This is a genomic window from Arthrobacter sp. B2060 (genome assembly GCF_059090445.1).
Genome location: NZ_JBNHFR010000006.1, coordinates 1 through 115,343, shown reverse-complemented (window position 1 = coordinate 115,343; position 115,343 = coordinate 1). Strand labels below are relative to the sequence as shown.

97 protein-coding genes, 7 tRNA genes, 1 pseudogene and 1 riboswitch (1 of these 106 running past the window's edge) are annotated in these 115,343 nt (G+C 64.2%); of the genes and pseudogenes, 72 read left to right on the top strand and 33 right to left on the bottom strand.

The genetic code is table 11. The features are described 5' to 3' along the window. Positions 1-236, bottom strand: partial view of a potassium channel family protein gene (locus tag AC5RUM_RS12605; protein ID WP_400579557.1) — the 5' portion only. The gene continues 514 nt to the left of window position 1, outside the view; the window shows 236 of its 750 coding nt (coding positions 1-236); its start codon is at positions 234-236; its stop codon lies beyond the left edge, outside the window. Next, complete coding sequence (locus AC5RUM_RS12600) at positions 237-908, bottom strand: potassium channel family protein (protein ID WP_494035233.1); 672 nt, start codon at positions 906-908, stop codon at positions 237-239. It abuts the gene before it with no gap. A 92-nt stretch (positions 909-1,000) separates the two neighbouring features. Between AC5RUM_RS12600 and AC5RUM_RS12595 the strand changes: the two genes are divergently transcribed. The 10 genes from AC5RUM_RS12595 (at position 1,001) to AC5RUM_RS12550 (ending at position 15,610) form a co-directional block, all read left to right on the top strand. Further along, positions 1,001-2,977: an APC family permease gene (locus AC5RUM_RS12595; protein ID WP_494035344.1), complete on the top strand. Its 1,977-nt coding sequence runs from the start codon at positions 1,001-1,003 to the stop codon at positions 2,975-2,977. Further along, complete coding sequence (locus tag AC5RUM_RS12590) at positions 2,974-4,356, top strand: class I SAM-dependent RNA methyltransferase (RefSeq protein ID WP_494035232.1); 1,383 nt, start codon at positions 2,974-2,976, stop codon at positions 4,354-4,356. Before AC5RUM_RS12595 ends, AC5RUM_RS12590 begins: the two co-directional genes overlap by 4 nt. A 155-nt stretch (positions 4,357-4,511) precedes the next feature. Beyond that, entirely contained in the window at positions 4,512-7,322 is a 2,811-nt protein-coding gene (gene acnA, locus AC5RUM_RS12585) for an aconitate hydratase AcnA (RefSeq protein ID WP_494035231.1), read from the top strand. Positions 7,323-7,509: 187 nt separating this feature from the next. Then, positions 7,510-9,483 carry a 1-deoxy-D-xylulose-5-phosphate synthase gene (gene dxs / locus AC5RUM_RS12580; protein WP_494035230.1) on the top strand — a complete coding sequence of 658 codons (1,974 nt, stop codon included), beginning with the start codon at positions 7,510-7,512 and terminating at the stop codon, positions 9,481-9,483. A 103-nt stretch (positions 9,484-9,586) separates the two neighbouring features. Beyond that, on the top strand, positions 9,587-10,147 hold the full coding sequence (locus AC5RUM_RS12575; protein WP_400579551.1) for a hypothetical protein: 561 nt from the start codon (positions 9,587-9,589) through the stop codon (positions 10,145-10,147). 21 nt (positions 10,148-10,168) lie between these two features. Further along, positions 10,169-11,146 carry an aldo/keto reductase gene (locus AC5RUM_RS12570; RefSeq protein ID WP_494035229.1) on the top strand — a complete coding sequence of 326 codons (978 nt, stop codon included), beginning with the start codon at positions 10,169-10,171 and terminating at the stop codon, positions 11,144-11,146. A 44-nt stretch (positions 11,147-11,190) separates the two neighbouring features. Further along, a complete protein-coding gene (locus AC5RUM_RS12565) occupies positions 11,191-12,219 on the top strand; it encodes a nucleoside hydrolase (RefSeq protein WP_494035343.1) in 1,029 nt (342 codons plus the stop codon). A gap of 152 nt (positions 12,220-12,371) precedes the next feature. Next, positions 12,372-13,193, top strand: coding sequence for an ECF transporter S component (locus AC5RUM_RS12560; RefSeq protein ID WP_494035228.1), 822 nt, complete (start codon positions 12,372-12,374; stop codon positions 13,191-13,193). 3 nt (positions 13,194-13,196) lie between these two features. Beyond that, positions 13,197-13,973 carry an energy-coupling factor transporter transmembrane component T gene (locus AC5RUM_RS12555; protein ID WP_494035227.1) on the top strand — a complete coding sequence of 259 codons (777 nt, stop codon included), beginning with the start codon at positions 13,197-13,199 and terminating at the stop codon, positions 13,971-13,973. Next, positions 13,970-15,610, top strand: a complete 1,641-nt coding sequence (locus AC5RUM_RS12550) for an ABC transporter ATP-binding protein (RefSeq protein WP_494035226.1) — start codon at positions 13,970-13,972, stop codon at positions 15,608-15,610. Before AC5RUM_RS12555 ends, AC5RUM_RS12550 begins: the two co-directional genes overlap by 4 nt. On the opposite strand, the gene AC5RUM_RS12545 is transcribed toward AC5RUM_RS12550, so the two are convergent. Then, positions 15,607-16,602, bottom strand: coding sequence for a LacI family DNA-binding transcriptional regulator (locus tag AC5RUM_RS12545; RefSeq protein ID WP_494035225.1), 996 nt, complete (start codon positions 16,600-16,602; stop codon positions 15,607-15,609). The genes AC5RUM_RS12550 and AC5RUM_RS12545 overlap by 4 nt on opposite strands. Positions 16,603-16,728: 126 nt before the next feature. Between AC5RUM_RS12545 and AC5RUM_RS12540 the strand changes: the two genes are divergently transcribed. Both AC5RUM_RS12540 and AC5RUM_RS12535 read left to right on the top strand, forming a co-directional pair. Beyond that, the gene (locus AC5RUM_RS12540) at positions 16,729-17,850 is read left to right on the top strand and encodes a Gfo/Idh/MocA family oxidoreductase (RefSeq protein ID WP_494035224.1); all 1,122 of its coding nucleotides are present in this window, start codon (positions 16,729-16,731) and stop codon (positions 17,848-17,850) included. Beyond that, positions 17,847-18,638, top strand: coding sequence for a TIM barrel protein (locus AC5RUM_RS12535; RefSeq protein ID WP_494035223.1), 792 nt, complete (start codon positions 17,847-17,849; stop codon positions 18,636-18,638). Before AC5RUM_RS12540 ends, AC5RUM_RS12535 begins: the two co-directional genes overlap by 4 nt. A 102-nt stretch (positions 18,639-18,740) precedes the next feature. Here AC5RUM_RS12535 and AC5RUM_RS12530 read toward each other — a convergent pair whose 3' ends face one another. The 9 genes from AC5RUM_RS12530 to AC5RUM_RS12490 form a co-directional block, all read right to left on the bottom strand. Further along, the gene (locus tag AC5RUM_RS12530; protein WP_494035222.1) at positions 18,741-20,897 is read right to left on the bottom strand and encodes a 3-hydroxyacyl-CoA dehydrogenase NAD-binding domain-containing protein; all 2,157 of its coding nucleotides are present in this window, start codon (positions 20,895-20,897) and stop codon (positions 18,741-18,743) included. Continuing rightward, on the bottom strand, positions 20,894-22,153 hold the full coding sequence (locus AC5RUM_RS12525; protein WP_494035221.1) for a thiolase family protein: 1,260 nt from the start codon (positions 22,151-22,153) through the stop codon (positions 20,894-20,896). The genes AC5RUM_RS12530 and AC5RUM_RS12525 overlap by 4 nt, the downstream gene beginning before the upstream one ends. Positions 22,154-22,267: 114 nt before the next feature. Beyond that, positions 22,268-23,590: an HRDC domain-containing protein gene (locus tag AC5RUM_RS12520; RefSeq protein WP_494035220.1), complete on the bottom strand. Its 1,323-nt coding sequence runs from the start codon at positions 23,588-23,590 to the stop codon at positions 22,268-22,270. Between the two features lie 59 nt (positions 23,591-23,649). Continuing rightward, complete coding sequence (locus tag AC5RUM_RS12515) at positions 23,650-24,306, bottom strand: DUF3000 domain-containing protein (protein WP_494035342.1); 657 nt, start codon at positions 24,304-24,306, stop codon at positions 23,650-23,652. Positions 24,307-24,401: 95 nt separating this feature from the next. Beyond that, the gene (locus tag AC5RUM_RS12510) at positions 24,402-25,538 is read right to left on the bottom strand and encodes a threonine aldolase family protein (RefSeq protein ID WP_494035341.1); all 1,137 of its coding nucleotides are present in this window, start codon (positions 25,536-25,538) and stop codon (positions 24,402-24,404) included. 51 nt (positions 25,539-25,589) lie between these two features. Beyond that, positions 25,590-26,381 carry an SDR family oxidoreductase gene (locus AC5RUM_RS12505; protein ID WP_494035219.1) on the bottom strand — a complete coding sequence of 264 codons (792 nt, stop codon included), beginning with the start codon at positions 26,379-26,381 and terminating at the stop codon, positions 25,590-25,592. Next, complete coding sequence (locus AC5RUM_RS12500) at positions 26,381-27,784, bottom strand: DUF6421 family protein (RefSeq protein WP_494035218.1); 1,404 nt, start codon at positions 27,782-27,784, stop codon at positions 26,381-26,383. The genes AC5RUM_RS12505 and AC5RUM_RS12500 overlap by 1 nt, the downstream gene beginning before the upstream one ends. Before the next feature lie 145 nt (positions 27,785-27,929). Then, on the bottom strand, positions 27,930-28,391 hold the full coding sequence (gene msrB / locus AC5RUM_RS12495) for a peptide-methionine (R)-S-oxide reductase MsrB (RefSeq protein WP_494035217.1): 462 nt from the start codon (positions 28,389-28,391) through the stop codon (positions 27,930-27,932). 14 nt (positions 28,392-28,405) lie between these two features. Beyond that, positions 28,406-28,897, bottom strand: a complete 492-nt coding sequence (locus AC5RUM_RS12490; RefSeq protein ID WP_494035216.1) for a hypothetical protein — start codon at positions 28,895-28,897, stop codon at positions 28,406-28,408. A gap of 269 nt (positions 28,898-29,166) precedes the next feature. Here AC5RUM_RS12490 and AC5RUM_RS12485 point away from each other — a divergent pair, with 269 nt between their 5' ends. Beyond that, on the top strand, positions 29,167-30,429 hold the full coding sequence (locus AC5RUM_RS12485; RefSeq protein WP_494035340.1) for an alpha/beta hydrolase family protein: 1,263 nt from the start codon (positions 29,167-29,169) through the stop codon (positions 30,427-30,429). On the opposite strand, the gene ybaK is transcribed toward AC5RUM_RS12485, so the two are convergent. From ybaK to AC5RUM_RS12470, 3 genes are read right to left on the bottom strand one after another with little or no spacing between them, the layout of a single operon-like run. Further along, positions 30,426-30,944, bottom strand: coding sequence for a Cys-tRNA(Pro) deacylase (gene ybaK, locus AC5RUM_RS12480; protein ID WP_494035215.1), 519 nt, complete (start codon positions 30,942-30,944; stop codon positions 30,426-30,428). The genes AC5RUM_RS12485 and ybaK overlap by 4 nt on opposite strands. A 35-nt stretch (positions 30,945-30,979) precedes the next feature. After that, complete coding sequence (locus AC5RUM_RS12475; RefSeq protein ID WP_400579535.1) at positions 30,980-31,438, bottom strand: SufE family protein; 459 nt, start codon at positions 31,436-31,438, stop codon at positions 30,980-30,982. A gap of 41 nt (positions 31,439-31,479) precedes the next feature. Then, entirely contained in the window at positions 31,480-32,409 is a 930-nt protein-coding gene (locus AC5RUM_RS12470; RefSeq protein WP_494035214.1) for a sulfurtransferase, read from the bottom strand. Between the two features lie 221 nt (positions 32,410-32,630). Between AC5RUM_RS12470 and zapE the strand changes: the two genes are divergently transcribed. Beyond that, positions 32,631-33,671, top strand: a complete 1,041-nt coding sequence (zapE, locus tag AC5RUM_RS12465; RefSeq protein ID WP_400579533.1) for a cell division protein ZapE — start codon at positions 32,631-32,633, stop codon at positions 33,669-33,671. 107 nt (positions 33,672-33,778) lie between these two features. On the opposite strand, the gene AC5RUM_RS12460 is transcribed toward zapE, so the two are convergent. From AC5RUM_RS12460 to AC5RUM_RS12435, 6 genes are all read right to left on the bottom strand, one after another. Further along, positions 33,779-34,018, bottom strand: a complete 240-nt coding sequence (locus AC5RUM_RS12460) for an antitoxin (protein ID WP_494035213.1) — start codon at positions 34,016-34,018, stop codon at positions 33,779-33,781. A 145-nt stretch (positions 34,019-34,163) separates the two neighbouring features. After that, a tRNA-Val gene (locus AC5RUM_RS12455) sits at positions 34,164-34,238 on the bottom strand. A 51-nt stretch (positions 34,239-34,289) separates the two neighbouring features. Then, positions 34,290-34,362, bottom strand: a tRNA-Gly gene (locus AC5RUM_RS12450). A gap of 57 nt (positions 34,363-34,419) precedes the next feature. Further along, a tRNA-Val gene (locus AC5RUM_RS12445) sits at positions 34,420-34,494 on the bottom strand. Positions 34,495-34,532: 38 nt separating this feature from the next. After that, positions 34,533-34,603 (bottom strand) — tRNA-Cys (locus tag AC5RUM_RS12440). A 46-nt stretch (positions 34,604-34,649) separates the two neighbouring features. Then, positions 34,650-34,722 (bottom strand) — tRNA-Gly (locus tag AC5RUM_RS12435). A gap of 319 nt (positions 34,723-35,041) precedes the next feature. Here AC5RUM_RS12435 and AC5RUM_RS12430 point away from each other — a divergent pair. The 14 genes from AC5RUM_RS12430 to hisF all read left to right on the top strand — a co-directional run bounded on the left by AC5RUM_RS12430 (position 35,042) and on the right by hisF (position 46,296). Then, positions 35,042-35,113, top strand: a tRNA-Val gene (locus AC5RUM_RS12430). A 96-nt stretch (positions 35,114-35,209) separates the two neighbouring features. After that, the gene (locus AC5RUM_RS12425; protein WP_400579531.1) at positions 35,210-36,055 is read left to right on the top strand and encodes an aldehyde dehydrogenase family protein; all 846 of its coding nucleotides are present in this window, start codon (positions 35,210-35,212) and stop codon (positions 36,053-36,055) included. A gap of 110 nt (positions 36,056-36,165) precedes the next feature. Next, entirely contained in the window at positions 36,166-36,768 is a 603-nt protein-coding gene (gene def, locus AC5RUM_RS12420) for a peptide deformylase (protein ID WP_494035212.1), read from the top strand. Further along, positions 36,765-37,685 carry a methionyl-tRNA formyltransferase gene (fmt, locus tag AC5RUM_RS12415; RefSeq protein WP_494035211.1) on the top strand — a complete coding sequence of 307 codons (921 nt, stop codon included), beginning with the start codon at positions 36,765-36,767 and terminating at the stop codon, positions 37,683-37,685. Before def ends, fmt begins: the two co-directional genes overlap by 4 nt. Further along, positions 37,682-39,268 (top strand): RsmB/NOP family class I SAM-dependent RNA methyltransferase, encoded by a 1,587-nt coding sequence (locus AC5RUM_RS12410; protein ID WP_494035210.1) that lies wholly within the window; start codon positions 37,682-37,684, stop codon positions 39,266-39,268. Before fmt ends, AC5RUM_RS12410 begins: the two co-directional genes overlap by 4 nt. Positions 39,269-39,343: 75 nt before the next feature. After that, a complete protein-coding gene (rpe, locus tag AC5RUM_RS12405; RefSeq protein WP_494035209.1) occupies positions 39,344-40,000 on the top strand; it encodes a ribulose-phosphate 3-epimerase in 657 nt (218 codons plus the stop codon). Positions 40,001-40,090: 90 nt separating this feature from the next. After that, positions 40,091-40,238, top strand: a riboswitch (FMN riboswitch). A gap of 184 nt (positions 40,239-40,422) precedes the next feature. Further along, positions 40,423-41,541: a bifunctional diaminohydroxyphosphoribosylaminopyrimidine deaminase/5-amino-6-(5-phosphoribosylamino)uracil reductase RibD gene (gene ribD, locus AC5RUM_RS12400; RefSeq protein WP_494035339.1), complete on the top strand. Its 1,119-nt coding sequence runs from the start codon at positions 40,423-40,425 to the stop codon at positions 41,539-41,541. After that, on the top strand, positions 41,541-42,215 hold the full coding sequence (locus tag AC5RUM_RS12395) for a riboflavin synthase (protein ID WP_494035208.1): 675 nt from the start codon (positions 41,541-41,543) through the stop codon (positions 42,213-42,215). The genes ribD and AC5RUM_RS12395 overlap by 1 nt, the downstream gene beginning before the upstream one ends. Then, complete coding sequence (ribB, locus tag AC5RUM_RS12390) at positions 42,212-42,919, top strand: 3,4-dihydroxy-2-butanone-4-phosphate synthase (RefSeq protein WP_494035207.1); 708 nt, start codon at positions 42,212-42,214, stop codon at positions 42,917-42,919. The genes AC5RUM_RS12395 and ribB overlap by 4 nt, the downstream gene beginning before the upstream one ends. Before the next feature lie 2 nt (positions 42,920-42,921). Continuing rightward, complete coding sequence (ribA, locus tag AC5RUM_RS12385) at positions 42,922-43,623, top strand: GTP cyclohydrolase II (RefSeq protein WP_494035206.1); 702 nt, start codon at positions 42,922-42,924, stop codon at positions 43,621-43,623. A gap of 19 nt (positions 43,624-43,642) precedes the next feature. Further along, the gene (gene ribH, locus AC5RUM_RS12380; protein WP_494035205.1) at positions 43,643-44,125 is read left to right on the top strand and encodes a 6,7-dimethyl-8-ribityllumazine synthase; all 483 of its coding nucleotides are present in this window, start codon (positions 43,643-43,645) and stop codon (positions 44,123-44,125) included. Between the two features lie 132 nt (positions 44,126-44,257). Continuing rightward, entirely contained in the window at positions 44,258-44,521 is a 264-nt protein-coding gene (locus tag AC5RUM_RS12375) for a phosphoribosyl-ATP diphosphatase (protein ID WP_003801526.1), read from the top strand. 61 nt (positions 44,522-44,582) lie between these two features. Next, positions 44,583-45,443, top strand: coding sequence for an ATP phosphoribosyltransferase (gene hisG / locus AC5RUM_RS12370; RefSeq protein ID WP_494035204.1), 861 nt, complete (start codon positions 44,583-44,585; stop codon positions 45,441-45,443). A gap of 76 nt (positions 45,444-45,519) precedes the next feature. Beyond that, on the top strand, positions 45,520-46,296 hold the full coding sequence (gene hisF, locus AC5RUM_RS12365) for an imidazole glycerol phosphate synthase subunit HisF (RefSeq protein WP_494035203.1): 777 nt from the start codon (positions 45,520-45,522) through the stop codon (positions 46,294-46,296). A 34-nt stretch (positions 46,297-46,330) separates the two neighbouring features. Here the strand turns inward: hisF and AC5RUM_RS12360 are convergent, their stop codons facing one another. Continuing rightward, on the bottom strand, positions 46,331-46,975 hold the full coding sequence (locus AC5RUM_RS12360) for a TIGR03085 family metal-binding protein (protein WP_494035202.1): 645 nt from the start codon (positions 46,973-46,975) through the stop codon (positions 46,331-46,333). A gap of 112 nt (positions 46,976-47,087) precedes the next feature. On the opposite strand from AC5RUM_RS12360, the gene hisI reads away from it, so the two are divergent. From hisI to pyk, 11 genes are all read left to right on the top strand, one after another. After that, a complete protein-coding gene (hisI, locus tag AC5RUM_RS12355; RefSeq protein ID WP_494035201.1) occupies positions 47,088-47,531 on the top strand; it encodes a phosphoribosyl-AMP cyclohydrolase in 444 nt (147 codons plus the stop codon). Between the two features lie 66 nt (positions 47,532-47,597). Continuing rightward, on the top strand, positions 47,598-49,229 hold the full coding sequence (locus AC5RUM_RS12350) for an anthranilate synthase component I (protein ID WP_494035200.1): 1,632 nt from the start codon (positions 47,598-47,600) through the stop codon (positions 49,227-49,229). After that, on the top strand, positions 49,229-49,864 hold the full coding sequence (locus AC5RUM_RS12345) for a Trp biosynthesis-associated membrane protein (protein ID WP_494035199.1): 636 nt from the start codon (positions 49,229-49,231) through the stop codon (positions 49,862-49,864). Before AC5RUM_RS12350 ends, AC5RUM_RS12345 begins: the two co-directional genes overlap by 1 nt. Before the next feature lie 97 nt (positions 49,865-49,961). Beyond that, the gene (locus AC5RUM_RS12340) at positions 49,962-50,255 is read left to right on the top strand and encodes an HGxxPAAW family protein (RefSeq protein WP_494035198.1); all 294 of its coding nucleotides are present in this window, start codon (positions 49,962-49,964) and stop codon (positions 50,253-50,255) included. Positions 50,256-50,257: 2 nt separating this feature from the next. Further along, positions 50,258-51,076 (top strand): indole-3-glycerol phosphate synthase TrpC, encoded by an 819-nt coding sequence (trpC, locus tag AC5RUM_RS12335; protein WP_494035197.1) that lies wholly within the window; start codon positions 50,258-50,260, stop codon positions 51,074-51,076. Between the two features lie 104 nt (positions 51,077-51,180). Then, on the top strand, positions 51,181-52,506 hold the full coding sequence (gene trpB, locus AC5RUM_RS12330; protein WP_494035338.1) for a tryptophan synthase subunit beta: 1,326 nt from the start codon (positions 51,181-51,183) through the stop codon (positions 52,504-52,506). Between the two features lie 11 nt (positions 52,507-52,517). Then, the gene (trpA, locus tag AC5RUM_RS12325; RefSeq protein ID WP_494035337.1) at positions 52,518-53,306 is read left to right on the top strand and encodes a tryptophan synthase subunit alpha; all 789 of its coding nucleotides are present in this window, start codon (positions 52,518-52,520) and stop codon (positions 53,304-53,306) included. 9 nt (positions 53,307-53,315) lie between these two features. Then, positions 53,316-54,587, top strand: coding sequence for a prolipoprotein diacylglyceryl transferase (gene lgt, locus AC5RUM_RS12320; RefSeq protein ID WP_494035196.1), 1,272 nt, complete (start codon positions 53,316-53,318; stop codon positions 54,585-54,587). A 265-nt stretch (positions 54,588-54,852) separates the two neighbouring features. Continuing rightward, the gene (gene gltB, locus AC5RUM_RS12315) at positions 54,853-59,469 is read left to right on the top strand and encodes a glutamate synthase large subunit (protein WP_494035195.1); all 4,617 of its coding nucleotides are present in this window, start codon (positions 54,853-54,855) and stop codon (positions 59,467-59,469) included. Further along, a complete protein-coding gene (locus AC5RUM_RS12310) occupies positions 59,462-60,919 on the top strand; it encodes a glutamate synthase subunit beta (RefSeq protein WP_494035194.1) in 1,458 nt (485 codons plus the stop codon). The genes gltB and AC5RUM_RS12310 overlap by 8 nt, the downstream gene beginning before the upstream one ends. 70 nt (positions 60,920-60,989) lie before the next feature. Further along, positions 60,990-62,474, top strand: a complete 1,485-nt coding sequence (gene pyk / locus AC5RUM_RS12305) for a pyruvate kinase (RefSeq protein WP_494035193.1) — start codon at positions 60,990-60,992, stop codon at positions 62,472-62,474. Positions 62,475-62,631: 157 nt separating this feature from the next. On the opposite strand, the gene AC5RUM_RS12300 is transcribed toward pyk, so the two are convergent. Further along, positions 62,632-63,237 (bottom strand): ANTAR domain-containing response regulator, encoded by a 606-nt coding sequence (locus tag AC5RUM_RS12300; RefSeq protein WP_400579511.1) that lies wholly within the window; start codon positions 63,235-63,237, stop codon positions 62,632-62,634. A 207-nt stretch (positions 63,238-63,444) separates the two neighbouring features. Between AC5RUM_RS12300 and AC5RUM_RS12295 the strand changes: the two genes are divergently transcribed. Continuing rightward, positions 63,445-63,526, top strand: a tRNA-Leu gene (locus AC5RUM_RS12295). A 533-nt stretch (positions 63,527-64,059) separates the two neighbouring features. Here AC5RUM_RS12295 and AC5RUM_RS12290 read toward each other — a convergent pair. Together AC5RUM_RS12290 and AC5RUM_RS12285 are read right to left on the bottom strand one after the other, a co-directional pair. Continuing rightward, a pseudogene (locus AC5RUM_RS12290) lies at positions 64,060-65,019 on the bottom strand (IS481 family transposase). Between the two features lie 83 nt (positions 65,020-65,102). Continuing rightward, complete coding sequence (locus AC5RUM_RS12285) at positions 65,103-65,600, bottom strand: hypothetical protein (protein ID WP_494035192.1); 498 nt, start codon at positions 65,598-65,600, stop codon at positions 65,103-65,105. 851 nt (positions 65,601-66,451) lie between these two features. Between AC5RUM_RS12285 and AC5RUM_RS12280 the strand changes: the two genes are divergently transcribed. Beyond that, positions 66,452-66,667 carry a hypothetical protein gene (locus tag AC5RUM_RS12280; RefSeq protein WP_494035191.1) on the top strand — a complete coding sequence of 72 codons (216 nt, stop codon included), beginning with the start codon at positions 66,452-66,454 and terminating at the stop codon, positions 66,665-66,667. 54 nt (positions 66,668-66,721) lie between these two features. On the opposite strand, the gene AC5RUM_RS12275 is transcribed toward AC5RUM_RS12280, so the two are convergent. Continuing rightward, entirely contained in the window at positions 66,722-67,375 is a 654-nt protein-coding gene (locus tag AC5RUM_RS12275; RefSeq protein WP_494035190.1) for a TetR/AcrR family transcriptional regulator, read from the bottom strand. Between the two features lie 142 nt (positions 67,376-67,517). On the opposite strand from AC5RUM_RS12275, the gene AC5RUM_RS12270 reads away from it, so the two are divergent. The 11 genes from AC5RUM_RS12270 to trpB (AC5RUM_RS12220) all read left to right on the top strand — a co-directional run bounded on the left by AC5RUM_RS12270 (position 67,518) and on the right by trpB (AC5RUM_RS12220) (position 83,195). Continuing rightward, positions 67,518-67,742 carry a hypothetical protein gene (locus tag AC5RUM_RS12270; protein ID WP_494035189.1) on the top strand — a complete coding sequence of 75 codons (225 nt, stop codon included), beginning with the start codon at positions 67,518-67,520 and terminating at the stop codon, positions 67,740-67,742. 31 nt (positions 67,743-67,773) lie between these two features. Next, positions 67,774-69,570, top strand: coding sequence for a sigma-54-dependent Fis family transcriptional regulator (locus AC5RUM_RS12265; protein ID WP_494035188.1), 1,797 nt, complete (start codon positions 67,774-67,776; stop codon positions 69,568-69,570). 234 nt (positions 69,571-69,804) lie between these two features. Further along, positions 69,805-70,752: a C-terminal binding protein gene (locus tag AC5RUM_RS12260; RefSeq protein ID WP_494035187.1), complete on the top strand. Its 948-nt coding sequence runs from the start codon at positions 69,805-69,807 to the stop codon at positions 70,750-70,752. A gap of 20 nt (positions 70,753-70,772) precedes the next feature. Beyond that, on the top strand, positions 70,773-72,068 hold the full coding sequence (locus AC5RUM_RS12255; protein ID WP_494035186.1) for an aspartate aminotransferase family protein: 1,296 nt from the start codon (positions 70,773-70,775) through the stop codon (positions 72,066-72,068). A gap of 2 nt (positions 72,069-72,070) precedes the next feature. Further along, complete coding sequence (locus tag AC5RUM_RS12250; RefSeq protein WP_494035185.1) at positions 72,071-72,970, top strand: fumarylacetoacetate hydrolase family protein; 900 nt, start codon at positions 72,071-72,073, stop codon at positions 72,968-72,970. 32 nt (positions 72,971-73,002) lie between these two features. Then, complete coding sequence (locus AC5RUM_RS12245; protein WP_494035184.1) at positions 73,003-75,093, top strand: hydantoinase/oxoprolinase family protein; 2,091 nt, start codon at positions 73,003-73,005, stop codon at positions 75,091-75,093. Between the two features lie 2 nt (positions 75,094-75,095). After that, a complete protein-coding gene (locus AC5RUM_RS12240; protein ID WP_494035183.1) occupies positions 75,096-76,856 on the top strand; it encodes a hydantoinase B/oxoprolinase family protein in 1,761 nt (586 codons plus the stop codon). Positions 76,857-76,940: 84 nt separating this feature from the next. Further along, positions 76,941-78,074, top strand: a complete 1,134-nt coding sequence (locus AC5RUM_RS12235; protein ID WP_494035182.1) for a Gfo/Idh/MocA family protein — start codon at positions 76,941-76,943, stop codon at positions 78,072-78,074. A 194-nt stretch (positions 78,075-78,268) separates the two neighbouring features. Further along, positions 78,269-80,218: a 3D-(3,5/4)-trihydroxycyclohexane-1,2-dione acylhydrolase (decyclizing) gene (gene iolD, locus AC5RUM_RS12230; RefSeq protein ID WP_494035181.1), complete on the top strand. Its 1,950-nt coding sequence runs from the start codon at positions 78,269-78,271 to the stop codon at positions 80,216-80,218. Between the two features lie 98 nt (positions 80,219-80,316). Beyond that, positions 80,317-81,672, top strand: coding sequence for an aldehyde dehydrogenase family protein (locus AC5RUM_RS12225; RefSeq protein WP_494035180.1), 1,356 nt, complete (start codon positions 80,317-80,319; stop codon positions 81,670-81,672). 107 nt (positions 81,673-81,779) lie between these two features. Then, on the top strand, positions 81,780-83,195 hold the full coding sequence (gene trpB / locus AC5RUM_RS12220) for a tryptophan synthase subunit beta (protein WP_494035179.1): 1,416 nt from the start codon (positions 81,780-81,782) through the stop codon (positions 83,193-83,195). Here trpB (AC5RUM_RS12220) and AC5RUM_RS12215 read toward each other — a convergent pair. Then, positions 83,183-84,367 (bottom strand): Gfo/Idh/MocA family protein, encoded by a 1,185-nt coding sequence (locus AC5RUM_RS12215; RefSeq protein ID WP_494035178.1) that lies wholly within the window; start codon positions 84,365-84,367, stop codon positions 83,183-83,185. The two genes, trpB (AC5RUM_RS12220) and AC5RUM_RS12215, sit on opposite strands and share 13 nt — an antisense overlap. Positions 84,368-84,545: 178 nt before the next feature. On the opposite strand from AC5RUM_RS12215, the gene AC5RUM_RS12210 reads away from it, so the two are divergent. The 15 genes from AC5RUM_RS12210 (at position 84,546) to AC5RUM_RS12140 (ending at position 100,930) form a co-directional block, all read left to right on the top strand. Next, positions 84,546-85,313, top strand: coding sequence for an SDR family NAD(P)-dependent oxidoreductase (locus AC5RUM_RS12210; RefSeq protein WP_494035177.1), 768 nt, complete (start codon positions 84,546-84,548; stop codon positions 85,311-85,313). 53 nt (positions 85,314-85,366) lie between these two features. After that, positions 85,367-87,127 carry an IlvD/Edd family dehydratase gene (locus AC5RUM_RS12205; protein WP_494035176.1) on the top strand — a complete coding sequence of 587 codons (1,761 nt, stop codon included), beginning with the start codon at positions 85,367-85,369 and terminating at the stop codon, positions 87,125-87,127. 65 nt (positions 87,128-87,192) lie between these two features. After that, positions 87,193-88,206: a D-2-hydroxyacid dehydrogenase gene (locus tag AC5RUM_RS12200; RefSeq protein ID WP_494035175.1), complete on the top strand. Its 1,014-nt coding sequence runs from the start codon at positions 87,193-87,195 to the stop codon at positions 88,204-88,206. A gap of 32 nt (positions 88,207-88,238) precedes the next feature. Then, positions 88,239-89,696 carry an APC family permease gene (locus tag AC5RUM_RS12195; RefSeq protein WP_494035174.1) on the top strand — a complete coding sequence of 486 codons (1,458 nt, stop codon included), beginning with the start codon at positions 88,239-88,241 and terminating at the stop codon, positions 89,694-89,696. 32 nt (positions 89,697-89,728) lie between these two features. Further along, complete coding sequence (locus AC5RUM_RS12190) at positions 89,729-90,736, top strand: Gfo/Idh/MocA family oxidoreductase (RefSeq protein ID WP_494035173.1); 1,008 nt, start codon at positions 89,729-89,731, stop codon at positions 90,734-90,736. Between the two features lie 310 nt (positions 90,737-91,046). Further along, positions 91,047-91,934, top strand: a complete 888-nt coding sequence (locus tag AC5RUM_RS12185) for an ATP-binding cassette domain-containing protein (RefSeq protein WP_494035172.1) — start codon at positions 91,047-91,049, stop codon at positions 91,932-91,934. Continuing rightward, positions 91,931-92,929, top strand: coding sequence for an ABC transporter permease (locus AC5RUM_RS12180; RefSeq protein WP_494035171.1), 999 nt, complete (start codon positions 91,931-91,933; stop codon positions 92,927-92,929). Before AC5RUM_RS12185 ends, AC5RUM_RS12180 begins: the two co-directional genes overlap by 4 nt. 91 nt (positions 92,930-93,020) lie before the next feature. Beyond that, a complete protein-coding gene (locus AC5RUM_RS12175) occupies positions 93,021-93,989 on the top strand; it encodes a sugar ABC transporter substrate-binding protein (RefSeq protein WP_494035170.1) in 969 nt (322 codons plus the stop codon). Between the two features lie 124 nt (positions 93,990-94,113). Next, on the top strand, positions 94,114-97,050 hold the full coding sequence (locus tag AC5RUM_RS12170; protein ID WP_494035336.1) for an FAD-binding and (Fe-S)-binding domain-containing protein: 2,937 nt from the start codon (positions 94,114-94,116) through the stop codon (positions 97,048-97,050). Then, a complete protein-coding gene (locus AC5RUM_RS12165) occupies positions 97,051-97,248 on the top strand; it encodes a hypothetical protein (protein ID WP_494035169.1) in 198 nt (65 codons plus the stop codon). Between the two features lie 81 nt (positions 97,249-97,329). After that, positions 97,330-98,010: an SDR family NAD(P)-dependent oxidoreductase gene (locus AC5RUM_RS12160; protein WP_494035168.1), complete on the top strand. Its 681-nt coding sequence runs from the start codon at positions 97,330-97,332 to the stop codon at positions 98,008-98,010. Positions 98,011-98,303: 293 nt separating this feature from the next. Beyond that, positions 98,304-99,092, top strand: coding sequence for an SDR family NAD(P)-dependent oxidoreductase (locus AC5RUM_RS12155; RefSeq protein ID WP_494035167.1), 789 nt, complete (start codon positions 98,304-98,306; stop codon positions 99,090-99,092). A 12-nt stretch (positions 99,093-99,104) separates the two neighbouring features. Further along, entirely contained in the window at positions 99,105-99,965 is an 861-nt protein-coding gene (locus tag AC5RUM_RS12150; RefSeq protein WP_494035166.1) for a fumarylacetoacetate hydrolase family protein, read from the top strand. 39 nt (positions 99,966-100,004) lie between these two features. Continuing rightward, positions 100,005-100,445, top strand: coding sequence for a cupin domain-containing protein (locus tag AC5RUM_RS12145; protein ID WP_494035165.1), 441 nt, complete (start codon positions 100,005-100,007; stop codon positions 100,443-100,445). A 182-nt stretch (positions 100,446-100,627) separates the two neighbouring features. Next, the gene (locus AC5RUM_RS12140) at positions 100,628-100,930 is read left to right on the top strand and encodes a Dabb family protein (protein WP_494035164.1); all 303 of its coding nucleotides are present in this window, start codon (positions 100,628-100,630) and stop codon (positions 100,928-100,930) included. A gap of 891 nt (positions 100,931-101,821) precedes the next feature. Here AC5RUM_RS12140 and AC5RUM_RS12135 read toward each other — a convergent pair. The 4 genes from AC5RUM_RS12135 to AC5RUM_RS12120 all read right to left on the bottom strand — a co-directional run bounded on the left by AC5RUM_RS12135 (position 101,822) and on the right by AC5RUM_RS12120 (position 106,111). Further along, positions 101,822-102,490 (bottom strand): TetR/AcrR family transcriptional regulator, encoded by a 669-nt coding sequence (locus AC5RUM_RS12135; RefSeq protein WP_494035163.1) that lies wholly within the window; start codon positions 102,488-102,490, stop codon positions 101,822-101,824. A 180-nt stretch (positions 102,491-102,670) separates the two neighbouring features. Continuing rightward, positions 102,671-104,149, bottom strand: a complete 1,479-nt coding sequence (locus tag AC5RUM_RS12130) for an APC family permease (RefSeq protein ID WP_494035162.1) — start codon at positions 104,147-104,149, stop codon at positions 102,671-102,673. 136 nt (positions 104,150-104,285) lie between these two features. Beyond that, the gene (locus AC5RUM_RS12125; protein WP_487444144.1) at positions 104,286-104,717 is read right to left on the bottom strand and encodes a Rid family hydrolase; all 432 of its coding nucleotides are present in this window, start codon (positions 104,715-104,717) and stop codon (positions 104,286-104,288) included. Beyond that, positions 104,717-106,111, bottom strand: coding sequence for a flavin monoamine oxidase family protein (locus tag AC5RUM_RS12120; protein WP_494035161.1), 1,395 nt, complete (start codon positions 106,109-106,111; stop codon positions 104,717-104,719). Before AC5RUM_RS12120 ends, AC5RUM_RS12125 begins: the two co-directional genes overlap by 1 nt. 1,363 nt (positions 106,112-107,474) lie before the next feature. Here AC5RUM_RS12120 and AC5RUM_RS12115 point away from each other — a divergent pair. From AC5RUM_RS12115 to AC5RUM_RS12095, 5 genes are all read left to right on the top strand, one after another. Then, positions 107,475-108,134: a TetR/AcrR family transcriptional regulator gene (locus AC5RUM_RS12115; protein WP_494035160.1), complete on the top strand. Its 660-nt coding sequence runs from the start codon at positions 107,475-107,477 to the stop codon at positions 108,132-108,134. A 187-nt stretch (positions 108,135-108,321) separates the two neighbouring features. After that, positions 108,322-109,806, top strand: coding sequence for an APC family permease (locus tag AC5RUM_RS12110; protein WP_494035159.1), 1,485 nt, complete (start codon positions 108,322-108,324; stop codon positions 109,804-109,806). Positions 109,807-109,853: 47 nt separating this feature from the next. Further along, positions 109,854-110,600, top strand: coding sequence for a glucose 1-dehydrogenase (locus tag AC5RUM_RS12105; RefSeq protein ID WP_494035158.1), 747 nt, complete (start codon positions 109,854-109,856; stop codon positions 110,598-110,600). Between the two features lie 28 nt (positions 110,601-110,628). After that, on the top strand, positions 110,629-111,372 hold the full coding sequence (locus AC5RUM_RS12100) for an SDR family NAD(P)-dependent oxidoreductase (RefSeq protein WP_487444149.1): 744 nt from the start codon (positions 110,629-110,631) through the stop codon (positions 111,370-111,372). A 238-nt stretch (positions 111,373-111,610) separates the two neighbouring features. Beyond that, a complete protein-coding gene (locus tag AC5RUM_RS12095; RefSeq protein ID WP_494035157.1) occupies positions 111,611-113,761 on the top strand; it encodes an amylo-alpha-1,6-glucosidase in 2,151 nt (716 codons plus the stop codon). A 108-nt stretch (positions 113,762-113,869) separates the two neighbouring features. Here the strand turns inward: AC5RUM_RS12095 and tpiA are convergent, their stop codons facing one another. Together tpiA and AC5RUM_RS12085 are read right to left on the bottom strand one after the other, a co-directional pair. Beyond that, entirely contained in the window at positions 113,870-114,682 is an 813-nt protein-coding gene (gene tpiA / locus AC5RUM_RS12090) for a triose-phosphate isomerase (protein ID WP_494035156.1), read from the bottom strand. 365 nt (positions 114,683-115,047) lie between these two features. Further along, positions 115,048-115,343 (bottom strand): transaldolase family protein (locus AC5RUM_RS12085; RefSeq protein WP_494035155.1); only part of this gene is annotated, 296 nt, incomplete at its 5' end.

Here is a 115,343-nt window from a genome sequence, read left to right as displayed (position 1 = left end):
AGGTTCACTTTGTCATCACCCGTGGCAGAGACCACCACGTCGGCGTCTTCGAGCTTTGCGTCCTGCAGAGTGCTCAGTTCGCAGGCATCGCCAACCAGCCAGTGCGCCCCCCGCAGCCCGCTGCGGCCGATGACCTCGGGCTTGAGATCGATGAGCAGGATCTCATGCTTATGGGCCAGCAGCTCACGGGCGATCGAGGAACCGACGCTTCCGGCTCCGACGATGACGACTTTCACTTAGAACTCCTTGGCGGGTGCTTTGGCGAGAATGTGGGCCACTTCTGCGCTGCGGTCCAGGCGCATCATGGCGTGGACGGTGTCGCCGTCCTGGTAGGACGTGGCGGCGGTGGGCAGCATCCCTTCCCCGAACCGGGTCAGGTACGCGACGCGCACATCGGCCGCCTTTTCGATCGAGGACACGGAGTGGCCGATCCACGCGGGGTCGATGTCGAGTTCGCCGAGGACAAGCCGGCCGGACGGTTCCCGGAAATCACCGGCCAGATGCTGTTCGGGGAGGATGCGGCGCAGGACCTGGTCGGCGCTCCACCGCACGGCGGCCACGGTGGGGATGCCGAGCCGCTGATAGATCTCGGCGCGGCCGGGATCGTAGATCCTTGCGACGACGTGCTGCACATGGAAGGTTTCGCGGGCAACACGCGTGGCCAGAATGTTGGAGTTGTCGCCGCTGGAAACAGCGGCGAACGCATATGCCTCGGCGACCCCGGCCTGCTTCAGAGTGTCCCGGTCGAAGCCCACGCCGGTGACTTTGCGGCCGCTGAAGCCGGAACGGAGCCGGCGGAAGGCGCGGTCGTCCTGGTCGATGATGGCCACCGAATGGCCTGCGTCCTCGAGCGTGTGGGCCAGGGTTGCCCCGACGCGTCCACAGCCCATGATCACGAAGTGCGCCACCCGTGTCTCCTCCAGTTGTCCTGCTGCTCCGTAAGACTCTACCGCCGGATTCCCGCCATGACATCGCGCGTGAATCAGACTAACTTTGTGTGGTGCTGACAATTCTGAATGCAGTGAAGCGGGTGCTGGTGGGGAGGCCCTTCCGGACTGACCGGATGCCCCATACTCTCCTGCCGAAGCGGATCGCGCTTCCCGTCTTCGCTTCGGATGCGCTCTCGTCCGTTGCGTACGCGCCCGACGAGATTCTTCTCACACTGGCTCTGGCGGGCGTGAGCGCAGTGGCATTCTCTCCTCTGGTGGGACTCGCAGTCATGGTGGTGCTGCTGACGGTGGTTGCCTCCTACCGGCAGAACGTCCATGCCTACCCGTCAGGCGGCGGCGATTACGAAATCGCCAATGTGAATTTGGGCAAGCACGCGGGGCTGACCGTGGCATCTGCCCTGCTCGTTGACTACGTGCTGACAGTCGCCGTTTCCATGTCGTCGGCAGCGACCTACCTGACCACTGCGGTACCGTCCCTCCACGGCCAGCAGGCCGCGTTCGCCTCCATAGGCGTCGTGATTCTGGCGTTGGTGAACCTGCGCGGCATCAAGGAAGCGGGAAGCGTCTTTGCCGTGCCCACGTACATCTTCATGGCGGCGATCCTGGGCATGACCGCCGTCGGGATTTTCCAGGCCCTGACGGGGCAGCTGGGGCAGGCACCGTCGGCAGCGTTTACGATCGTCCCGGCCCCGGGTTTCGATGAGGGCCTCGTTGGCCTCGCCGGCGCCTTCCTGCTGCTGCGCGCGTTCTCCTCCGGCGCCGCCGCTCTGACCGGTGTGGAGGCCATCAGCAACGGCGTGCCCAATTTCCGGAAGCCGAAGAGCAAGAACGCCGCCACCACGCTGCTGCTCCTGGGCATCATTGCCTCAGCGATGCTGGCCGGGATCATCTACCTGGCCAACGCCACCAAAGTGCACATTGTGCTGGATCCGGCAACGGAGTTCCTCCTGAACGGAAGTCCGCTTCCTGAGGGCTACATCCAGAGCCCGGCCATCAGCCAGATCGCCCAGACCGTCTTCGGGCCGGGATCCATCCTCTTCTATATCGTGGTTGCGGCCACCGGCGTGATTCTGGTCTTCGCCTCCAACACTGCCTTTAACGGGTTCCCCGTGCTGGGTTCCATCCTTGCCCAGGACGGTTACCTGCCCCGCCAGCTCCGCACGCGCGGCGACCGTCTGGCCTTCAGCAACGGCGTGCTCGCGTTGGCCGCCGGGGCGCTCGTGCTGATCATTGCCTTCAACGCCGATGTCACCAAGCTCATCCAGCTGTACATCGTGGGGGTGTTCATCTCCTTCACCGCCAGCCAGCTGGGCATGATCCGCCACTGGGGCCGGGAGCTGAAGCTGGCCCGGGACAAGGCCGTGCGCCTGCGGATGTTCAAGTCCCGGACCATCAACATGATCGGCTTCGGAATGACGGCGCTGGTGCTGGTGATCGTGCTCATCACCAAGTTCGAGCAGGGCGCCTGGATCGCACTCCTGGCGATGTTTGTCCTGTACCTCATCATGTGGAGCATCCGGGCACACTACGACAACGTGGCAAGGGAACTCGCCGTGGACGAGGACTCCTCGCCGCGGGCCCTGCCCACCCGGGTCCACGCCGTGCTGCTCGTATCGCACGTCCGCAAGCCGGTCCTGCGTGCCCTCGCGTACGCGCGGGCCTCCCGGCCGTCCCGGCTGGACGCGATCACCGTGGACATCAACGAGGAAGAGACGGCGCATACGCTGGCGGACTGGGAAAAGCTGGACATCCCCGTGCCGCTGACTGTCCTTGCCAGCCCCTACCGCGAGACCGTCACTCCCATCATGGAGTACATCAAGAACATGCGCCGGGACTCTCCCCGCGACCTGATCGTGGTCTACATACCGGAGTATGTGGTCGGCAAATGGTGGGAGCAGCTGGTGCACAACCAGACAGCGCTGCGCATCAAAACCCGGCTCCACTTCGAACCCGGCGTCATGGTGGCCAGTGTTCCGTGGCAGCTCAAATCATCCGAAGAAGCAAAGAAACTGCAGGACATCCAATGAACCCCGATACTCAGGCCACCTCAACCGGAGTTGAACTCGTGCTGGACATCGGCCCCGTGGCCCACGGCGGCCACTGCGTGGCGCGGCACGAGGGCCGGGTGGTATTCGTCCGCCACGGCATCCCCGGGGAGAAGGCCCGGATCCGCCTGACGGATGCGGGGGAGTCCGCCAAATTCTGGCGCGGCGACGTCGTAGAGGTGCTGGACCCGTCGCCGGACCGTGTCCCGCACTTCTGGCGTGTAGCTGATTCGCCCGCTTCCTGGGCGCACGGGAGGCCGCCGGTCGGCGGCGCCGAACTGGGGCACATCTCCCTGTCCCGGCAACGGCGCCTCAAGTCCGAGGTGCTGGCCGAACAGCTCAGGAGGCTGGCCGGCGTCGAGCTTTCACCTGAGGTGGAAGCGGTGGGCGCAGCCACCGCCAAGGACGGCGAAACGCAGAGCGGCGAAACGCACGACGGCCGGGCCGGTCTCGCGTGGCGGACCCGGGCCGGTTTTGCGGTCACCCCGGGCGGCAAGCTCGGCATGCACGCTCACCGTTCGGACCAGGTCATTCCTGTCCGGGAAATGCCGCTCGCGGTCGCGGCCATCAACGATCTTCGGCTCTGGGACGCGGACCTGCAGGGCATCGACAGGGTGGAGGTTGCTGCCCCTGCGAACGGTTCCCGACCCCTCGTCCTCCTGGCCCCTGCGCCCGGCACCCGCGCCAAACGTCTCAGCTCCATCCTGGCCCAGCTCCCCGCGGACATTTCGGTGGCCAGTTACGATCCGCTCAAGGAGGAGACGCTGCAGCTGCGCGGCCGGACCTGGGTGCAGGAGTCCGCTGCGGGCCATGATTACCGGGTTACCGGTGCCGGATTCTGGCAAATCCACCGCGACGCCCCGGAAACATTGGTCACTGCCGTCACCGGTTTCCTGCACGACGGCGGGTTCCTGAAGCCGGGCGCGTCAGTGGCCGATCTCTATGCCGGTGCCGGACTGTTCACCGCTCCGCTCGCCGATGCCGTTGGCGAAACGGGCTCAGTGCTGTCGGTGGAAGGCGCTCCCGGAACAAGCAGGGACGCCCGGAAGAACCTCCACGGAGCGCCTCAGGTGGAAATCGTGCAGGGCCGCGTGGAGCGTGTGCTGCGCCAGCGGCCCCGGAACTTTGATGCGCTGGTGCTGGACCCGCCGCGCGCCGGCGCCGGCAAGGCCGTGGTGAACCAGCTCATCGCCGCCGGCCCGCGGGCCATTGCGTACGTTTCGTGTGACCCCGCATCCTTTGCGCGCGACATCGGGTACTTCCAGCAGGGCGGCTGGTCCCTGGCGCAGCTTCGGGCATTTGACCTGTACCCGCACACACATCACCTCGAGACGGTGGCACTGCTGACTCCCCGCGGCTGATGCCACTAGGATGGGCGGAGTAGTCCCACGTCGCGCACCGTATATCACGGCTGGCCCCATGCTCTTTTGTAGGACCATCTACTAATTAGGCTGACCTAACTAGCAAGCGGTCTACCGCGCGACAAAGATGAAACTGTTGCGAGAGGAGTCCTGCGATGAGCACTGTGGACAGCTTCGGTTCAAAAGGCAAACTTAATGTAGCCGGAACCGAATACGAAATTTTCCGGTTGAACTCCGTTGAAGGTTCAGAAAACCTTCCGTTCAGCCTCAAGGTATTGCTTGAAAACCTGTTGAGGACCGAGGACGGCGCGAACATCACTGCCGATCACGTTCGCGCCCTCGCTGGGTGGGATCCGAATGCCCAGCCCGACACTGAAATCCAGTTCACGCCTGCACGCGTCATCATGCAGGATTTCACCGGCGTTCCCTGCGTGGTGGACCTTGCCACCATGCGCGAGGCGGTGAAGGAGCTTGGCGGCGACCCGAAGAGGGTGAACCCGCTGGCACCCGCGGAAATGGTCATCGATCACTCCGTCCAGATCGATGCTTTCGGTAACTCCGGTGCGCTGGAGCGCAATATGGAGATCGAATACCAGCGCAATGGTGAGCGCTACCAGTTCCTGCGCTGGGGACAGACGGCTTTCGACGACTTCAAGGTCGTCCCGCCGGGAACCGGCATCGTGCACCAGGTCAACATCGAATACCTGGCCCGCACCGTCATGACACGCGAAGTTGACGGCGCTCTCCGTGCCTACCCAGACACCTGCGTCGGCACCGACTCGCACACCACCATGGTCAACGGCCTGGGCGTGCTCGGCTGGGGCGTTGGCGGCATCGAAGCCGAAGCGGCCATGCTGGGCCAGCCGGTATCCATGCTGATCCCGCGCGTCGTCGGCTTCAAGCTGACCGGTTCCATCCCCGCCGGCGCCACCGCCACGGACGTGGTCCTGACCATCACCGAACAGCTGCGCAAGCACGGTGTGGTGGGCAAGTTCGTCGAGTTCTACGGCGAAGGCGTGGCCGAAGTTCCGCTCGCCAACCGCGCGACCATCGGCAACATGAGCCCGGAGTTTGGCTCCACGGCCGCAATGTTCCCGATCGACGACGTCACAATCGAGTACCTGCGCCTCACCGGCCGCTCGGAGGAGAACGTGGCCCTCGTCGAGGCCTACGCCAAGGAACAGGGCCTCTGGCACGACCCGTCGAAGGAGATCAAGTTCTCCGAGTACCTCGAGCTGGACCTGTCCACCGTGGTTCCGTCCATTTCCGGCCCGAAGCGTCCCCAGGACCGCATCGAGCTCACGGACGCCAAGGAGCAGTTCCGCAAGGACATCCACAACTACGTCTCGCTCGAAGACGGCAGCGTGGACGAGTCCCTCGACGAGTCCTTCCCCGCATCGGACTCGCCGTCGTTCACGCACGCCGACTCGCACACGACTGACTCGGCACGCGTTGTTTCCGCGGCCAACGGCGCCGAAGGCCGCCCGTCCAGCCCTGTGCACATTGAGATGGAGGACGGCCGCGAGTTCGAGCTGGACCACGGTGCGGTGTCCATCGCGTCGATCACGTCCTGCACCAACACGTCCAACCCGTCGGTGATGCTGGCTGCCGCCCTGCTGGCGCGCAACGCCGTCAACAAGGGTCTGGCCGCCAAGCCGTGGGTCAAGACGTCCGTCGCACCGGGGTCCAAGGTAGTCACCGACTACTACGAGAAGTCCGGGCTGACCCCGTACCTGGAGAAGCTTGGCTTCTACATCGTGGGCTACGGCTGCGCAACCTGCATCGGCAACTCCGGCCCGCTGGACGCTGAGATCTCCGAGGCCATCCAGGCCAACGACCTTTCCGTCACCGCTGTCCTGTCGGGTAACCGCAACTTCGAAGGCCGCATCAACCCGGACGTGAAGATGAACTACCTGGCGTCGCCGCCGCTGGTCATCGCCTACGCCCTCGCCGGAACCATGGACTTCGACTTCGACACCGATGCCCTGGGCAAGGATGAAGCCGGCAACGACGTCTTTTTGAAGGACATCTGGCCGAACCCGGTCGAGGTCCAGCAGGTCATCGATTCCTCCATCGACAAGGAAATGTTCGCCCGCGGCTACGAGGGCGTCTTCGAAGGCGACGACCGCTGGAAGGCCCTCGACACCCCCGCAGGCGACACGTTCGCATGGGATGAGAAGTCAACCTACGTCCGGAAGCCCCCGTACTTCGAGGGCATGAAGGCACAGCCGGAACCCGTCCAGGACATCACTGGCGCGCGGGTCCTGCTGAAGCTGGGCGACTCGGTCACCACCGACCACATCTCCCCGGCCGGCTCCTTCAAGTCGGACACCCCGGCTGGCCAGTACCTGCTGGCCAACGGCGTGGAGCGCAAGGATTTCAACTCCTACGGCTCGCGCCGCGGTAACCACGAAGTGATGATCCGCGGCACCTTCGCCAACATCCGCATCAAGAACCAGCTGCTGGACGGCGTGGAGGGCGGCTTCACCCGCGACTTCACCCAGGCCGACGGCCCGCAGGCCTATGTCTACGACGCCGCCCAGAACTACCAGGCCGCCGGCACCCCGCTGGTTGTCCTGGCAGGCAAGGAGTACGGCTCCGGTTCATCGCGCGACTGGGCAGCCAAGGGCACCGCACTGCTGGGTGTCAAGGCCGTCATCGCCGAGAGCTACGAGCGCATCCACCGCTCCAACCTGATCGGAATGGGCGTCCTTCCGCTGCAGTTCCCGGCCGGCGAATCCGCTGCCACCCTGGGGCTGACCGGTACGGAATCCTTCGCTGTTGAGGGTGTCACTGCGCTCAACGAAGGCACCACTCCGAAGACCCTCAAGGTCACGGCGACCGCCGAAGACGGCACCGCCAAGTCGTTCGATGCGGTCCTCCGCATCGATACGCCGGGCGAAGCGGACTACTACCGCAACGGCGGTATCCTGCAGTACGTGCTTCGCCAGATTTCCGCCAACTAAGCGGAAGCTGCCTTAGGGCAAATCAGGCGTGAAGGCCCCGGCCGGTCACTGACCGGCTGGGGCCTTTCGCATTTCTCCTCACGAGGCATGCTGCCCCTGCCGGCTGGTACGGAGTCCTGCCCGGCGCCGGTGTCCGTCCGGAGGCGTTAGAGTTAAAAGGCATGTCTACCACCCGAAGGAGGGGCCGTTGGGACTCTTGGAGACCATCCGGAATCCGCAGGACCTGAGCAAGTTGTCTGCGGCGCAGCTGGATCAGCTGGCCGCCGAGGTCAGGGAATTCCTGATCGGCAACGTCTCCCAGACGGGCGGACACCTTGGTCCCAACCTCGGCGTTGTCGAGCTGACTATGGCGGTGCACCGGATCTTCGATTCGCCCCGCGACAGCATCGTCTTTGACACGGGCCACCAGTCGTACGTGCATAAACTCCTTACCGGACGCCAGGATTTCAGCACGCTTCGCCAGCAGGACGGGCTGTCCGGATATCCTGACCGGGCTGAATCCGAGCACGATATCGTCGAAAGCTCACACGCCTCGTCCTCGCTGTCCTGGGCTGACGGGATATCCCGTGCCCGTCAGCTGACCGGCGACGGCGACCGTTACGTTATCGCCGTCGTCGGGGACGGTGCCCTTACGGGCGGCATGGCATGGGAGGCCATCAACAACATCGCCGCCGACAAGAGGCGCCGCGTCGTCATCGTCGTCAATGACAACGGCCGGTCCTATGCCCCCACCGTTGGCGGATTTGCCGACTATCTTGCGTCCCTTCGCCCCACCATCGACTCGCTGAGGGCCGCACCGGCCTACGAAGTCGCCCTCGACTGGTGGAAAAAGAAGCTTCAGAGCGGCGGGCCGCTTGGCCAGTTCACCTACAAGAGCCTCCATGCGATGAAAAAGGGCATCAAGGACTGGTGGGCTCCCCAGGGCATGTTCGAAGACCTTGGCATGAAGTACATCGGCCCGGTGGACGGCCACAACCTCCAGGCCTTGGAGCATGCCCTCTCCACCGCCAAGAACTATGCCGGCCCGGTGATTGTGCACGCCATGACCGAGAAGGGCCACGGCTACGCGCCGGCACGCGCGCACGAAGCCGACCAGTTCCACGCAGTGGGGATCATCGACCCCGAAACCGGCGAGCCCGCAGATGCCGGGGGTGCGAAGTCCTGGACCTCCGTCTTTGCGGATGAAATTGCCGACATCGCCGACGAGCGCAAGGACATCGTGGGGATCACCGGCGCGATGCTCATCCCCGTGGGCCTGCACAAGTTTGCCGCCCGTCACCCGGAGCGGGTGTTCGACGTCGGCATCGCCGAACAGCACGCCCTCACCTCCGCCGCCGGCATGGCCTACGGCGGACTGCACCCCGTCGTCGCCGTATATGCCACCTTCCTCAACCGCGCCTTCGACCAGCTGCTCATGGACGTTGCCCTGCACAAGGCGGGCGTCACCATTGTGCTGGACCGCGCCGGTGTCACGGGTCCCGACGGTGCGAGCCATCACGGCATGTGGGACATGGCGATGGTCCAGATCGTGCCCGGACTGCACTTGGCGGCGCCGCGCGATGCCACAAGGCTCCGTGAAGAACTGCGCGAGGCCGTGGCCATCAAGGATGCCCCCACAGTGGTCCGCTACTCCAAGGGCACAGTCGGGGCAGAGATCGAAGCCATCGAGCGGCTGAGTGACGGCGTGGACGTGCTTGCCCGGCGTCCCTCCGGTTCCACCGAAAACGACGTCCTCATCGTCAGCGTGGGCGCCATGTCCGAACTCGCCCTCAACGTCTCAAACCGGCTTGGTGCGCAGGGCATCAGCTCCACCGTGGTCGATCCGCGGTGGGTGCTTCCGGTCCGGAAATCGATCATCGCCCTGGCCGCCCGGCACCGCCTGGTGATCTGCATCGAGGACGGGGTCCGTGCCGGAGGCGTGGGCTCCAGGATCCGCCAGGAGATGCGCGCGGCCGGTGTGGACACGGCGCTGAATGAAGTGGGCCTGCCGGTGGAGTTTCTGGATCACGGCTCCCGCAGCCAGGTTCTGGAACGGGTCGGCCTCACCGCGCAGCAGATCACCCACGACGTTGTCGCTCAGGTTCTGGGCACCAAGGTGCCCTTCGCCCGGCCCCTGCCGGGGCAGCAGCACCCCACCACGGGAAGCCTGCCCAAGCTGTAGGAAGGGTTCAGCGCCAGCCGGCGTCCCATAAGAATTACCAGGCCGTAGAGGCACAACTCCCACCGTTCGGCGGCACAGGCCGCGGGCGATCCAAAGGACGGGCATGAGCGGAATCATCCGGGTTTACAAGCGTGACGAAGAAGGGGTCCTCCAGTTCAGGGAGGCCTGGTTCGACGAGGACTACAGCCAGTTCGTGACGAACCACGGGACTGTAGGGCACCAGAGCAAGACCGACGAAACGGACGTCGCTGACAGCGAGGCGGCCGAGCGGCTGATGGATGCCTTCGCCGCGCAGTGCGCCGAGGACGGCTATGCCGAGATTCCCGACGAAGAGCAGTACTGGGTTGTGGCGCAGTACGCCCTGAAGACCCGGGAAGGTACCAGCCGCGACCGGTATCTTGAGGAGAAAGCCAAGGATGCCCTGACCAGCCACCTTGCATGGCGGGGGCTGGGCACGGTTGAGCGCTCGGAGTTCAGCGACTCCAAGCTCAACATTTTCTGTCTGTGTCCGGATGTGAACAAGGCCGTGAACGCCATTAAGGTCTGCATCCGCGGCGAGGACCTGGACTTCACCAAGCTCAGCATCGGTGCCGCCCCGTTTAGTGACCCAACTGCCTTGAAACTCAAGCACTCACCGAAGCAGGCCGCCGGGTTCGCGTTGTAGCGGCCGTTATAGGGTGTTTTCATGACTGAATATCGCCGCCTGGGAAAATCCGAACTGACTGTTTCTGTGGTGGGACTCGGCTGCAATAACCTGGGCCGGGCCAATACGGTGACGGAGTCACAGGAGGGGACTGACGCCGTCGTCCATGCCGCCCTTGATGCCGGCGTAACGCTGTTCGACGTCGCGGATTCCTACGGCCGGGAACCCGGCCTGAGTGAAACCATGCTCGGCAAGGCGCTTGGCCGCAGGCGCGACGAAGCTGTGGTGGCGACCAAATTCGGCCTGGATATGCGCGGGACCAACGGCAAGGATTACGGTGCCCGCGGTTCGCGGAGCTACATCATCCGCGCCGCCGAGGCTTCCCTCCGGCGGCTGGGCACGGACTGGATCGATCTGTACCAGTTCCACACCCCGGATCCGCTGACGCCAATCGAAGAGACGCTGGATGCCCTGAACGAGCTGGTGGCCAGCGGCAAGGTCCGTTACATCGGCCATTCCAACCGGGCAGGCTGGCAAATCGCCGAGGCCGAATTCGTGGCCCGGGCCCGGGGCGATGCCCGCTTCATTTCGGCGCAGAACCACTACAACCTGCTGGACCGCCGCGCCGAGCTGGAGGTCATTCCGGCCGCTGAGGCCTATGGCATCGGTGTGCTGCCCTACTTCCCGCTGGCAAACGGACTGCTGACAGGAAAATACGCACCGCACCAGGCGCCTGAAGGCTCGCGCCTCAGCCACACGAGGACGCACCTGGTGGACGAAGCCGACTGGCAGCAGTTGAAACAGTTCAGCGCCTTTGCCGCGGACCGCGGCCTCACCGAAGTGCAGGTGGCGTTCTCCTGGCTGGCGGCGCAGCCCGCCGTCAGCAGCGTCATCGCCGGAGCCACGCGGCCCGAGCAGGTCCGGCAGAACGCGGAAGCGGTGGCCTGGGTCCCGGACAAGGCGGAGCTGGAAGAGCTGGACGCCATTTTCCCGCGGACCCCCAAGGTGGCCCTGTTCTGATGGACCCTGTTCAACTGGACGCTGCCCCGATGGACGCTGACGTGATGCACTCCGTCCTGATGGACGTCGATACCGGGATCGACGACGCCCTGGCGCTGGTTTACCTGCTGTCCCGCCCGGAGGCCCGGATCGAGGCCATCACCTGCACGGCGGGCAACGTGGGCGCCCGGCAGGTGGCGCTGAACAATCTGGCACTGCTGCAGCTTTGCGGCCGATCCGGCGTGGAAGTGGCCATTGGCGCTGAGGTACCGCTTGAGATTCCGCTGGTCACCACCGAGGAAACCCACGGCCCGCAGGGCATCGGCTATGCGGAGCTGCCGTTTCCTGCGCAGCAGATTTCACCGCGGCATGCGGTGGACGTATGGGTGGACACTGTCCGGGCGAATCCGGGGGAGATAACGGGCCTCATCACCGGACCGCTGACCAACTTCGCACTGGCCCTGCGCCGCGAACCTGCTCTGCCTAAGCTGCTGAAGGGCCTCGTGATCATGGGTGGATGCTTCAACTACCAGGGGAACACCACGCCCACGGCGGAGTGGAACGTCTCCGTTGATCCCCACGCCGCGCAGGAGGTCTTCGCTGCCTACAGCGGCCTTCCCGCGGACAGCCTGCCCGTGGTGTGCGCGCTCGAAACCACCGAACGGATAGAGCTGCGGCCCGAGCACCTGCAAAGACTGGGGGAGGCCTCCGGCGCGCAGGAACCGGAGCTCGTGCTTCCGGAACAGCCGGAAGGCCAGCGCAGCGCCTCGGACAATCCTCTCGTAGCTTGCATCTCTGACGCCGTCCGCTTTTACCTGGAATTCCACCGGCTGTACGGCCAAGGCTATGTCGCCCACATGCACGACGCCTTCGCGGCCGCAGCCGCCATCGGCCGCACGCCCATTCAGACGCGCCCGGCCACCGTGCATGTGGAAACCGAGTCGCCCCGGCTTATTGGCACCACGGTGGCTGACTTCCGCGGCATCTGGAACGAACCGCCCAACGCCCGCATCGTGACGACGAACGACCCCCGGCAGTGCTTCGACGAGCTCATTTCCTCGGTGGCGGCACTGGCCCGCACCCTGCGGCCATAATCGCAGAGTGGCCCCCAGTGAATCCGTAGCACCGCGCCACCACGGATCTGTAGGATGGTAGCCGCGTCGAGGTGACATAGGCGCCACATTTCGCGTACGCGGAGGATCACGCCACGGGGCGGGGCCTGCCGTCATCAGCCTAAGGATCCACAATGTCACAGACTTCCCTCACCCTCCCCAGCCCCGGACAGCAGGAGGGACGAAACCGCCGGCTGCTCGAACTGCTCGGCGCCGCCGCGATCGCGGGCACCTTCATCTACCTCGTCCTCACTCAGCCTGCCGATATCGCCAACGGACTTGGAAGCGTCTCCGCGCTGGTTGCCTTGGGCGGGTTCCTGCTCGGTGCGGCTCTGCTGATCGTGGGCGTGCTGCCCACGCTTCCCACCTCGACGGTAGTTCTCATCCCCGTGGCGCTGGTCCTGAACATCGTTCTCGGCCAGCTCATGGGGACCAGCGGACTGCCCTTCTACTTCGACGCCATCGGCACCGTGCTGATCGCCGTCCTAGCAGGCCCCGCCGCCGGCGCCGCGACCGGCGCCCTGAGCAGCATCGTCTGGTCCTTCATCAACCCCACTGTCCTCCCCTTCGCCGCCGGCGCCGCGCTCATCGGGTTCCTCGCAGGCACTGCTGCACGCTACGGGCTCTTCCGCCGCTTTTACCTCGCCCCGGTGGCCGGCTTCCTCACCGGAATCCTGGCCGGTGTGGTGTCGGCCCCCGTTGCTGCCTTTGTTTTCGGTGGAACCTCCGGGGCCGGAACCGGCGCGATTGTCAGCGCCTTCCGCGCCATGGGCGACACCCTGCTTGCCGCCATCACCAAGCAGGCGCTGATCTCGGACCCCATGGACAAGGCTATCGTGTTCGCCATTGCGGCCATGCTCGTGTACGCCCTTCCCCGCCGAACCACCTTCCAGTTGCCGTTCGTGCGCCGCTTCAATGTCCTGGCAGGCAAGGAACCGGTCCAGAAGGACGCCTGAACGGTGGACGGCCCCATCCGGCGGGCGCCGCGGCTCAACCCCCTGACCCTGCTGGCCGCGGCCGCAGCAGTACTGGTGATCACGACGGCGGCCGCCAACTGGGCGGCGTCCCTCACCGTTGCCGCCGGTGCCGTGGCGCTGGCGGCGGCCTTCGGCCGCGCCCGCCGCGTCCTGTTCGCCGGCGGCGCCATCCTGGCGCCGTTCTGGCTCTCCTTGCTGGTGATGCATGGCCTTTTCTACCCCGAGGGCCGCACAGTGCTGGCGGGATGGGGGCCGGCCAGAGTCACGGCCGAGGGCCTCGGCTTTGCCGTTGACATGGGGCTGCGCACCTCAACCTTCGTCCTCGTACTGATGCTGTTCTCCTTCAGTGTCAGGGTGCCGGACCTGGTCGCGTCGCTGGGCGCCCTCCGCCTGCCGCCGCAGTTCGGCTACGTCCTGGCCTCGACTCTGATGCTGGCTCCCATCATCTCCGCCCGCCTCCAGAAGGTGCGCCAGGCCCAGGAGTCTCGCGGACTTGTGGTGGAGCAGGGGCTCGTGAGCCGCATGAAGGCAGTCCGCCTGCAGATGGTGCCGCTGGTGCTGGGCCTGGTCCACGACGCCGGAATCCGCGCCCAGGCGCTTGACGCCAGAGGCTTCCGGCGGGCTGGCCCGAGGACCAGTTACCGGGAGGTTCACGATTCAACAGCCCAGCGCGTTTTCCGGCTGGCTGTCCTCCTGCTCGCCGGGGCTGCGGTGGCCCTGCGGATCGTGGCTTCCACCTCTGGCGGAGGCGCTGCATGAGCGGGCGGGACGTTAGCGGGCGGGGCACCGGTCGGGAGCCCGCCGGTGGGGAGGCCGCCGGGCGGCGGTACACAGCCCCGACGACGCTGTGTGCGGCCATCGAGGCGTTCACTTTCCATGGCGATACCGGGCCCGCGCTGCGGGCGCTTGAGGTCGAGGCTGCTCCGGGATCGCTGACGGCAGTGCTTGGGGGTTCCGGGAGCGGTAAGTCCACCCTGGGACGGCTGCTCGCCGCCTGGCTGGCGGGAGGACGCGATGGCGTACTCAGGGGGTCGCTGCAGGTGGTGGCCGGAGGTGGCCAGGAGGGCGGGCGCCGCCTGGTGTTTTCCGGGTCGGATGATGACCCGCGGATCGACTCCGCAGCCTGGGCTGACCATGTGGGCTACGTGCCGCAAGATGCTGCCGCCATGCTTTCAGGCGTGCGCGGCACTGTGGAGGAGGAGCTGGCCTTCGGGCTCGAGAACCGCGGGACGGCGCGGTCCGAGATGACCGCGAGCGTGGCTGAAACCGCCCGGCTCACTGGCCTCACGGCGCTCCTGGGACGTGACCCCGCAACCCTTTCCGGGGGAGAGCTGCGGCGCCTTGCCATCGGGTGCGCCATCATCGGCGATCCGGGCATCCTGATTCTCGATGAACCACTGTCATCCCTCGATTCCGCCGGAGAGCTGACCGTGATGGCGCTCGTCAAGGACCTGAGGGCCCGCGGAGTAGCAGTGGTGGTCCTCAGCCAGCACGCCGACGCGCTGACGCGGCAGGCCGTGCACTGGCTGGTCCTGGGAGACGGAGCAGCAAAGGCGGCCGGGCCCCCGGACCGGTTGCTGGCCGGCGCCTTACTGGCCAATTCCGGTGTTGTTGTCAGCGAGCCCAGGGCGGTTCCCACGATCCAGGACAGGCCCAGGCGAACCCCCGGGCCGGTGCCCGCTGCTGCGTACACGCCAGTAGCTGCCATGGAGTTGCCGCCTGCCCTGGACGTGGCACCTTCGCTGGAACTGGAAGGCGTGTCCTTCCGGTTCGGTGCCAAGGACTCCAGCCCCCCGCTCCTGCTGGAGAACATCAACCTGGACGTGCGGCCCGGGGAGGTAGTGGCGGTGACCGGTACGAACGGCGCCGGCAAATCGACACTGCTGCGGCTGTTCAACGGGCTGCTGCGGCCGCTGAGTGGCGACATCCGCGTCGCCGGCAAGGCGATCGCGGGTGTTCCCACGGGCATCGTCGCCGACCGGCTCGGCCTGCTGTTCCAGCATCCCCACGACCAGTTGTTCGAACGGACTGCAGAGCGTGAGGTGCTGTTCGGACTGGAGCGGCTCTTCGGGCAGCAGGCACCGGCGAAGGCCGCTGCAGCGCTGGAGGCCGTGGGTCTCGGCGGGTCAGGCGCAGTCCATCCGCACGAACTTTCCGGCTCGGCTCAACGCCTGCTGGCGCTGGCGACGGTGCTGGCCCGGGAGCCGGCGGTACTGGCACTGGATGAACCTACGGTCGCCCTTGATGCCCATGGCTTGGAGCGGCTGACCGCGGCCATCACAGCGGCAGCCAGCCGTGGCGCCGCCGTCGTGATGGTCACGCATGACTTGCCATTTGCGCGTGCGCATGCCCACAGGACGCTGGCACTTCAGGGCGGAGCCCTGGTGGGCCGCTAGGAAATCCTGGGAGGAGCCGTAGTTTTGCGCACTACCAAATGCGGCGTCCTCACCACGTGGGCGGGTTTCTGTGACCGTTCGATCCGGTCCACAGCCTGCTTGACAGCTGTTGCTGCGAGTAGCGGCGCGTCCTGGCTGACCGAGGACAGCTGCATGTAGCTGAGCCGGGCAAAGTGGCTATCGTCGTATCCGAGCACGGAGACATCGTCAGGCACTTTCAGCCCGTCGGCACGCAAGCCTTCGATCAGGCCGAGGGCAGTCCTGTCGTTGAAGGCGACGACGCCTGACGGGAGATCCGCCCGCAGGGACCGGAAGGCCGTCAGGCCGTCTTCTTCGGTAGGCCCGCCGGGGATTATCCTCGCCTCCAGGCCGTGCCGCTCCATTTGAGTTCGGAAGGCCACCCGGCGCTGGTCGGCAGAAACGGCTGTGCCGCCGTCGACATGCACGATGTTGCGGTGACCGAGGCCGGCGAGGTGCTCAACGGCCATGCGGATGCCGGCCTGGTCGTCGCTGCTCACCGCGTCCACCAGGCCGCCCACGTCGTCCCGGAGGAGGCTGACGACGGGCACCTGGCCGGCAAACCGCTCCAGCTCCTGACTCCCCAGTGTCGGAGAGATCATGATGAGTGCCTCGGAACCGACATCGAGCAGGGATTCGATGGCCCGGGTCTCGGGGCGGCCATAGGCAACCGCGCTCAACGCGATTTCGTAGCCATGCGCCGCCGCCTCTGCATAGGCGGCATCCACTATTTCCGCGTGAAAGGGCTGGGCGCTGAAGAAACTCAGGCCCAGGAGCCTGGTGCGGCTGCTGCGCAGCAGGCGGGCCCGGCTGTCGGGCCGGTAGCCGAGTTTCCGTGCTGCCTCAAGCACCGTTTGCCGGGTCGACTCCGCCGCTCCGGGCGCCCCGCGCATGACGATGGAAACCAGCGCCCGCGAGACGCCGGCCGCGGCGGCCACGTCCATCAGCGTTGGGCGGCGCTGCTGTTCCGTCATTTTCCTCCTCTGTCTGGATCATTCTATAGAACGATCTAGACAGGATGGGTACAGGATGCCATATTGGGTTACTAGAACGATCTATATGCAGCATTCCACTATCGACTAGAAATCCCGGGAGTATCCATGGCTTATCTTCAGCATCCGGTCAGCGCGGACCGGCCTGCCCGCATCGCCCTAATCGGTGCCGGCTGGATTGGAAGTTTCCACGCTGAATCTGTTGCCCGCCGCATCTCCGGCGCCCGACTCGAAGCCATCGCGGATCCGTCGCTGCCCGCTGTGGAAGCCCTTGCCGGGAGGTTGGGAGTTGCCAAAATCAGCGCTGATCCTGCCGATGTGTTCAATGATCCGGACGTGGATGCCGTGCTGATTGCGGCTCCGGCCCGGTTCCACTCGACTCTGATCGCGGCGGCAGCCCGTGCCGGGAAGGACGTGTTCTGCGAAAAGCCCGGCGGGCGCACGGTCGAGGAACTGGACAGTGCGATGGCGGCAGCGGACGCCGCTGGAATCATGGTCCAGTTCGGCTTCAACCGGCGCTACGCAACGGATTTTGCCGCGGCACGAAAGCTCATTGACGACGGCGCAGTGGGAACCCCCCAGCTCCTCCGGTCGCTGACGCGCGATCCGGGTACAGAAGCCGGCATCGCCAACCCGGAGCGCATCCCGCCAGGAACGATCTTCCTGGAGACCCTGATCCATGACTTCGACACGCTGAACTGGCTGAACCCTGGCGCCGTTCCCGTCCGTGTGCACGCTGTGGCGGACGCCCTGGTTGCTCCCGAGGCCAAAGACGGAGGGCTGCTGGACACAGCGGTAGTGACAGTGACCTACAGCAACGGGGCAATAGCGGTGGCGGAAGCGAACTTCAACGCGCTGTACGGCTATGACGTGCGGGGCGAGGTGTTCGGCTCGGCCGGCATGGTGACTGCGGGCGGACCGCAAGCCTCCAGTGCTACGAGCTATACGGCGGCCGGCATCGGCTCTGCGACGGTTCGTCTGAACGTGGACCTCTTCCATGATGCTTACACGTTGGAAGTGGCGGACTTCGCGGAAGCGGTGAAAGCCCGCCGCGACGGCGTCCAGGCCTCAGCGAAACCAGGCCCGGGCTGGGCAGACGCCCGTAACGCCCTCGCGGTGGCGCTGGCGGCGTCACGGTCGGCCGACACCGGACTGCCCGTCGAGGTCTCGTCGGTTGCAGAGCTGCGGGCAGCCGAGCAGCAACTGCACACGGTGGGGGACGCCGTATGAGCTTCCGGCTGGCCGTCTGCGCTGAGATGCTCTACGGCGGACTTCCCCTGGCCGATCGGGTTCAGCGGATCCATGGGCAGGGCTTTGAGGTGGAGCTCTGGGATACCCGCGCCCGGGATATCGCCTCACTCGCCGCGACTGGTGCCCGCTTCTCCTCGATGAGCGGCTACTTCGGAGGCAGCCTCATCGATCCCGACAGCGCCCATGAGGTGCTGGCCTCCGCCGAGAAGCTCATTCCGACTGCCTTGGAACTCGGCGTCGAGCGGATGGTGGTTCACCCGGCTGAACTCGGCGAGGGTGGCCACGCGGTCAGGCCAGCCCACCGCGCAACGGGCCAGATGTGGCTCACCGGACTGCGTACTCTGGAACGCCTGGGCAACTTGGGCGAGAAGCACGGCGTGACGTTTGCGCTGGAGAACCTGAACACCATCGTGGACCATCCGGGCATCCCGCTGGCGCGCGCGAAGGACACCCTGGCCCTCGTCTCGGCGGCTCACCACCCCAACGTGAAGATGATGCTGGACCTTTACCACGCCCAGATCGGAGAGGGGAACCTGATTGAACTGGTGCGGGAAGCCCTGCCCTGGATAGGAGAGATCCAGGTCGCTGACGTACCTGGCCGCTTCGAACCCGGTACAGGCGAGATTAACTACCGTGCCGTCGCCTCGGCGCTGGCGGATGCCGGGTACTCCGGCGTCGTTGGACTGGAGGCCGGTGCCTCCGGCGGCCAAGGCGTGGAAGCGGGGGACATCGCCCTCGCTGCGTTCAGGGCGGCTTTCGACGTCTGAGCCCCCTGCGTCGGGTGCCAGGTCGAGGAGTCGCAGCTGCGGTAGATTCCCGGAACCCCCCCGTGACCCTCCGCCGGGGGTCCGGGGGCGGCTCCTCTGGACTTATGGCCGGGAGGCAATGCCTACGGGAAGGAACCGCTTGCCATTTACGCGCTCCGATGCGCCCACCCGGTCCAGGTAGGGGGTGATGCCGCCCAGGAACATGGGCCAGCCGGCGCCGAGGATCAAGCAGAGGTCGATGTCCTCCGGGCCAGCCACCACGCCTTCGTCGAGCATCAGCCCGATTTCCTCTGCCAGGGCATCCTGCGTCCGGCGCAGGACTTCCTCTCCGGTTGAGGGGGCCGTGCCGAACGACAGCAGTGCCATGGTGCTCTGCGGTATCTCCTGGCCACCATCGGCCGCCGGAGCCCAGAGCGATTTCACCCCGTTGTCGATCAGCTTCTGGAGGTTCTGGGATACCTTGAAGCGGTCTCCAAATGCGGCGTGGAGTGACTCCTGGACGTGCTGTGCCACGGGAAGCCCCACCATCGCGCCCAGCGTGAACGGCGTCATGGGCAGGCCCATCGGGCGCAGGGCGTTGTCCGCGACGTCCGCCGGGGTGCCTTCATCGAAGGCGGCCGTGACTTCGCCCATAAGCCGCAGCAGGATGCGGTTGACCACGAAGGCCGGGGCGTCTTTGACCAGGACGGCGGTTTTCTTCAGTCCTTTGGCCAGTTCAAAAGCGGTGGCCAGCACGGCGTCGTCGGTCTTGGGGGCCCGGACGACTTCCAGCAGCGGCATGACGGCCACCGGGTTGAAGAAGTGGAATCCCACCAGCCGCTCAGGGTTCTTCAGATCCGCGGACATGGCTGTCACGGACAACGAGGATGTGTTGGTGGCGAGGATGCAGTCGGGAGAGACCACGGCCTCCAGCTCCGCGAACACCTGCTTCTTGACGTTCAGTTCCTCGAACACGGCCTCGATGACAAAGTCGGCATCCGCAAACAGCTCCTTGGAGACGGACCCGGTGACAAGCGCCTTGATCCGGTTCGCCGCGTCCTGGCTGATCCGTTTCTTGCCGAGCAGTTTGTCGGCCTCGGCGTGGACGTAGCCCACTCCCTTGTCCACGCGGGCCTGGTCGATGTCGGTCATGACGACAGGAACCTTGAGCTGGCGCGCGAACAGGAGGGCAAGCTGGCTGGCCATCAGTCCCGCGCCGACGACGCCGACCTTTGTCACGGGGCGGGCGAGGCTCCGGTCGGGTGCGCCGGCAGGCCGCTTGGAGCGTTTCTGCACGAGGTCCAGGAAAGCATAGACCGTTGAGCGGAACTCGTCGGTCTGCATGAGCCCCGCCAGGGTTTCACACTCCATGGCCGCCGATTCCGCCTGTGACATGGTCCGGTTGGCTTCGATGATGTCCAGAACCTTGGCCGGCGCCGGCGAGGCGTTCGACGTCTTGCTCTCCACGAAGGCGCGTCCGGCCGCCACGGCACCCGCCCAGCGGGCGGCCACCCCGGGGTCGGAGGGGTCGACGGCGTTCGGCCGTTCCGGGGCGACCTCGCCCGAGATGACTTTCGCGGCCCATGCGAGGGACTGTTCCACGAAGTCGGCAGGTTCGAACAGGGCATCGGCGATGCCCAGCTTGAAAGCCTCGGGCCCGGACAGCGTGCGGTTGTTGCTGATCGGGTTCTCGATCATGACCTTGACAGCGTTTTCAGGGCCGATCAGCCGCGGCAGCAGGTAGACCCCGCCCCAGCCGGGGACGAGTCCGATGAAAGCCTCGGGAAGGGCCAGTGCGCCGGCACCGGATGACACTGTGCGGTAGGTGGACTGCAGGGCGATTTCCAGCCCGCCGCCGAGGGCCACGCCGTTGATGAAGGCGAAGCTGGGGACGCCGAGGTTTGCGAGCGTGGCGTAGACCTCGTGCCCCAGCTGGGCCATCCACAGGCCGTGCTCGCGGCTGTTGAGTGACTTCACGGCAGACAGATCAGCGCCGGCCACGAGGAAGTGGGGCTTGCCCGTCACCCCAACGCCTACGATCTCCCCTCTTGCTGCGCGGTCCCGAAGTCCTTCAAGCACAGTACCGAGCTCAACGAGCGTGTTGGGGCCCAGTGTGGTCGGCTTGGTATGGTCCAGGCCGTTGTCCAGCGTGATGAGCGCGAACGTGCCCCCGCCGGATCCGCCAGGCGCGGCAGGCAATTCGATGTCCTGGACGTAGGAGTGCGTAACGGTCTCGTCGGGGAAGAGGTCGGCAAGCTTGCTGAATTCTGCGGCGCTCATGCTGTGGCTCCTGCTGTTTCGATGTCGGTACCGCTGTAATCGGCGTGGTGAGGGTTTTCCCAGATGACGGTGGCACCCATGCCGAGGCCGATGCACATGGCCGTGACTCCGTAGCGGACGGAGGGATCTTCCTCGAACTGCCGGGCCAGCTGGTTCATGAGCCGGATGCCCGAGGATGCGAGGGGATGGCCCACCGCAATGGCGCCGCCGTAGCGGTTGACACGGGGGTCGTCGTCGGCGATCCCAAAGTGGTCGAGGAAGCTCAGGACCTGGACAGCAAAAGCTTCGTTGATTTCGAACAGGCCAATGTCCCCGATTTCCAGGCCGGCTTTAGCAAGTGCCTTTTCAGTGGACGGGACAGGTCCGATCCCCATGACTTCCGGTTCAACACCCGCGTAGGCATAGCTGACCAGCCGCATCTTGACGCCCAACCCCAGTTCTGCCGCGGCATCGGCGGAGGTCAGCAGCGCCGCTGTGGCGCCGTCGTTCAGTCCAGCGGCGTTGCCTGCCGTGACGCGGCCATGCGGACGGAACGGCGTCCGAAGGGCGGCAAGGTCTTCCAGCGTTGTTCCCGGGCGTGGCGGCTCGTCCACGGTGTTGACGGTCCAGCCCTCTCCCGGCTTCATGGTTGCCACTGGGACCAGGTCCGGCTGGATCAGTCCCGCGCCGTAGGCTTCCTGCAGCTTGTCCTGAGACGAGACTGCGTACGCGTCGGTGCGGTCCTTGGTGATGGCCGGAAAGCGGTCGTGCAGGTTTTCGGCCGTGTTGCCCATATTGAGGGCGGCCGGGTCCACGAGCCGCTCGGATATGAAGCGCGGATTGGGGTCGGCGCCGTCACCCATCGGGTGGTTGCCCATGTGTTCCACGCCGCCGGCGATCACGACGTCGTAGGCGCCGAAGGCGATGCCGCCGGCGGTTGTGGTGACCGCCGTCATGGCTCCTGCGCACATGCGGTCGATGGCAAAGCCGGGAACCGTTCGGGGGAGTCCCGCCAGCAGGGCGGCAGTCCGCCCGATGGTGAGGCCCTGGTCGCCTGTCTGTGTGGTTGCCGCCACGGCCACCTCGTCGATGCGCTCGGCGGGCAGCCCCGGGTTGCGGCGCATCAGTTCGCGGATGCATTTAACCACCAGGTCGTCTGCCCGCGTGCCGGCGTAAATGCCTTTGTCGCCGGCCCGGCCGAACGGTGTGCGCACGCCGTCCACGAAGACGACGTCGCGGACAGCTCGATGGTTTCCGCTGCTTCGGTGTTGGGTCACGTGCTGCTCCTCATTGAGACGGTGGTCCCGGATCATGACCGGGTGCCCGAGGGATCCGGGCGTCACCGAGCCCAATGTTACTAGCCAGTAACTTAGCGTGCAAGGAGCGGAGTGCTAGGCGCTTTGGTCCCTGGCTTCCTTCGGCGGCAGCGGCTGTGGATTGAGGAACGCCTCCGTGATCAGAGGTGCCACGATCCCGATCTGCCACGGCCTGGCTCCCAATCCGCGCAGTTCTTCGGCCACGGACGCTTCGCTGATCTCGGCCGGGGGGCGCCATGCGACCCGACGCAGATAGTCGGGCGTCAGCAGGTTCTCCAGCGGGAGATGCAGCTCGTCGGCCTTCTTCTGCAGAAGCGGCCGTGCAGTTGAGAGCCGTTCCGCGGCGGCTGGATCGCGGTCTGCCCAGACCCGGGGCGGCGGCGGGGCGTTAGTGGGAAGGTGCAGGGGCGGAAGATCCTCAAGGGTGCGGGCTGTGGCGATGCAGCGAAGCCAGCGGGGGGCCTCGCGCTGCGCTGCCCGGCCATGGAAGCCCTTGGTGCCCAGCAGCTGCGGCACAGTTGCCGGCATGGCTTTGGCGGCAGCCACAAGGGACGAGTCGGGAATAAGCCGGCCCGGAGCCACATCCCGCTTCTGCGCGAGAGCATCGCGTTCCAGCCACATTTCGCGGACTGCGGCGAGCTGGCGGCGGTCCCGGATCTGATGCAGCCCGGATGTTTTGCGCCAGGGATCGATCCTTGGCGGTGCCAGTCCGGCTGCGAGGATGGCAGCGAATTCCTGCTCTGCGAACTCAAGTTTGCCGTCCGCTTCGAGCAGTTCAATGAGTTCCTCGCGGAGCTCGGTCAGGACTTCGACGTCGAGGGCTGCGTAGCGGAGCCAGGGTTCCGGCAGGGGGCGGGTGGACCAGTCGGCAGCCGAGTGTTCCTTGGCCAGGCCGAAGCCCAGCAGCTGTTCGATGACTGCGGCAAGTCCCACGCGCGGCAGCCCGGCGAGCCGGGCGGCCAGCTCGGTGTCGAACAGCTTGTCCGGCCACATGCCGAGCTCGGAAAGGCAGGGGAGGTCCTGGCTGGCCGCGTGCAGGATCCATTCGACGCCATGCAGCGCGTCGTTGATGATGTTCAGGTTGTCAAAGGGCTCGGGATCGATGAGCCAGGTACCCGACCCCTCGCGGCGGATCTGGACCAGGAATGCCCGCTGGCCGTACCGGAAGCCCGAGGCGCGTTCGGCATCGACACCGGCGGGTCCGGTTCCGGCGGCTATTGCTGCCGCACAGCGCTCCAGTCCTGACTGGGTCTCAATGACAAGCGGAACGCCGTCGCGGGGTGAGTCGAGATCGATGACAACGGGGACGCGGCTGTCAAAGCCCTCGACGGAAATGTGGGGTGTGGTTTCAGCAGCCGGAGCGCCAGCTGTGGTGTTTTCCAAATTTTCAGGGGTCATGATGGCCCCTAGTTTACCGGCAGCGCGCTGCCGCGCGGAGTCCCTGCCGCAGGAGGGCACTAGTTCCGGCGCCTGCGGGGGAGCGCGGACACGCCGTCGGGGAGCGGCGGCAGGCCCGCGAAGGTACACACCATATCGGACCAGGCCTCCAGGTGGGCCTGGACGTCGGCACCCGCCGGGGTCCAGGAGGCGCGGAGTTCGATATCTATCGATCCCGGCCTGTCGGCCAATGTGCCGAAGCTTTCCGAAAGGACGCGCGTGGCGGTTCCGCCGGCTGCCCTGTACGCCGCCCGGTGTGTCTCGAGGGCTTCCACGAGCCAGGTCCATGCAACCGAACCCAGCATTTCGTCGTTGCCCATCTCCGGCTCAAGCTGGGCCCGGATATAGGTCACGATGCGGAATTCTCCGTCCCAGACCGCGGAGCCGTCAGGGTCGTGCAGCAGGATGAACCGCCCGGTGGCGAGCTCATCGTCGTCGGGCTCGGTGCCGCCGGCCGAGCGGGCAAGAGCGACGGCGGCCGGGCCGTGTTCCGCAGCGGATTGACTGCCGCGGCTGTGGGCGCCGATGACCTCGGCGCCGAGCGCAACGGCGAACGGCGCCAGCCGCGACGGCGCCGGGATCTCGTTCAGATGCAGCTCACTGCGGCATCGTGCTTTCCGGAGGGTCCCCAAGGCGTACAGAAATTCCGCGGGAACCTGGGCAAGTGCGTTCACAATCGCAGGGTATGCAATGGAGCCAGCGAAGGTCGGCAGGCTCGCCGCCGACCAGGGCAATCGGGCCGGTTCAATCCACAGCAGGGCATTCCGGGCTCCTAATCAGCGGCCTGCGCCGCCCCGCGGGAGCCGGATTCGGCGGCGTTCCCGTGCTGTCCCAGTTCGGTCCGGATGGCCTCGACGAAGGCGTCCACGTCTTCCTCGCTCGTGTCGAAGGAGCACATCCAGCGGACCTCGCCGAGGGCTTCGTTCCAGTCGTAGAAGCGGAAGGATTTCCGCAGCCTGTCCGCCACTCCTTCGGGCAGGATGGCGAAGACGCCGTTCGATTCGGTTTTCTGCGTGGGGTCCACCCCGTCAATGGTGTCCACAGCCTTCCGCAGCCGGGCCGCCATGGCGTTCGCGTGTGCGGCCGACCGCAGCCACAGATCACCCTCCAGCAGCGCGATGAACTGGGCGGACATGAAGCGCATCTTGGAGGCCAGCTGCATGTTCATCTTCCGCAGGAAGAGCAGGCCGTGGGCGGCTTCGGGATTGAGGGCCACCACCAGCTCGCCGAACAGGAGGCCGTTCTTGGTGCCGCCGAACGACAGGATGTCCACTCCTGCATCGCGGGTGAAAGTCCGCAGGGGAACGCCGAGGTGCGCGGCGGCATTGGCCAGCCGGGCCCCGTCCATGTGCAGCTTCATGCCCTTGGCATGGACGTGCCGGGCGATCGCGCGCACCTCATCCGGGGTGTAGCACGTGCCCAGTTCCGTGGTCTGGGTAATGGAGACGGCAAGCGGCTGGGCGCGGTGCTCGTCGCCCCAGCCCCACGCCTCGCGGTCGATCAGCTCAGGGGTCAATTTGCCGTCCGGCGTGGGCACCTGCAGCAGCTTGATGCCACCGATCCGCTCCGGCGCGCCGTTCTCGTCCATGTTGATGTGGGCTGTTGACGCACAGATGACGGCGCCCCACCGGGGAAGCAGGGACTGCAGCGAGAGCACGTTGGCGCCGGTGCCGTTGAAGACGGGAAAGCACTGGATGCCTTCTCCGAAGTGCTGCTCCATGAGGTCCTGCAGCCGGGCGGTGTAGTCGTCCTCGCCGTAGGACACCTGGTGTCCTTCATTGGCGGCCGCCAGGGCGGCCAGCACCTCCGGGTGCACGCCGGAGTAGTTGTCTGAGGCGAAGCCCCGGACGGACGCGTCGTGCAGCCGGGCCATGGTGCCGTTGCCGGCCGTTTCAACTGTGGTTGTCATCGCTTTGGTCACGCTTTCAGTCTAGGGAGTTGCCGCGGGGCCTGCCCGCGGTCACGGGGTCAGCAGGATCCGCTGCCCGTTCAGTTCGGCGGCCGGCTTTTCGAACAGCCCGACGACGGCCGCAGCCAGGTCTTCGACGTCTGTGAAGCCGGGGAACCTGCGTTCGGGGTGGCGGCTGCGCATGGCGGGATCCACCAGCGCCTTCAGCACAAGGACGACGGCGGCGCTGTGCAGTTCAGGGCCATCCTGCAGTTCAGGGGCGCTGGCTAGTTCAGGGGCGCTGGGCAGCTCAGGAGAGCCCTGCCCCGCTGTGCCCTTTAGCTGATCCCGCTGGAACCCGTCCGCCACGGCCATGGTCCAGGCCTCGGCGGCCGCCTTGGCTGCCACGTAACTGGCGACCGCCGCGGCAGGTGCGGTGACCGCCGTCGACGACACCATGGCGAACCGACCGGTATCGGATGCCACGAGGTCGCCGTAGAAGACGCGGGTGACATTCCGGAGCGTCGTCAGGGAACTGGTTTCCAGGAAATCCCAGTCTTCGTCGCTTTGGTCGGCGATGCCCCGGGCGCCCCGCCAGCCGCCCACGAGGTGTATAACGCCGTCGATCCTGCCCGCCCTGCTTGTGAGCTCCTCGTGGAGTTCCCGGACGGCGGGCAGAACCGCGAGGTCGCAGGTGAGCGGAATGACTCCGCTGCCGGCCGTTTCCGCCGCCGCCGCGATCCTTGTGCTGTCCGACCCCACCGTACAAACGGTCATGCCGGCCTGGGCCAGGCCGCGTGCCACGGCGATGCCCGATGGCCCGCTGCCGCCTGCGACCAGAACTGTGAGGGGACGGTCTGTCATCAGGCGGTCATCGCTTCCGCGGTGGGACCGGGGCTGGAGGGATCCTGTGCCCCGGTGATGCCTGCCGTCGACTCGATCACGGGACGCATCTTCTTCTCCAGTGCTTCGTAGAACATGGACAGCGGGAATTCGTCGTCCAGCACCTGGTCGGTGAGTCCGCGCGGCGGCCCGTCGAGCGGGAGGGCGCTGGGACCCTTGGCCCATACCGAGGCCGGGTTCGGCGTGAGCCTTCCCGCGACGAGCTCGTAGGCGGCGAGCCAGTGCGCCGTCTTCGGCCGGTCGATCGAACGCCAGTACAGCTCTTCGATGCGGGCGCCGAGTTCAATGACCGCTCCGGCAACGTTGTCCCAGTCGAAGCTGAGCCGGCTGTCGGTCCAGTGCAGCACACGGTGCTGGTGCAGCCAGGCGAAGAGCAGTTGGCCGCCCAGTCCGTCGTAGTTGCGGATGCGGCTGCCTGTGATGGCGAACCGGAAGATCCGGTCGAAAATGACGGCGTACTGGACGAGTTTTGCATGCCGGCGTGCCTCCGGATCGGACGCTTCGTCTTTTTCGATCCTCACGGATTCTCGGAAGGCCGTCAGGTCGCAGCGCAGTTCCTCCAGTGAGTACAGGAAGTACGGCATGCGCTGTTTGATCATGAAGGGATCAAAGGGCAGATCGCCGCGCATGTGGGTCCGGTCGTGGATCAGATCCCACATCACGAAGGTCTCCTCCGTGAGCTCCTGGTCCTCGAGGAGAGCGGCGGCCCCGGCAGGCAGTTCGAGGGACGTGATCTCCGCCGCAGCCCCGAGGACCCGGCGGAAGCGGGCGGCCTCGCGGTCGGCGAAGATGGCGCCCCAGGTGAACCGGGGCGTCTCACGGACGGCTACGGTCTCCGGAAACAGCACAGCGGAGTTTGTGTCATAGCCGGGTGTGAAATCAATGAAGCGGATGGGGACAAACAGCTTGTTGGAGTAGTCGCCTGCTTCGAGCCCGGCGATGAATTCGGGCCACACCACATCGATCAGTACAGCTTCAACCAGTCGGCTCGTGCTGCCGTTCTGCGTGTACATGGGAAAGACCACGAGGTGCTGGAGGCCGTTTTCGCGGTGGGCCTGGGGCTGGAAAGCCAGCAGCGAGTCCAGGAAATCCGGGACTCCGAACCCCGCCTCCATCCAGCGCGTGAAGTCGACGCAGACGAGTTCGAGGTAGCGTGCGTCGTGAGGGAAGGACGGTGCGAGGGCTTCCACGGCCTCGATGATGGTAAAGACATGGCGGCCCGCAGCAGCATGATGCGCATTTTCCGGTACGGAACCGTCCTGGGTCTGAAGACCGCGCAGTGCCGTGGCGGCGGTCTTGAGACGCTGCCATTCGGGGTGGTCAGCGGAGATCCTGGCGGGGGCGGTGGTAACGGTGATGGTCATGTTCGGCGTCGCCTTTCTGGTTGCCTGAGCTTCTACGCCGAGCGTAACAAGCAACCAGATCTGCTAATCCATTTTGGGCCCTAGCGTAAGAAACTGTGGGGCTCAGAGGCCACTTTCGGCAGGCCAGGAGCAGCGGCAAACAGCCTCAGGAACGGGCAGAGCCGCCATCTGCGCCCTCCACCGGTACCAACCTCAGGGAAACCGAGTTGATGCAGTACCTCTGGTCCGTGGGCGTTCCGTAGCCCTCACCCTCAAAGACGTGCCCTAAATGGGAATCGCAGGCCGAGCACCGCACCTCGACACGGTCCATGCCGAGGGTGCGGTCGTGGATGTAGCGGACTCTGCCTTCGGCCAAGGGAGCCCAGAAGGACGGCCAGCCGCAGTGCGAATCGAACTTCTCCTTGCTGGTGAAAAGTTCGGTACCGCAGGCCCTGCACTGGTAGACGCCTGCGGTATGGGTGTCCCAGTATTCACCGGTGTAGGGGCGTTCGGTGCCCGCCTGGCGGAGCACATGGTATTCCTCAGGCGTCAGTTCCCGGCGCCACTCGTCGTCGCTCCGGACGACCGGGGCGCCCACCGTGTTCTCAGCTTTTTCTGGAGTGCTCATAGCCAAATCAACGCTCAGGAGTCCCCGATAAATCCCGAGCCTGCATACAGATGCAGCACGGGAAGGCCCAGCCGGTCCTGCGCCTTGTTGGCCCAGTCAGTGTGGAAGGTGTCAGCCACAGCGTGTGGTCGGGTGACGACGACGGCCTGCACGGCGCCAAGCTCCTTCACCTTGGCCACGAGGCCGTTGACGGCCTCGCCGTCCACCACCTCGCCCGAAACTCCGCCACCGATGCCCTCAAGCGCGTCCACCGAGACGGACAGGGTCTCGGCCGCCGCCGCCCGTTGTTTCTCCGGGTCCGGTGCATGCGAGGTCAGCTCGCGGAAGGCCTTGGCGATGTCCAGCATCGAGAGGTTCTCGAGGAAGTCCACGATCAGATGCCGCTCCGTGTTGGCGGGGACCAGTACGACCAGGGGCATGTCACCTCCGTTCACGAGGCGTTCGATGTTGCGGCGGTCGTCCGCACCCAGCGGCTCTTCTGTGAGAATGACGATTGGATCGCTCATGCCATCAGCCTAGCCCGGCGGCACCGCGCCCGCATGCTTTTGTGGCCGGATGTGCCTTGGACGCCGACTCCGGCAAGAATGGTGCAATGGACTCCTCCTTCCGGCCCGGCATAGAGCTGCTGCGCCACTTGGTTCCCGGTGCCCGTGAGCACCAGGCTCCGCACCTCTTGAAAAGCACACACCTCCTGAACAGCACTGATCGCCTGAACAGCCTTGATCTCTTGAAAAGCACCGATCTCTCGAAGGGCATAGGCCAGCAGGACACCACCATGAGCCTCCGCGCCAAGTGGACCCTCGGCGGAATTATCGCGGGCAGCGCCGCAGCGGCCCTCCTGGGCGCCGGCTCATCGGCCCTTGCCCTGTACTTTGCCCGGCGCGTGCTCACCCCGGCCCGGGCTCGGGCGGCCGACCAGGAAGTGCTGGCAGTGATCAGGGAAGGCAGGGGACTGCAGGTCATTCTTGCGGCGACGCCCGAGACGATCCAGGACGGCGTCTACAGCCTCTTTTTCGACGGCGGCAAGGGCCATGCCCGCATCGGCAGGATCCTGTCCTATTCGCCGTCCGAGCGCACTGTCCTGCGCGAGGTGGAGGCCGTGTACCAAGGAAAACTGGAAACCGCCCGCCGGGGCTGGTGGGGCGGCGCTGTGTACCCGGATCCCTTCGCCGTCGGCCTTGCCTCGGAGGAGGTGGCTGTTGACGTTGAGGGCGGCACGGCCCCCGCTTGGCTGATCCCCGCTGAGCCGGATGCCGAAGTCTGGGCCATCATGGTCCATGGCCGCGGTGCGACCCGCCAGGAAAGCCTGCGGGCGGCCAGGGCTGCTCACGAACTGGGACTGCCTGGCCTCCTCATTTCCTACCGCAACGACGGGCTCGCGCCCTCTGCTCCTGACGGCAGGTATGGCCTGGGATCCACCGAGTGGCGCGACGTCGACGCCGCGATCGAGTTCGCGCTGGCCCGTGGCGCCAAGGAGGTCGTGCTCTTCGGCTGGTCCATGGGCGGCGCGATCTGCCTGCAGACTGCGGACCTGTCGAAGCACCGGAACGTCATCCGCGCCATGGTTCTGGATGCGCCCGTCATCGACTGGGTCAACGTGCTGGCGCACCATGCTGAACTCAACAGGATTCCGTCCGCCGTCGGCCGTTACGGCCAGCTGATGATGGGCCACCGCCTCGGGCGCCGCCTGACGGGGCTGGCAGCCCCTGTCGACCTGAAGTCCATGGACTGGGTGGCCAGGGCCGTGGAACTCCGGACCCCAACGCTTATCGTCCACAGCGTTGACGACGAATACGTCCCTTACGGGCCGTCCGCCCTCCTCGCGGAGAAGAACCCGGAAATGGTCACCTTCGAGGCGTTCGAGAAGGCGCGGCACGCCAAGGAATGGAACGCCGATCCTGCCCGGTGGGAGAGCCTGGTCAAGGCGTGGCTGCAGCAGCAGCTGGCGCCCCGGCTCAATCCTGGACAAACCTCCGGCCCGGACACGGAACCGGACCCGGAAGCGGAAGAGGAAGAGGAAAATCGCCTGCGCGATTAGCCCGGACTGTTGCCCGTCTTGGCTGCGCCTGTGCCGATCGGAGCCGTGATGGCGTTGGTCAGGCGCACCAGGTCCCGGGGATCGAGCTCGATGTCGAGTCCCCGCCGCCCGCCGGAGACCAGGATGCTGGGCAGTGCCAGGGCGCTGTCATCGAGCACAGTGGGGGAGGGCTGCCGCTGGCCCAGCGGAGAGATCCCGCCCAGGACGTACCCCGTCCGCCGTTCGGCGGCCCCCGGATCGGCCATCGCTGCCTTCTTGCTTCCTAATGCGGCGGCCAGGGCCTTGAGGTCCAGGCTTCCGCTCACGGGTACGACGCCGGCCGCGAGCCTTCCGTCCACCTCCACCATGAGCGTCTTGAAGACCCTTACCGGATCCATCCCCAGAACTTCGGCGGCTTCAAGCCCGTAGCTGGCAGCCGCCGGGTCGTGGCTGTAGGGATGCAGGGTAAAGCGAACGCCTGCCGCAGCCAGGACGGCTGTGGCAGGCGTTGCCTGTGACGTGTTCTTTCGCGCCATGTGATTCTGGACCCGAATCCGTGGATGTGGGGCGGCTAGCTTTGCAGCCGGGCGGAGGCGGCAACCTTGCGCTTGATACGCCCCAGCATGGCTGTCATTCCGCGCATGCGCAGCGGCGTGATGGCCCGGGTCAGGCCGAGCAGCTCGGGCATGTCGTCGGGCACGGCAAGGATTTCTTCTGCCGTGAGTCCATCCAGGCCCTCATGGAGCACGCCCGCGAACCCACGCGTTGTGGGGGCTTCGGGAGGAGCCTTGAAGAATAGCCGGAAGGCGGAGGGCCCGCCGTCGTTCTTCTCGGTCTCAATGGTGAGAAACAGCGGTGACTGGCACTCGACCACCTGCTCCAGAAGCTCGGGGTGGTCCTGGAGCCGCTCCGGCAGCTCGGGCAGGCCGCGGGAGAACTCCAGCAGCAGCTGGAGCCGCTCCGGCTCGCTCAGTGCCTGGAAGTCATCGACAATCTCCGCCAGTGCGGTGGGCAGTGCATAAGTACTCATCACTTCAAGCTTACGCAGTTTGCCCCCGCACGGCCCGTTTCTTACGCTGTTTGCGTGACGCCGAGGGGAAGGGAGCCGCGCTCGGCACCCTTGACGATCGGCACACGGACGGCGTTGCCCCATTCCGTCCAGGATCCGTCGTAGTTCCGTACGGACTCAAAGCCGAGAAGGTACTTGAGCGCAAACCACGTGTGGCTGGAGCGCTCACCGATGCGGCAGTAGGCCACGACGTCATCGCCTTCAGACAGGCCTGCTTCGCCCAGGTAAAGGGCCTCGAGTTCCGGCCGGCTGCGGTACGTGCCGTCTTCGGCTGCCGCGCGCGCCCACGGGATCGATGCTGCTGTGGGGATGTGTCCGCCGCGGAGTGCGCCCTCCTCCGGGTAGGCGGGCATGTGGGTGCGCTGTCCGGTGTATTCCTCGGGGGAGCGGACGTCGATGAGGGGCTTGCCGAGGTGGGCAAGGACGTCCTCCTTGAAGGCGCGGATCGGCGCGTCGTTGCGTTCGACGACGGGGTAAGTACCGACGGCGGGGGACGGCACGTCCGTGGTGAGTTCGCGGCCTTCCGCGATCCACTTGTCGCGCCCGCCGTCGAGCAGGCGGACGTCCTGGTGGCCGAAGAGGGTGAAGACCCAGAGGGCGTAGGCTGCCCACCAGTTCGACTTGTCGCCGTAAATCACGACGGTGCTGTCGCGTGAGATGCCTTTCGCGGCGGCCAGCGCGGCAAAGGCCTTGCCGTCCACGTAGTCGCGGGCGACTTCATCGTTCAGGTCCGTGTGCCAGTCGACCTTGACCGCGCCGGGGATGTGCCCGGTCTCGTACAGCAACACATCTTCGTCGGACTCGACGACTACGAGCTTGCCGTCTCGGAGGGCACCACCTTCAATTGCTGCGGCGAGCCACTCTGTGGAAACCAGCCGCTCGGGGTGGGCGTAGGCGGCGAACTTGTCATTCTGCTCAACTGGGTAGGACATGCGTATGGCCTTTCACTGAAACGGTCACGTCAGACCGACGGGAAACCGGCCGGTCACTGCTTTCAACACTAGTCACGGGCCGTGCTGAAAGCTCCCCTGCGTTAACAGGACGAAATGTGCGCTTGGTCACGCGCGGCGGGCGGGGGTGGTCCGGGGCTCTTGGGGGCGGTACCAATGCCGGTATCCTTTCTGGGGATAAGTCACCAGCAGAACGGACCACCTTGGTACAGATCGAAAAGCTTGCCACCCGGACGCCGGCAGTCTCGGTGGATGAACTCCTCAAGGGTTTCTACCCGTCGCCCAGGTTCGGGCAGGTGTCGTTCTCGAGCTACCGGCCCGATCCTGCCCAGCCCAGCCAGGCGGCGGCAGTGCGCGCACTTGAATCGTTCGCCGGCGGCGTGGGCTCCGGAGACGGGGCGGGACTTTTTAAGAGGCTCTTCGCCAAGAAAGATGTGTCCAGGGCCGGCATCTACCTCGACGGCGGGTTCGGCGTCGGCAAGACCCACCTGCTGGCATCGCTGTGGCACGCTTCCCCCGGGCCGAAGGCCTTTGGCACGTTTGTGGAGTACACCAATCTCGTGGGCGCCCTGTCCTTCCGGAAAACGGTTGAGGCGCTGAGCTCCTACAAACTGGTGTGCATCGATGAGTTCGAGCTGGACGATCCGGGAGACACCGTGCTCATGTCACGGCTCATGCGCGAACTCGCGGATGCGGGCGTCAAGCTGGCCGCTACGTCCAATACCCTGCCCGGGTCCCTGGGCGACGGCCGGTTCGCCGCCGTCGACTTCCAGCGGGAGATCCAGGTCCTGGCCGACCAGTTCGACGTGATCAGGATCGACGGAGAGGATTTCCGGCACCGCGGCCTGCCCGCAGCGCCTTCTCCGTTGCGGAACAGCGAGCTCCACGCCCACATGAAGGCGGAGTTCGACGGCCAGACGGTGGCCGAGGATGACTTCAAGTCACTCATCGCGCATCTGGCCGGTGTCCACCCGAGCCGCTACCGGAAGCTCATCGATGGCGTGGACGGCGTTGTCTGGCGGGATGTGGAAACCATCACCGAACAGGCTGTTGCGCTGCGGTTCGTGGTTCTGGCCGACCGGCTGTACGACAAGGATGTTCCGATCCTGGCCAGCGGGGTTCCGTTCGACAAGCTGTTCACCGAGGAAATGATGACCGGCGGCTACATGAAGAAGTACTTCCGGGCGGTCTCCCGCCTCACCGCGCTGGCCCGCGAAGGCCAGAACCACGAACCGGCTCTTTAGGGCGCCTTAAACACAGGGTCTTAAACGCCAAGGGCACCGATGCCGCCTCTCGGCAGGACCGGTGCCCTGGTTGACGTGTCGGGGCAAATGCCCGGGCAAATCCTTTGTTACGGAGCCTTGTCGACCGGCGGCACGGCGGGGCGTGCCTGGGTCTCATTCGGCTTTCCGTCTGCATTGTCAACGAAGTTGGAAGCGCCATTCTGGACTTTATCTACGTGGCCGGCATACTTGCCGCCCGTCTTCGTGTCGACGAAGTCGCCGCCCTTTTGGATGCCGTCCTTGATGGCCTGCTCGTTGCCGCGGATCAGACCCTGAGCCTTGCCCTTTAGATCGTCAATTAATCCCACGAGCACCTCCCTTCAATCGCGGAGCCAGTTCGCTCCTCCGCAGTCGATCCTAGCCCTCGCGAGGACATATGCCAAGGTCTAGTTGACAACTTCTGTCACACGATATGAAGACATGAAAAAAGCAGCTCCCGGGGGAACTGCTTTCTGGTGGGCGATACTGGGATCGAACCAGTGACCTCTTCCGTGTCAGGGAAGCGCGCTACCGCTGCGCCAATCGCCCGGAACCGGATAACCGGCTAATCCTGGGTTCGAATCCGTAAGGATGTAAGAGAGCGGACGACGAGATTCGAACTCGCGACATCCACCTTGGCAAGGTGGTGCTCTACCAGCTGAGCTACGTCCGCACATGAAGCACGATCCGGAAAGTCCGGACGTTCAACAACAAGCAAGTTTCCTTGCTCTGGTGGGCGATACTGGGATCGAACCAGTGACCTCTTCCGTGTCAGGGAAGCGCGCTACCGCTGCGCCAATCGCCCATTGCATCCGGCAGCACCGGAAACCATGGTTTTCACCGAGGTGGGTACGGGATTCGAACCCGTGTATACGGCTTTGCAGGCCGCTGCCTCGCCTCTCGGCCAACCCACCGTGTAAGCATAAATTCCTGGGAATCCAGCCGTGACAGTGTCCTGCGAGCGGACGACGAGATTCGAACTCGCGACATCCACCTTGGCAAGGTGGTGCTCTACCAGCTGAGCTACGTCCGCATTTTGGAGCGGTGATTCCTTGCCGTGAGCGGCATTTCCTCGCGTTCCAACGAGTAAAAACTCTATAGGAGGTTCAGGGAATCTCCAAATCGTCCTCCGCTGCAGCTTCGTCAACCGGTCTACTTCCTTGAATTCTAGGGAAATTTTTGAATTACAGAGGTGTAGTTCACGGCATTCATGCGCCACGGCTTTCTGCCGGATTGCCTTCCAGGTCCCCGCCTCTTGGCTCCCTCATCCGTCCGTCATCGCCGGCTCTTCCCCGCGGGTGCCGTCCGATTTCCGTAAACGCCACATCGTCCGCTAGCATTCAAATGCATCGGGGCGATTGGCGCAGTGGTAGCGCGCTTCGTTCACACCGAAGAGGTCACTGGTTCGAACCCAGTATCGCCCACCGATGGATGGTCCGTTCCGCACAGGGAAAACCTGCGCGGGGCGGACTTTTCTGTTTCCGGACCTTACTGTCAGCCCCCTGTGAAAGAGTCTTGCCATGACTGATCCACTCCTCGCCCACGCCACGGAATATGGCCGGATGTACGCGCGCTCCACCACCGAGGCGTTCTCAGTTCCTTCCATCACCACGGTGATCGGTCAGCAGCCGCACGGCCTGGACGGCTGGTTTGGGTACATGGGGGCGAGCAGCCTGGCGAAGGATCCTTCGCTGCCCGAGATCCTTGGAAGTCCGGCCAAGGTCCGGCAGGCCGTGAACCGGGCGGCCAAGGCGGCGGAGGCTTACCGCGACGAGGCTGCCCAGCGCGGCGACCGCGTCCACAACTACTGCGAACAGGTGGCCCTGCGGGCCCTGGGCCGTCCGCATCAGATGCAGGAAGCCCGGGAGGCGCTGGCAGCCAACGGCGAGGAGGCCTTCGCGGCCCGCTTCGACGAGTGGTGGCAGCTGTTCCGTGTAGAGCCCGTGGCTCCGGAGATCACAGTATGGAACAAGACCGTTGGATACGCCGGAACCCTGGACCTCGTGGCCAAAATCAACGGGCGGACCTGCCTCATTGACTACAAGACCAAGGGGACCACCCGGGACGGCCAGGTTAAGCCGCTGGATGACAAGGTGGTCATGCAGCTCGTTGCCGGAATGAAGGCGGAGGAGAGCCTCGTGGACGCCGTAGCGGGGGAGTGGGAACCGTGGCGGCATGGCGATTCTCCGGTGCTGCTGGCGGTCGCCATCGGCGAAACCGAGGTTCGTCCGGTGCGGGCGAATCCCGAGGTGCTGCGGCATCACTGGTGGAAGTTCTGCGCGCTGCGCCGCGTCTGGGAAATGTCCGCGGACACCCTGAGCGCCGGGCCCGCCCTGCTCCCGGTGGCGCCGCCGGTGTTTGTCTGAGCGGAACTTCCGGCTGCAGTAGACCACCAGCGCCGGGGCGGCCCCGGCAGGGCTGCAGCAACTAAACTGGTCTGGATCCGTTACCGTTCACCGTGAGGAAATGACTGCAGATGGCAATACTGAATATCCGTATCATCGGCGATCCCGTGCTGCGCACGGTTGCTGAGCCTGTCACGGAATTCGGGCCGGAGCTGGCCAGGCTCGTTGCCGACATGACCGAAACCATGGAGGACGTGGACGGCGCCGGCCTCGCCGCGCCGCAGATCGGCGTCAGCCTCCGGGTGTTTACCTACCGGATTGGCGGCGTCGAAGGCCACGTCATCAACCCCGTGCTGGAGAACAGTGAGGACGTCCAGCCCGACGAAGTGGAAGGCTGCCTGTCCATTCCAGGCCTCGGCTTCCCCGTCCGGCGCTTTCGGACAACCCGTGTAACCGGCGTCGACATCAACGGAAACCCCGTCTCGATCGAGGGGGAGGGGATGCTGGCCCGCTGCTTCCAGCACGAGACCGACCATCTTGACGGCATTCTCTTCACCGACCGGCTCGAAGGAGAGGACCGCAAGGCTGCGCTGCGCTCCATCCGCAACGCGAACTATGACGCCATTACTGAGCGGACGACGGCGAAGCGAGCCAAGACTGTCGGCTCCAGTTTTGGGGGCGGCAGTTTCGGGACCGGGTCATCCGGTGCGGGCAGCTTCGGCACCGCCGAATGAGGGTCCTCTTCGCTGGAACACCGGCCGTAGCCGTGCCGTCGCTGGATGCACTGGTTGATGCCGGATTCGACGTCGTGGCCGTGCTGACCCGGCCGGATGCGCCGATCGGCCGGAAACGCGTGCTCACGCCGTCGCCCGTTGCCGCCCGCGCGGCGGAGTTGGGGATCGAGATCATCCACGCTGCCCGCGTGGACGCCGATGTCACAGCCAGAATTGCGGCAGTCCGTCCAGACGTCGCGGCCATCGTCGCCTACGGCGGCCTGGTGCCGCGCGCGGCCCTGGATATCCCGCAACACGGCTGGATCAACCTCCATTTCTCGCTTCTGCCCGCCTGGCGCGGCGCTGCACCCGTGCAGCGCTCCGTCATTGCCGGGGACGACATCACCGGCGCCGTGACCTTCCAGCTTGAGGAGGGGCTCGACACGGGTCCCGTCATTGGAACACTCACCGAACCGGTCCGGCCCGACGACACCTCCGGAACGCTGCTGGACCGGCTGTCCCACAGCGGAGCCGTGCTGCTCGCCCAGACCCTGTCCGCCGTCGGCTCCGGCGCTGCGTCACCCCAGCCGCAGCAGGGCGAGGTGTCGCTGGCGCCCAAGCTGACCATCGAGGACGGCCGGATCAACTGGTCCGAGCCTGCCCTTGCCATCGGCCGGCGGGCGCGGGGGGTCACTCCGGAACCGGGAGCGTGGACCACCCTCGACGGCCAGCGGCTGAAGCTCGAGCCCGTAGTGCCGCGGCCCGAGGGTCCTGCGCTGGCACCCGGAGCAGTGGCGCTTGAGGGCAAAAACGTGCTGGTGGGAACCGGATCGCACCCCGTGCAGCTGACCCGTGTCCAGCCTGCGGGCAAGAAAATGATGTCTGCGGCCGACTGGGCCCGCGGACAGGCCTCCCTTGAAAGCGTGGTGTTCGAATGAGCGAGTCCGGAACAAGCGGCAGCGGCCGTGGGAAAGGCCCTCAACGCGCCGGGCAGGGCGGCCAGCGCGGCGTCCAGCGGGGCGGGGACGGCAGCCGCCGGAACGCCCAGGGCAGGGAGCGCAACCGCGGCCCGCAGCGCAGTTACACCGAAAACGCACCCTCCCAGCGCACCAGGCGCGCCGACCCCGCCAGGCTTGTCGCATTCGAAGTGCTGCGCGCCGTCGCGTCCGAGGACGCCTACGCCAACCTGGTCCTTCCTGCGAGGATCCGGCACCACGGGCTGGACAAGCGCGACGCCGGCTTCGCCACGGAACTGAGCTACGGCGCACTGCGCGGCCAGGGGACGTACGACGCCGTCCTGGCCCGCTGCGTGGACCGGCCGCTGGACCAGCTCGACCCCGCCGTCCTCGACGCCCTGCGGATTGGTGCGCACCAGCTGCTCGCCATGCGCGTTCCCGCCCATGCGGCACTGGACCAGACGGTGGGACTGGCACGCGCCGTGATCGGGGCCGGGCCGTCCACGCTCATCAACGCCGTGCTGCGCAAGGTCGCTGCCCACACACTCGAGGACTGGCTGGACCTGCTGGTCGTGAACGAGACGGACGCCGTCAAAGTGGCAGCTGTACGTTACGCCCATCCTGAGTGGATTGTGCGTGCGTTCAGACAGTCGCTGGTGGCGCACGGCAGGCCGGTCACTGAAATCGACGATCTCCTTGAAGCAGACAACGCAGCCCCGGTGGTCAACCTGGTGGCGCTGCCCGGGCTCGGCAGCCTGGACGAGGCCCTCGAGAACGGCGCGGCGGCCGGTGAACTCGTCGAAGGTTCCGCGCTGTCCAGCGGCGGTGACCTCGGACGACTGTCCTCGGTCCGGGAGGGAACCACCCGCGTCCAGGATGTCGGTTCGCAGCTCGTGGCCCGCGCCCTCGCCGCCGTCGACCTTGGGAATACCGGCAGCAAGGATAGCGGCGCCGCTGCGGAGTCAGGCGAATCCTGGCTTGACCTGTGCGCCGGGCCAGGCGGCAAGGCCGCACTCCTCGGCGCACTTGCCCACCAGCGCGGCGCCACGCTTTTGGCCAACGAGCCCGCACCCCACCGCGCCAAACTTGTCCGCCAGGCCCTGGGCGCCGTTCCCAGGGAGGCGTGGCACGTGCGCACCGGGGACGGCAGGGAGGTCGGCGAGGAGCAGGCGGAACGCTTCGACCGCGTGCTTGTTGACGTCCCCTGTACGGGACTCGGCGCTTTGCGCCGCCGGCCCGAGTCCCGCTGGCGCCGCACGCCGAAAGACCTGACCGACCTCGGTCCGCTGCAGCGGGACCTGCTCAAGTCTGCCCTGGACGCGGTGAAGCCCGGCGGCGTCGTCGCGTACGTGACCTGTTCCCCGCACCCTGCAGAGACCACCGCGGTGGTCAGTGACGCGCTGCGCAAGCGTGACGACCTCGAGCTCCTGGATGCCGGCAGCGCCCTGGATGCGGTCAGCCTGACCGGGCAGCTGAACGCCGGCCACGAACAGACAGCCCAGCTGTGGCCCCATATCCACCGCACCGACGCCATGTTCCTGGCCCTTATCCGCAAAAAGCGCTGATCTGCAAGAAACCCTGAACGACCAGAAACGCTGGTTCACCCAGAGCGTTAAATCCCTCTCCGCGAAAGGACCCGCATGCCCCAGTGCTGCATCAACCCGAGCATCCTCTCCGCAGATTTCGTGAATCTCGAAGCCGAGCTGCAGCGCATCAGCAACGCCGACTCGGTGCACGTGGACGTGATGGACAACCATTTCGTTCCGAACCTGACCATCGGACTGCCGGTGGTGCAGCGGATCCAGGCCGTAAGCCCGGTTCCGCTGGATGTGCACCTGATGATCTCCGACGCCGACCGGTGGGCTCCGGACTACGCAGACGCCGGCATCGCCTCAGTGACATTCCACGCGGAGGCGTCCATAGCGCCGGTGAAACTGGCCCGTGAGCTCCGGGCGCGCGGATCGAAGGCCGGCATGGCGCTGCGGCCCGCAACAGCCGTGGAACCGTACCTGGACATGCTTCCCGAGCTGGACATGCTGCTGATCATGACCGTGGAACCTGGATTCGGCGGACAGTCCTTCCTGGACCTTACGCTCCCGAAGATCCGGCGCGCCCGTGCCGCGATCGACGGATCCGGTGCCGGGGTGGCGCTCCAAGTGGACGGCGGCATCACCGAGGAGACGATCCTGCGTGCGGCGGAGGCCGGAGCCAACGTGTTTGTCGCGGGCTCGGCCGTCTACGGCGCTGCCGATCCGGCCGATGCCATCGACCGGCTGCGCAAGGCCGGCTCCCTGTAGCCGCAGGCTCCCGCCAAGGGCGTTCCGTGACGGTCCATGGCAGGGAATACCCGGAGCATGCTCTGGGTTGTGTCAGAATAGCAACACACAATACGTGCTCCGGGGTCGGTGTAAGTCCGAACCGGCGGTGACAGTCCGCGACCCGCGAGCCGGTGTTCTCCCAGGAGGACCCGGCGGACGGTTGAACCGGTGAAATTCCGGTACCGACAGTTAAAGTCTGGATGAGAGAAGCACGTACGGCTGTATCTGTGGCGCCTGCCGGCGTCGCAGCATTGCACTGTCGTATACCCCCGGAGCCTTAGCGGTTCTAGAGGGAAGGAACGACACATACGCATGGACGCCCGTACCGTGTGGCCGGATCCGGCGGTAGCCACGTGACCATCCAGCCGATCCACGCCTTCAGTGCTTCCGAAACCCACGCAATGGACGCTGCCCTGGAAGCTGCCCTGCAGGGACCGCGAGGCGCCAATCCCCTGGTGGGTGCCGTCGTCGTCGGCCCTGACGGCCGTCAGCTGGCGACGGGCCATCATCGTGGCGCCGGAACGGCGCATGCCGAAGCCGACGCCATAGCGGCCGCCGTCGCCGCCGGGGTGGACCTCCATGGCGCCACAATGGTGGTCACGCTGGAACCCTGTAATCACGTGGGACGCACCGGGCCCTGCGCGCAGGCGATCATCGCCGCCGGAATAGCGAATGTGGTGTACGCCGTTGACGACCCCCACGATCCCGCGGCCGGCGGGGCAGCAACCCTCCGCGCCGCAGGGGTCAGCGTCCGCAGCGGACTGGCAGCCGAGCGCGCTCTGGAACTCAACCGCCGCTGGTTTGAGGCTGTCGGGGACAAACGCCCGTTCGTCACGCTGCACATCGCCCAGACGCTGGACAGCCGCATCGCCGCAGAAGACGGCACGAGCCAGTGGATTTCCTGCCCGGAATCGCTGGCGGACAACCACGCCATCCGGCGCCGGATCGACGCCATCCTCGTCGGCACGCAGACAGTTTTGGTGGACAACCCGCGGCTCACAGCAAGGGACGCGCATGGTGAAGCCTTCGGCGAGCAGCCGCTCCGGGCGGTCATGGGCCTTCGTGAAATCCCGGACGACGCCGCCGTGCGCGGGGACGACGGCAAGGTTCTCCACCTTCCCACCCGTGACCCGCGTGAAGCGCTGGACCTGCTGTTTTCGGCAGGGGCACGGCACGTCATGGTAGAGGGCGGCTCCAGGATCCTGAGTGCCTTCCTGTCCGAAGGCCTGGTGGACGAACTCGTCGTCTACCTGGCGCCCACGCTCCTCGGATCCGGAACCCCGGCCCTCAACGGCCTGGGCATCGCCACCCTTGCCGATGCCCAGCGGTGGGAGTGGGATGCGGCCTCCGGCGGCGCTGTCCAGACCCTGGGCAGGGACCTGCGGCTGCACCTCCTGCCGGAACGGCCGTCCGGGCCGCCCGAAAACGAAGACCCCGTGTCCGCAGCGGCACATTCAGCAACGCCAATTGATTCACAACCAGCCCGCACAGCAGCGGGCGCAGCCATGGGAGGCTACTGATGTTCACCGGAATTATCGCCGAGCAAGGGAAGGTCCTCTCCGTGGACCGGAACGGGGACACAAGCGCAACGTTGCGCCTGCACGCCCCCGGCACGGCCGACGGCCTGCCCTTGGGCGGCTCGATCGCCGTCAACGGCGTATGCCTCACGGCGACCGCTATTGACGGGAAGGACTTCAGCGTCGACGTCATGGGCGAAACCCTCATTCGCAGCACCATCGGCGACCTCGCCGCCGGCGACGCCGTCAACCTGGAACGCTGCGTTCCGGCAGGCGGCCGGCTGGACGGCCATGTTGTCCAGGGCCACGTGGACGGCGTCGGCGAGCTGCTGGAACGCGAGGCCCAAGGCAACTGGGAACGGCTCCGTTTCGGAGTGCCGCAGCGGCTGGCACGCTACATCGCCGAAAAGGGATCCATCGCCATCGACGGCGTCTCCCTCACCGTCACGGCCGTCAGCCCTGCGCCGGAAGCGTCGCCCTGGTTTGAAGTGGGGCTTATCCCGACCACCCTGGCTGACACCGGACTTGGTGCGAAGCCGATCGGCGGAAAAGTGAACCTCGAAGTCGACGTGCTGGCCAAGTACACCGAACGGCTGCTGGCCTTCAGCGGCTCTGTAGCTGGAGCGGGCTCGGCAACCGGAACCGGCTCTGCAACCGGAACGGAGGGGCAGGCATGAGCGCGGCAAAGCTGGAACCGGCCGCAACCGGCACCACCGTGGCGCTCGATCCGATCGAGGACGCTATCCGGGCAATCGCGGCGGGGCAGCCCGTCCTGGTGGTCGACAATGAGGACCGCGAGAACGAAGGAGACATCATCTTCGCGGCCGAGCATGCCACCCCGGCGTTGATGGGCTGGACCATCCGCTACAGTTCCGGCGTCATCTGCGTTCCGCTCGACGGCGGCCGCGCCGACGCCCTGGACCTGCCTCCGATGGTGGAAGTCAACCAGGATTCGAAGGGCACCGCCTATACCGTCTCCTGTGACGCCGCCGCCGGCGTCAGCACCGGCATTTCGGCCACGGACCGTGCACTGACGGCCAGGGTCCTCGCGGATCCCCGCAGCGAACCCGCTGCGCTGACCCGGCCCGGGCATATTTTCCCATTGCGGGCAGTTAAGGGGGGAGTGCGTGAGCGCCCCGGCCACACTGAAGCGGCCGTGGACCTGTGCCGGCTCGCCGGTCTCCAGCCGGTGGGCGTGATCGCGGAAGTTGTGTACGACGACGGTGAAATGATGCGGCTGGACGGCCTGCGGGTGTTCGCTGCGGAGCACGGTTGCCCCTTGGTTTCGATCGAGGATCTCGTGGCCTACATGGAAGCGAGCGACAGTGTATCTTCACAGGAGAGCAGGCCGGAGCCCAGTCCGGCTGGAGAAGGGAAATGACAATGAGCGGATCTCAAGCTGCGCAGGCGAGCAGTAACGGCCGGGTGCCGCACCCGGTAAGCGGCGGCCCTGTGGTCCAGCTGCCCGGCGCGTTCGGAAACTTGGTGACACAGGCGTGGACCGATCTGATCACGGGCGCCGAGCACCTCGCTGTCAGCTCGCCCAATCCTCCCAAGGATGGCCAGGCGCCGCTCGTCCGGCTGCACTCCGAATGCCTCACCGGCGACGTCTTCGGATCCTACCGCTGCGACTGCGGCGAGCAGCTGGCCTACGCCCTGGAAATGATCGAGGCAAACGGCGGAACGCTCCTGTACCTCCGCGGCCAGGAAGGCCGGGGCATCGGCCTGGCCAACAAGATCAAGGCCTACGCCCTGCAGGAAGCCGGGTTCGACACCGTTGAGGCCAACGAGCAGCTCGGCCTGCCCGTGGACGCCCGGTGCTACAACGCTGCCGCCCAGATCCTCGCCGAAATGGGACTGCACGAGATCCGGCTGCTGAGCAACAACCCGGACAAGCAGAACCGCCTGGCGAACGCGGGCGTCAAGGTCGTGGAAATGGTTCCCACCGAGGTGCCCTCCCGGGAGCAGAACATCCGCTACCTGCAGACCAAGAAAGACCGCATGGACCACATGCTGACCCTGGATGCACAGGGTGCAGGCGTGCCGGGAAGCGGCGCGGACACTTTTGACCACGAACAAGACTGAACGGATCAGGAACTAATTCATGAGCGGACACGGCGCACCCCAGATCGACCTCACCACACTCAATCCCGCAGAGACCTCCAAGCTGCGGCTGGCCATCGTGGCGGCGAGCTGGCATACCCAGATCATGGACGGACTCCTCGACGGTGCGTTGCGCGCCGCCAAGGACGCCGGCATCAGCGAGCCCACCGTGCTGCGCGTACCCGGCAGCTTTGAGCTTCCGGTCGCGGCCGCGCGGCTGGCGCCGCACTTTGACGCCGTCGTGGCGCTCGGCGTCGTCATCCGCGGCGGCACGCCGCATTTTGACTACGTCTGCCAGGCCGCAACGTCGGGGCTCACGGACGTCAGCGTCAACACTGGCGTGCCGGTCGGCTTTGGCGTTCTGACCTGCGACACCGAAGAGCAGGGCCTGGACCGGGCCGGCCTGCCGGGCTCCTCGGAGGACAAGGGGCACGAGGCTGTTACGGCCGCGCTGGCTACCGCGGTGCTGCTCGCGCAGTACTGATCCCTGCAGATTATTTTGTGGTGATGGGCGGGGATGTGACCGACGGCAGACCATGTGTATTCGGTCACACCCCCGCCGTCATGGAAGGGCCCGAAAGGCGAGGTCCGGCCCCGAGCAAGTAGGCTGGAGGGCGTGAAGAATTTCGAGACGCTGTTCGCAGAACTGAGTGAGAAGGCAGCCACCCGTCCGGAGGGCTCCCGCACCGTCGCCGAATTGGAGTCCGGGATCCACGGCATCGGGAAAAAAGTGGTCGAGGAAGCCGCCGAAGTCTGGATGGCTGCAGAGTACGAATCAGACGAGGCGGCTGCCGAAGAGATCTCGCAGCTCCTGTATCACCTGCAGGTCCTGATGCTTGCCAAGGGACTCAGCCTGGAAGACGTTTACAAGCATCTCTAGCCGCGTCCGCGTGGCCCAGCTTGCCTAAATTGAAGACTTCCACACCCAGAAAGACCCACAAATGCTGCGAGTAGCTGTACCCAATAAGGGATCCCTGTCCGAAGCCGCCTCTGCCATGCTCTCCGAGGCGGGCTATCGCCAGCGCCGGGACAACCGCGAACTGGTCATGGTAGACCCGGACAACGAGATCGAGTTCTTCTTCCTTCGTCCCCGCGACATCGCCGTTTATGTGGGGCAGGGAACGCTCGACGTCGGCATCACCGGCCGCGATCTGCTGCTGGACGCCGAGGTTGAGGCCGAGGAACTGCTGCCGCTGGGTTTTGCGGCTTCCACCTTCCGCTTCGCAGGTCCGGTGGGCGATTTCAGCAAAGTCGAAGAACTTGAGGGCAAGCGCCTCGCCACCAGCTACGACGGCCTGCTCCGCGGCTACCTCGCCGAGCGCGGCATCAAAGCGAAAGTGGTCCGCCTGGACGGCGCCGTGGAATCGTCCGTGCGGCTCGGTGTTGCCGACGCCATCGCCGACGTCGTCGAAACCGGTAACACGCTCAAGGCCGCCGGCATGGAGATCTTCGGCGACCCTATTCTGAAGTCCGAGGCCGTCCTGATCCGACGGACCGGTGAGGGCGGCGCCGCGAACGGCACCGCCAGGGAAATCGAGATCCTGATCCGCCGGCTGCAGGGCGTCCTCGTGGCGCGCCAGTACGTGCTGATGGACTACGACATCCGCAAGGATCTCGTGGAACAGGCTGCGGCCCTCACGCCCGGGCTCGAGTCGCCCACGGTCTCACCGCTGCGTGACTCCGAATGGGTGGCCGTCCGCTCCATGGTGCCGAAGAAGGAAACCAACCGGATCATGGATGAGCTGTACGACCTTGGCGCTCGTGCCATCCTGGTCAGCAGCATTCACGCCTGCCGCATCTGAGCCGGGTCTTCCAACGCCCCGTCCCCACACGCGGGCCCCTTCACACAGCACCACTTTGCAGGACATCAGGAGAATCATGGCTGTAGCCGTACGCGTCATTCCGTGCCTGGACGTCGATGCCGGCCGCGTGGTCAAGGGCATCAACTTCGAAGGCCTCCGCGACGCCGGAGATCCCGTGGAGCTGGCGCACCGCTACGACAACGCCGGTGCGGACGAGCTCACCTTTCTGGATGTGACGGCATCGTCGGGCAACCGTGAAACGACGTTCGACGTTGTCCGCCGCACCGCCGAGGAAGTCTTCATCCCGTTGACCGTGGGCGGCGGTGTCCGCGGCGTCGCCGAAGTGGACAAGCTGCTCCGCTACGGCGCCGACAAGGCCTCCATCAACACGGCCGCGGTGGCCCGGCCCGACGTCATTGACGAAATCACCCGGCACTTCGGCTCGCAGGTGCTTGTGCTGTCAGTGGACGCGCGCCGTACCCGCCCGGGCTCCGAGCCCACGGCGTCCGGCTTTGAGGTCACCACGCACGGAGGCCGCCAGGGCACCGGAATCGATGCCGTTGCGTGGGCGAAGGAAGCCGCCGACAGGGGAGTGGGGGAAATCCTGCTCAACTCGATCGACGCCGACGGCACGAAGGACGGCTTCGACCTTGAACTGATCAGGCTGGTCCGTGCGGCCGTCAAGGTGCCCATCATCGCTTCCGGCGGCGCCGGCGAACCCGCTCACTTCCCGCCCGCCGTCCAGGCCGGAGCTGACGCTGTGCTGGCCGCTTCCATCTTCCACTGGGGCCCGGACGACATGATGTCCCAGGTCAAAACCGCCATCCGCGAAGCCGGTTTCGAGGTCCGCTGACCAGGCCCCTGGTTGGGCTGGTCGGTCACCGCTTTTAGAGGCCGACCTCGGCGGACTGCAGAAGCGCGACGGCGTCGGCCTGGCCTTCGAAGGTCACGAGGGCGTGGCGCGTGCGGCCGTGGGCGTGCATCAGCAACTCGCCGGGCTCGCCGACGATGGCCACGGACACGGGAGCGCGCCGTGCCACGTGCCTCGGGCCGGAGGGCCGGACCAGGACAATGCCAAGGTCAACCCCGCGGTACAGGATGGCAGCACGTTTGATCAGTTCGTCCCAGAGCGCTTCGGAGTATTCCTCATCGAGCGCACGGGGTGCCCAGCGGTCGACGGCACGCCGGATGTCTTCCGTATGGACGAAGTACTCGATCAGGTTGGAGCTTTCGTCCAGCGCTTTGATCTTCATCGGAGACAGCGCTGGGGGGCCGGAGCGGAAGGCCTTCACGAGTTCGGTGTAGTCGTCGACCGTTTTGAGCTTGGCTGCGAGCTTGGCCGTTGCATTGTCCGAGGCCTTCGACAGGCGCTTGATGATCAGACCGAGGCCGACTGCGGCCTTCCTTTCGCGCAGGTACAAGTGCGCCGCCAGGTCTCTGGTCTTCCATCCGCGGCAGAGCGTGGGGGAATCAGGACCGGCCGCCAGCAGGGTTTCGGCCAGGACTTCTCGGGACGGTTCGACGAAATGCATCACTTGTGAAACTAGCACGTCGCCACGGGAGTTGCGCAGTGTATCGGCCCGTGAATTGGTGCCGTTCTTCACACTGATCAGGGGGCTGTGGTGAGGCACTAGACTTGACCTGATGTCTGAGCAGCCCGCCCCCAGCCCCACTCCCGGCCGAACCCCCGGCACCGCCGGTTCCGCCGGAGACAACACCGCCGTTTCCGAAAGTCCGCTGCCCGCCGAGATTGCCTCTGCGCTGAAGCGGGACGGCGCCGGCCTGGTGGCCGCGATCGTGCAGCAGCACGACACCAACGAGGTGCTCATGCTCGGCTGGATGGACGATGAAGCCCTCAAACGCACCATGACCACTGGGCGCGTGACCTTTTACTCCCGGTCCCGCCAGGAGTACTGGCGCAAGGGGGACACCTCGGGCCACGTGCAGTGGGTCAAGTCGGTGGCCATGGACTGTGACGGCGATGCCCTGCTGGTGCGCGTCGACCAGGTAGGCGCCGCGTGCCACACCGGAACGCGCACGTGCTTCGACGGCCGCGACCTCGAGGTCGTGCCCGGATCAGCCGGATAGCCGCGTTCCGCTGAACAGGTCTATCGAATTAGGCACCACCCCAGAAAAGACGGAGAACCAATAGCCATGCAGGACCTCGGAATCATTAGCCCGAGCCTGGAAGAATTCCGGGAACTCGCCGGCCACAGCCGTGTCATCCCCGTCCGGCTCAAGGTCTTGGCCGACGCCGAAACCCCCATCGGCCTCTACCGGAAACTCGCGCAGGGCCAGCCCGGCACCTTCCTAATGGAGTCGGCGGCCGTCGGCGGCGCCTGGTCCCGCTATTCGTTCATCGGTGCACGGTCCCGCGCCACGCTAACCACCAAGGACGGCGAGGCTTACTGGCTTGGCCAGCCGCCGGCGGGGGTTCCCGTGGACGGCAACCCCGTGGACGCCATCCGGGACACCGTGGCCGCCCTCCGCACGGAACGTTTCGACGGACTGCCGCCCTTCACGTCGGGACTCGTTGGCTTCCTCGGCTGGGAGACCGTCCGGCACTGGGAACGGCTCACCAGCCCTCCCGAGGACGATCTTCAGCTTCCCGAAATGGCCCTGAACCTCGTCACGGACATGGCCGTCCATGACAACATGGACGGCACCGTTCTGCTGATCGCCAACGCCATCAACTTCGACAACAGCCCCGACCGCGTGGACGAGGCTTGGCAGGACGCGGTGGCCCGCGTGAAGGAACTGCTGGCCCGCATCAGTACCCCGGTGACCCAGCCGGTGTCTGTGCTGGAGCCCGCAGCCCTCGATTTCGCATCCAGTGTCCAGGAACGCTGGGACGAACCGGAGTACCTTGCCGCCCTTGACCGCGGCAAGGAGGCGATCGTGGACGGGGAAGTCTTCCAGGTGGTGATTTCCCGCCGCTTCGAAATGGAGTGCGGGGCGTCCCCGCTGGACGTCTACCGGGTGCTCCGCAACACGAACCCCAGCCCCTACATGTACATCTTCAGCCTCGAGGATGCGGACGGCCGGGAGTATTCGATCGTCGGCTCGTCGCCCGAGGCGCTGGTCACCGTCACCGGAGATGATGTCATCACCCACCCGATCGCGGGTTCCCGCCCGCGCGGCAAGACCGTGGAAGCGGACAAGGCCCTCGCCGAGGAACTCCTCGCGGACCAGAAGGAACGCGCCGAGCACCTGATGCTGGTGGACCTGTCCCGCAACGATCTGTCCAAGGTCTGCGTAGCGGGATCGGTGGACGTCACGCAGTTCATGGAGGTGGAGCGGTTCAGCCACATCATGCACCTGGTCTCCACCGTCGTCGGACAGCTTGCCCCCACGGCCAAGGCGTACGACGTCCTGAAGGCCACGTTCCCGGCCGGAACACTCTCGGGCGCCCCGAAGCCGCGTGCCCTGCGCCTGCTCGATGAGCTGGAGCCCCACCGCCGCGGAATCTACGGCGGCGTGGTGGGCTACCTGGACTTCGCCGGGGACATGGACATGGCCATCGCCATCCGCTCGGCACTGCTGCGCGAAGGCCGGGCGTATGTGCAGGCCGGCGGTGGCATCGTTGCGGACTCGGTCAACCCGACCGAGGCACTGGAAACGGTGAACAAAGCAGCTGCTCCGCTGCGCGCCGTGCACACCGCGGGCTCGCTCCACAACATCACGCCCGAATCGGTTGCCACGGCAGAGGCTGCTGCACGCAAGCCCGCTGCCCCCCAGGCCGCGGCAGGACCGAACGCCGGAGCAGAAACCGGAACAGAGTCCTGATGGCGGTTCCGGCAGGTTCGGCCACCCCGGCCAAAGCCCGCAGCAGCGCCCCGGCGTGGGCCCGGAAATCCACCGTGGTCCTGCTGATCGCCGTGCTGGCGCTGGCAGTTTTCGGCGCCACCACGCAGACCTGGCTCACCGTCCATCAGGATCCGCAGCAGCTGGGACAGACCTCTGCCGTCCAGGACGGACTCGAAGTCCAGGGGAGCAAGGCGGCCACTACGGTGACGGCGCTTGCGCTCGTCGCACTGGCCGGCGGGCTGGCGGCTTCCATCGCCGGCAGGATCGCCCGCTGGGTTATCACGGCCATCATCGTGCTGGCGGCCGTGGGCATCGTCGCGGCCGCGGCGACCGTGCTCGCCGACCCGCTTGCGGCTGCCCAAGGGTCCATCGCCGCCGCTACGGGTGTTTCGGGGAGCACAGCGGACGTGAGCGTTACGGCGTTCCCCGTCCTCGCCGTCGTCGCCGGGTCCCTCCTGGCACTGGGCGGACTGCTGGTCATTCCCGCGGGAAGGCACTGGAAGATCCGCACTAAATACGACACCACGGCACCCGGAACACCGGCAGCGAAGGCAGGCCCGGTGGACGAGATCGACAGCTGGGACCGGCTCTCCCGCGGTGACGATCCCACCTGAGCGCGGAGGCCCCGAGGCACGCGGCGGAGCTGCCGATGCCTAAGGCCGCGCCAAAAAATGGCAGAATGTAAGCAGTATTGATCCTGAGGAGATTCACATGAGCAAAGCCACTGTTTCCGGCACCCAGCCAGCGGCCGGAAAGACCGGAAAGACCCACCACGGCATCGATCACAGCATCGACCTGGGCCACGGCAACAGCCCGGCCGCATGGACCTGCGTGATCGTCATGCTGATCGGTGCCCTCATCGCCTCCATCGCGTTCGTCATCGCCAACTCCCCGATCTTCTGGGCGGGCATCGCTGTCATGTTCGTCGGCCTCCTCGCCGGCTACATCATGCGCAAGGCGGGTTACGGCGTGGGCGGCAGCAAGATTAAGAACACCGGCCACTGACCGTGACGGTTCTCGATGACATCAATGCCGGTGTCAGGGAGGACATGGAGGCCCGCAAGCGCCTTGTGTCCCTCGCGGAACTGAAGGACCGCGCCCTGGCGGCCGCTCCGGCGCGTGACGCCTGGGCAGCCCTGGGCGGTCCGTCCGCAACCCGCGACCAGCTCAAGGTCATCGCGGAAATCAAGCGCCGCAGCCCCTCCAAGGGCGACCTCGCGAGCATCGTGGACCCGGCGTCGCTGGCGGAACAGTATGCCGACGGCGGTGCCGCCGTGATCAGCGTGCTCACCGAACAGCGCCGCTTCAACGGCTCCCTCGCGGACCTGGACGCGGTCCGCGCCCGCGTGGACGTCCCGCTGCTCCGCAAGGACTTCACGCTGGACGAGTACCAGATCTGGGAGGCCCGCGCCCACGGCGCGGACCTCATCCTGCTGATCGTGGCGGTCCTGTCCGACCAGCAGTTGCGCGAGTTCAGTGCCCTCAGCAGCGAGCTCGGCATGAACGTCCTGGTGGAAACGCACACGCCGGAGGAAGTTGAACGCGCCGTGGCGGCAGATGCCCGCATCATCGGCGTCAACGTACGCAACCTCAAGACGCTCGACGTCGACCGGTCTGTTTTCGGCAGCCTGGCCGGAAGCATTCCGGCCGGGGCCGTCGTGGTGGCCGAGTCGGGCGTCCGGAATGCCGACGACGTCACACACTTCGCGGCGCACGGCGCCAACGCCATCCTCGTGGGAGAGGCGCTGGTCAGCGACGCCACACCGCGTGAACGAATTGCGGAGTTCACCGCAGCCGGCGCAGCGGCGATCGCTGCCCGCGTCTGAACCCCGCCTAAATCCACGGCGCCATCCCGCAGCTGCCACAGGCAGCTGCGGACGGGATGCCGCCTGACATCAATCAGTGAAAAGTGAACAGGATGGTGAGACTGATGGCCGAAGCGCCGACAGCCGGCTCTGATGAAGGCTCGGTGGATGCGTTCCTGCAGGGAGGCACATCGCTGCGTCACGCCCCGGGACCCTACTTCGGCTCGTACGGCGGCCGATGGATGCCCGAGTCTCTGATCGCTGCCCTGGACGAGCTTGAGGACACCTTCGAGAAGGCCAAGGCCGACCCCGAATTCACCGCGCAGATCGCGGAGCTGAACAAGAACTACTCCGGCAGGCCCTCGCTCCTGACCGAAGCCAAGCGGTTCGCCGAGCATGCCGGCGGAGTGCGGATCTTCCTTAAGCGCGAAGACCTGAACCACACCGGCTCGCACAAGATCAACAACGTGCTGGGCCAGGCGCTCCTCGCCAAGCGCATGGGCAAGACCCGCGTCATTGCCGAGACCGGTGCCGGCCAGCACGGCGTGGCCAGCGCTACCGCCGCAGCACTGCTCGGCCTCGAGTGCGTGGTGTACATGGGCGCCGAGGACTGCCGCCGCCAGGCCCTGAACGTGGCCCGGATGGAGCTCCTCGGGGCCACCGTGATCCCGGTGACCAACGGCTCCCAGACACTCAAGGACGCCATCAACGAGGCCCTGCGCGACTGGGTGGCAAACGTCGGACACACCCACTACCTGCTGGGCACGGCTGCCGGTGCGCACCCCTTCCCGGCAATGGTCCGCTACTTCCACGAGGTCATCGGTGAGGAGGCCCGCGCGCAGATCCTTGAGCAGGCCGGCCGCCTGCCGGATGCCGTCTGCGCATGTATCGGCGGAGGCTCCAACGCCATCGGCATCTTCCACGGCTTCCTGGATGACCCCTCGGTCAAAATCTACGGCTTCGAGGCAGGCGGCGACGGTGTGGACACCGGCCGGCACGCAGCCACCATCACGCTCGGCAAGCCCGGCGTACTGCACGGCGCCCGGTCGTACCTCATGCAGGATGACGACGGGCAGACGATCGAGTCCCACTCCATCTCCGCAGGCCTGGACTACCCGGGCGTCGGACCGGAACACTCCTACCTCGCAGACATCGGACGGGTCAGCTACGAGCCCATCACCGACAGTGAAGCCATGGACGCCTTCCGGCTCCTCTGCCGCACTGAGGGCATCATTCCCGCGATCGAGTCTTCCCACGCGCTGGCAGGTGCCATCAAGGTGGGCCAGCGGCTGGCAGAAGAGAGCGGAACCGGAGAAGCGAGCGACAAGATCGTGATCGTGAACCTGTCCGGCCGGGGCGATAAGGACGTGGCAACAGCAGCCGAATGGTTCGACCTCCTGGACAAGAATTCCGCAGAGGCAACCATCGGCAAGGAAGGGGAACAGCTGTGAGCACCGCGCAGATGACCAGCAAATCCGCAATCGCCATCGACAAGGCCCGCGCAGAAGGACGGGCGGCCCTCATCGGCTACCTGCCCGCCGGCTTTCCCACCGTCGAGGAGACCATCGCGGCAGGCATAGCCCTGGCCCGCAACGGCGCCGACCTCATTGAGATCGGCATTCCCTACTCCGACCCTGTGATGGACGGCCCGGTAATCCAGGCCGCCACCACCGAGGCGCTGGCCAAGGGCTTCGCCGTCCGCCAGGTCTTTGACGTGGTCGCGGGCATCACGGCGGAAACCGACGTTGCCGTCCTGGTCATGACCTACTGGAACCCTGTGCTCCGGATGGGCGTGGATGAATTCTCCCGCCGCCTGGCCGAAGCCGGGGGAGCGGGCCTCATTACGCCGGACCTCATTCCGGACGAGGCTGCCGAGTGGATGGAAGCCTCCGACAAGTACGGGCTGGACCGCGTGTTCCTCGTAGCGCCGTCCTCCTCGACCGAACGCATGCGGCGCACGGTCGAAGCCAGCCGGGGCTTCGTCTACGCAGTCTCCATCATGGGCGTCACCGGTGCCCGGTCTTCGGTCAGCGCCGCGGCCGAGGGAGTCGTGGCTGCGGCCAAGGACGCCGGCGCCGAGCGTGTATGCGTGGGCCTCGGAGTATCAAACGCGGAGCACGTCGCGGAAATCGCCGCCTATGCCGACGGCGTGATCGTGGGAACCGCCCTCGTCGCCGCCATCCGCGACGGCGGCGCGGATGCCGTGGCCAGCCTCACCAGAGACCTCAGCACCGGACTGACCAGGAAGTAGCCCTCCACCATGCAGATGTTCCACTCCGCGGCCGCCCTGCTACCGGCAAACATTGTTCCGGCGAACATGATTCCGGCCAGCATTCCGAGCCCGGACTGGTCCGGCTTCGACATTCCGCTGCCGTGGGGCTCGCTGCGCATCCACGCCTACGCCCTGTGCATCCTCGCGGGCATCATCGTCGGCCTCTGGCTCACGTCTGTGCGGTGGGCGAAGCGCGGGGCTCCGGAGGGCAGCGTGTGGGACATCGTCATTTGGGCCATACCGTTCGGCATCATCGGCGGGCGGCTCTACCACGTGTTTTCGTCCCCGGACGCCTACTTCGGCCCGGGCTTCGACGGCACGGGCGACCTCTCGCTGATCCCGCAGATCCAGCGCGGCGGCCTCGGAATCTGGGGCGCTGTTGTGCTGGGTGTTTTCGGTGCCTGGATCGGCTGCCGCCGGGCCGGGGTGAAGCTGACGGCCTTCCTGGACGCGGCGGCGCCGGGACTGCTTCTCGCGCAGGCCGTGGGCCGGTGGGGCAACTACTTCAACCAGGAGCTTTTCGGTGGCCCCACCACCCTGCCGTGGGGCCTCCAGGTGGACGCGGACAACGCGAACTTCCCGTCCGGCTACGCCGCGGACACCCTGTTCCACCCCACGTTCCTCTATGAATCCCTGTGGAACATCGCGGGCGTGCTTATTCTGCTGGCCCTGGACCGGCGCTTCCACTTCCGCCGCGGCCGGCTCTTCTGGCTGTACGCCATGTATTACACACTGGGCCGCGTATGGATCGAAGCGATGCGGATTGACGACGCCGAACAGATCAGCCTCTTCGGCATCACCACACGGCTCAATGTCTGGACCAGCATCTTCGTGTTCGTCGCCGCGCTGGCAGTGTTCATCGTGCTGGGGCTGCGCAAGAAGGCGGATGACGAAAACGTCTACCTTCCCGGCCGCGAGCCCGCCGCTGCACCGGCCGCTGAGGAAGCAGCCGCCGCTGAGGCGGCTGCCGGAACCGAAAAAACGGACGACGTCGGGAGCTCGCCAGGGCAGGCAGGGAAGCCGGCAAGCGGCCGCCGCTCCGCCGTCGATTCGGTCCGTGATACGGACTCCACTGTCTCAAATAGTGACTCGCATGGTAATCTCCCTGATAACCAAAACGGTCCAGGCCACTCTTCTGCCCCAACAGAAGCAGTGCCGGCGCCAAGTGGCGGCAACACGCCCGCCACGGACTCGCCGGACACCGGAAAATCCGGTGCAACAGCCACCGGAACCGTGCCGAAAGCTGACGGCACCCGCTAGTTCAGCTCAGGCAACCAGGGCAGCCAGAGCCACCGCTTGGAGCGCCCAAGACCACAACGTCGTGGTATCAGGGCCCCTGCCGGTCAGCATAGAGCTGCTAGCCGGTCAAGCCCGGGCCGGGAGCCTGCGTAACTGTTAGTCCAGCAGTCCTCCCTGCCCTACAATTTCCAGTAATTAACACTTTGTTGTGCCCATCACACCGGCGCTCTGAGTGGGGCCAACGTTGTCCCTTCCATACGCACGATCAGGAGGAAGGACGTCTCCCATGACCCAAACTCTTCACAGCCCCAGCTGGTCTGAACCGAACCAGCCAGACGCCGCCATGTCGCCGTTCAAGCGGTTCGCGGCGCTCCCGGAGGCGTCCGGGCTATACAACCCGGAGCAGGAGAAGGACGCCTGCGGTCTTGCGATTATCGCCACGCTGCGCGGGGAACCCGGCTACGACATCGTTGACGCCGCACTGACGGCCCTGCGCAACCTTGAGCACCGCGGCGCCGTGGGCGCTGATGAGGGAACGGGCGACGGCGCCGGCCTGCTGATGCAGGTGCCGGACGAGTTCTTCCGGGCCGTCACCGAATTCGAACTCCCCGCACCCGGGCAGTACGTCGTGGGCACCGCCTTCCTCCCCGCCGAGCAGCGCGAAGCCGATGCCGCCAAGGCAGGCATTGAAGGCCTCGCTGCCGACGAGGGCCTCACCGTCCTCGGCTGGCGCGAAGTGCCCGTCGTGGCCGACCTCGTCGGCGCCATGGCCCGCGCCTGCATGCCGTACTTCTCCCAGCCGTTCTTCGCCTCCGCCACGGGCGAGCAGCTTGACCGCAACGAACTGGACTCCCGGGCCTGGCGTATCCGCAAGCGTGCCCAGAACAAGTTCGGCGTGTACTTCCCGTCGCTGTCCTCCCGGACCATCGTCTACAAGGGCATGCTGACCACGGCCCAGCTGGAGCCGTTCTACCCGGACCTCTCCGACAAGCGCTTCAAGACCAAGCTGGCGATCGTCCACTCGCGCTTCTCCACCAACACCTTCCCGTCCTGGCCGCTGGCCCAGCCGTTCCGCACCATCGCCCACAACGGTGAAATCAACACCGTGAAGGGCAACCGGAACTGGATGCGCGCCCGCCAGTCGCAGCTGGCCAACCCGCTGCTGGGCGATTCCCCGGAGGAGCTTTTCCCCATCTGCACCCCCGGTGCATCGGACTCCGCGTCCTTCGACGAAGTGGCCGAGCTGCTCTGGCTTTCCGGCCGCCCCATCACGCATTCGATCATGATGATGATCCCCGAGGCGTGGGAAAACCATGCCACCATGGATCCGGCACGCCGCGCGTTTTACGAGTACCACTCCCTGCTGATGGAGCCGTGGGACGGGCCCGCCGCCGTTTCGTTCACCGACGGCAACCTGGTCGGCGCCACGCTGGACCGCAACGGCCTGCGCCCGGGCCGGTACTGGATCACGGAAGAGGGCCTTGTTGTCTTTGCCTCCGAGGTCGGCGTCATCGACGTCGAAGCCTCCAAGGTGGTTAAGAAGGGCCGTGTGTCCCCGGGCAAGATGTTCCTCGTGGACACCGAAGCCGGCCGGATCATCGACGATGAAGAGGTTAAGGCCGAAGTCGCCGCGGCGAACCCCTGGGCCGAATGGGTCAAGGACAACCTGATCGACCTCAACGAGCTCCCGGAGCGCGAGCACGTGGTGCACACGGCAGCGTCCGTGAACATCCGCCAGCGGACGTTCGGCTACACCACGGAAGAGCTCAAGATCCTGCTCGGCCCCATGGCCCGCACCGGCGCCGAGCCGCTGGGCGCCATGGGCTCCGATACTCCGGTGGCCGTGCTGTCCAAGCGCCCCCGCCTGCTGTTCGACTACTTCGTGCAGTCCTTCGCGCAGGTCACCAACCCGCCGCTGGACGCCATCCGCGAAGAGCTGGTCACCTCGCTGACGTGCGCCATCGGTCCCAACGGCAACCTGCTCGACACCAAGCAGGTCCGCCAGCCGCAGGTCTCCCTGCCGTTCCCGGTCATCAACAACGACCAGTTGGCCAAGATCGCCAACATCGAGGACGCCGACGGCAACCGCGTGGCCATGAAAGTCCGCGGCCTGTACCGCCCGGAGGGCGGCGAAAACGCCCTGCGCGCCCGCCTCACCGAGATCTGCGAGCAGGTGTCCGGCGCCATCAACCGCGGCGTGCAGTACGTGGTGCTGTCAGACCGTGACTCCAACGCCCAGTGGGCACCGATTCCTTCGCTGCTGCTGGTCAGCGCCGTGCACCACCACCTGCTGCGCAGCGCCAACCGCACCAAGACCGCGCTCGTGGTCGAAGCGGGAGACGTCCGCGAGACGCACCACGTCGCCGTGCTCGTGGGCTACGGCGCCTCGGCCGTCAACCCGTACCTGGCCATGGAATCCGTGGAGCAGCTGATCGCCGCTGGCGACGTCACCGGGGTGACCCCGCAGGACGGCGTGTACAACCTGATCAAGGGCCTGGGCAAGGGCGTCCTGAAGATCATGTCCAAGATGGGCATCTCCACGGTGGCCTCGTACACCGGCGCCCAGACCTTCGAAGCACTTGGCCTCGGTCAGGAGCTCGTGGACGAGTTCTTCGCCGGCACGCACTCCCAGCTGGGCGGCGTCGGCCTGGACGTCATCGCGGCCGAGGTATCGGCCCGGCACCAGATGGCCTACCCCGAGGGCGGCATCGAGCAGCCCCACCGCCCCCTGCTCGGCGGCGGCGAGTACCAGTGGCGCCGCGACGGCGAGCCGCACCTCTTCAACCCGGAGACCGTCTTCCGGCTGCAGCACGCCACGCGTGAGCGCCGCTACGACATCTTCAAGGCCTACACCAAGGGCGTGGACGACCAGTCCGAGAACCTGATGACCCTGCGCGGGCTCCTCAAGTTCAAGGACGGCCTCCGCCCCGCCGTGCCGCTCGAGGAAGTGGAGCCGGTCTCCAGCATCGTCAAGCGGTTCTCCACGGGCGCCATGAGCTACGGCTCCATCTCCAAGGAAGCCCACGAGACACTCGCCATCGCGATGAACCGGCTGGGCGGCAAGTCCAACACCGGAGAAGGCGGCGAGGACATTGACCGTCTCCTGGATCCCGAGCGCCGCTCTGCCGTCAAGCAGATCGCGTCCGGCCGCTTCGGTGTCACCAGCCTGTACCTGAGCAACGCGGACGACATCCAGATCAAGATGGCCCAGGGCGCCAAGCCCGGCGAAGGCGGCCAGCTGATGGCCCAGAAGGTGTACCCCTGGGTTGCCCGCACACGCCACTCGACCCCCGGCGTCGGACTCATTTCCCCGCCCCCGCACCACGACATCTACTCGATCGAGGACCTCGCGCAGCTCATCTACGATGCGAAGCGTGCCAACCCCTCGGCCCGGGTACACGTCAAGCTCGTCTCCGAGGTGGGCATCGGCACAGTTGCCGCCGGTGTGACCAAGGCGAAGGCCGACGTCGTGCTCGTTTCCGGTCACGACGGCGGAACCGGCGCCTCGCCGCTGAACTCGCTCAAGCACGCCGGTGTCCCGTGGGAGCTGGGTCTCGCAGAGACCCAGCAGACCCTGATGCTCAACGGCCTGCGCGACCGCGTGGTGGTGCAGGTGGACGGCCAGCTCAAGACCGGCCGCGACGTCGTGATCGCCGCGCTGCTCGGAGGCGAGGAATTCGGCTTCGCCACGGCACCGCTGGTGGTGGAAGGCTGCATCATGATGCGCGTCTGCCACCTGGACACCTGCCCGGTCGGTGTGGCCACGCAGAACCCCGAGCTGCGCGCCCGCTTCAGCGGCAAGCCCGAGTTCGTGGTCAACTTCTTCGAGTTCCTTGCAGAGGAGGTCCGCGAAATCCTTGCGGAACTCGGCTTCCGGAGCATTGAAGAAGCCATCGGACACGCCGAAATGCTGGACACCCGCGAGGCGATCAATCACTGGAAGGCCGAAGGCCTGGACCTCGACCCCATCCTGCACGGCCTGGAGTTCGACGACGACGCGCCGCTGCGCAACCTCACCGGCCAGAACCACGAGCTGGACAAGCACTTTGACCAGCGGCTCATCACGATGGCTGCCGAGGCGCTGACCGACCGTGCACCGGTGAAGATCGCCGTGGACGTCATCAACACGGACCGTTCGGTGGGCACCATGCTGGGCCACGTGGTCACCAAGACCTTCGGCACGGACTTCCTCGCGACGGACACGATCGACGTCACGCTGACCGGCACCGCCGGCCAGTCCCTGGGCGCCTTCCTGCCTGCCGGCATCACGCTGCGCATGTACGGCGATTCCAACGACTACGTGGGCAAGGGCCTGTCCGGCGGACGGATCATCGTCCGCCCGGACCGCACCAACGTATTCCAGGCCGAGAGCAACGTGATCGCCGGCAACGTGATCGGCTACGGCGCCACGAGCGGCGAGCTGTTCCTGCGCGGCCAGGTGGGCGAACGCTTCCTGGTCCGCAACTCGGGCGCCACGGCGGTTGTCGAAGGCATCGGCGACCACGGCTGCGAATACATGACCGGCGGGCAGACGCTGATCATCGGACGGACCGGACGCAACTTCGGTGCCGGCATGTCCGGTGGTACGGCCTACGTCCTGGACCTCGACAGCACCCGGGTCAACAAGCAGGCACTGGAATCCGGTGAGCTCCAGCTCCGCGACCTGGACGCCGAGGATCGTGACATCGTGCATGGCCTCCTCGTCAAGCACGTCGAAGAGACTGACTCCCAGCTGGCCGTGCGACTGCTCGAGAACTTCGATGACACCGCTGCCCGCATTACCAAGGTGCTGCCGCGTGACTACGCGGCTGTGCTGCAAACCCGTCTCGACGCCATCGAAGAGGGCCTGGACCCCGACGGCGAAGAAGTTTGGTCTCGAATCCTGGAGGTGACCGGTGGCTGACCCACGCGGATTTCTGAAAGTACGCCAGCGTGAAACCCAGCCACGCCGCCCCGTTCCCGTCCGCATCATGGACTGGAAGGAAGTCTATGAGGCCCAGGAAAAGGGTGTCCTCAAGAGCCAGGCGGGCCGCTGCATGGACTGCGGCGTGCCCTTCTGCCACCAGGGCTGCCCGCTCGGGAACCTGATTCCCGAGTGGAACGACCTCATGTGGCGCGACAAGGGCGAGGAAGCGATTGAGCGGCTGCACGCCACCAACAACTTCCCTGAGTGGACCGGCCGTCTGTGCCCGGCCCCCTGCGAGGCGTCCTGCGTGCTGGGCATCAACCAGCCGGCCGTGACCATCAAGCAGGTCGAGGTCTCCATCATCGACGAGGCCTTCGACAACGGCTGGGTCAACCCGCTGCCCCCGGCGCGTCTGACCGGCAAGACGGTCGCCGTCGTCGGTTCCGGCCCGGCAGGCCTTGCCGTCGCCCAGCAGCTGACCCGCGTGGGCCACACGGTCGCCGTGTATGAACGCGACGACAAGATCGGCGGCCTGCTGCGGTACGGCATCCCCGACTTCAAGATGGAGAAAGAGCAGGTGGACCGCCGGCTCGAGCAGATGAAGGCCGAGGGCACCCGCTTCCGCACAGGCGTCGCCGTCGGTACAGACGTGACGTGGGAGCAGCTGCGCCGCCGTTACGACGCCGTGGTTATCGCCACCGGCGCCACGGTTCCGCGCGACCTGAAGGTCCCGGGGCGCGAGCTCGACGGCGTCCACTTCGCGATGGACTACCTCGTTCCAGCCAACCGTGTGGTGGCGGGGGAGCAGATCGAAAACCAGATCCACGCCAAGGGCAAGCACGTCGTGATCCTCGGCGGCGGCGACACCGGTGCCGACTGCCTGGGCACGGCGCACCGCCATGGCGCCGCCTCGGTGACCACCCTGGCTATCGGCAAGCAGCCTCCGGCGGAGCGCGCCGGCCACCAGCCGTGGCCGACCTTCCCGACGCTCTTCGAAATGGCCAGCGCCCACGAGGAAGGCGGTGTCCGCACCTACCTCGCCTCCACGGTGGAGTTCGTCGGCGAAAACGGCAAGCTGACCGGCGTAAAGGTTGCCGAAACCGAGTTCGTTGACGGCAAGCGGCTGCCCAAGGCCGGCACCGAGCGGATCATCCCCGCCGACCTGGTGTTCCTGTCCCTGGGGTTCACCGGCGCCGAGCCCGCCGGCATCACCGAACAGGTCCACGCCGAGTTTGACGGTCGCGGCAACGTGTCCCGCGACGGCTACTACATGACCAACACCGAGGGCGTGTTCGTGGCCGGCGATGCCGGCCGCGGCCAGTCCCTGATCGTGTGGGCCATTGCCGAAGGGCGCGCCGCAGCCGCGGCAGTGGACAAGTACCTCATGGGGAGCACGATTCTGCCCGCTCCCGTTGCACCGACGGACCGCGCCATCGCCGTCCTCTAGTTATGCCTCGGAGGGGAACGTTCACCTCCACGACAACTTAACCAATGCAAGAGACCAATAGGGTAGGTATATGAGACGCGCAAAAATTGTGGCCACCTTCGGACCGGCCATTGCCAGCTATGAAAACACCCTCGCGGTGCTCGAGGCCGGCGTTGACGTAGCCCGAATGAACATGAGCCACGGCGATTACTCCGTGCACGACAACACCTATGAGAACGTCCGTAAGGCAGCTTCGGACCTGGGCAAGGCCGTGGCCATCATGGCCGACCTCCAGGGCCCGAAGATCCGGCTCGGCCGTTTTGTGGACGGCCCGCACGAACTCGCCGTCGGTGACATCTTCACGATCACCACCGAAGACGTGCCCGGCACCAAGGAGATCTGCTCCACCACGCTGAAGAGCCTCACCGAGGACGTCAACGTGGGCGACGCACTCCTGATCGACGACGGCAAGGTTGCACTGCGCGCCATCGAGGTGGACGACGTCAAGGTTGTCGCCGAAGTGACTGTTGGTGGCATGGTGTCCAACAACAAGGGCATCAACCTGCCCGGCGTCGCCGTGAACGTCCCTGCCCTGAGCGAGAAGGATGAGGACGACCTCCGCTGGGCCATCCGCCGCGGGGTCGACCTCGTTGCGCTCTCCTTCGTTCGTGACGCCACCGACATCAAGCGCGTCCACGAGATCATGGATGAAGAAGGCCGCCGCGTTCCGGTGATCGCCAAGATCGAGAAGCCGCAGGCCGTGGACCAGCTCCACGAAATCATCGACGCGTTCGACGCCATCATGGTGGCCCGTGGCGACCTCGGTGTGGAGCTTCCGCTGGAAGAAGTGCCGATCGTGCAGAAGCGTGCCATCGAACTGGCGCGCCGCTGGGCCAAGCCCGTTATCGTGGCCACCCAGGTTCTTGAGTCGATGATCGACAACCCGCGGCCCACCCGTGCGGAGGCTTCCGACTGCGCCAACGCCGTGCTCGACGGCGCCGATGCAGTGATGCTCTCCGGCGAGACCAGCGTCGGCAAGTACCCGATCGAGACGGTCAAGGTCATGGCCCGGATCATCGAGTCCACCGAAGAGCACGGCCTGGAGCGCGTCCCCCCGCTGGGCACCAAGCCCAAGACCCGCGGTGGCGCCATCACCCGTGCCGCCGTCGAAATTGCCGACCAGCTGGACGCCAAGTACATCTGTACGTTCACGCAGTCCGGCGACTCCGCGCGCCGTCTGTCCCGCCTCCGCCCGATCAAGCCGGTCTTCGCGTTCACTCCGGTGGAGCAGGTGTGGAACCAGCTGGCACTCACCTGGGGCATCCAGCCCCAGCTCGTCGCCATGGTGGGCCACACGGATGAAATGACGGCCCAGGTGGACCGCAGCCTGCTGGACATGGGGCTCGTGGAAGACGGCGACCTGGTGGTCATCGCAGCCGGTTCCCCTCCCGGAAAGGCCGGTTCGACCAACTCGCTGAAGGTACACAAGGTGGGCGACCTCGCCGACACCGCGCGCATTGGCGAAGGTACCCGCGAAAAGCTCGGCCCGTGGCCGGAAAAGAAGAAGAAGAGCTAGGCCGCAGCAGCTGCTGAGCAGCTGAAGCGACAAAGGGAGGCTCCCCGCCACGTGTGAACGCGGTGGGGACCCTCCCTTTCTTGTTTGCTGTAGGGCTGAAAAAAGAGGAGGATCCCTGCCGTCTGGCGGGGATCCTCCTCTGATTGCTTCTTCGGTGTTAGTTGACCTGGTTGATGATGGTCTCGGCGACTTCGCGCATGCTCAGGCGGCGGTCCATGGAGGTCTTCTGGATCCAGCGGAAGGCTTCCGGTTCCGTCAGGCCCATCTTGGTGGTCAGCAGGCTCTTGGCGCGCTCCACGAGCTTGCGGGTGGCGAACTGCTCCTGCAGGTCCGTGACCTCGCTTTCCAGGGCCTTGATTTCCTCGTGGCGGGAGAGGGCAATCTCCAGGGCGGGGATGAGGTCTGCCGGGGTGAAGGGTTTGACGACGTAGGCCATGGCGCCGGCGTCGCGGGCGCGCTCCACGAGTTCCTTCTGGCTGAAGGCGGTCAGGAGGACCACAGGGGCGATGCGTGCCTTGACGATCTTCTCTGCAGCAGAGATGCCGTCCATGACGGGCATCTTGACGTCCATGAGGACGAGGTCCGGCTTGAGCTCCTCGGCCAGCTGCACGGCCTTCTCGCCGTTGTCTGCTTCGCCGATAACGTCGTAGCCTTCGCCGCGCAGGATTTCGATTATGTCCAGGCGGATGAGGGTTTCGTCTTCAGCCACAATGACGCGGCGCGCCGGCTGGGACGTGGTGTTTGACTCCGTCGGTTCTGACACGGGATCTCCTTGAAAAGGTACGGCGGGACTATGACTATCTTAGTTGGGACCCGCGGCTGTACTTGGATCTACATGGCTTGTTGCGGCGGCGCTGGCGCGATTCTGGACTTTAGCCTATCTGCATGTAGAGTAATTCCGCGCACTGGAAGTGGCTGCGTTGCTCACAATCATGCTGTGGGCCTACGATTGTTACTCCGTGTACTCCGCGCCCGAGTGGCGGAATTGGCAGACGCGCCGCACTCAAAATGCGGTATCGAAAGGTGTGTGGGTTCGAGTCCCACCTCGGGCACAGTGTTTTCGCAGGTCAGGGGCCCTTTTGGGCCTCTGAGTGTGCACATTTTGTTCACTTGTGGGCCCCTTCGGGGGCCTTTTTCATTGGTGGCCGGTGGTGTGGCTGGTTGCCTCCTTGCCTTCCTGGGTGGACGGGTTGTTGTTCGTTACCAGTTCATGGGCGTTCATGGCTCTGCCAACATGACTCGGGAAAAAATTTGGTGCGGGTTTCTTTGGCGCATCGTTGGGTGTTCACCAGGTTCCTCCTGCTGGGCTTCGCTGGCTGTTCGTCTTCTACATGGTGGGCGCGGGGGGAGGGCGACATGACTTGCGCCCAACCGGTAGGGAACCGGCGTCCCCGGACGCCCACAGGCTGTCCGATAGCGCCCGACGGCGAGGCAAATATTGGCCTACGTGCCGTGATGAACCGAAACGGAAGACTGCTGCCTGGCTGGTCTTTCATACCTGTTCATTGCCAGCCTGCTGAATGACTGTATGACCGAACGGTGAGACGCCGAACCCAACTGGCCATGAGCTAGATGTACCCAGCCATCAGGTTGGTGACAGTCGCGTGATCGGGGCGGCCCTGATGGCGGCGTGGATGCGCTCAGTGTTGTACTAGTTCAGCCACGGGTCAAGTGCCGCGGCTCGTTCGCTGTTGCTGGCAAATGGTTTGGCGTAGGCCCATTCTGTGGGCAGTGTCCGGTTGAAACGTTCGATCTTGCCGTTGGTCCAGGGGCAGTGGGGTTTAATGAACCGCTGTTGGGCGCCGAGCTGTGCGGCGGCGGCCTTGAAAGCGGCGGACTTCCGGTAGGCGAATGCGTTGTCGGTGATGACGCGTTGAATTTTCCTGATGCCCTGCGTTTGGAAGAACGCGGCGGCTCTGAGGAGGAAGACGGCCGCGGTACCGCCTTTTTCGTCCGGATGGATCTCGGCGTAGGCCAGCCGGGTGTGGTCATCGATGACTGCATGGATGTAGTCGAATCCGATGCCGCGTCCGCGGACCTCCTCCGATCGGCCAAGGGCGCGCCAGCCCCCGCCGTCAGGGATCCGTCCGAGTTTCTTGACGTCCACGTGGATCAGCTCGCCTGGGGACTGGCGTTCGTAACGGATCGCCGTTGACCGTGTGGCCCGGATGACCGTCCCGGCGACGGGGTCGCAGCCGGCCAGAGGCGGCAGACCGCGTCTGGCCAGAATCCGGGAGATGGTTCGTTCGGGGACGCCGGTGGCATGGCTCAACCGCGCCGGCCCCCACCGCAACTCCGTCCTGGCCGCGATGACAGCGTCCTCCCGCTAGGGGCTGGTCCTCGACGGGATCCGGTGAGGACGGCTGGACCTGTCGAGAAGACCGGCCTCAGCCTCCGCACGGAACCGCTTCACCCAGCGGTGGGCGCATTGCCGGGAAACGCCCAGCTCCTTCGCGACGTGCGCAACCGGCCGATGATCACCGACCACTCTTTCAACGAGAAGAAATCTCCCATGAACGGTCAGACGGGCATTAGCGTGGGACATGAGGACCTCCGTGGGCGTGAAGATGTCAGATACCTCCACTAAGCCCCGGGACCCTCCTCACTGCAAGACCGATGTCACCAACGTCATGGCCGAGTACAGTTAGCGCGCGCATGGCTGATGGGGGAGGTGACGCGGTTGGTGGGTTGGACGGAGCTGCCGCCGTAGATGAATTCGGCGTTGATTGCGCTGGTCTCAGTGGAACTGACGGGAAGCGCGGTTTCGTGGCCGGGTTCGCCGTCGTAGGGGGAAGGTGTCGTCGCCGGCGAAGAACCTGTCGCGGATGGTGATGCTTTGTTCGGCGAGGACTCCGCGGTGAGAGCGGCATTGCTGCCAGCTTGCGGTTTGGGCTGCCCCGGGTGGCAGGTTTCGCTGGTGTAGACGGCGAAAGAAGATGGACGTGGCGCCTGGATGTCGCTGGTGAGGTAATGGGCGACGGTGCGTGCGTGGGGAAGTTCCTGTCCGCTCTGTCGGGGGAGACCGATCCGCAGGGTTGCGCCGATGTTGTTCTCGTTCAGGAAAGTTTTCGCTTCCGGGGCCGGCGGGGTAGCGCCCTGGTTGCGTGAAGGACCCCCAGCGATCATGGGACATATCAGAATGACAAACAGCGATGATGCTTCCACTCATTCATCGGAGCATGGGGATAAGGCAGCATGACTTCTGAGGGAATGAATCATTAGGTCAAAGGGATTCCAGGTGGCGAGTCCCGCGACGGCAAGAAGGTGATGCCGGCTTAGGGATCGCGGAGATGAGAGCCGCTTGTGTCTCAAACTGACACGGTTGGATTGCAGCCCCGGGACGGATGCTTTTCTTGTCCCAAACATTTGGTAAGTGAGTTGATTCTAATGATGAGCAGAAAGATGGCCCAACTGCGTTACCTGCAACGGCAGGTCGTATTCTCTCACAGCCCGACGAGGTCGACGGGTGTGGTCAATCCCTCTGCGCGAGCGGAGGATCCTGCCAATTCGACTCCGCACTCAGCCGATGCATACGGCGCCGGTGCGCCGCAGAGGGAATTGGCCATATCATCGCGGACCTAGATTCGATGAACGTCCGACGATCGGGAAATCCGCGCTAATTTCCTTACTTCCGTTGCTATTCAAGGTGGAATTATGAAAGTCAGAACGTCTGTTCGGCGCAGAACAGGAACCATCCAAGCGGATTGGCGCGAACTGCAATCCGGGGAGCGTGTGTACATCCTCAAAAACTCACAGGTTATTTCGGCAGGCCAGGTAGAGGAAGTCTCGGACAGTGGCCGCGTTCTATGGATTTCGAATTCTTCGTCCAGAACTGAGTTTTATACCATGTCTGAGGGAATTTCGGTGCAAAGGAAGTAGCGGTGTCAGCTGCTCGAAGATACCGTGGGCCACGTGTCATTGGACCGCGCCGACGATGAAGTCGGTCTCTCTCAAATTTAGAAACTCCTGAAGGAGAAGTGATAACCCCGATGGCAAAAGCCTGCAATAAGCAGTGGGACGCTGTTTCCCCATGTGACGCTGTAGAAGTGCGTTTAAACGGAACGTTTGTGCAGAACGGAATCGTTGATGATCGTACTTCCGACGGCGCATTCGTATGGCTCTTCGACAGTATCGGAGAGCGGAAAATGCTGCATGAACACGACGGGTACGATCTGGTGCGGATTGATCCGTAGCCCCGGCCTCGCTGCCTGGCCGCGGCATGCCGCGTGAGGGGAAGACGGAACCTCTCACGCCGGGAGGTCCATCTCGAGCAGTGTCCGGGATATCATGACCGCCCGGTCGCTGAGTCTTTCCAGCTCGTTGTCGTCAGGCTCGGGTGACGCCCAACGTGTGGCACCCTCCAAAAGTGTCATGACAACTTTGACCCGCTCCTCCGCCTCGGGAACACCCATGTCCCTGGCAGCGGCCACATACATGTTCTGGTGCAGTTGTACCCAGTCATCCACTTGGGCCCGGACGTCTTTGGGCAAAACTCCCGCCATTCTGTCTGTGGCGACCAGCAGATCCCAAAGGTTGCTTTCAGGGAGCCGCACTTGCCGGGTGAAATGCAGTCGCACCATGGCATCCCAAAACTCATCTGCATCCCCGGCATCGCCTACGGCTTGCAGAAGGGCGACGCCAAAGCGATGGAAGTGCCACCGCAAGGATTCCGCAACAATCTCGTCCCTTCCGCCTGGAAAGTGCGAGTAGAGGCTTGGTGCTTTGATGTTGACGGCGTTGGCGATCGTCCTCATGGACACGGAGTTGAAACCGTTAGCGATGGCAAGCTTGAGGAAGGCCTCAAGGATGTTTTGGCGGGCAGCTTTCTGGCCGGCCCAATTCCACTCTTTCAGTCGCAGCTCGAAAGCTTCGCTGGCGGCTTCGTAGGACCTGTCGCTCATAATGCCTCATCCTAACAGCCGTTAGCCATCGCAGCCTGAATCAACTCTTCCCTAACGTCTGTTAGTTAGCTAAACTGGTAGCGGCACGCAGCAGCGCCGCTGCGGTTGCCTTTGGAATGATCGAGCGGGAAGAGCAAAGCAAATGGGCACCGAAAAAACGAGCCTGGGGGCCTCTCGGAACAACACCATCATCCTCGGAAGCGGACTTTCGGGAATGGTTGCGGCATACATCAGCGCAAAGGCAAGGGAAGACAACGCCGCCATGAACGAGGACTGGCGTGCCCAGCAGGCATTCCGTCCCATGTTGCCCAGACGGCGCAACCGGACAAGCCGTCCTGGCGGTACCGGAGCCACCCTGGCGTCCTGAGTTTCCTTCACATCCAGAAAGAACCTGTCCCATGTCTGCAGAAGTACTGTCCCCGTGGCCGCATGAGTCGCTGCGTGAAACAGACCGCCTCCGCGAATTGTTCCTGATGCAACCCCACGCGGACCTTAGCGGAATCCGGCCGATAGTTGCGCGTTCCTGGTACAGAAGCCGTGCGGCTGGTGTCGACGCGGTTGCCGACCGTGGAATTTATGACGAAGGCCGGGTTGACGAATACACGATTGCGGCGGCTGGTCCGCATCTGCAGAAGCTGGACGAAGTTGCAGCGGACCTGGGTGGCTACGTCAACCTCACAGCCCCTAACGGCGTGCTGGTGAAGGCCAGCTTCCTCCGCGATGACGGCTTCCCGGCTGGATATTCGTTGCTGGAGGAAAGTTGCGGCAGCAACGGTGAAGGGTTGGCGCTCGAAGAAGGCCGCGGCGTTTGGCTGGCCCCAGAGGAACACTTCCGCGAGGACATGCGCGGCAATTGGTGCTTCGCCTCCCTGGTGCGGGATCCTTTCCACAATCGCGTCCGCGCCGTCATCGGGCTGACACTCCCGGCCAACCGGGTTACCACCCTTGAACCTTCCTCCACGCTGCTGATGCTTGAGGGTGTCGCCTCTCGCATCGAACGCGACATCGAGGTCCGGACTTCATCGAAGGAACGGGCCCTCCTGAATGAGTATCTGAGAATCTCGCGGAGACGGGGCAACCGTGCGGTCATTGCTGTTGACGGGAAGAACTCCCTCCAGAACGCATCCGCCACAGCCACTTTGGTGGACAGCGACTTCTCGATCATTTCCGGCTACGCCAAGGCAGTGATGTCCTCCGGCCGTGACATGAACTGCGAGGCCATGCTGCAGGGGCCGGGGTTGTCCACACTGGAGATCTCCCCGGTGACCCTCTCGTCTGCGAATGTGGGGGCAATCGTTGTGGTCCGGCCCCACTCGCCGGCCAAGGAGCGGGCCGTCACCGCCGCAAGTGCGCCTCTGACTTTGGAATCTTCCCCGCAGGGAACTGCTGAGCGCCTAATGAAGCACGTGGACGGGACGAGCACGGAATTCAAGCGCACCCTAAACATGGCCCGCAAGGCTGTGGACCAGGACAGGTCCGTTGTTTTGATCGGTGAACTGGGCAGCGGAAAACTCCGCCTGGCCAGTGCCATCGCATCACTGCGGGGTGGCCACATGGCGGTTGACGCCCGTAGCGGAGCACTCAGGAACCCCAACTTCCGGGATGTGCTGCACCGGGTGGCTACCGAACTCCCTGCCACGCTGATCATCGAGCACGCCGATGAACTTTCGCAGAACGAAGCCGGCGAGATCGCACGTAATTTGCGTGGCAATCCCACCACTAAGCTGATCCTCACCATTGCGCGGCCCACGGACGCCACCTTGCTGCTCTCCGAAGCGTTCGATGTCCTGGAAATCTCAGTGGCGCCCCTCCGCAACAGGCGTGAAGACATCCCCCAGCTGGCTAACGCAATCGCGGAGGAACTCGGGCAGCGGAGGCTTTCCCGCAGGCTCATCACCACACTCACACATGCTGACTGGCCACGGAACATCGACCAGCTCCGGGCTGTGGTCTCCAACGCCGTGGAACGGGCCCAAGGCGCAGAAGTCACTGTGGACGACCTGCCACAGGGTTTCCACCGTGTTCTGACAAAGGGCCGGCTTTCACGGCTGGAAGATGCAGAACTGAGTGAGCTGCGCACTGCCCTCCAGGAGGCCAAAGGCAACCGAAGCCTCGCAGCGGAAACACTGCAAATCGGCCGTTCTACCCTGTACCGGCGCATGGACTACTTCCGCAGCCGCGGCTTCGACCTCTGATCCCCGCACGATAATACCCGCCCGTTTGCAGCAGCCGGCCATCCAAATGATGGTCGGCTCCTGCCTGCTGTCGCGCAGGTCTGCCGAGTGGGACGTGTCCCACCACGGTGTCTCGATCTGGCACGGATGGACGCTCCCATATCGCGTTGTACTTGGAATTACCCGAACACCGGCACCCGTCCCATGGAGTGTCCGGCAGCGAACGAGGGTACGACACGAACAGGACGACAGACTATGACCCGCGATGCCCAGGGAACCATTCTTGTGGCCCCTCACCATTTTCCGAACCTGGACCGCGAGCACGCGCTCGCGGAGGAGTTCGGTTACACACTCAACCCCGCGGCAGACACCGACGCCTTCCGTGAAGGGCTTCCCGAAGCCGACATTGTGATGATTACCCCCTATGCAAAGCTCACCGCAGCTGATTTCCCCGTGATGTCGAAGTGCAGGGCGGTTATCCGTTACGGAATCGGCTACGACAACATCGATGTTGCCGCCGCCACGGAGGCTGGCATCCCAGTCTCGATTGTCCCGGGAACCGCGTCAGAGGAAGTGGCCTCCCACGCATTCGCCATGGGACTGGCGCTGGCCCGTCGCCTGCCTGCCGGTGATGCCTCCATTCGGAACCTCGGCTGGGCCGGGACCATCGGCTACGACACGCCGGTGCTCTCCGAGCTTGAGGTCGGGGTGCTTGGAATGGGACGCATCGGTCAGCACGTCGCCCGGATGTATTCGGCCGTGGGAGCCCGTGTCCGGGCCTACGATCCCTTCGTCACGGACAGCTTCGTGGAGATGACCGGGCTCGACGACATCCTGGAGAACTCCGACGTCGTCTCGCTGCACCTGCCGCTGAACCAGGACACGGCGGACCTCCTCTCCGGAGATGTCCTGGCCCGTATGCGGAAGGGTGCAGTGGTGGTCAATGTGTCGCGCGGCGGCCTTATCGATGAAGCTGCGCTCGCTGCAGCACTGACCTCCGGACACATCGCCGGCGCAGGCATCGACACTTTCGCTGAAGAGCCGTTGCGGGAGGGACATCCGCTGCGTTCGGCGCCCAACTCCATCCTCACTCCGCACATCGCCTGGCGTTCCAACCGGTCAACGGGGGCCCTGCAGGACGGCGCTGTGGAGCGGGTCCGCCTTGCGCTGACCGGGCAGCCGCTCATCGACCTCGTGAACTGAAAAGACTGGAGAAACCCCAATTGGCAACATCCAACCATCTGGAAAATACTGCGGATCTGCAGCATCCCGCGGAGGATCCCCATCTGCGCCGCGGGCCACGCGGTTTCCCGCTGCTGCCCGGCGGCTATGGGCGCTCAACGTACTACACGGGAGCTCCCAGCCCATATGCGATCCGCGGCGAGGGCTACCGCGTATGGGACGACCGTGGCCGTGAACTGATCGACGCGAACAACAACTTCACCTCCCTGATTCACGGCAACGCGCACCCGGAGATCACGGAAGCCGCCACCAAGGCCCTCACCACCGGAGCCAGCTGGGGCATCCCGAACCTCTACGAATGGGAACTTGCTGAACTCCTGCTGCACCGCCTCCCTGATCTGGACCAGGTCCGCTTTGCGAACTCCGGCACCGAAGCGGTCATGTCCGCGATCCGCATCGCACGGGCCAGCACCGGCCGTGAACGAGTCATCGTCACCAAGGGCGGCTACCACGGGACATCCGAGGTCGCCCTGGTACCAGGTGGACCGGCCTACCAGCGCGGCCTGACACGCGGCGTGATCGACGACGTCACTGCGGTGCCGCTGAACGACGTCGAGTTCCTGCGCCAGGCGGTAGAGGCCGCCCCGGACGCCTACGCCGCCATCATCCTCGACCTGCTGCCCAACCGCGCAGGGCTCCGGCACATTTCGGAGGACTTCGTCCGCAGCGCACGCGAACTTGCAACGCGCCACGGCATCGTCCTGATCATCGACGAGGTCATTAGCCTCCGCCTCGGATACAACGGCTTCAGCGGTCAATACGGGGTTTCCCCCGACCTGCTGACCACCGGCAAGCTTATCGGAGGCGGCTTCCCCGTTGGCGCAGTCTGCGGCAAGGCCGAGCTCATGGCCGAGGTGGATCCGACCCGTCAGGGCAGCCTCCCGCACGGCGGCACCTTCTCCGGCAACCCGGTCAGCATGGCTGCCGGTGCTGTCGCCCTGCGCCTCTATAACGAAGAGGAAGTAAAGCGGCTGAATCACTTGGGCGATACCGCCCGCGACATGGTCAACGCCAGGATCGCTGAGGCGGGCTGGGAAGTTCGCGGACGTGGCTCTTTGCTCCGCGCGGTTCCTGCCGGTGCTGAGAAAGTTGACGAGCAGACGCAGCACAAGCTGTGGTGGGCGTCCTACGAGCGGGGGCTGCTCGGATCTCCCGCAAACCTGTTGTCCCTTTCCACGCCCATGGACGGAAAAGTGACCGAAGACATCGCTGACCGGCTGGCCGACGCCGTCCTGGCAGTCGCGGCACAGTCCCCAGCAACAGAAGGCGGCAAGTAACCATGAAGCTCGTTTCCTATGACCACGAATCCGGCGTCCGCGGAGGTGTCCTCATCGAAGACTCGGTCTACGATCTGGAACTGCTCCTGCAGGGCTCAAGCGGGGCAGTCAACGGGGCAACATCCTCCGTCCGGGAGTTCCTAAAGCTCTACGGCGACCGCCTCGATGCCATCTCAGCCGAAGCCGCCGAGGCCGCGGCCCAGGACCCGGAAGCCCGCGTGGGTGCCCGCTCCGAGATCCGCCTGACAATGCCCGTGCCTAACCCATCCAAGGTGCTTTGCATCGGGCTGAACTATAAGGACCACGTTGCCGAAACGGGCCGTGCGGTCCCCGAGTACCCGGACGTTTTCGCCAAATTCGACTCCACCATGGTTGGTCCCGAGGAGGAGATCGGCGGCGCCAGGGTCAGCGAAAACCTCGACTTCGAAGGTGAGGTGGCCGTAGTGATGGGGCGCCGTGCCAGCGAAGTAACGGAAGATGAAGCCCTCGAGTACGTCGCAGGCCTGGCCCCGCTGAACGATGTCACGGCACGTGATCTCCAGTATCGCGGGACCCAGTGGCTTGCGGGTAAGGCTGTTGACGGTTCAACTCCTTGGGGTCCGGCATTGGTGACGCTGGATGAGGTGGGAGACCCGCAGACACTGGACTTGGTGACGCGGGTGAACGGCATTGAAGTGCAGCGCTCCAACACCCGTTACCAGATCTTCTCCATCGCCCGCATCGTCTCCTACCTGTCGGGCTTCCTCACTCTGGAGCCCGGAGACGTCATTGCCACAGGTACCCCGGAAGGCATCGGCGCCAAGCGGAACCCTCCCGTCTGGCTTGAGCCGGGCGACACGGTAGAAATCGAGATCGACAAAGTAGGGCTGCTCCGCAACCGCGTCGGCAAGCCCCAGCTCTAACCCCTGCAAGCTCTACGAAAGTATGAAGACCCATGAGTGAAGTACAGACACACCCACGTGAAGCGAGGTACCGCATCGCCGTGGACACCGGTGGCACGTTCACCGATGTCGTCGTCGATTCCAACAACGGTGACATGGCCGTCGGCAAGGCCCTGACCACCTATGACCGCGTCTTCACCGGCTTTGAAGCTTCCGTACGCCGGGCCGCCGAATCGGTTGGCTGGAGCGGGGATGACGTCCTGCGCAACGCGGACGTCATCGTCTACGGCACTACGCACGCCACCAACGCAGTACTGACCGGCAAGGTGGCCAAGACCGCCCTGCTGACCTCCGACGGCTTCGCCGACACACTGCTGCTCCGCGAGGGAGGCCGCCGGGACGCCTTCGACTCCAAAGCTGCCTACCCGCCGCCCTACATTCCCCGCCACCTGACCTTTGAGATCACCGAACGCATTTCCGCCGAAGGCGATGTCCTGGTGCCGTTGGATGAAGAGCAAGTGCGTGAGGTTCTGGGTTCCTTCAAGGAACAGGGAATCGAAGCGGTGGCCGTTTCCTTTCTCTGGTCGATCATCAACGACGCCCACGAGAAGCGCGTCGCGGAACTCATCCAGGAGATCCTGCCGGGTGTTCCGTACACGCTGTCCAACGAGGCCAACCCAACTATCCGCGAATACCGCCGCTCCTCGGCAGCCTCGATCGACGCCTCCCTGAAGCCGTTGATGGCTGACCATCTGGGCAAGCTGCGCACTGACCTCCAGAAGTACGGTTTCGCCGGTGACCTGCTGGTGGTCACCTCCGAAGGTGCCGTCCTCGACGTCGTCGATGTACTGGACCGACCGGTACTGCTGCTGAACTCGGGTCCATCGATGGCGCCGCTGGTTGGAGCGGCAGCCGCGCCGGACAGGGACACCGTCGTGGTCTGCGATATGGGCGGCACCACTTTCGACGTGTCCCTCGTCGAAGAGGGCGTTGTCCGCCACACCCGGGAAGCCTGGCTGGGTGAGCCCTTCGTTGGACACCTCACCGGTCTTTCCTCCGTGGCTGTCTCCAGCATCGGCGCCGGTGGCGGCAGCATCGCATGGATCGACGGCGGCGGCCTGCTCCGTGTGGGTCCGCAAAGTGCCCGCAGCACCCCCGGTCCCGCTGCCTACGGACGCGGAGGCGAAGAACCCACCGTCACGGACGCCTGTGTGGCGCTCGGCTACCTTGACGCCGACGGCTTCGAAGGCGGATTTACCCTGGATCGCGAGGCCGCTGTCCGCGCCATCGATACTCGCATCGCCGGCCCTCTGAACATGGATACCTTGCAGGCTGCACAGGCCATCTTGGACGTCTCTGCCAACCACATGGCCACTGCCATCCGTCAGGCTTCACTGGAACAGGGCGTTGATCCCCGAGGTGCGCTGATTGTTGCCGGCGGTGGCGCAGGTGCCATGGTCGCAGCCGCAATCGGTGTCCTGCTGGAGACCGACACCGTCCTGATCCCCGCGACGGCTGGCGTGCTGGCCGCTTACGGCGCCCACCGCGCTCCGATCGCCACCGAATTCCTCTCACCGCTGCACAACGACACCCGCAGCTTCAACTCCGGTTCCGCCACCCGTGCGGTGGAGGATTTGACGGCCAAGGCAGAGCTCTTTGGGAAGCGGTTCGATGGTGTAGGCGATGCCCCGAACGTCACCTACTTTGTCGACGCCCGGTACCCGGGCCAGGCGTGGGACCTGCGAGTCTACCTGGATGCCGCCCCCGATACCGCCGGCGACGCCGCAGGAATCATTGAGCGGGCCTTCCACGAGGAGCACGACCGCCGCAACGGCACCCACGATCCGGACAGCCGGGTCGAAATCATCACCTGGGGTGTCCGCGTGGAAATCCCGCGGCCCGAGCACACTAAGGATGAGATCGGGGCGGCCCGCACCAGCGAGGTCCACCGCACCGATGACATCGTTTTCAGCGGCGAGAGCTTCAGCACCCAGCGCTACCGCGGTGTCACCCTGGCCCCGCGGGACAAGATCCTGGGGCCCGCGGTCATCGACCAGCCCACCACCACCATCGTCGTTCCACCGGAATGGGATGCCACGCTCGACGAACGATCCAACATCTACCTCACCCGTAAGGAGGCGTAACCGTGACGCGCGAATTCGACCCAGTAAAGCTCTCGGTGCTTGCCAATGCATTCGACGGCATTGTCCGCGAGATGACCAGCGGCCTGCTGCGCTCGGCACGTTCCTCCGTCATCAACACGGCCCGCGATTTCTCCTGCGCCGTGCTGACGGCGGACAACCAGCTGCTCGCAGCAGCGGAAGGTGTCCCGGTTCACGTCTTCGGCGCCGGTCCGCTGGGCGAGGACATGGTCGAGCTGCATAATGACATCCGTGAAGGCGATGCCTTCCTGCACAACGACCCCTACATGGGCAACTCCCACGCCGCCGACCATGTCATCCTGGTGCCCATCTTCATCCAAGGACGCCACCTCTTCACCGCCGTGACCAAGGCTCACCAAGCCGACTGCGGCAACTCGCTGCCCACTACGTTCTTCGCCACCGCCCGGGACGTCTATGAGGAAGGCGCCCTGATCTTCCCCTGCGTGAGGATCCAGCGCGATTACACGGACATCGACGACATCATCCGCATGTGCCGCTCCCGCATCCGCGTTCCTGACCAGTGGTACGGCGACTACCTCGCATCCGTGGGCGCATCGCGCATCGCCGAGCGCCGCCTCCACGAGCTCGCCGAGAAGTTCGGCGTCGACGACCTGGTGGACTTCGTGGATGCCTGGTTCGACTACTCCGAGCGCCTGACCGCCAGCGCCATCGAGACCCTGCCCGAGTATGTCCTGCATGGCACCACCGCGCACGACCCTTTCCCGGGCACCGGCCCGGAAGGCGTCCCCCTGCAGGCCACCATCGAGGTCAAGCCCAAGCAGGGAAAGATCACCATTGACCTTCGCGACAACCCGGACAACCTCCCCAACGGCCTGAACCTCACCAAGGCAACGGCAACGGGTGCAGCACTGGCAGGCATCCTCTCCGGTATCCCGGAAAACCTGCCGAGCAACGCCGGAACCTTCCGGAGGGTGGAGGTGCTGCTGCGTGACGGCTGCGCCGTCGGCGTCCCGAAGCACCCCCACTCCTGCTCGTCCGGAACCACCAACCTCGCCGACCGCGTGGTCAACATCGTCCAGGCCGCCTTCTCCCAAATCGACGATGGGTACGGCACCGCCGAGGGGGCTGCCGGGCAGGCCCCCGCCAAGTCGGTCATTTCCGGAATCGACGAGCGAAACGGCAACGCCTATGTGAACCAGATCCTGGTGGGCGGCGTCGGTGGCCCTGCAACCCCTTACGTTGACGGCTGGCCGACGTACCAGCGTCCCGTCTGCGGCGCCCTTCTCTACCACGACAGCGTGGAGGTGGATGAGCAGCGTTATCCGATCCTGATCCACGAACGCACTTTGGTAGCCGACTCCGGCGGTGCCGGCCGGCAGCGCGGCGGACTCGCAACCCGCGTCACCATGGAACCCCGGGGGGAAAGCGTCACCCTCACATACGGCATCGAGGGTAAGCTCAACCCGCCCAAGGGCGTCCGCGGCGGACACGACGGGGCCGTTCCGTCGACCTGGGTGGAAGACCTCAAGACTGGTGAACGCCGTGAAATTCCCGTGGTGGGCCGCTACGACCTGCAGTCCGGCGAAAAGGTCGTATCCATCACCCCGGGTGGTGGCGGATATGGCGACCCGCTGGAACGCGACGTGCTGGCCGTGCTCGATGATTACCGCGAGTCACGGGTGACCCTCGAAGCGGCGGCCGCCAAGTACGGCGTCGTCATCACCGACGGCGCCATCGACGAAGCGGCCACGGCCAAGACCCGCGAAGAGCGCCGGGCCGGCTAGAGGCACCAGCCATAGCAACTGTTTCCGGGGCGGGGTATGTTTCCTCGCCCCGGGATCTTTCACCAACTAATAACGGAGATTCACATGGAACCCATTCGAGTCGGCATCATCGGCGTCGGAAACGTTCTCAACCAGTACTTGGACAAAATCGGCGTCCACCCGGATGTCGATGTCGTAGCGCTCGCCGACGTGAACGCGGAGGCCGTGAAAGCACGGGCAGCAGAATATTCGGTTCCCAAGGCCCTCTCGCCGGAGGAGCTGCTTGCCGACGACGAGGTGGAGCTGGTCCTCAACCTCACCCCGCCCAAGCTCCACGCCCCGGTGACTCTCCAGGCCATCGCAGCCGGCAAGCATGTCCTCTCTGAAAAGCCGTTTGCCACTTCCCTTGAGGAAGCCCGGAAAATCCTGGATGCCGCCCGTGATGCAGGGGTCAAGGTGGGCTCGGCTCCCACCACCTTCCTCGGTTCGGGCATGCAGACCAGCCGGAAGCTCATTGACGACGGGTGGATCGGCGAACCGGTGGCGGCTTTCGCGTCCTTCGCATGCCGCGGCTACGAGCACTGGCACCCGAACGTTGACCCCTTCTACAGCCCGGGTGCCGGGCCGATGCTCGACATCGGGCCTTACCTCATCACCAACCTCGTGAACTTCTTCGGCCCGGTCAAGCGCGTTTCCGCAACGGCGCCGCGTTCATCGGAGACCCGTCCCCGTCCTGGCAAAGAGGGCGACGTCATTCAGATCCAGACGCCAACGCACGTCACCGGCACCCTGGACTTCGAGTCCGGCGCTGCCGCCACCGTGATCGTCAGCTGGGACGTCTGGAACCACAACCTGCCGCATCTTGAGATCTACGGCACGGGAGGTTCTCTGGCAGCGCCAAACCCGGACCACTTCTCCGGGGCGCCGGTGCTGCGACGCGGTGAGCCGGGCGACCTCGCGCTGGACATGACCCCTCCCGGTGGCGGTGATTGGCGGGAGACACCAATTACCCACCGCGACGACGCCTACCGGGGCATCGGCCTGGCCGAGTTCGGCTACGCCATCCGCAACGGGGTGGAGCCGCGCACCGGTGGTGACTTCGCCTATCACGTGCTGGAAGTCCTCCTGGCTTTCGAGGCATCCTCGGAGCAAGGCCGGCACGTCCGGATCGAAAGCACCTGCGAGCGGCCCCGGCCGCTTCCCTCGGTCGGCCCGCAGGAGCCTTACCGGTTCGACTAGGGCAGGACCAAACAGCAAAACAGCAGCCGACGGCGGTACTTACGTGCCGCCGTCGGCTGCTGTTTTTCTTGTTCCCGGGCGGGTGGGGGATGCGTATCAAACTGGGACACAACTTTCCTTCCCCACGGTGACAACCTGATGTTCGGGCGAATCGGTTTGCAAATGCCGACGCACCTACGAATTTAGGAGAACGCATGACTAGCACAGCCGCTGCTGATATCGGCACCGACGTCGATATCAAGGCCGTCCGCCGCCGCACTGTGGCACAGGCAATCGTTGAATACCTTCAGGTCCAGTACAGCGAACTGGACGGCGAGAGGAGGCGCCTGGTTGCCGGCATGTACGGCATTTTCGGGCATGGCAACTCCGTCGGCCTGGCGCAGGGCATCGACGAGTACGGTGTGGACTTCCCGCACTACCAGGGCAAGAACGAACAGTCGATGGTCCACGCGGCCATCGGCTTCGCGAAGGCTTCAAACCGTGCTGCCACCCTGGCCTGCACGGCCTCCGCCGGTCCCGGATCCACCAACATGGTCTCCGGTGCCGCGACGGCCACCACGAACCGTCTTCCGGTGCTGCTGTTCCCCGCGGACATCATCAACAACCGTTTCGGTGACCCCGTGCTGCAGCAGATCGAACATCCGGTTGAGCGCGATGTGTCCGCCAACGACTGCTTCCGTCCGGTCAGCCGCTATTTCGACAGGATCACCCACCCTGCACAGCTGCTGTCCACCCTTCCGGAGGCCATGCGCGTCCTCACGGATCCAGTGGAAACCGGTGCCGTGGTGGTCTGTCTGCCGCAGGATATCCAAGGCGCAGAGTTCGATTTCCCGGAGTCCTTCTTCACCCCGCGCGTCTGGCATATCCGCCGTCGTCCGGCCGTGGAGGACGAGATCAGCGATGCAGCCGAGATCATCCGTCATGCCAAGCGTCCCCTGTTGATCGCAGGTGGCGGCGTCCGCTATTCCAAGGCTCAGGAAGAGCTGGCACGCTTCAGCGCCGAGTTAGGCATCCCGGTGTCCGAGACCTACGCGGGCAAGGGAAGCGGCCCCATCAGTGAACTCAACCTGGGTGCCTTGGGTGTGACCGGCACCGTGGGCGCCAACGAGATCGCCGATGGTGCGGATGTTGTGATTACCGTAGGTTCCCGCCTCCAGGACTTCATCACCGCCTCACACTCGCTGTTCCAGAACCCGAACGTGAAGTTCGTGAACCTCAACGTCGGTTCGTTTGATGCGCACAAGATGGGGTCGTTGCCCGTGATCGGTGATGCCAAGCTGAACCTGGCCGCCGTGCGGGAACGCCTCGCGGAAGTTGGATACTCGACGTCCGAGGACTTCCGCAGCGACATCGCGGACGCCCGGAAAGCCACACTCGAGGTGCGCAAACACGACCTCCAGGCGTTTCCCGGCGAGAACATGAGCCAGGCGCAGGTCATCGACGTACTGAACCGGACAACCACCAGCGAGGACGCACTGATCCTGGGCTCCGGCGGCGTGGTTGAAGGCATCCACAAGGCCTGGGACGCGTCCAACGGCACCGAAATCCATTTCGAGTACGCCAACTCCTGCATGGGCCACGAAATCCCGGCCGGCCTGGGTTACCGCCTGGCACGCGCGGAGGCCCCGGGCGAGGTGTACGTCCTGATCGGTGACGGCACATACTTCATGCAGCCCACCGAGCTGGTCACCGCAGTCCAGGAACGCAAGAAGATCATCACCATCGTGATCGACAACCGCGGGCACCAGTGCATCTGGCCGCTTCAGGTGGCAAAGGGGGGACCGGGGAGCGAATTCGGTACGCAGTACCGGGCGCGCAGCAAGGAGTCCGGCCGCCTTGACGGACCGATCCTCGACATCGACATCGCCGCCAACGCTGCCAGCATGGGTTGCGCCGCCTGGTCCACCACCACCATTGAGGAATTTGAGGCAGCGCTCACCGAGGCCAGGGAAGCGGACGGGCCCGCTGTGATCGTCGCCCGTGTGGAACCGTGGCGCTACCTGAGCGGCAACGGCGCGTTCTGGGATGTTGGAGTCCCCATGACCTCCGAGCGGCCCGGCAACCAGGAAGGTACTGCCAAGCACCTGCAGGGTCGCGCCCGCCAGCGCTTCTATGCAGCCACCACCGCACCTGAAACGCGCTGACGCGCACCGGGCGGGACCGCGGCGCCCTGCAGCGGTCCCGCCCGGCTTTTTACGGGTAAACCCCGTCCTTTCGAATTAACCGACAAAGGAGCATCCTCATGAGCGCATTTGCCGTTATTGACCCGGCCACGGGAACCACGCACGCGGAATACCCCGCTGCCACCGACACAGACGTGGAAGCAGGACTCAGCGCAGCCCAGAAGACCTATCAGGAATGGTCACGCACCACCACCGTGGCCGAACGTGCAGCACTGGCCCAGCGCCTGGCTGACTTGTTTGTTGAACGCAAGGACAAGCTTGCCGCCGTCATCAACCGGGAGATGGGCAAACCGCTTCAGCAGGCAGCAGGGGAAGCAGAGTTTTCCGGTTCCATTGCGGCAGCTTTTGCAGAGCACGCAGAGGAATGGCTCGCGGACGAGGAGCTGGAGGTTGCTGATGGCCTGAGGAGCTTCTTCCGGTACCAGGGCCTTGGCGTAATCCTGGGCATCATGCCGTGGAACTACCCGTACTACCAGGTGGCCCGTTTCGCGATCCCCAATATCATCCTGGGCAACACCGTCATTGTCCGCCATGCCAGCCAGTGCCCTGAATCGGCGCTCGCTCTGGAGGAGCTATTCCGCGATGCCGGCTTCCCCGAGGGGGCCTACGTCAACCTGTTCGCCACCCACCAGCAGATCTCGGACATCATCGCCGATGACCGCGTCCAAGGCGTCTCGCTCACTGGATCGGAGCAGGTAGGCGCCATTGTGGCTGAGCAGGCCGGACGGGCATTGAAGAAGTGCGTCCTTGAGCTTGGCGGGGCTGACGTGTTCCTGGTGCTCGACACGGATGATGTGGACCTCGCGGTGAGGAAGGCCGTCATGGGCCGTATGGGAAACACCGGCCAGTCCTGCAACGGTTCCAAGAGGATCGTGGTGATGGACAAGTACTTCGACGAATTCTCGGAGAAGTTCAAGGCTGCGATTGCCGGCCAGTCCTACGAGAACGGTGATTTCGGCCCGCTCTCGTCGGATTCGGCCACCAGGTTCCTGACCGCACAAGTGCAGGTTGCCCTGGAGCAGGGCGCCGAAATCCTGGTGGGCAACAACCAGCCCGAGGGAAATGTCTACACCCCGACGGTGATCACCAACATCACCCCGTCCATGGACGTGTACAGCGAGGAACTCTTCGGACCTGTCGCACAGTTGTACAAGGTCAGCAGTGACGAGGAAGCGATCAAGCTTACCAACTCCTCGCCCTACGGCCTGGGATCGGTGGTGATCTGCGACGACCTTGACCGTGCCGAGCGAGTCGGCAACCAGCTCGACGTCGGGATGGTGTTCGTCGGTGCCTACGACCTCAGCGGTGCGGACGTTCCGTTCGGTGGCGTCAAGAAATCGGGTTACGGACGGGAGCTTGGCAAGGTCGGCATGCTGGAGTTCGCCAACAAGAAGCTGTTCCGCTTCGCGAGGTAGCGCAAACCCGCGCTGCGGGCCGAGGGTGGGGATGGGCCTGCGGCACCATTCACCCGCATGCCGTGCGGGCGACTGGTGCCGGGCATCATCCACCAGAATGACGAAGGATGGTGAGACTAGTGGCGCATGTTCCAGCAGCCGGCTCTGGCGATGACCAGGCCAATGATTGCTTAGAAGATGGCGCCTCGCTGCGTCATGCCCCCGGACCCTACTTCGGAGCATACGGCGGACGCTGGATGCCCGAGTCACTGATCGCCGCCCTCGACGAGCTTGACGACACGTTCCAAAAGGCGAAAGCCGATCCGGGCTTCGCCGCACAAATTGCAGACCTGAACAAGAACTATTCCGGCCGGCCTTCGCCCCTGACCGAGGCCAGGAACTTTGGAGAGCACGCCGGCGGGGTCCGTATTTTCCTGAAGCGGGAGGACCTGAATCACACCGGCTCGCACAAGATCAACAATGTGCTGGGCCAAGCACTCCTTGCCAAGCGCATGGGCAAGACACGTGTTATCGCCGAGACGGGCGCAGGCCAGCACGGTGTGGCCAGTGCAACGGCGGCAGCCCTACTCGGCCTCGACTGCGTCGTCTATATGGGCGCCGAGGACTGCCGCCGTCAGGCGCTGAACGTGGCAAGGATGGAGCTCCTGGGTGCCACCGTCATCCCAGTCGCCACGGGTTCCCAGACTCTTAAAGATGCCATTAACGAAGCCCTCCGGGACTGGGTGGCGAACGTTGATAACACCCACTACATGCTGGGCACGGCAGCGGGCGCCCACCCGTTCCCGGCGATGGTCCGGTATTTCCACCAGGTCATCGGCGATGAGGCACGTAGCCAGGTGTTGGAACGGACCGGCCGGCTGCCGGACGCGGTTTGTGCCTGCATTGGCGGTGGGTCCAACGCCATCGGCATCTTCCACGCCTTCCTGGACGACCCTGCCGTGGGGATCCACGGCTTTGAGGCCGGCGGGGCCGGCATCGAGACGGGCCGGCACGCGGCCCCAATCACACTCGGACTGCCGGGCGTGCTGCACGGGGCCCGGTCTTACCTTATGCAGGATGACGACGGCCAAACTATCGAATCGCATTCCATTTCTGCGGGACTGGATTACCCCAGCGTCGGGCCGGAGCACTCCTACCTCGCCGACATTGGGCGCGCCAAGTACGAGCCGATTACGGATGCGGAAGCTATGGAAGCGTTCGGTCTTCTGTGCCGCACCGAGGGAATCATTCCTGCCGTCGAGTCCGCTCACGCACTCGCCGGTGCCATTAAGGTGGGTCAACGGCTGGCGGCTGAGAGCGGCGCCGCCGTCGAAGCGGGCGACAAAGTTGTGATCGTGAACTTGTCCGGCAGGGGAGACAAGGATGTGGCCACCGCCGCGGAGTGGTTCAACCTTCTGAACAAGGACTTCGTTGAGGCAGCCACAAACATAGAAAATGGGAGGCCGGATCGTCACGACCCGGCCTCCCGTTCCTTGTTCAGGAGTGCTCAGCAGCCTGGGAACCCAGGTGTTCAGGCCTGGTAGGTCGTGTGGCCCGTAACTTCCGGAATCTCAATCCAGCCGCCGGAGCCAGCGCTGCGCAGCGATGCATCCACCAGTTCGGATGCGGACCAGCCGTCGGCCGCGGACGGTCCGAGCTGTCTGCCTTCGGCCACCGACCGCAGGAACAGTGCCGCCTCGATGGTCTTGAGGTCGTTGAAGCCGATACCAGGGCCCGGACCAGGCTGGAAGCGTCCAAACTCCCCGAATGTAGGGGGAGTCATGATGGTGCGGTAGCCGCTGCGGTCCGTGGCGAGCTCCAGCTGGTTCATCCGTTCGAAGTTCCAGCGCAGGGACCCTTCCGTCCCGTACACCTCGATGATGTATTCGGCGTGTGGGCCGATCGCGACGCGCGTGGATTCGAACATGCCGATCGCGCCGCCCTCGAAGCGGGCGAGCATGGCGGTGTAGTCCTCGTTCTCCACCCTGCGGGTGACGTCGGAGGCCTGGCCCATGTCGAAGGAATTGGAGGAGTTGCCTGCGGGCAGCGGGCGGTCCTTGATGAAGGTTTCGGTGACGGCATTCAGTGACGTGATGCGCCCAACCAGGAATTGGGCAAGGTCGAACCCATGGCTGAGGACGTCGCCCAGCACGCCGGATCCTGCGCGGGCCTGCTCGTAGCGCCAGGTGAAAACCTGGGTGGGATCCGAGGCGTATCCGGTGAGGAGGCGGATTTGTACGTTTGTGATGCGGCCCAGCGAGCCTGATCGGATGAGACGCCGGGCTTCAGCCACAGCGGGAGCATGCCGATAGTTGAACCCCACGGACGTGATGAGTCCGGCGCTCTCGGCTCCCTGGGCTATCTCGCGGGACTCCTGCGCGCTGCGGCCCATCGGCTTCTCGATCCAGAAATGCTTGCCAGCTTCGATGGTTGCCAAGGCTATCTCATGGTGCAGGAAGTTGGGAGAGCAGATGGATACAACATCCACGTCCGGGTTTTCGAGGACCTTGCGGTAGTCCGTGGCCGTCTCCTTATAACCGAGCGCGTCCTCGGCGTGCTGACGGCCGGCGTCGTCTGGATCTGCGGCGATCACAAGCTCGGGGTGGCGCGGCAGTTCCGGAAAGAACTGCCTGGTAGCGAGGTAGGCGCGGGAATGCAGGCGGCCCATCCACCCCACCGATACAAGGCCAACCCCAATGCGGTTTTTCTGTTCCAAGAGGACTCCTTAGTCTTGCCGCCCTCAGGCGGAGCGTGCCGACAGTGGCGGCACCTGCGATCAGCCTAAGAACGCGGAGGGTGTGCACTGTGTCTCAATGTGAGACATCCGGCGGCAGCCTTGCGCTGATGGAGTGGTACGTAACATCAGCCCACGCCAGCAAAGGAGCCCGTCGACAATGATGGACCGCAACCGTAAGACCCGAACGGAACCCCTCCGGGTACTCATCACGGGCGCCACGTCCGGCGTCGGGGAAGCGACGGCCAAGCTTTTCGCCCAGCGTGGTGCCCGGGTGGCGCTGCTGGGCCGACGGCCGGCGGAACTCCGGCGCGTTGTGGAAGAGATCGACGGCGCTGCGCACGCGGTGGTAACCGACGTCGCCGACGCCGAATCAGTCAGGAACGGGGTCTGCGGGGCGATCCATTCCCTCGGTGGCCTCGACGTGGCCGTGAACGCTGCCGGGGTTGCCAGCTACGTTCCCCTCCAGGACTTGGATCAGCACCGCTGGCATGAGGTGCTGGACACCAACCTCTCCGGCACGTTCTACGTCGCGCGGGAAGCCGGCCTCCACATGCGGAAGTCCGGGGGAGGGGCCATCGTAAATGTCGCTTCGGACCTCGCTGCCATGGGAGTTCCCGGATTGGCCCACTATTGCGCGGCCAAGGCCGGCGTGGTGGGACTCACCAGGGCGCTGGCTCTGGAACTGGCGCCCGATGTCCGCGTCAACGCCGTCTGCCCAGGCCCAATTGACACGCCCATGCTGCGGGCTGGGTTAGATGCGGAACCGGACCCGGTCCTGGCTCTGCAGCAGAAAGAAAGCACTGTGCCGCTAAGCCGCCTCGCGGACCCGGAAGAAGTTGCCGCTGCCATCTACTTCCTTGCGGTCGAGGGCACGTTCGCGACCGGAACAAGCATGGCCTTCGACGGCGGCACTTCCGCCGCATAGCTGCCTCGCCAACACCTCACAAAACTCAGACAAGCCAAGGAGCTTTGAAAGATATGCCAGAGTCGAAGTACAACGACCTTCGCAGCGCGCGCTGGTTCGCGCCGCACGACCTCACAGGGTTCGTGCACCGCACGGCCATTCAGGCCGAAGGCTTCTCACGCTTTGCCATTAAGGACAGGCCCGTTGTCGGGATTGCGAATTCATGGTCCGAGTTGGTCAACTGCAATATCCACTTCAAGCTGCTTGCTGAGGCGGTGAAGCGTGGTGTCCTTATGGCCGGCGGCCTGCCGCTTGAGTTCCCCACCATCTCTTTGGGCGAGAGCCTCATGAAGCCCTCCGCAATGCAGTTCCGCAACCTGATGGCTATGGACGTAGAGGAATCCATTCGCGCCTACCCGCTGGACGCAATAGTGCTGCTGGGAGGCTGTGACAAGACTGTTCCCGCACAGCTGATGGGCGCAGCCAGTGCCGATGTCCCGACCATCATGTTGACCGGTGGGCCGCAGGAGCCTGCGCACTTCCGGGGGAAGCAGCTCGGGGTTGGCACGGACACGTGGAAGTACGCGGACGAACTGCGGGCAGGCAAAATCACAGAGGCAGACTTTGACGAACTTGAGTCGGCCGCGAAGCCTTCTGCCGGACACTGCAGCGAGATGGGCACAGCGTCCACCATGACGTCCCTTGTTGAGGCACTCGGCATGTGCCTGCCCGGCACCGCGTCCATCCCTGCAGTCGACGCGCGTCGCGGCGCAGCAGCCGAAGTGACCGGCCGCAGGGCAGTGGAAATGGCGTTGTCGCAGGGTCCAAAACCCAGCGAGGTGCTGACGAAGGAAGCCTTCGACAACGCCATCACACTGCTCATGGCCGTGGGCGGTTCAACCAATGCCGTTGTGCATCTCCTTGCGCTCGCCCGGAGGGTGGGTTACGAACTGCAGCTGGACCGATTCCACGAGATCTCGCAGCGGACACCGCGCATAGTTAACGTCCGCCCCTCCGGGGAATACCTTGTACAGCAATTGTTCCAGGCAGGCGGTATTCCCACGGTGCTTAAAGCCCTGGCGCCGCTGCTCAACAAGGACGCGATCACCGTCACTGGCGAGTCCCTCGAGAAAGGCTTTAGTTCGGCACCCGAGCCGGACGGCGCCGTCGTAAGTACACTGGAGGCGCCATTCGATGCCTCGGGAGGCATCGCCGTCGTCCGCGGCTCCCTGGCCCCGAACGGCGCGGTGATCAAGCGGAGCGCTGCGTCCAAGGACCTGTTGCAGCACAAAGGCTCGGCGGTGGTTTTCGAGGACATCTACGACCTCGGACGCAGGATCGACGACCCGGACCTGGACATCACAGAGGACTCTGTGCTCGTGCTGCGCAACAGCGGCCCAGTCGGAGCGCCCGGCATGCCCGAATGGGGCATGCTTCCCATCCCGCAGAAGCTGCTGCGCAGGGGAGTGCGCGACATCGTCCGCATTTCCGATGCCCGGATGAGCGGGACCGCGTTCGGCACCACGGTGTTGCATGTCTCGCCGGAGGCTGCCGTAGGCGGACCGCTTGCAATTGTCCGCGACGGAGACCCGATCGTGCTGGACGTGGAGAACCAGCGCCTGGACCTGGACCTCCCCGCTGAGGAGATCGAAGCCCGGCTCGCCGGGCTCAAGCTCCCCGAGCCAAAGTACCGGCGCGGATACGGGCGCCTCTTCATAGACCACGTCAACCAGGCGCACGAGGGCTGTGATTTTGACTTCCTGAAGGGCTTGCCGGATGAGGAGCCGCAAAGGCTGCCCTATGGCCTGATGAGCGGTTGGCAGGGCGGCTGGTAAACAGCCGCAACCACGAACAAAGGATTGAGGGCAGTTCCTGCGGGAGCGGCCCGGAAGGAGACGGCGTGTCACGACCAAAAGTGATGGTGATTGTCCAGGAGGGCCGCCCGGTTCCTCCTCTAGAGCGCTTGGATGAGGAGGCCGAGGTCGTCGTCGTTCGCACGGCAGATGAGTTCCGGGCTGCCCAGCCCGGAACTGAAATACTGTTCCTTAACGATTTCCGCACCAAGCTCCTGCGCGAAGTAGGCCCCGGGGAGCTGCTGTGGATTCACACCTCCAGCATCGGCGTCGACAGCCTCATGACCGATGAGATCATCAACAGCGACATCGTGGTCAGCAACTCGCGGGGAGTGTGCGAGCGGCCCATTGCAGAGTGGGTGCTGGGCGTGCTGTTGATGTTCACCAAGGACCTGCGGCGCACCATAGAACTTCAGCAGGCGCGAATATGGCAGCACCGCGAAACAGAGCCGCTGCTGTCCCGAAAGGTCCTTGTAGTTGGCCCGGGGCCGGTGGGGCGGGAAACGGTCCTCCTGCTGCGCGCGGCAGGCATGGATGTGACCGTCGTAGGCAGGACTGCCCGGGACGACGCGCAGCTTGGGGCCATCGCGTCTTTCGACGACCTCGACGTACTCCTCGGGGAGGCCCAGGATGTGGTCTTGACGCTTCCGCTGACCGGGGAGACCCGGGGCCTGTTTAACGCGGCCCGGTTCGACAGAATGCGGCAGGGCGCCCGATTGGTCAATGTTGGCCGCGGCGCTGTAGTGGTGGAACAGGATCTCCTCGACGCCATCGACGCAGGACATTTGGGTGCAGCAGCCCTGGATGTTTTTGAACATGAACCATTGGCAGCGGAAAACCCGCTGTGGAGCCGCAACAACATCCTGGTGTCCCCCCATGCCTCCGGCGACCTGATCGGATGGCGTGGCCGGGTGGTGGACTGCTTTGCACGGAACCTGCTGAACTGGAAGACAGGCCAGCCGCTCAACGACGTCGTTGACCTGAAAAAGCTGGGTCCAGCTGCTCCAAAAATCGTGTCCCAGGCTGGTACAGTGCTCCCACAATCCGCGTCGGTAGTGTGATTCTGCACTACAACTTCAGTGACGAGGATTACATGTCAAGCACAACAAAAGGTACGACGATAACGCCGACCCAAACCCAGGACAGCAAGCTCAGCGGAAACATGGGCGTGGGCGAGCTCGTGATGAACGTGCTCGCCTTCTCCTCCCCGCTGACCACCGTCGCGGGCACCCTGCCCGTGCTGCTCCTTTTCAGCGGCCACACTGCTCCGGGCATCTACCTTCTGGTGACCCTGATGCTGCTGATCTTCTCGGTAGGTTTCGTCAAAATGAGCCGGAGCGTCGAGGCCCCCGGAGGCTTCTACTCCTTCGTTACAGCAGGCCTGGGAAAGCCAGCCGGCCTGGGAGGGGCGCTCCTGGCCCTGGTGGGGTACGTCTTCATCGGGTTCTTCGCACCGTCCCTGTTCGCACTGACGCTGCAAAGCTTTGTGGTGAACACCCTCAACGGTCCGGATGTCCCCTGGTACTGGTACGGGCTCGGCATCATTGCCATCACCACCGTGTTGGCGTACAACCGCATCGACCTTTCCGCGAAAGTGTTGACCGTGGTCATGCTGCTCGAGTCCGCCGTCGTCATCGTCTTCGATGTTGCCGCATTCGCCTCGGGTGACGTCGCACAAGGCGTGGGGTTCTCCATGCCATGGATCACTGACGCCGGCCTGGGCCTTGCGCTGCTGTTCGCCGTTGGCAACTTCTTCGGCTTCGAAGCCACGGTTATTTACCGAGACGAGGTCAAGAACCCCGACCGGACCATCCCCAGGGCCACCTACCTGGCCGTGGTCGGTATCGGCCTGTTCTATGCAGTGGCGGCCTGGGCCTATACGGCGTTCCTGGGTGCCGATAGCGTCCAGGCCGCGGCCGAGGCCAACACAGTGAACCTGTTCAACGACGGCGCCACTGCACTGGTCGGCAAGATCTTTGCAGATATCGGGGTAGTCCTGCTCATCACATCGATCCTGGCCTCGATGCTCTCGATCCAGAACATCGCGGCCCGGTACAGCTTCTCGCTTGGGGCTGATGGAGCGCTTCCTAAGGCCCTGGGCCTGGTGCACCCCCGGCACAAGTCTCCTTACGTGTCCGCACTTGCCGTCGGCGTCCTGTGGGCAGTGGCGACAGTGGTGTTCACCGTGATTGGGATTGCCCCTGAGGCGTTGTACCCGATTGCCAGCGGAAGCGGCACCTTCTCCGTCCTGCTCCTGATGTTCATCACGAGCTTCGCTGTACTGGTGTACTTCCTCCGCCGCCGCAGCTTCGCTCCGGAATCGGTATGGAAGACTATCCTGGCGCCAATCGTTAGCGTGATCTTCCTCGGCTTGATTACCTACCTGGCCATCGCGAATTACCCCGAGCTGATCGGCGGCTCCACAGTCATGACGGTCATTTTCATGACCTTCACTTTCGCGTTGTTCATTGGCGGAATTGTTTATGCATACTTCCTGCGGTCAAAGCGCCCGGATGTTTATGCACGGTTGGGCCGGCAAAAGATCGACTAAAAATCCCCCACTTTAATATCTGGAGATCTGCAATGACGCAACAGATCAGAGTTGGCCTGTTCGGGACCGGCAGGATCGGTCAAGTACACGCCATGAGCCTGGCAACCTTGGAAGAAGCAACGCTGACATGGGTATGCGACCCCTTTATCGAAGGCGCCAAGCGCACGGCCGGCGAGTTCGGTGGGCGTGTCAGTGATGACCCCGAGGAAGTGTTTGCCTCTGGGGAAGTCGATGCCGTCATTGTGGCCTCCCCAACGGCCACCCACGTGGACCTGATGGAAAAATCGATCGACGCCGGCATTCCGGTGTTGTGCGAGAAGCCCATCGACTTGGAGATTTCCCGTGTGGACGCACTCCGGGCCAAGGCAGCCGCCACGGACGTCCCCATTGCCTTGGGCTTCAACAAACGCTTCGACAGGCACTTCGTGGAGCTCAAACGTCGCGTTGCGGCCGATGAAATCGGGGTTCTGGAGCAACTGGTGATCACCAGCCGCGACCCCGGGGAACCGCCGGCGGCCTATCTTCCGCAGTCGGGGGGAATCTTCCGGGACATGACCATCCATGACCTGGACATGGCCCGCTACTTCATTCCAGACATCGTTGAGGTGTCATCCCGGGGTGCGAACGCGTTCAGCGACAACATCCGCCAGGCCGATGACTTCGATTCAACCGTGGTCACCCTGCGGGGTTCCAGGGATGAACTCGTGACTATCCTTAACTCGCGTCATTCCGCCTTTGGCTATGACCAGCGCATCGAAGCCTTCGGTTCAACGGGGTTGCTCCAGGTAGCCAACAAGAACGACAGCCTGGTCCGGCATTGGGGCGCCAGGTCCGTCGAGGGGATCAGCCCCTACCAAAGCTTCTTCCTGGAACGCTATGCGGAGGCCTACCGTCTGGAAGTTGCCGAATTCCTCCGGGCAGTCCGTGGGCTTCCATCAAGAAGCCCTGGATTCGAGGACGGACGCGCTGCGCTGATTCTTGCGGACGCGGCGGAGCAATCCGCTAGGACCGGTAAGGCGATAGCGGTCGATCTCAGCTAGCTGTTCAAAATGCCGCCTGCTCCGGGCTTCTGACGTTTTCGCAACGACGTCAGAAGCCCGGAGCAGGCTTTTTTGCGCAAAAGCTGCTCGTTTTGAATCGTCTCAAAGAGCCTGTTCCAAACTGGCACACATGTCTGTTCCCCCCATCCGTCAAAGTTCAAGTAAGTGAAACAGTGTGGCGAAGGTCACGGGCTGATGGGAACTCCTTGGAGTCAACTCCGAGCCTGCAGAATCAAACAACGTAGTTTGGCTCTCCTTCGTCAACGTTTTTCACCGGTTCATTTGCACGGCCCTATCTAACGAGGATGAGATGACCGACGCACCACCAGCGACCCCTCCCTTGGTCGCCCTCAAAGACATACATAAGACGTTCGGGGCGGTATCCGCATTACGCGGAGTCAGCATCGATGTCATGCCCGGCGAGACCTTCGCGCTCCTTGGAGACAATGCCGCCGGCAAATCCACGCTCATGAAAGTACTGACGGGCGTCTACCAGCCCGATCGGGGCTCCATCGAGCTGGATGGGAAGAAGACCGAATTCCCTACGCCTTCAGCATCCCGCGACCAGGGGGTGGAGATGGTGTACCAGGACTTTGCGCTGGCAGACAACCTGGACGTCCGGACCAACGTGTTCCTGGGACGGGAACCACAGAAGAACATCCTTGGTCCATTCCTGCGGATTATCGACCGCAAGAAGATGGAAGCCGAGACCAACCGAGTGCTTGAACGGCTGGATATTCCCATCAACCCCCGCCTCAAGGTCAAGCGCCTCTCCGGTGGCCAGCGGCAGGCCGTCGCAATTGGCCGCGCATTGGCCTTTGATGCCCGCTTGATCATCATGGACGAGCCCACGGCAAACCTGTCGGTGGCCAAAGTGGACAAGCTTATTGAGGTGACCCAGCGACTCAAGGACCTGGGTATCGCCGTCATCATCATCACCCACCGCCTGGACGAGGCGTTTGCTGTTGCCGACAGGTTCGCCGTTATGCGCCAGGGACAAGTCGTGGGGCGCTTCAACGTAGGAGACGTCAGCGAAGCCGAGGTCGCACACCTGATTTCCCACGGCACCCTGGACAACTATGTCGACAACGGGACCGGCATTCCCGAGGAGCGCCGCAAGATCGGCAGCACCTCTTCCTTGCCCGTTGTGGACGCCATGGCGGCACGTGGAACAACTTTTAACGGGAGCGACGCATGAGCCTCACCATGGAAAGCCTGAAGACGAAGCTGGGCCCCGTGGACCTCGCGGACGGTGCCCTGTCCACCAAGGTCAAGCGCTTCGTCGGGGACTACGGGATCCTGATCTTCTTCGCCCTCATCATCATTTTCCTTGCGGTTGCGGCACCGAACTTCCTGACGCTGAACAACGTCGTCAACGTAGTCCGGCAGTCATCAATCATCGGGCTGATCGCGCTGGGCATGACCTTCGTCATGATCACGGCCGGCATCGATCTGTCCGTAGGGTCCATCGTCGGCCTGGCCGGCATGGTGTTCGCCATCATGGCACCTGCAAGCGGCGGGGCCTTCTGGATACCCCTGTTTGCTGGCCTGGCAGTGGGGCTGCTCGTCGGCTTCCTGAGCGCAGCAATGGTGGTGTGGGGCGCCATCCTGCCTTTCCTGGCGACGTTGGCAACGATGGCGATCGCACGCACGGCCGCCTTGGTTATCACCGACGGGCAGGTGGTATCTGGACTCAGCGGACCCGCGGAATGGCTTGGATCCGGATTTGTCGGTCCGATCCCGGTTCCGGTCATCATCTTCCTGATCGCCGCCGTTATCTGCGAGTTCGTGCTGAGCCGCACCAAGTTCGGCTCCCACGTGTACGCCGTGGGCGGCAATGAGGAATCTGCAAAAAAGGTGGGCATCTCCACCTCCCGTGTGCTGTTCACCGTCTACCTGATCGGTGGCCTGACAGCAGCACTGGGCGGCCTGGTCCTCACGGCCCGTCTTGATGGTGCCGCACCAGTTGCAGGTACCGGCTATGAGCTCCAGGTGATTGCCGCCGTCGTAATTGGCGGCACGAGCCTGTTCGGTGGCGTAGGCACTGTCAGGGGCACGGTGATCGGCGTGCTGCTGCTCGGCGTCGTGATGAACGGCATGAACCTGCTGGGCGTCTCCTCGTACTACCAACAGGGCGTCCAGGGAGTCATCCTGGTCCTCGCCGTGCTCCTGAACCGCTGGAAGTCGGACTAACCACCGCGAGACAAGATGGCCCGCGCCGCGGGCTCTCGCAATTATCAACAAAACAACCTCCCAAGCATCAAACCCATTGAAAGGAACAACCATGGGAATGCGACAGAAGTTCGCTGCTGCCACCGCCATGCTGGCCGCTGGTGCCCTTACCCTGACGGGTTGCGCAGGCAACAGCGCTGCCAGCAGCTCCGGGGACTCAGGTAAGTCCTACAACATAGGCGTTGTAGTGCTCGACCTGCAGGACCCGGATCTGGCACACATGACGGATGCTATGAAAAAGGCTGCCGACGAAAAGGGTGTCAAGCTCAACATCACGGACTCCAAGAAGGACGTCGGCAGCGAACTCAACCAGGTGGAGGACCTGCTCACCCGCCAGGTGGACGCAGTTATCATGCAGCCACTGGACGGGGAAGGCAGCCAGAACGCCGCCAAACGGGTTATTGAGGCTAACGTCCCCCTCTTCATCCTCTCCACTGAATTCGCAGAAGGCGCCGATGTGGCCTACAAGAGCTACATCGGTGTGGACGACACCGTGGCCGGTGAAATGCAGGCGGAGTACCTGAACAAGACCCTGCCCGAAGGCGGCAACATCGTCTTCGCCGCGGGCATCTACGGTGCCTCCTGGACCGATCGGCGCAAGAAGGGCTTCGACAGCAAGATCAACGAGAACTTCAAGGTGGTGGCGGAATTCCAGGCGAAGGGCAGCCGTGACGAGGCCAAGCGAAACATGGAAGACACCCTGCAGCGCCTCGGCAAGGGCAAGATCGACGCGGTGGTGGCCAACAATGACGAAATGGCAATCGGTGCAGCCTCAGCCATCGCCGACGCCGGCCGCACGGCCGAATTCAAGGCGGTAGTCGGCGTCGACGGCACCGAACCCGCACTCCAGAACATCAAGGCGGGCACCATGTCGGCAACGGTCCGCCAGGACTCTGCAGGGCAGGGCGTAAAAGCGGTGGAAGTTGTGACCGAATTCCTCAACGGCGCAAACGTCGACAACCGATACACGCTGCCTTTCACGCTCATCACCAAGGAAAACCTCTCCGAATTCTTGAAGTAGGCAGTTTCCAACGGAGCGGGCGCAATGGATCCATCCGTTGCGCCCGTTCTGTTTTGGCACACTCCGGCAGCGCACCCTCCTGCCTACACTTCCTTGGGATAACCGACGATTGGAGAACGCGACCATGCCCGATGGCGGCGGAGACACGAAGCTGAGGCAGTTGACTGCCGCGTTGCAAGGGCACGGAATCGAGGTGGATGATTCTCCCCGGCGGCTCTCCGAGTACTCCTACGATGCCTCCAACTACCGCATCCGGCCCGCCGCCGTTGCCTTCCCGGCGACTGTCGAGGACGTGCGGGCAGTCCTGCGGGCATGCTCGGCATTGGGCGTCCCCGTCACTGCCCGCGGCGGCGGCACCTCGATGGCGGGCAACGCCATCGGCAACTCCTTGGTGATCGACCTCTCCCGTCGCATGACGTCGGTGGGAAGGCTCGACGCCGGCCGTGCGGCGGTGTGGGCGGACGCGGGCGTTGTGCTGGGGGAGTTGCGCTCATACGTTGAGAAGGCCACCCACGGGGTGCTGACTTTCGCGCCGGACCCCTCCTCAATGACGCGGGCCACGATCGGAGGTTCGATCGGCAATGATGCCTGCGGAAACCACTCCGTGGCCTACGGCCGCATGACCCATCACGTCCAGGTACTGGAACTCGTCACTGCCGACGGCGCCCACCTCCACGCTGGGCGGGACTTCCTGCGGGCGGTGGATGAAACGGACCTGCACTCCGTTACCCGGGCCATCCAACTGCTGCAGGGCCTGAAGGAGTTGGCACAGGCAAACCTGGCTCCACTCCGCATGGAGCTGCAATCCATACCCCGGCAGGTTTCCGGATACCACCTGGGACATCTGCTGCCGGAACACGGTCTTAATGTTGCCGCCGCCCTCGCAGGCAGCGAAGGTACATGCGCCGTTGTGGTGCGGGCCAAGGTGGGCCTGGTCCCGAGGCCGCGCACCACCGCCCTGTTGTGCCTTGGATACGCGAACACCATTGAATCGGCACGCGATGTGGTCACCATCCTGGCCGCGAACCCCAGCGCGATCGAAGGCCTCGATGCCTCAATCGTGGACATCATGCGCCACCGGCGCGGCGCCGCCAGCGTAGATTCCCTGCCGCAGGGCAAGGCCTTCCTCATGGTCGAGTTTTCCGCCGATACGCTGGAGCAGGCAGCGTCCGATTGTGAACGCCTGCTGCAGAAACTCGGCGACGCCGGCCGGGTGGTTGACCATGCCGTCGTCACGGAACCCGGAGAACGCGCAAAGCTGTGGCGGGTGCGCGAGGACGGTGCCGGGCTATCATCACGGAGGATCGACGGGGTCCAGACCTGGCCGGGCTGGGAAGATTCCGCTGTGGCACCGGAGCGGCTGGCAGACTACCTCTCGGAATTGCTGCCTTTGGTGGAGAGGTACGGCTACACCGCTTTCATGTACGGCCACTTCGGCGCGGGCTGTGTCCACATGCGCCTGGATTACGATTTCCGCAGTGACGCGGGGCGGCAGGCCTTCGCCGACTTCACCCGCGAAGCGGCCAGGCTGGTGGTAGCCCATGGCGGTTCCCTGTCCGGGGAACACGGTGACGGGCGGGCGCGCAGCGAACTGCTTGAGGTGATGTACTCCCGCGGGATGCTGGGCATCTTCAAGGCATTCAAGCACCTGTGGGATCCTGCGGGGATCCTCAACCCGGCGATCATCGTGGACCCGCAGCCTTTCGCTGCGTCGCTTGCTCTGGAAGGTGTACCCCAGCCTGCCGCCGACCACCGTGAGCTGCACGCGGTCCCGCGTGCCGCCGTCGTACCTTCCTCCGACAACCGAAGCTTGCTCCCGGTGGTGGATCCCTTCGTTGGCAATACCCATGCCTGCATCGGGGTGGGCCGCTGCAGGGCGACAACCGGCGGGTTCATGTGCCCCAGTTACCGGGCCACCAAGGACGAGAAGGACTCCACACGCGGCAGGGCAAGGGTCCTGCAGGAACTGACGCGGACCAAGGGAACCAGCCACAACGGCTGGTCGAGCCCGGAAGTCCGGGAGGCCCTGGACCTCTGCCTGTCCTGCAAAGCCTGTTCCGCGGACTGTCCCACGGGCGTGGACATTGCAGAGGCCAAGTCGCAGTTGGTGGATGAGCACTACCGCGGCAGGATCCGCCCGTTCACGCATTACTCAATCGGCTGGCTGCCCCGATGGCTGCCGCTGTTGACCAGGGTCTCCGCACTGGCGAACCTCGGCACCCGGATCCGGCCGTTCCGGTTCGTGGGGGAGTTGCTGGGCGTCAGTGCACGACGGCGGCTCCCGGACTTCGCGCAGTCCAGCAGTATCCGCCGGCGGGTGCTGGAAGCCGGCTTCGCCGGCGACGCCGATGTCCTCCTGTTCATCGACAGCTTCACCCGCGCCTTCCGGCCCGAGGTAATTCCGGCAGCGGCGCGGGTGCTTCGCGCTTCCGGCAGCTCTGTGGGATGTGCACCGGACGCCTGTTGCGGGCTGACGTGGATCTCTACCGGGCAGCGTGATGGTGCACGACGGCGGCTGGCCCGGTTGATCGGCAAGCTCGATGACGGCACGGAGCGGGACATTGTCGTCCTCGAGCCCAGCTGTGCGGCGACTATCCGCGACGAAGGTCCTAAGCTGGTGGGCGGTGCTGCCGCAGCACGCGTGGCCGCACGGGTGCGCTCTTTCTCCGTGGCGATCGATGAGGCCATCAAAAGCGGGTGGAAGCCGGCTACGACGCCGCCGGAAACGGCCGTGTTGCAAACCCATTGCCACGAGCACGCCGTGTTTGGTTCGGGCGCCCAGAAGCGCGTCCTGGAAGCTTGGGGGGTGTCGAATCTCGTGGAGTCGTCCTCATGCTGCGGGGTGGCCGGCAACTTCGGCTTCGAGGCTGAACATTTCGATATGTCGATGAAGGTTGCCGGGCATTCGGTCATACCGGCCTTGGCCAAGGGCGATGCTGATGCGCTTGTCCTTACAGATGGGTTCAGTTGTGCCATGCAGGTCACGCAGGTTGACCCGGAGCGCTCCAGCGTGCATCTGGCGCTCGCGCTGGATCCTGGTTCGGCGGACGGGGTGGCGTAGGTGGAGTACTTCGGAATATTCCTGATCCTGTTGGCGGCCGGGCTGAGCCTGCTTGGGCGACGTTCAACCAGGGCTGCCCGTCAGCCTCGTCCCACGGCCACCTGGCGCGTCATCCCTGCTGTTCCGCCGGATGTGGCCGCCTTCCTGGTGGCCCTGGCCGGAATCTTCATCTTTGCCACGAGCACCAACATGCGGTGAATCGCGGCTGTGTGTTCGACAGGCCGGCCGGGCGAACAGGATCCAATACCTGTTCCTTGATCTCGTTGCTACGGTGAGAGGGTGGACCTCTACCTGCAGAACCGCGTCATACTAGTGATCGGCGGGCACGGCTTGATCGGGAGCGCCATAGTGCAGCAGTTGCGGGCGGAAGGGGCCATAGTTGTTCCTGCGTCGAGGAATGCGCAGGACGGGATCGTCCTCGACGCCGCCGATGACGAGTCGGTGCAAAGCGGCTTCGCACACGTCCGCCGGACTCACGGCCGCCTGGACGGGCTGGTTGTCACTGCGGCGCCGAGTGCACGAACCCTAGATGCGTCAAAGAACGCTGAACCGCAGCAGGTGCAGCAGGCATTCGAGGCGAAAGTGCTTACTTTCCTGCGTGCTGCCAATGCAGCACTTCCAATCATGCAAGAACAACGCTACGGACGAATTCTTGGCATTAGTGGTCAAAATGCCTTTCTGACTGGCAACGTCGCTGGCTCGATTCGCAATGCCGGCCTTATCATCGCGGCAAAAAACCTTGCCGACTCGCTCGTTGGTACCGGTATCACGGTTAACACCGTCAGCCCGGGAAAAGTCGTGGAAACTCCGTCCCAGACCACTGAGCGCGGAGCGAGCGGGCAATGCCGACCCAGCGATGTGGCGGGTCTTGCTGCATTCCTTCTGTCGCCGGTCAGTGAAGCGATTTCCGGTGAGTCCATCGCAATCGGACATCGCGTACGGGGCGTGACAAACCTATGATCCGCTGCTCAGTCCGATATGGCTGGGTTTCGCTGATACGAATACCCACCGCTGAGTAGGTTGCAGAGCTGGCAGCGCGGCGAGGAACCTCCTCCACAGAAACCAGCGTGCCCCAGGGCCTGGATATGAGGGTTGGGCTTCCCCTGCTGGCGTAAGAAGCTCGTCGGCGATCTTTTTTCTATAAAGGGGCTGCTTTTTGGCGTGATCTTTGCTACATTTGCTTCCTAACGTTAGTTAGCTCCTTCTAACGTTTCAGTACTAGGGCGCAGTGACGCGCAGGAGGAAGGGCTCTCATGGCTGGAAGGCTTGAAGGCAAAGTTGTTGGAATCACCGGTGGGGCCAGTGGTATGGGTCTTGCTTTTGGTGAGGCGTTCGCTCGTGAAGGTGCGAAGGTTTTGATCGTTGATTTGAATGAGGACGCCGCGAAGAAGGCTGTTGAGGGCATCGTTGATGCCGGCGGTTCGGCGGCCTACGCTGTCGCGGATGTCGTTAACCGCGCTCAGGTTGCGGCAGCCGTTCAGAGGGCTGTTTCCGAATTCGGTCGCCTTGATGTGTGGTTCAACAATGCGGGCTTTAACGCTCCGATGCAGTTCCTCGACATCACGGAGGAGAACTTCCGGAAGGTGATGGACATTAACACTCTGGGCATTCTGCTTGGCACCCAGGAGGCTGCCAAGCAGATGATCGGCCAGGGCCAGGGCGGGAAGGTCATTAACACGTCCTCGATTGCGGGCAGGGAAGGTTTCCCTACGTTCGCGCCGTACAGTGCGTCAAAGGCGGCGGTGATATCGCTGACCCAGTCCGGCGCGAAGGCCCTGGCGAAGCACGAAATCACCGTGAACGCGTTCGCCCCGGGCGTCGTTGCAACACCATTGTGGGACAAACTCGACGAGGACCTGTACGCGATCGGGGACATCGAAAAGCGTGGCACTGCTTTGAATGAGTTCGAAAAGGGAATCATCCGGGGCCGAAAGGCGTACCCGAAGGACATCGTTGGCACTGCCTTGTTCTTGGCGTCGGACGATTCCGATTACATGACGGCCCAGTGCATCATGATCGACGGCGGAATGACGCTGGTCTAGGGGAAACTGCTTATGAAGCTCGGCACTGTCCGGTACGGCGAGCAGAGCCGTGCGTTCCGGCAAGACGGTGACAGGACTTTCTACTACGACGTCCAGGATGTCGGCAGCCTGTTGAATATCCCTGACTGGGAGCGGCTTCCCGCACAGGAGGGCGAAGTACCGGCGCCCGATGATCTGCTTGCTCCTGTCACCCGACCGGGAAAAACCATCTGCGTGGGCCTGAACTATTACGACCATGCGGCGGAGGTTGGCAAACCGGCGCCGGAAGTACCCACCCTTTTCAGCAAGGTGTCCACAGCGTTGACCGGGCCCCGGCACGAGATCCGGCTGCCAGGCCTGAGCACCGAGGTCGACTGGGAGGCTGAACTGGCCGTGGTCATCGGTCAGCGGACCCACCAGGCCAACGAGCAACAGGCGCGTGACGCCGTCGCCGGCTACACAGTTCTCAATGACATCAGCATCAGGGACTGGCAACGCCGCACGTCGGAATGGTTCCAGGGCAAGAACTTCGACAAATCTACACCCGTGGGACCGGTAATGGTCACAGCCGACGAAATCGGCCCGGAAACCGGCCTGCGGGTCGAGACCCTGGTCAACGACACAGTAGAGCAGTCTGGCACCACATCAGACCTCATCTTCAGCGTCACCGAGCTCGTGCTCTACATCAGCCAGTTCCTGACCCTGGAACCGGGAGACATCATCGCGACCGGAACCCCCGGAGGTGTCGGATTTGTCCGGAAGCCACCGCGCTTCCTCCAGTCCGGCGATGTCCTTCGCACATGCATCGAAGGCATCGGCGACCTGCACAACACCATACGCCTTGGAAGCGATCAATCAGCGGCGCCGGCCGCACAGCACATCCGAGCAACCTGAACAGCCCGCCTGCAGCGGACACCATGAAAGGAAACAACAATGACCGAGCAGCGTACGGAGTACAAGCGCCCCAGCGTGACCAAGGCAGACGCTCTGCCATACCTCGACCAGGACCAGACCTCACAGGCCCGCCGCTTCGCCGGCGTCACACCCCGGAACACCGAGGTCGAGCACCTTTGGTTTGGCAAGGTCTACACCGCAGTGGGTGAGGCATCAGACCCCCACCACCACGGCATTGCTGAAACAGGCGGATACGTTCTGCAGGGCAGCGCCTTCCTCCGCTTCGGCGAACGATTCGAGGAAATCGTCTACGCCGACGAAGGAGACTTCATCTTCGTACCCCCGCACATGCCCCACATCGAAGGCAACGCAAGCCGCACCAAGGAATTGATCTGGCTCACAACCCGCCAGCCGGACAACATCGTGGTCAACCTCCAGAACCAGGAGATCGCCGCTATCGACATCGACTACCGCGACTAACCCTCTCACTGGGCACCCCTCAACGCACCACCCACCCCCGGCCCGGCCTCGCAAAGCCGGCCGGGGGTGCACTGCGTTCAGCCCGAGGTAGGCATCGGGGGCGAAAGGGAAGCAGCGCGGTGCCACGCCCCTCGGCACTCCGAAGCCGGGGACACCCCACCAACTATGAGAAATGAGACAAATTGATCCAGCACGTAGTCGCTTTCCGCCTAAGCGCGGAAGACACGGAAGGTAAGCGCCGGCAATCGAACTTGGCCCAAGCCGAACTCCGAAAACTGGATAGCCGCCAGATCCCCGGCCTGCTCGACCTTCAGGTTCGACCCGACCTTGGCAAGGACAGTACGCACTGGGACCTGGTCCTCGTGTCCCACCACGAATCAGAAACCGCCCTCGCCGAGTACATGGCCCACCCACTACACATCGCGGTAGCCAAGGAAGTAGCCACCCACGTCACCGAAAAAGCCATTATCGATTCAGCGCTTTGAGCCCAAAATTACCGGGCCGTGCGCCGACGATTTTGAACTGCTCCGCTCAGGCTGGACTGTAGATACAGTTTCTGACATGAGGGGAGCAGTTTTGTGTTGACGGGGAGTTGGTTGTCTGAGGAGCATCGCGGGGGCGTCGTTTGAGCGCGGCTGCAGGTCTACACCGGCGGCCACAATGCCCGGTGTGAGCACGAATTGCCAAGCGCGTTACATGACCGGTGGAGAGCGTGCGGTTCCACATGTCGTCGACGTAGCACATCAAGAAGTGTCCAAGGGTACCCGCAGCGAAAGCGAAGACGGGCGGCGCCCCGGCCGATAGGTCGACCAAAGGCACTCAGGTAGCGCCGTAGGCGGAGTCGGAACTGCAGACGTTGCGCAATGAGAACGGGCGACTGCGGACAGCCGCTTGGTCTGGTCTGCGAGGCCCGGCGGAAGAAGCGCCAGCAGCTGAACCGAAAGTTCCGACGCCACAGCTCCGAACGAAAAGCGGGCCACGGGGGGAGACCGAGTTCCACGTCGGCGACCGGAAGCTTTACCTCTCACCCGTCGTGTAAACCTCTTCGACCGGCAGATGAATTCCTAAACCGTTGGTACGTCGCCGAACCTTCGCTCACCAACAGTCCGCTGCCCGAGGCCGTGGCGACGATTGGGGGACGGGCTGAAACTCTAGAGCTCCGGTTTCTCACCACCGGCGCATCGGAAACAGAACTGTACGAGTACATCCACTCGTTGCAACACAGGGAGGGTCGCGACAAAGCGCAAGGGCCTGAGCCTGGTGCAATACTGGCTCAGGCCCTTGCGGCGCAGGCTCTATCTGGCCGGTTCCAACTTTCGGAATCGTTCAGACACCTGACATGTCCGGGGTAGGCGCCAGCTGTCGCTGGTTCCGAGCTAGGTGGTGCTGGTTAGAAGGTGCGCATCCAGAGTGGCTCTGGAGGTGCGTATGGCGGCATCTGCGACGCGGTCCGCTTCATCGGGGTTCCCAATCCAGTGGCTCCAGGAGTGGACCCCATCGAGGGTCGTGATAACGATCGCTACAGCGAGGTCGATGTCGCCTTGGTATCCCATGTCCAGCGCGGCTCCCTTGAACAGGGCGGCGTTCAGGTCAACGAGATGGTTGATGTCCTGGCGTGTTTCGTCGGGGAGGAACTGGGTTATCCGGTCGGTTGACAGTATCAGGTCGAACATGTCGTTTTCGGGGTCCTGCAGCTGTCGGCGAACATGGTGATCGACCAGTGTGGTCCAGAAATCCGATGCATCCGTGGTGGTTTCGACGGCTTCGATGGTCCCTTTGGCAAATTGATAGAAGTGCCAGCGGAGGGCTGCATTTACTACTTCTTCCCGGCCGCCGGGGAAGTGGCTGTAGAGGCTTCCGGCCTTCATGTTGACGTGCCTGGCCAGGCCGCGCATGGTCACTGCTGCGTAGCCCTCAGTGGTGACGATGCGCAGGAATGCGTCCAGGATGAGCCGCTTCCCGTCGGTCAGCTTTGACCAGTCGAAGGTGGCGATCTCCTTCCGCAGAACGTCAAGGGCCTGCACGCGCTGCGCTGTCTCTGGCATGTCACTCCTGGATCTGTGTCATTGATGGTTCTCGTTCGTGCCGTGCCCCCGGTGGGACCGTCTTCCCATCGTAAGTCCAATGCATGAGGCTGCGACGTTTGCTGCGGCTGGGTAAGAGTGTCAAGTGGCCGGAAATGTCTGAGGGGGCGTCCAGTAGGCGCCCCCTCAGACCATAGTGGGTTAGGACATGTCTGGCTCGGCTGTTTCCTGCCGGCCCAAGCCTGCATAGATCTGCGGCTTGGCGGACCGAACGTATGCGGCGAACAGGATACCGAGCAGGAGGCTTGCGCCCAGGACATACAGAAGCCCAAGGTTTTGGCCTGGTTCACCACCGACGACGAGTTCGAAGCGCATGATGGCGAACACCACAACAGCCGTGAGCGCAACCGCGGACACGATAGGGGCGATGAACACCTTCCAGTTGTTTTCGCTGGCCGGCACTCCCTTACGGAAGAAGAAGACCGCGACCGCGAGGCTCACCAAAGCCATGAGTACGAGAACGCCCGTGGAACCAAGACCGGCCATCTGACCGTAGAACTGCCCGGGGTCCGCGCCTGAGATGACAACCGAAAGCAGGGCCAGGGCGATCACGACGGACACCGTGACAGACGCCTTGTACGGGGAGTGATGGCTCTTGTGGACCCTGGAAAGGTAGGACGGCAGCGCACGGTCAGAGCCGATGTTGAACAGGTAGCGGGCGATGACGTTGTGGGTCGAAATCAGGGCAGCGACGCAGGAGGATGCCACCAGGACCAACGAGACGTTGGAGAAACCGGGCACAACGAACCGGTCGAGGGCGTCGTTGAACATGCCTGCCGGGTTGTTCGTGGCGGTTTCCACGGCGGAGGAGCCGTAGGCGCTGACCAAGGCATAGCAGGACAGGCAGTACAGCAGACCGACGAAGATCACCGCCAGATAGGTGGCCCGGGGAACGGTCTTGTTGGGGTCCTTGACCTCGTCCCGGTAAAGAGCGGTCGCTTCAAATCCGATGAACGTCAGGAACGCGAAGAGCAAGGCCACGCCAACCTCGCCTTGGGAGAAGAATTCCACGGCGTTGAAGGGTGCGGCAGACAGTCCTTCGGCTCCTCCCTTCGAGAGGGTAGCGACGTTGAAGGTCATAACGATCACGACTTCCAGGACCATGACCACGCTCAGTACTTTCGCGGAGAGCTCGATATGGAAGTACCCGAGGACACCGACGAGTGCCAGAGCGGCGAACGACCATACCCACCATGGGGTTTCCGGTCCGCCGAAGCTCTGGATCAGCGCCGCCGTGGTGATGCCGGTAAATGAGTACAGTCCCGTGATGATCATGGAGTACGAGACGATAGCCAGGTAGGCGCCGCCCAGGCCGACGATCTTTCCCAGGCCCATGGTGACGTAGGCGTAGAAGGCGCCCGGGCGGGGGATGTGCTTGGTCATGGTCGTGAATCCGACCGCGAAGATGGTCAGGGCGACTGTGGCGGTCAGGAACGCAATGGGCGACGTCGTCCCGGCGAAAAGGACCGTGAAGGCGATAAAGCCTGAGACGGTGACGATCGGGGCGGAGAATGCGAGCACGCTCAGGACGAGCGAGGTCGTGCCCAGATCGCCCGAGAGCCGGTCTTTAGTCTCAGTGATTGCGGCGCTTGGAGCCGTGGGAGGGGTTGTATTCCTCATTTTTGTTTGCCTCTTTTTGATGCGAATCAATATATAGGACCTGGCGCCGCCCCCAGCTGGCTACCAGTACAGAGATGGGACCGTGAGGGATCCCGCCTGTGCGGGCCGCCCACGTAGTGAGCGGCCCGCACAGGAGTCAGGAGCGAACGCGCGCGATGGCGCCGATCTCGATCAACGCGCCTTCTCCACCAAGGTCAGCGACCCCGAAGCCCGTCCAGGACGGGTAGGGAGCGGGGAAGAAGCGGGACTTGACCGGCAGGAACCACTCGTTGGTCGCTGCCATTCCGCCCTTGTGAAAGGTCTGCAGCTGCACGATGTCCCGCAGCGTGGCCCCGGCCTCGGCGAGGATACGTTCTACTGCAAGGATTGCCAGCTCTGCCTGGCGGGCGCCGTCGGCCGGGATGGTGCCGGTTTCGTCGATTCCAAGTTGACCGGAGACGAAAATGAGAGATCCGCTGCGCACGCCGGGGGCGAGGCCGTATGTCTCACCGACTTCCTCCATACCTTCGGGGATGAGGTACGTAAAGTCAGTGGTGCCGGTCGGTGTCGTTGATTCTCGTGTTGTCATCAGACTGCTCCTGCCGTGAGTGCTTTATGGGTGGCCAAGATGCTGTGTGCCGCTGCTTCCCCGGCCCGGACGGCGCCTTCCATATAACCGGTCCACATCGAGGCCGCTTCGGTGCCGGCGAACCGCAAGGGTCCCACCGGTGCGTTCAATGCATCCCCGATCTTGCTCAGCAGACCCGGCGGCATCACCGTGACCGGTGCGCCCATCGTGTACGGCACACTGGGCCAATCAGTCTCGTGGTAGCCCAGCACGTCGGCCGCTTCAGGGCCGAGGACGGCCACGAGGGAATCAAGCACGGCCTTCCTGCGGGCGTCCGCTCCGAGAGCGAACCAGGCGTCGTAGTCCTTGCCGCCGATGAATGCAACGATGGTTGCCCAGTCGTCCCCGGGGCGAGTGACGTCCAGTGAGAGATAGCCCAGGTCCAGATCGAAGACTTCGCCAGAAAGTCCTGCATCACGCCAGAACGGCCGGCTGTACCGGACCTGAACTTTCGATTCCCGGCCCATGGGAGCCCGTGCCTGAAGCTGGCGGCGGGCAAGAGGCAGTTCAGGGGAGAACCGGATTACATTGGCAGCCGAGGGAGGGACAGCAATTGTTGCTGCCGGCGCGGTGAAACGCCCCTTCGAGGACTCCACGACCACAGAGTCCTGCGTGTAGGACACGGAATTGACCGGGGCGTCGGTGACCACGGTGATACCCGGGAGTTCAGCAATGCGCTGGGAGATCTGCTGGGAACCGCCGAGCCAAAGAGCATCGTTGGCGGTTACCTGCAGCGCACGTATGCCCTCGCATTTGGCAACGTACTGAGCCCAAAACAGCATGGACATCTCGGTGGTATCAGCACCAACAATGATGTTCAGGTCTGTCCTGACAATACGGCGCGCCACAGGGTCTGGGACGTTCTGCTCAAGCCACGATTCAACCGTCATCGCGTCCAACGCCACATGCTCGGCGTTGTCCCACGGACCTTCGGCGCCTACGAGTTCGGCCAACTCATCAAAAAGCCCGTTGACCCTCGTCAACTCAGCGTCCAGCGCGGTTGAACCTGCCACAGAATCGGGGTAGCCGCCATCAGGTGCCCGAACGACTTGGCCCTCGGCCCGGTACGTCATGCTGCCCGACGGGCGGGCCGGAACCCACGAAAGGCCAAGAGTCTCCCCAAGGAGACGGGACCGGTCATGCGTCGTGCCGATCAGCATGCCGCCGAGATCCAACGGACCACCAGGCGTGTCCGGGTCCGAGTGCGTCCGACCGCCGACGCGGTCTTTAGCCTCCAGCACAGTGACCAACAGTCCCTCCTGCGCCAAGGTGAAAGCGGCAGCCATTCCCGACAGGCCGCCGCCCACGACAATGGCATCGGCGTGGTGGCCGACCTCGTTAATAGTGGATGACATTGTGAAGTTCTTCCTGCTTGTAGGGTCCGACCCAGCCACAGCCCAGCTGTTACGGTGTCGGGGTCCTAGTGATGTACGTAACGAGAGTGAGTGAGCTAACTAACGTTAGGCAGCAATCTAGCAAGAAAGAAGGTCGCTGTATAGAGGTTCCTCAGAGTGTTTTTTGGGCACGCGCGCCGACGGGGCGTGGGCTGCTAATGCGAAGATAGCCGGCACCGCCCAGAGTTCTTGCGCTGGGCTCATGAAGTGGTGGGTCATCTTCCCCGCATTCTTATCCGCACATCCGTATTTTTCGTGGTCTGTGCACTGGTTTTTTGGCGCGGCATTGGTTGGCTTGTTTCGGGACCGTGAACAAAAAGGGGAGCAATGTACTCTGTTCATGGATTGCCTGCCCACCCAGCTAATTCATAGGTTGGCTTGCAGGTATTAGTGCCGCGGCAAGCTTCTTTATAGTCCGCAGGGCAAACCCTCTACCCGTTCTCAGAAGCGTACTGGCCAGCACCGCTGACGTGGTCGGCTTTTGGCCAATAACCCTCCAACCGTTGGGCGCAAGAACCTACCGTCGTGATGCCGTGCACGGCATCACGGAAGCCCTCACTGTCAGGTCAGATCAACCAAGAGTACTGGTCGGGCATAGCCAAGGGTCGGTCCTGGCAGCCTGGGCTGTCGCGAATCAAGCTGCCGCCTTTGAGAAAGGAAACCGGCCTGCACTCGTCACCTGTGGTACGCCGCTCGGCTCGCTCTACTTCAAGTTCTTCCCGCATCGAGTAGTCACCGGGAGCGATGGCTGGGCTAATTTTTGGCGATCCACCGATCCCATCGCAACACCCCTGGCCGGGCCGGACGAAGATCCGGCGGCCGCGGAGCGGCGGAACACCGAAATCAGGGACCCTCCTGAAGCCGGGGAACACGTGTACGGGCACAGTGACTATTGGATCGCGGACAAGCAGTTGTCGTGGACTACGAACTATCTCAACCCCGCCTTGACGACTAGCAGCCAAACCTGGAGACCAATGACTCCTTCGTCAACCCTAAGGCTCAGCCGAGGCAATCAGGGCAGCACTGATACTAGGCAGAAACATGAGTTGGAGTTCCAACATACCCATTTCCAAGGCTTGTATGACGCCGATAACCGGCCCTCCGTCATGCTGCGGCGCTGCTATTCTCCGGTTGGGGTGCGATCCAGGCTGACGATGCTCGGGGCGACCTAGATGGAGGCGGCCGGCTTAGGACGGGTGGATCGAACATGGGAGATAGGGTTGTCCTTGCCGGCAGTTTTTTACTGATCACGTTGTTGCCACAACGTGATCCGCGAACGATCGTTCGCTAATATGGAGAGCTGACGACAAGGTTTGAGGTAGAAATGAAAGCCACTTCGCGCGCACAGGCCAACGCTGCTGTCCGCGAGTTTTTGTCCCGTCGCGATTGGTCGACCCAGACGCCAGCAAGGCAGAGGATCCTTGCGGCATTCCTGAGGTTAGCCACCACGAACGGCTACAACGCCGTGTCCATGCGTACTCTGAGCGGCGAGTTGGATCTTAGGCCGTCCAGCTTGTATTCGAGTTTCCCCGGTGGGAAGGCTGAGATCATCGCCGAGGCGCTGAGTTGGTTTACGCATAGGTTCGGGCAAGATCTGCTCGCCGCGGCGGAAGAGACGGCAAATGCGGAGGAGTACTGGGCGGCCCTTGTCCGCTTCCACCTCTCGCAGCAACTGCAGCGGCCGGAAGCTGATCTCTGGGACCTCCTTGTTGCAACGGATCGAGTCGGGCAATTCCTCGGCGATGAGACGCGTGAAGAAGTTGCCACCTGGTTGCGCCTGCACGAGGACATGTTTGCTGCAGCGGCCGAAGAAATGGGATTTTCCCTCTCCAGTCAGAACACCTACATGATTCTGACTCTGTTGGACGGTGCAGGCCGTTGGGCTAACTGGGATGGAAGCCCGGAATCGCTGGAAAAACTGCTGGCGAATGCGGTTGCAGTGAGCCGGTCAATCCTCGCGACACAAAGTCCCATCCCCGTCTAAGCCTCAGGCGGCACGCATGACACGCGTGGTTTGGTCCCTGATACAACGCCCTCAGTTGAGGGCGTTTTTCTTTTAAGCCCTTGTGTAACGAACACTCGTTCGCCTAGGGTCTTCCCTAAGGTCCGAAGATGTACCTGCAGGAGTCTCGACCTCACCGAATACCTTTTGTCATTCGATAGGGAAACCAATGAGCCAACACACCAGCGCCGAACGTGACGAGTCGGCCCTCACCACTGCAACCGGAACGCAAAACGGGCTTCGCGGCCAGCTCGGAGTCGGGAGCATCCTGTTCTCCGTTGTCGCCTGGGCGGCGCCGCTCCTGGTTGTTGTGGGCCTTATGCCGTCAATGATCGCCTACGGGGGCAGCGGCATTATTGCCGCACTCGCAGCAGCCACGATCATCCTCCTGTTGTTCTCCGTGGGATACACAGCAGTCACCAGATATGTGGAACGCCCCGGAGCCTTCTACGCCTACATCACTGCCGGGTTGGGAAAGGACGTAGGCCTTGGTGGCGCCTTCCTCGCCATGGCCGGTTACCTGGTGCTTCTTCTCTCCACATGGGCAGCGTTCGGCGTGTATGGGCGCCAGCTCGTCGTCGACACATTTCACGGGCCGGACTTGCCGTGGTACCTCTACGGGCTACTTGGCGCTGTCCTTACCGGAGTAGCTGCGTACCGGAAGATCGAATTCTCGGCAAAGACGCTCGGCGTTGCCCTGATCTTGGAAGTCGTACTCGTCCTCGTGTTCAACCTCAGGGTCTTTGTAGACGGAGGTCCCGACGGTCCGCCGCTGAATGCCTTGGCCTGGGAAGCCGCAAGTACCGGCAATTTCGGCTTGGTGCTGTTGTTCGCGATGCTGTGCTTCGGCGGGTTCGAGTCCTCGGCCATCTACCGCGAGGAAGCAAAAGACCCCAACAAGACGATCCCCAGGGCCACTTACGTTGCCGTTATCCTGATTGGGCTGTTCTACATAGTGGCAGCATGGGCAATGCTGACTGCCCTGGGCCCGCAGGGCGTCGCGGACGCCCGCGCCGGCGGCGCCGTGGCCTCCATGTTCGGCGACCTAGCCGCCTCCTATGTCGGCAGCGTGGTTCCGGGCATCATCAATGTTCTCGTGATCTCCTCGACGTTCGCATGCCTGCTTGCCCAGCACAACGCCGTGGCCCGCTACGCATACTCACTGGGCAAGGATGGCGCCTTGCCGCCCATACTTGGAGTTGCACACGCCCGGCACCATTCCCCGTTTGTTGCGTCCCTCATTGTCAGCGCCCTCGAAGTCGCAGCAGTCATTGCCATTGCGGCAGGTACGGCCTTCGAGGCTACGGGCGCGGTCGCTTTTACGGTTTACATCCGCCTGAACGGACTTGGAGCGATCGTCGTCGTAGCGCTGCTGGTCCTCGTTTCGGTAGCGGTGCTCATCTACTTCAGACGGCACATCGTGCCAGGCCGCGGTGCATGGAAGACAAGGGTAGCCCCGCTGCTGGCCTTGGGCAGCCTGACCTTGGTGCTCGTGCTCAGCTTTCTGAACGTTGACGCACTCATCGGCGCAGGACCGCTAGCCTCCCTGTCCTTCACCCTCTTCATCCCCTTGGTCTGGGTGGGTGGAATTGTGTACGCGCGCTGGCTGAAGAAGTCGAAGCCGGGGGTCTACGAAAAAATCGGCCGCCAGTAGGCGGATTTGCCACGACCTATTACATGACTACTGAAAAGGACACCAACATGACACAACGCCTCTCCGACAAGATCGCTGTCATCAGCGGCGGAGCCAGCGGCATGGGCGTCAGCCACACCCGCCGGATGATTCAAGAGGGGGCCCGTGTTATCTCCTTCGACCTCAACGAGGGTTCCGGCCCGCAGCTCGTGGAGGAATTGGGTGAAGACAATTTGCTCTTCCTTCGCGGGGACGTACGGCAAGCCGCGGATTGGGATCGGGTGGTGGCTGCCGGCCGGCAGCATTTCGGCACTCCAAACGTGCTGGTCAACAACGCGGGCATCTCTCCACTGCAAACCTTGGAAAAGGTGACCGAGGAAGAGTACCGGCATGTCATGGATATCAACCAGGTGGGCACCTTCCTGGGAATGCGGGCGCTAATTCCATCACTGCGGGAAGCTGGCGGATCCATCATCAACATCGCCTCGACGGCCGGGCTGGTGGCGTTTGCCGATTTGTTCCCTTACGTCGCCTCGAAATGGGCCGTGCGGGGGATGACGAAGGCCGCAGCGCTCGAACTGGCACGAGATGGCATCCGGGTTAACGCAGTGTGCCCCGGAGACACGGACACCCCGATGATCCGCGCGATTGCCGATACACCCTCGGGGGCTCTCCCGCCTGCCGACAACCTGCCCTTCAAAAGGTGGGCGCAGCCGGAGGAGATCAGTTCCGCCGTCGTATTCCTTGCCTCGGATGAATCGTCCTACATGAGCGGCAGCGAACTTGTCATTGACGGTGCCTACACCGCGCAGTAGCACCCCAATGAACAGAAAGGAGAAAAACATGGATCGAGTCAGAGGCAAGATCGCGATCGTTAGCGGTGCCGGAAGCGGAATGGGCGTAGAGCACGTCCGCGCCTTGGTGCGCGAGGGAGCAAGAGTGGTGGGCTTTGATATCACGGAAGGAGAGGGGCCCAACCTTGTTGACGAGTTGGGCGGCGACCGCTTTCAGTTCCTTCCTAACCGCAGTGTCGCCTCAACATCAGACTGGGCCGAAGTGGTACGCCACTGTCATTTCACTTTCGGGGCGCCCACGGTCCTGGTCAATAACGCCGGCATTTTTCGATCGACGCGGGCCGAAAGCGCCACCGAGCAGACCTATCGTTCTGTCATTGACGTGAACCAAGTGGGTCCGTTCCTGGGCATGCAAAGTGTCATCGCAGCAATGAGGTTCGCAGGCGGTGGCTCCATCGTGAACATCTGTTCTACTTCCGGTCTCGTCGCCTTCGAGGACAACTTCGCCTACGTGGCTTCGAAATGGGCGGTGCGGGGGATGACAAAGGCCGCGGCACTTGAGCTAGCCGCGGACGGCATCCGTGTAAACGCTGTCTGCCCAGGTGAGACCGAGACGCCCATGCTGCTCAACAGCGCCGAACCCGGCACCTCATTGCCGCCGGAGAGCTTCCCCTTCGGCAGGTGGGCCCGCCCCGAAGAGATCGCCTCCGCCGTGCTGTTCCTCGCCTCAGACGAGTCCTCGTACATGAGTGGCAGCGAATTGGTAGTGGACGGGGCCTATACCGCGGCCTAGGCCTATTCAGCGAGCCTCCCCGCCCCGTCGCTGACGGGGCGGGCGGAGGGTAAATAGCGTCCGCTGAAGCCTTGGAAGGGCACGGTGGCCGTGGAGTGGGAGACCTCTCTTCAAATAGTCAATTCGGGTCTGGCACCTGGGGACTGGCAGGAGTAGCTTCGTTGCAACTGATGGAGACCGGCTCGAAACTTTAGATTGGCCGTGCGAACCGTCGGTGTAAAACGCAAAGGAGCCTGCGATGGCAGGATGGAACGCTGATACAGCAGCGGGGCCATTAGGCGGGACAGTCACGCTGGTCGAAGGATCCAACTTTTGCATTTCCTCAACCAACGGAGACATCCTTCCCGAATACCCGCACGGAGTTTTCTATGAGGACATGCGCATCCTCTCGCGCTGGAATCTGAAGGTGAACGAGCAGTCGCTGGAGCCGCTGGCGGCAGAAACCAAGGAGCCCTACCGAGCGCTTTTCGCGGGCCGCGTGCCACGCATTGACGGGCAGGCGGACAGCCCGCTGATCGTAGAACGACTGCGGGAAGTCGGCGCCGGCATCTTGGAGCAGATCACCATTCGGAACCACTCGGGGCAATCCGTCGAGTGCGTGGTCGCACTGATCGTCGGATCTGATTTTGCGGATCTCTTCGAAGTCAAAGAGGCGAGGGTGCAACGTCGCTGGGCTGAAACCCGCGAACTGGACGGGCACTCGTTGATCATCCATGCAGCGTGGCAGGACGTCGTTAAGGCTGTAGTCATTCACGCTGACGAAGCAACAGTCGAGGCTGAAGCCTTAACTTTTAGAGTGAGCATCCCGCGGCACGGCCACTGGACGACGCAGGTGAGCGTGGTCCCGGGAACGGACAGTGCGGGCAGTGTCTCGCTCTTTGAGCATCCGGACGAGGGCGGGTCCCCACGCGATCGCCGTCGGCTGGAGTGGGTGGCCAAGATACCAGTGCTGCAAATGGGAAATCGCTCGATCGAGCGGACTCTTCGACGCAGCTACGACGACCTCGGCGCTTTGCGGATCGAGGATCCGCAACATCCGGACCGGGTGGTGGTGGCTGCCGGGGCGCCCTGGTTCATGACCCTGTTCGGACGGGACTCGCTGTGGGCATCGACAATGGCACTCCCGGTAGATCCGTCTCTGGCCCTTGGTACATTGCAGACCTTGGCGCAGCGTCAGGGTACGGTGGTAGACCAGATGACCGAGGAGGAGCCGGGCAAGATCCTGCATGAGGTCAGGCTGGACGTATCCAGCGGGTTAGCCTTGGGCGGGAAATCGGTTTACTACGGCAGCGTGGATGCCACGCCGTTGTTCCTCATGGTGCTGGGCGAAGTGAGCCGCTGGGGGTTTGCCAAGGAGAGCATCGCCGCGCTCCAGCCCCACGCGGACCGAGCCAGGTCCTGGATTCAGGACTACGGCGACAAAGACGGAGACGGCTTCGTCGAGTATGCACGCCTCAACGATCGAGGGTTGATCAACCAGGGCTGGAAGGACTCCTGGGATGGGATTAACTTCGCTGATGGAACCCTTGCCGAGCCGCCCATTGCGCTCTGTGAGGTGCAGGGCTACGTATATGGCGCTCTTCTGGCCTCAGCGTGGATGGCCCATGATGCTGGCGACTCGGCTAAGGCGGCCGAGTTGCGGGAGCGGGCGGCCCGCCTGAAGCGGCAGTTCAACGAACAGTTCTGGTTGCCGGACAAAGGCTACTATGCCGTAGCACTGGACAAAGACAAGCGGCCCGTCGATGCCTGCGCTTCCAACATGGGCCACTGCCTGACGACCGGCATTGTTGGTGGCGACAAGGCGCCGCTGGTGGTGGAGCGGTTGATGTCCCCCGAGATGTTCAGCGGTTGGGGCATACGTACACTGGCTTCCGATATGGACGCCTACAACCCTGCCAGTTATCACAACGGTTCTGTCTGGCCTCATGACAACGCCATTATCCAAGTGGGCCTCATGCGCTACGGCTTTGTCGCCGAGGCGCAGCGAGTCTCCACAGCGTTGTTGGAGGCCGCAGAGTTTTCGGAGGGGCGACTGCCCGAACTGTTCTGCGGCTTCAGCCGGGAGCAGTTCGCTACGCCCGTGCCCTACCCGACTGCGTGCTCGCCTCAGGCCTGGGCAGCTACGACACCCATCATGCTGGTGACAACTCTGATGCGCTACGACCCGGACGTTTCCCAAGGGGGAGTTTGGATGGATCCTGTGCTCCCGGAATCCTATGGCAACCTGCACATCAGCAACGCGCCGATGGGCGCTGGCCCGATCACCATCGACATTTCCGGGTCCGACGTATCCATCCAGGGATTACCCGAAGGAATGGCTTTCCACCGGGGCTATCTGCCGTGGGTCGGCGACCTGATGGAACAAGACAGGCCCCAAACCGAGAAGTAGCGGCAGCCCGTCCGGGCACAACGCCCGGGGGTGCAGCCGCAAGCGCAGCTGCACCCGAGGGCTATGCCCGCATGGCCGGGTCGGGCGGGCATAGGATCTGAAACTGAGTCAGCTGGCCAGTTGGCGCTCGAAACCTGCAATGTTGGCGAATTCGGCGGCATCAAGGCTCGCGCCCCCGACTAGGACGCCGTCGACGTCGGTCTCGTTCAGGATGGATGCGGCGTTGCTGGCCTTGACCGAGCCACCGTAGAGGAGCCTGGTCTTGGCGGCGGCATCTGCATCGAACAGATTGCTGAGTTCGGTGCGGATCGCGGCGCACATCTCCTGTGCGTCTTCGGGCCCGGCGACTTCCCCGGTGCCGATGGCCCACACGGGCTCGTACGCAACGACGAGCCCTGCGGCCTCGCCGGATGTGAGTCCCTCGACGCCGGCGCGCAGCTGGCTGAGGGTGTGCTGGACGTGAGTGCGGGCCTGGCGGATGTCCAGGCCTTCACCTACGCAGAGTACCGGGGTGAGTGTGTGGCGGTAGGCGGTCTTGACCTTGGCGTTGAGGGTTTCGTCGGTTTCGCTGTGGATGGTGCGGCGTTCGCTGTGACCTACGAGAACGTATTTGCAGCCGAGTTTGGCCAGGAACTGGCCGCTGATGTCGCCGGTGTAGGCGCCTGAGTCGAACTGGGACAGGTCCTGGCCGCCGGAGACGAGGTCCAAACCGTCATCCTGGATTAGGGTCTGCACCGCACTAAGGGTAGTGAAGGGCGGGAAGACAGCGACTTCCACACGGCCATAGTCGTGCTTTGCCTCGGACAGAGTCTCAGCGAGATGTTCCAGCAGACTGGTTCCCTGGATATGGTCCATGTTCATCTTCCAGTTGCCGGCGATCAAGGGCGTCCGGTCAAAGGCGCTGTTGGCGGGCGTGCTCATGTGTTCCTCCGTATTGCTTGTTGTGAATGGCGCATGTTCTTTCGCTTCAGCCGCGTGGGTTGCTGGCCGAAATGCGTGCCCCTGCGAGCCATGTCGTCGGCAGGTTATTGCTTCCGGGGGCTGTTCGATTGTTTGCCTGGCTTGCAGCCGAGTGCCGTCCTGATTGTGCAGCAAATGCCGGGTGCCCATGCCATGGCTTCGGATCCACAGGATGTCCGATTTCTCGGTTTTGGTCTCGATCCTCGCCGTGTAGGTGTATCCGCTGGGTTCGGTGACTTCCACCAGGTCGCCCGGCTGGAGTGAGGTCCAGTCCTCGGGAGCCGGAACGCTGGTGTCACCGCTCTCCCTCTGCCTGGTTGAGCGCGTCATTTGGGCGTTTCTCCCGGTGCAGAGGAGGCCGTGCACGTCCGTGCTTTGGCCAGGGCGCCCTCAACGTCGGCCAGCAGTTCCTTCCAGCTGGCAACGAACTTGTCGAGGCCTTCGGATTCCAGCACGGCCACAACGTCGTTGTAGGAGACGCCGAGCGCCTCCAGGGCATTGAGCGTGTCGTTTGCCTCAGCGTAAGTGCCGGTGACGGTGTCGCCGGTGACCACGCCGTGGTCGAAGGTGGCGTCCAGGGTCTTTTCCGGCATGGTGTTCACGACGCCGGGGGCAACGAGTT

What these genes read in the sequence shown, in the direction of transcription:
- AC5RUM_RS12350 (WP_494035200.1), top strand. Translation starts at nt 47,598, where the DNA reads ATGCAGGACCTCGGAATCATTAGCCCGAGCCTGGAAGAATTCCGGGAA.
- rpe (WP_494035209.1), top strand. Translation starts at nt 39,344, where the DNA reads ATGCCCCAGTGCTGCATCAACCCGAGCATCCTCTCCGCAGATTTCGTG.
- AC5RUM_RS12205 (WP_494035176.1), top strand. Translation starts at nt 85,367, where the DNA reads ATGCCAGAGTCGAAGTACAACGACCTTCGCAGCGCGCGCTGGTTCGCG.
- AC5RUM_RS12520 (WP_494035220.1), bottom strand. Translation starts at nt 23,590, where the DNA reads ATGACCCCTGAAAATTTGGAAAACACCACAGCTGGCGCTCCGGCTGCT.
- AC5RUM_RS12145 (WP_494035165.1), top strand. Translation starts at nt 100,005, where the DNA reads ATGACCGAGCAGCGTACGGAGTACAAGCGCCCCAGCGTGACCAAGGCA.
- ybaK (WP_494035215.1), bottom strand. Translation starts at nt 30,944, where the DNA reads ATGGCGCGAAAGAACACGTCACAGGCAACGCCTGCCACAGCCGTCCTG.
- AC5RUM_RS12425 (WP_400579531.1), top strand. Translation starts at nt 35,210, where the DNA reads ATGACTGATCCACTCCTCGCCCACGCCACGGAATATGGCCGGATGTAC.
- pyk (WP_494035193.1), top strand. Translation starts at nt 60,990, where the DNA reads ATGAGACGCGCAAAAATTGTGGCCACCTTCGGACCGGCCATTGCCAGC.
- AC5RUM_RS12105 (WP_494035158.1), top strand. Translation starts at nt 109,854, where the DNA reads ATGACACAACGCCTCTCCGACAAGATCGCTGTCATCAGCGGCGGAGCC.
- AC5RUM_RS12120 (WP_494035161.1), bottom strand. Translation starts at nt 106,111, where the DNA reads ATGTCATCCACTATTAACGAGGTCGGCCACCACGCCGATGCCATTGTC.
- AC5RUM_RS12115 (WP_494035160.1), top strand. Translation starts at nt 107,475, where the DNA reads ATGAAAGCCACTTCGCGCGCACAGGCCAACGCTGCTGTCCGCGAGTTT.
- AC5RUM_RS12150 (WP_494035166.1), top strand. Translation starts at nt 99,105, where the DNA reads ATGAAGCTCGGCACTGTCCGGTACGGCGAGCAGAGCCGTGCGTTCCGG.
- fmt (WP_494035211.1), top strand. Translation starts at nt 36,765, where the DNA reads ATGAGGGTCCTCTTCGCTGGAACACCGGCCGTAGCCGTGCCGTCGCTG.
- AC5RUM_RS12135 (WP_494035163.1), bottom strand. Translation starts at nt 102,490, where the DNA reads ATGCCAGAGACAGCGCAGCGCGTGCAGGCCCTTGACGTTCTGCGGAAG.
- AC5RUM_RS12265 (WP_494035188.1), top strand. Translation starts at nt 67,774, where the DNA reads ATGTCTGCAGAAGTACTGTCCCCGTGGCCGCATGAGTCGCTGCGTGAA.
- AC5RUM_RS12175 (WP_494035170.1), top strand. Translation starts at nt 93,021, where the DNA reads ATGGGAATGCGACAGAAGTTCGCTGCTGCCACCGCCATGCTGGCCGCT.
- hisF (WP_494035203.1), top strand. Translation starts at nt 45,520, where the DNA reads ATGGCTGTAGCCGTACGCGTCATTCCGTGCCTGGACGTCGATGCCGGC.
- trpB (WP_494035338.1), top strand. Translation starts at nt 51,181, where the DNA reads ATGGCCGAAGCGCCGACAGCCGGCTCTGATGAAGGCTCGGTGGATGCG.
- hisI (WP_494035201.1), top strand. Translation starts at nt 47,088, where the DNA reads ATGTCTGAGCAGCCCGCCCCCAGCCCCACTCCCGGCCGAACCCCCGGC.
- AC5RUM_RS12500 (WP_494035218.1), bottom strand. Translation starts at nt 27,784, where the DNA reads ATGACCATCACCGTTACCACCGCCCCCGCCAGGATCTCCGCTGACCAC.
- ribA (WP_494035206.1), top strand. Translation starts at nt 42,922, where the DNA reads ATGAGCGGATCTCAAGCTGCGCAGGCGAGCAGTAACGGCCGGGTGCCG.
- AC5RUM_RS12275 (WP_494035190.1), bottom strand. Translation starts at nt 67,375, where the DNA reads ATGAGCGACAGGTCCTACGAAGCCGCCAGCGAAGCTTTCGAGCTGCGA.
- AC5RUM_RS12125 (WP_487444144.1), bottom strand. Translation starts at nt 104,717, where the DNA reads ATGACAACACGAGAATCAACGACACCGACCGGCACCACTGACTTTACG.
- AC5RUM_RS12155 (WP_494035167.1), top strand. Translation starts at nt 98,304, where the DNA reads ATGGCTGGAAGGCTTGAAGGCAAAGTTGTTGGAATCACCGGTGGGGCC.
- AC5RUM_RS12345 (WP_494035199.1), top strand. Translation starts at nt 49,229, where the DNA reads ATGGCGGTTCCGGCAGGTTCGGCCACCCCGGCCAAAGCCCGCAGCAGC.
- def (WP_494035212.1), top strand. Translation starts at nt 36,166, where the DNA reads ATGGCAATACTGAATATCCGTATCATCGGCGATCCCGTGCTGCGCACG.
- AC5RUM_RS12130 (WP_494035162.1), bottom strand. Translation starts at nt 104,149, where the DNA reads ATGAGGAATACAACCCCTCCCACGGCTCCAAGCGCCGCAATCACTGAG.
- AC5RUM_RS12180 (WP_494035171.1), top strand. Translation starts at nt 91,931, where the DNA reads ATGAGCCTCACCATGGAAAGCCTGAAGACGAAGCTGGGCCCCGTGGAC.
- AC5RUM_RS12095 (WP_494035157.1), top strand. Translation starts at nt 111,611, where the DNA reads ATGGCAGGATGGAACGCTGATACAGCAGCGGGGCCATTAGGCGGGACA.
- AC5RUM_RS12535 (WP_494035223.1), top strand. Translation starts at nt 17,847, where the DNA reads ATGAGCTTCCGGCTGGCCGTCTGCGCTGAGATGCTCTACGGCGGACTT.
- acnA (WP_494035231.1), top strand. Translation starts at nt 4,512, where the DNA reads ATGAGCACTGTGGACAGCTTCGGTTCAAAAGGCAAACTTAATGTAGCC.
- AC5RUM_RS12510 (WP_494035341.1), bottom strand. Translation starts at nt 25,538, where the DNA reads ATGACAACCACAGTTGAAACGGCCGGCAACGGCACCATGGCCCGGCTG.
- AC5RUM_RS12470 (WP_494035214.1), bottom strand. Translation starts at nt 32,409, where the DNA reads ATGTCCTACCCAGTTGAGCAGAATGACAAGTTCGCCGCCTACGCCCAC.
- AC5RUM_RS12505 (WP_494035219.1), bottom strand. Translation starts at nt 26,381, where the DNA reads ATGACAGACCGTCCCCTCACAGTTCTGGTCGCAGGCGGCAGCGGGCCA.
- AC5RUM_RS12410 (WP_494035210.1), top strand. Translation starts at nt 37,682, where the DNA reads ATGAGCGAGTCCGGAACAAGCGGCAGCGGCCGTGGGAAAGGCCCTCAA.
- AC5RUM_RS12530 (WP_494035222.1), bottom strand. Translation starts at nt 20,897, where the DNA reads ATGAGCGCCGCAGAATTCAGCAAGCTTGCCGACCTCTTCCCCGACGAG.
- AC5RUM_RS12110 (WP_494035159.1), top strand. Translation starts at nt 108,322, where the DNA reads ATGAGCCAACACACCAGCGCCGAACGTGACGAGTCGGCCCTCACCACT.
- AC5RUM_RS12245 (WP_494035184.1), top strand. Translation starts at nt 73,003, where the DNA reads ATGAGTGAAGTACAGACACACCCACGTGAAGCGAGGTACCGCATCGCC.
- AC5RUM_RS12475 (WP_400579535.1), bottom strand. Translation starts at nt 31,438, where the DNA reads ATGAGTACTTATGCACTGCCCACCGCACTGGCGGAGATTGTCGATGAC.
- AC5RUM_RS12570 (WP_494035229.1), top strand. Translation starts at nt 10,169, where the DNA reads ATGACTGAATATCGCCGCCTGGGAAAATCCGAACTGACTGTTTCTGTG.
- ribD (WP_494035339.1), top strand. Translation starts at nt 40,423, where the DNA reads ATGGACGCTGCCCTGGAAGCTGCCCTGCAGGGACCGCGAGGCGCCAAT.
- AC5RUM_RS12340 (WP_494035198.1), top strand. Translation starts at nt 49,962, where the DNA reads ATGAGCAAAGCCACTGTTTCCGGCACCCAGCCAGCGGCCGGAAAGACC.
- trpB (WP_494035179.1), top strand. Translation starts at nt 81,780, where the DNA reads ATGGTGAGACTAGTGGCGCATGTTCCAGCAGCCGGCTCTGGCGATGAC.
- AC5RUM_RS12395 (WP_494035208.1), top strand. Translation starts at nt 41,541, where the DNA reads ATGTTCACCGGAATTATCGCCGAGCAAGGGAAGGTCCTCTCCGTGGAC.
- AC5RUM_RS12360 (WP_494035202.1), bottom strand. Translation starts at nt 46,975, where the DNA reads ATGCATTTCGTCGAACCGTCCCGAGAAGTCCTGGCCGAAACCCTGCTG.
- AC5RUM_RS12590 (WP_494035232.1), top strand. Translation starts at nt 2,974, where the DNA reads ATGAACCCCGATACTCAGGCCACCTCAACCGGAGTTGAACTCGTGCTG.
- AC5RUM_RS12185 (WP_494035172.1), top strand. Translation starts at nt 91,047, where the DNA reads ATGACCGACGCACCACCAGCGACCCCTCCCTTGGTCGCCCTCAAAGAC.
- AC5RUM_RS12270 (WP_494035189.1), top strand. Translation starts at nt 67,518, where the DNA reads ATGGGCACCGAAAAAACGAGCCTGGGGGCCTCTCGGAACAACACCATC.
- AC5RUM_RS12490 (WP_494035216.1), bottom strand. Translation starts at nt 28,897, where the DNA reads ATGAGCGATCCAATCGTCATTCTCACAGAAGAGCCGCTGGGTGCGGAC.
- AC5RUM_RS12260 (WP_494035187.1), top strand. Translation starts at nt 69,805, where the DNA reads ATGACCCGCGATGCCCAGGGAACCATTCTTGTGGCCCCTCACCATTTT.
- ribB (WP_494035207.1), top strand. Translation starts at nt 42,212, where the DNA reads ATGAGCGCGGCAAAGCTGGAACCGGCCGCAACCGGCACCACCGTGGCG.
- AC5RUM_RS12285 (WP_494035192.1), bottom strand. Translation starts at nt 65,600, where the DNA reads ATGATCGCTGGGGGTCCTTCACGCAACCAGGGCGCTACCCCGCCGGCC.
- lgt (WP_494035196.1), top strand. Translation starts at nt 53,316, where the DNA reads ATGCAGATGTTCCACTCCGCGGCCGCCCTGCTACCGGCAAACATTGTT.
- AC5RUM_RS12235 (WP_494035182.1), top strand. Translation starts at nt 76,941, where the DNA reads ATGGAACCCATTCGAGTCGGCATCATCGGCGTCGGAAACGTTCTCAAC.
- AC5RUM_RS12545 (WP_494035225.1), bottom strand. Translation starts at nt 16,602, where the DNA reads ATGACGGAACAGCAGCGCCGCCCAACGCTGATGGACGTGGCCGCCGCG.
- AC5RUM_RS12485 (WP_494035340.1), top strand. Translation starts at nt 29,167, where the DNA reads ATGAGCCTCCGCGCCAAGTGGACCCTCGGCGGAATTATCGCGGGCAGC.
- AC5RUM_RS12210 (WP_494035177.1), top strand. Translation starts at nt 84,546, where the DNA reads ATGATGGACCGCAACCGTAAGACCCGAACGGAACCCCTCCGGGTACTC.
- msrB (WP_494035217.1), bottom strand. Translation starts at nt 28,391, where the DNA reads ATGAGCACTCCAGAAAAAGCTGAGAACACGGTGGGCGCCCCGGTCGTC.
- trpA (WP_494035337.1), top strand. Translation starts at nt 52,518, where the DNA reads ATGACCAGCAAATCCGCAATCGCCATCGACAAGGCCCGCGCAGAAGGA.
- tpiA (WP_494035156.1), bottom strand. Translation starts at nt 114,682, where the DNA reads ATGAGCACGCCCGCCAACAGCGCCTTTGACCGGACGCCCTTGATCGCC.
- iolD (WP_494035181.1), top strand. Translation starts at nt 78,269, where the DNA reads ATGACTAGCACAGCCGCTGCTGATATCGGCACCGACGTCGATATCAAG.
- AC5RUM_RS12560 (WP_494035228.1), top strand. Translation starts at nt 12,372, where the DNA reads ATGTCACAGACTTCCCTCACCCTCCCCAGCCCCGGACAGCAGGAGGGA.
- AC5RUM_RS12540 (WP_494035224.1), top strand. Translation starts at nt 16,729, where the DNA reads ATGGCTTATCTTCAGCATCCGGTCAGCGCGGACCGGCCTGCCCGCATC.
- hisG (WP_494035204.1), top strand. Translation starts at nt 44,583, where the DNA reads ATGCTGCGAGTAGCTGTACCCAATAAGGGATCCCTGTCCGAAGCCGCC.
- AC5RUM_RS12550 (WP_494035226.1), top strand. Translation starts at nt 13,970, where the DNA reads ATGAGCGGGCGGGACGTTAGCGGGCGGGGCACCGGTCGGGAGCCCGCC.
- AC5RUM_RS12575 (WP_400579551.1), top strand. Translation starts at nt 9,587, where the DNA reads ATGAGCGGAATCATCCGGGTTTACAAGCGTGACGAAGAAGGGGTCCTC.
- AC5RUM_RS12225 (WP_494035180.1), top strand. Translation starts at nt 80,317, where the DNA reads ATGAGCGCATTTGCCGTTATTGACCCGGCCACGGGAACCACGCACGCG.
- AC5RUM_RS12195 (WP_494035174.1), top strand. Translation starts at nt 88,239, where the DNA reads ATGTCAAGCACAACAAAAGGTACGACGATAACGCCGACCCAAACCCAG.
- AC5RUM_RS12190 (WP_494035173.1), top strand. Translation starts at nt 89,729, where the DNA reads ATGACGCAACAGATCAGAGTTGGCCTGTTCGGGACCGGCAGGATCGGT.
- AC5RUM_RS12170 (WP_494035336.1), top strand. Translation starts at nt 94,114, where the DNA reads ATGCCCGATGGCGGCGGAGACACGAAGCTGAGGCAGTTGACTGCCGCG.
- AC5RUM_RS12100 (WP_487444149.1), top strand. Translation starts at nt 110,629, where the DNA reads ATGGATCGAGTCAGAGGCAAGATCGCGATCGTTAGCGGTGCCGGAAGC.
- ribH (WP_494035205.1), top strand. Translation starts at nt 43,643, where the DNA reads ATGAGCGGACACGGCGCACCCCAGATCGACCTCACCACACTCAATCCC.
- AC5RUM_RS12565 (WP_494035343.1), top strand. Translation starts at nt 11,191, where the DNA reads ATGCACTCCGTCCTGATGGACGTCGATACCGGGATCGACGACGCCCTG.
- AC5RUM_RS12250 (WP_494035185.1), top strand. Translation starts at nt 72,071, where the DNA reads ATGAAGCTCGTTTCCTATGACCACGAATCCGGCGTCCGCGGAGGTGTC.
- gltB (WP_494035195.1), top strand. Translation starts at nt 54,853, where the DNA reads ATGACCCAAACTCTTCACAGCCCCAGCTGGTCTGAACCGAACCAGCCA.